The sequence below is a fragment of the Fibrobacter sp. UWB1 genome, from assembly GCF_002210325.1.
GTDB lineage: Bacteria > Fibrobacterota > Fibrobacteria > Fibrobacterales > Fibrobacteraceae > Fibrobacter.
On sequence record NZ_MWQL01000005.1, the window covers coordinates 1 to 115,343 of the forward strand.

Annotated in this window: 94 protein-coding genes, 2 tRNA genes and 3 pseudogenes (1 of these 99 running past the window's edge); 76 read left to right on the forward strand and 23 right to left on the reverse strand. The window is 50.7% G+C overall.

What is annotated here, in order from left to right; translation table 11 throughout:
• Positions 1-334 precede the first annotated feature (334 nt).
• The 4 genes from B7988_RS05485 to B7988_RS05500 are packed head-to-tail and all read right to left on the reverse strand — an operon-like array spanning position 335 to position 7,129.
• Positions 335-1,102: a hypothetical protein gene (locus tag B7988_RS05485; protein ID WP_088657142.1), complete on the reverse strand. Its 768-nt coding sequence runs from the start codon at positions 1,100-1,102 to the stop codon at positions 335-337.
• The gene (locus tag B7988_RS05490) at positions 1,099-2,484 is read right to left on the reverse strand and encodes an SUMF1/EgtB/PvdO family nonheme iron enzyme (protein WP_170930545.1); all 1,386 of its coding nucleotides are present in this window, start codon (positions 2,482-2,484) and stop codon (positions 1,099-1,101) included. Before B7988_RS05490 ends, B7988_RS05485 begins: the two co-directional genes overlap by 4 nt.
• Positions 2,481-4,079, reverse strand: coding sequence for a hypothetical protein (locus B7988_RS05495; protein WP_088657144.1), 1,599 nt, complete (start codon positions 4,077-4,079; stop codon positions 2,481-2,483). The genes B7988_RS05490 and B7988_RS05495 overlap by 4 nt, the downstream gene beginning before the upstream one ends.
• An 8-nt stretch (positions 4,080-4,087) precedes the next feature.
• Complete coding sequence (locus B7988_RS05500) at positions 4,088-7,129, reverse strand: carbohydrate binding domain-containing protein (protein ID WP_088657145.1); 3,042 nt, start codon at positions 7,127-7,129, stop codon at positions 4,088-4,090.
• A 239-nt stretch (positions 7,130-7,368) separates the two neighbouring features.
• On the opposite strand from B7988_RS05500, the gene B7988_RS05505 reads away from it, so the two are divergent.
• From B7988_RS05505 to B7988_RS05515, 3 genes and pseudogenes are all read left to right on the forward strand, one after another.
• The gene (locus B7988_RS05505; protein ID WP_249268861.1) at positions 7,369-8,163 is read left to right on the forward strand and encodes a hypothetical protein; all 795 of its coding nucleotides are present in this window, start codon (positions 7,369-7,371) and stop codon (positions 8,161-8,163) included.
• 148 nt (positions 8,164-8,311) lie between these two features.
• Positions 8,312-8,731, forward strand: a pseudogene (locus B7988_RS05510) (V-type ATP synthase subunit K); the annotation flags it as partial.
• An 18-nt stretch (positions 8,732-8,749) separates the two neighbouring features.
• Positions 8,750-9,205 carry a V-type ATP synthase subunit K gene (locus tag B7988_RS05515; RefSeq protein WP_072799628.1) on the forward strand — a complete coding sequence of 152 codons (456 nt, stop codon included), beginning with the start codon at positions 8,750-8,752 and terminating at the stop codon, positions 9,203-9,205.
• 195 nt (positions 9,206-9,400) lie between these two features.
• On the opposite strand, the gene B7988_RS05520 is transcribed toward B7988_RS05515, so the two are convergent.
• Entirely contained in the window at positions 9,401-11,536 is a 2,136-nt protein-coding gene (locus tag B7988_RS05520; RefSeq protein ID WP_088657147.1) for a hypothetical protein, read from the reverse strand.
• 273 nt (positions 11,537-11,809) lie between these two features.
• On the opposite strand from B7988_RS05520, the gene B7988_RS05525 reads away from it, so the two are divergent.
• From B7988_RS05525 to B7988_RS05540, 4 genes and pseudogenes are all read left to right on the forward strand, one after another.
• Positions 11,810-12,097: a UPF0175 family protein gene (locus B7988_RS05525; RefSeq protein WP_073192209.1), complete on the forward strand. Its 288-nt coding sequence runs from the start codon at positions 11,810-11,812 to the stop codon at positions 12,095-12,097.
• Positions 12,094-12,579 carry a DUF3368 domain-containing protein gene (locus B7988_RS05530; protein WP_073192207.1) on the forward strand — a complete coding sequence of 162 codons (486 nt, stop codon included), beginning with the start codon at positions 12,094-12,096 and terminating at the stop codon, positions 12,577-12,579. Before B7988_RS05525 ends, B7988_RS05530 begins: the two co-directional genes overlap by 4 nt.
• A 319-nt stretch (positions 12,580-12,898) precedes the next feature.
• Positions 12,899-13,318: pseudogene (locus B7988_RS05535) on the forward strand (V-type ATP synthase subunit K); the annotation flags it as partial.
• Between the two features lie 18 nt (positions 13,319-13,336).
• On the forward strand, positions 13,337-13,792 hold the full coding sequence (locus B7988_RS05540) for a V-type ATP synthase subunit K (protein WP_072799628.1): 456 nt from the start codon (positions 13,337-13,339) through the stop codon (positions 13,790-13,792).
• Between the two features lie 127 nt (positions 13,793-13,919).
• Here B7988_RS05540 and metG read toward each other — a convergent pair whose 3' ends face one another.
• Positions 13,920-15,989 carry a methionine--tRNA ligase gene (gene metG / locus B7988_RS05545; RefSeq protein WP_088657149.1) on the reverse strand — a complete coding sequence of 690 codons (2,070 nt, stop codon included), beginning with the start codon at positions 15,987-15,989 and terminating at the stop codon, positions 13,920-13,922.
• Positions 15,990-16,033: 44 nt separating this feature from the next.
• On the opposite strand from metG, the gene B7988_RS05550 reads away from it, so the two are divergent.
• From B7988_RS05550 to B7988_RS05565, 4 genes are all read left to right on the forward strand, one after another.
• Positions 16,034-16,106 (forward strand) — tRNA-Arg (locus tag B7988_RS05550).
• Positions 16,107-16,167: 61 nt separating this feature from the next.
• Complete coding sequence (locus B7988_RS05555) at positions 16,168-17,733, forward strand: hypothetical protein (protein WP_088657150.1); 1,566 nt, start codon at positions 16,168-16,170, stop codon at positions 17,731-17,733.
• A 9-nt stretch (positions 17,734-17,742) separates the two neighbouring features.
• Positions 17,743-17,982 (forward strand): helix-turn-helix domain-containing protein, encoded by a 240-nt coding sequence (locus tag B7988_RS05560; protein ID WP_088657151.1) that lies wholly within the window; start codon positions 17,743-17,745, stop codon positions 17,980-17,982.
• 155 nt (positions 17,983-18,137) lie between these two features.
• On the forward strand, positions 18,138-19,466 hold the full coding sequence (locus tag B7988_RS05565) for a TldD/PmbA family protein (RefSeq protein ID WP_088657152.1): 1,329 nt from the start codon (positions 18,138-18,140) through the stop codon (positions 19,464-19,466).
• Between the two features lie 48 nt (positions 19,467-19,514).
• Here the strand turns inward: B7988_RS05565 and lgt are convergent, their stop codons facing one another.
• Genes lgt through orn form a run of 3 tightly spaced genes read right to left on the reverse strand, consistent with a single transcriptional unit; the run spans position 19,515 to position 22,290 of the window.
• Positions 19,515-20,387 carry a prolipoprotein diacylglyceryl transferase gene (lgt, locus tag B7988_RS05570; RefSeq protein ID WP_088657153.1) on the reverse strand — a complete coding sequence of 291 codons (873 nt, stop codon included), beginning with the start codon at positions 20,385-20,387 and terminating at the stop codon, positions 19,515-19,517.
• Between the two features lies 1 nt (position 20,388).
• A complete protein-coding gene (locus tag B7988_RS05575; protein WP_088657154.1) occupies positions 20,389-21,738 on the reverse strand; it encodes a penicillin-binding transpeptidase domain-containing protein in 1,350 nt (449 codons plus the stop codon).
• 15 nt (positions 21,739-21,753) lie between these two features.
• Positions 21,754-22,290, reverse strand: a complete 537-nt coding sequence (gene orn / locus B7988_RS05580; protein WP_073322244.1) for an oligoribonuclease — start codon at positions 22,288-22,290, stop codon at positions 21,754-21,756.
• Between the two features lie 136 nt (positions 22,291-22,426).
• Here orn and B7988_RS05585 point away from each other — a divergent pair, with 136 nt between their 5' ends.
• The 14 genes from B7988_RS05585 (at position 22,427) to B7988_RS05650 (ending at position 39,900) form a co-directional block, all read left to right on the forward strand.
• Complete coding sequence (locus B7988_RS05585) at positions 22,427-23,515, forward strand: nucleotidyltransferase family protein (protein WP_170930547.1); 1,089 nt, start codon at positions 22,427-22,429, stop codon at positions 23,513-23,515.
• A gap of 124 nt (positions 23,516-23,639) precedes the next feature.
• On the forward strand, positions 23,640-24,872 hold the full coding sequence (fabF, locus tag B7988_RS05590; RefSeq protein WP_073322241.1) for a beta-ketoacyl-ACP synthase II: 1,233 nt from the start codon (positions 23,640-23,642) through the stop codon (positions 24,870-24,872).
• A gap of 230 nt (positions 24,873-25,102) precedes the next feature.
• Positions 25,103-26,035 (forward strand): YfiM family protein, encoded by a 933-nt coding sequence (locus B7988_RS05595; protein ID WP_249268864.1) that lies wholly within the window; start codon positions 25,103-25,105, stop codon positions 26,033-26,035.
• 166 nt (positions 26,036-26,201) lie between these two features.
• On the forward strand, positions 26,202-26,801 hold the full coding sequence (locus B7988_RS05600; RefSeq protein ID WP_088657157.1) for a riboflavin synthase: 600 nt from the start codon (positions 26,202-26,204) through the stop codon (positions 26,799-26,801).
• Positions 26,788-28,029, forward strand: a complete 1,242-nt coding sequence (locus B7988_RS05605) for a bifunctional 3,4-dihydroxy-2-butanone-4-phosphate synthase/GTP cyclohydrolase II (RefSeq protein WP_088657158.1) — start codon at positions 26,788-26,790, stop codon at positions 28,027-28,029. Before B7988_RS05600 ends, B7988_RS05605 begins: the two co-directional genes overlap by 14 nt.
• A 3-nt stretch (positions 28,030-28,032) precedes the next feature.
• On the forward strand, positions 28,033-28,494 hold the full coding sequence (gene ribH / locus B7988_RS05610; protein ID WP_088657228.1) for a 6,7-dimethyl-8-ribityllumazine synthase: 462 nt from the start codon (positions 28,033-28,035) through the stop codon (positions 28,492-28,494).
• A gap of 101 nt (positions 28,495-28,595) precedes the next feature.
• Positions 28,596-29,030: a transcription antitermination factor NusB gene (gene nusB / locus B7988_RS05615; protein WP_249268865.1), complete on the forward strand. Its 435-nt coding sequence runs from the start codon at positions 28,596-28,598 to the stop codon at positions 29,028-29,030.
• Between the two features lie 19 nt (positions 29,031-29,049).
• On the forward strand, positions 29,050-32,118 hold the full coding sequence (locus tag B7988_RS05620; RefSeq protein WP_249268866.1) for a DUF2723 domain-containing protein: 3,069 nt from the start codon (positions 29,050-29,052) through the stop codon (positions 32,116-32,118).
• 28 nt (positions 32,119-32,146) lie between these two features.
• Positions 32,147-33,082 carry a glycosyltransferase family 2 protein gene (locus tag B7988_RS05625; protein WP_073322182.1) on the forward strand — a complete coding sequence of 312 codons (936 nt, stop codon included), beginning with the start codon at positions 32,147-32,149 and terminating at the stop codon, positions 33,080-33,082.
• A gap of 13 nt (positions 33,083-33,095) precedes the next feature.
• Entirely contained in the window at positions 33,096-33,809 is a 714-nt protein-coding gene (locus B7988_RS05630; protein ID WP_072799187.1) for a polyprenol monophosphomannose synthase, read from the forward strand.
• A gap of 151 nt (positions 33,810-33,960) precedes the next feature.
• Positions 33,961-35,652, forward strand: coding sequence for a glycosyltransferase family 2 protein (locus B7988_RS05635; protein WP_088657160.1), 1,692 nt, complete (start codon positions 33,961-33,963; stop codon positions 35,650-35,652).
• Between the two features lie 82 nt (positions 35,653-35,734).
• Positions 35,735-35,980: a Trm112 family protein gene (locus B7988_RS05640; protein ID WP_073322176.1), complete on the forward strand. Its 246-nt coding sequence runs from the start codon at positions 35,735-35,737 to the stop codon at positions 35,978-35,980.
• A 9-nt stretch (positions 35,981-35,989) separates the two neighbouring features.
• On the forward strand, positions 35,990-38,782 hold the full coding sequence (locus B7988_RS05645) for a hypothetical protein (protein WP_141225576.1): 2,793 nt from the start codon (positions 35,990-35,992) through the stop codon (positions 38,780-38,782).
• Positions 38,782-39,900 carry a type IV pilus twitching motility protein PilT gene (locus B7988_RS05650; RefSeq protein ID WP_073055084.1) on the forward strand — a complete coding sequence of 373 codons (1,119 nt, stop codon included), beginning with the start codon at positions 38,782-38,784 and terminating at the stop codon, positions 39,898-39,900. Before B7988_RS05645 ends, B7988_RS05650 begins: the two co-directional genes overlap by 1 nt.
• Positions 39,901-39,982: 82 nt before the next feature.
• On the opposite strand, the gene B7988_RS05655 is transcribed toward B7988_RS05650, so the two are convergent.
• Positions 39,983-42,226, reverse strand: coding sequence for a carbohydrate-binding domain-containing protein (locus tag B7988_RS05655; RefSeq protein ID WP_088657162.1), 2,244 nt, complete (start codon positions 42,224-42,226; stop codon positions 39,983-39,985).
• A 232-nt stretch (positions 42,227-42,458) separates the two neighbouring features.
• Here B7988_RS05655 and B7988_RS05660 point away from each other — a divergent pair, with 232 nt between their 5' ends.
• The 6 genes from B7988_RS05660 (at position 42,459) to B7988_RS05685 (ending at position 49,839) form a co-directional block, all read left to right on the forward strand.
• On the forward strand, positions 42,459-43,997 hold the full coding sequence (locus tag B7988_RS05660) for a capsule assembly Wzi family protein (protein WP_249268867.1): 1,539 nt from the start codon (positions 42,459-42,461) through the stop codon (positions 43,995-43,997).
• A gap of 91 nt (positions 43,998-44,088) precedes the next feature.
• Positions 44,089-45,399 (forward strand): U32 family peptidase C-terminal domain-containing protein, encoded by a 1,311-nt coding sequence (locus B7988_RS05665; protein WP_088657163.1) that lies wholly within the window; start codon positions 44,089-44,091, stop codon positions 45,397-45,399.
• Positions 45,400-45,428: 29 nt separating this feature from the next.
• A complete protein-coding gene (locus B7988_RS05670) occupies positions 45,429-45,863 on the forward strand; it encodes a hypothetical protein (protein ID WP_073322162.1) in 435 nt (144 codons plus the stop codon).
• Positions 45,864-46,232: 369 nt separating this feature from the next.
• The gene (locus B7988_RS05675; RefSeq protein ID WP_088657164.1) at positions 46,233-47,708 is read left to right on the forward strand and encodes a DnaA/Hda family protein; all 1,476 of its coding nucleotides are present in this window, start codon (positions 46,233-46,235) and stop codon (positions 47,706-47,708) included.
• Between the two features lie 2 nt (positions 47,709-47,710).
• Entirely contained in the window at positions 47,711-48,592 is an 882-nt protein-coding gene (locus tag B7988_RS05680; protein ID WP_088657165.1) for an NAD(P)H-binding protein, read from the forward strand.
• Between the two features lie 89 nt (positions 48,593-48,681).
• A complete protein-coding gene (locus tag B7988_RS05685) occupies positions 48,682-49,839 on the forward strand; it encodes a hypothetical protein (RefSeq protein WP_088657166.1) in 1,158 nt (385 codons plus the stop codon).
• 119 nt (positions 49,840-49,958) lie between these two features.
• On the opposite strand, the gene B7988_RS05690 is transcribed toward B7988_RS05685, so the two are convergent.
• Both B7988_RS05690 and B7988_RS05695 read right to left on the reverse strand, forming a co-directional pair.
• Entirely contained in the window at positions 49,959-50,591 is a 633-nt protein-coding gene (locus tag B7988_RS05690; RefSeq protein ID WP_088657167.1) for a peptidylprolyl isomerase, read from the reverse strand.
• Between the two features lie 63 nt (positions 50,592-50,654).
• Complete coding sequence (locus B7988_RS05695; RefSeq protein ID WP_088657168.1) at positions 50,655-52,781, reverse strand: thrombospondin type 3 repeat-containing protein; 2,127 nt, start codon at positions 52,779-52,781, stop codon at positions 50,655-50,657.
• A 66-nt stretch (positions 52,782-52,847) separates the two neighbouring features.
• Between B7988_RS05695 and B7988_RS15035 the strand changes: the two genes are divergently transcribed.
• Together B7988_RS15035 and B7988_RS05700 are read left to right on the forward strand one after the other, a co-directional pair.
• Positions 52,848-53,006 carry a hypothetical protein gene (locus tag B7988_RS15035; RefSeq protein ID WP_158212921.1) on the forward strand — a complete coding sequence of 53 codons (159 nt, stop codon included), beginning with the start codon at positions 52,848-52,850 and terminating at the stop codon, positions 53,004-53,006.
• Positions 53,007-53,039: 33 nt separating this feature from the next.
• Positions 53,040-55,283: a LysM peptidoglycan-binding domain-containing protein gene (locus tag B7988_RS05700; protein WP_088657231.1), complete on the forward strand. Its 2,244-nt coding sequence runs from the start codon at positions 53,040-53,042 to the stop codon at positions 55,281-55,283.
• Between the two features lie 21 nt (positions 55,284-55,304).
• On the opposite strand, the gene B7988_RS05705 is transcribed toward B7988_RS05700, so the two are convergent.
• The gene (locus tag B7988_RS05705) at positions 55,305-56,075 is read right to left on the reverse strand and encodes a hypothetical protein (protein ID WP_088657169.1); all 771 of its coding nucleotides are present in this window, start codon (positions 56,073-56,075) and stop codon (positions 55,305-55,307) included.
• A 167-nt stretch (positions 56,076-56,242) separates the two neighbouring features.
• Here B7988_RS05705 and B7988_RS05710 point away from each other — a divergent pair, with 167 nt between their 5' ends.
• From B7988_RS05710 to B7988_RS05810, 21 genes are all read left to right on the forward strand, one after another.
• Entirely contained in the window at positions 56,243-56,980 is a 738-nt protein-coding gene (locus B7988_RS05710; protein WP_073322138.1) for an ankyrin repeat domain-containing protein, read from the forward strand.
• Positions 56,981-57,155: 175 nt separating this feature from the next.
• On the forward strand, positions 57,156-57,950 hold the full coding sequence (locus tag B7988_RS05715) for a DUF3450 family protein (RefSeq protein WP_088657232.1): 795 nt from the start codon (positions 57,156-57,158) through the stop codon (positions 57,948-57,950).
• Entirely contained in the window at positions 57,951-59,561 is a 1,611-nt protein-coding gene (locus B7988_RS05720; protein WP_249268868.1) for a MotA/TolQ/ExbB proton channel family protein, read from the forward strand.
• Positions 59,562-59,599: 38 nt separating this feature from the next.
• The gene (locus B7988_RS05725; RefSeq protein ID WP_088657170.1) at positions 59,600-60,223 is read left to right on the forward strand and encodes a MotA/TolQ/ExbB proton channel family protein; all 624 of its coding nucleotides are present in this window, start codon (positions 59,600-59,602) and stop codon (positions 60,221-60,223) included.
• Positions 60,223-60,627, forward strand: a complete 405-nt coding sequence (locus B7988_RS05730; RefSeq protein WP_088657171.1) for a biopolymer transporter ExbD — start codon at positions 60,223-60,225, stop codon at positions 60,625-60,627. The genes B7988_RS05725 and B7988_RS05730 overlap by 1 nt, the downstream gene beginning before the upstream one ends.
• A 167-nt stretch (positions 60,628-60,794) precedes the next feature.
• On the forward strand, positions 60,795-61,436 hold the full coding sequence (locus tag B7988_RS05735) for an energy transducer TonB (protein ID WP_088657172.1): 642 nt from the start codon (positions 60,795-60,797) through the stop codon (positions 61,434-61,436).
• Between the two features lie 10 nt (positions 61,437-61,446).
• Complete coding sequence (locus tag B7988_RS05740) at positions 61,447-62,523, forward strand: tetratricopeptide repeat protein (protein WP_249268869.1); 1,077 nt, start codon at positions 61,447-61,449, stop codon at positions 62,521-62,523.
• Between the two features lie 19 nt (positions 62,524-62,542).
• Positions 62,543-63,856, forward strand: a complete 1,314-nt coding sequence (locus B7988_RS05745; protein ID WP_088657173.1) for an MFS transporter — start codon at positions 62,543-62,545, stop codon at positions 63,854-63,856.
• 34 nt (positions 63,857-63,890) lie between these two features.
• On the forward strand, positions 63,891-65,009 hold the full coding sequence (locus B7988_RS05750) for a hypothetical protein (protein ID WP_088657174.1): 1,119 nt from the start codon (positions 63,891-63,893) through the stop codon (positions 65,007-65,009).
• Positions 65,010-65,015: 6 nt separating this feature from the next.
• Positions 65,016-66,725: a uroporphyrinogen-III C-methyltransferase gene (gene cobA, locus B7988_RS05755; RefSeq protein ID WP_088657175.1), complete on the forward strand. Its 1,710-nt coding sequence runs from the start codon at positions 65,016-65,018 to the stop codon at positions 66,723-66,725.
• A gap of 36 nt (positions 66,726-66,761) precedes the next feature.
• Positions 66,762-67,688, forward strand: a complete 927-nt coding sequence (locus tag B7988_RS05760) for an NAD(P)-dependent oxidoreductase (RefSeq protein ID WP_088657176.1) — start codon at positions 66,762-66,764, stop codon at positions 67,686-67,688.
• A gap of 37 nt (positions 67,689-67,725) precedes the next feature.
• Entirely contained in the window at positions 67,726-68,694 is a 969-nt protein-coding gene (hemB, locus tag B7988_RS05765; protein WP_073322114.1) for a porphobilinogen synthase, read from the forward strand.
• Positions 68,691-69,977: a glutamate-1-semialdehyde 2,1-aminomutase gene (gene hemL, locus B7988_RS05770; protein ID WP_088657177.1), complete on the forward strand. Its 1,287-nt coding sequence runs from the start codon at positions 68,691-68,693 to the stop codon at positions 69,975-69,977. The genes hemB and hemL overlap by 4 nt, the downstream gene beginning before the upstream one ends.
• A 64-nt stretch (positions 69,978-70,041) precedes the next feature.
• Positions 70,042-71,034, forward strand: a complete 993-nt coding sequence (nirJ2, locus tag B7988_RS05775; protein WP_088657178.1) for a putative heme d1 biosynthesis radical SAM protein NirJ2 — start codon at positions 70,042-70,044, stop codon at positions 71,032-71,034.
• Between the two features lie 118 nt (positions 71,035-71,152).
• Positions 71,153-71,647, forward strand: coding sequence for a tRNA adenosine(34) deaminase TadA (tadA, locus tag B7988_RS05780; protein ID WP_088657179.1), 495 nt, complete (start codon positions 71,153-71,155; stop codon positions 71,645-71,647).
• A gap of 278 nt (positions 71,648-71,925) precedes the next feature.
• The gene (locus B7988_RS05785; protein ID WP_249268870.1) at positions 71,926-72,627 is read left to right on the forward strand and encodes a hypothetical protein; all 702 of its coding nucleotides are present in this window, start codon (positions 71,926-71,928) and stop codon (positions 72,625-72,627) included.
• A 74-nt stretch (positions 72,628-72,701) separates the two neighbouring features.
• Positions 72,702-73,349, forward strand: a complete 648-nt coding sequence (locus B7988_RS05790) for a hypothetical protein (protein ID WP_249268871.1) — start codon at positions 72,702-72,704, stop codon at positions 73,347-73,349.
• A gap of 13 nt (positions 73,350-73,362) precedes the next feature.
• The gene (locus B7988_RS05795; protein WP_088657180.1) at positions 73,363-74,271 is read left to right on the forward strand and encodes a hypothetical protein; all 909 of its coding nucleotides are present in this window, start codon (positions 73,363-73,365) and stop codon (positions 74,269-74,271) included.
• A 16-nt stretch (positions 74,272-74,287) separates the two neighbouring features.
• Complete coding sequence (locus B7988_RS05800) at positions 74,288-76,027, forward strand: fimbrial protein (RefSeq protein WP_088657181.1); 1,740 nt, start codon at positions 74,288-74,290, stop codon at positions 76,025-76,027.
• A 2-nt stretch (positions 76,028-76,029) separates the two neighbouring features.
• Positions 76,030-76,665 carry an OmpA family protein gene (locus tag B7988_RS05805; RefSeq protein WP_073322093.1) on the forward strand — a complete coding sequence of 212 codons (636 nt, stop codon included), beginning with the start codon at positions 76,030-76,032 and terminating at the stop codon, positions 76,663-76,665.
• A gap of 10 nt (positions 76,666-76,675) precedes the next feature.
• A complete protein-coding gene (locus B7988_RS05810; RefSeq protein ID WP_088657182.1) occupies positions 76,676-77,329 on the forward strand; it encodes a hypothetical protein in 654 nt (217 codons plus the stop codon).
• Positions 77,330-77,447: 118 nt separating this feature from the next.
• Here B7988_RS05810 and B7988_RS05815 read toward each other — a convergent pair whose 3' ends face one another.
• Positions 77,448-78,698, reverse strand: coding sequence for a hypothetical protein (locus tag B7988_RS05815; RefSeq protein ID WP_088657183.1), 1,251 nt, complete (start codon positions 78,696-78,698; stop codon positions 77,448-77,450).
• 3 nt (positions 78,699-78,701) lie between these two features.
• The gene (locus tag B7988_RS05820) at positions 78,702-80,105 is read right to left on the reverse strand and encodes a hypothetical protein (protein ID WP_088657184.1); all 1,404 of its coding nucleotides are present in this window, start codon (positions 80,103-80,105) and stop codon (positions 78,702-78,704) included.
• Positions 80,106-80,367: 262 nt separating this feature from the next.
• Between B7988_RS05820 and B7988_RS05825 the strand changes: the two genes are divergently transcribed.
• From B7988_RS05825 to hisD, 14 genes are all read left to right on the forward strand, one after another.
• Positions 80,368-81,033, forward strand: a complete 666-nt coding sequence (locus tag B7988_RS05825; protein WP_249268872.1) for a YkgJ family cysteine cluster protein — start codon at positions 80,368-80,370, stop codon at positions 81,031-81,033.
• Positions 81,030-81,827 carry a hypothetical protein gene (locus tag B7988_RS05830; protein WP_249268873.1) on the forward strand — a complete coding sequence of 266 codons (798 nt, stop codon included), beginning with the start codon at positions 81,030-81,032 and terminating at the stop codon, positions 81,825-81,827. Before B7988_RS05825 ends, B7988_RS05830 begins: the two co-directional genes overlap by 4 nt.
• 108 nt (positions 81,828-81,935) lie before the next feature.
• Complete coding sequence (gene lysS / locus B7988_RS05835; protein ID WP_088657185.1) at positions 81,936-83,441, forward strand: lysine--tRNA ligase; 1,506 nt, start codon at positions 81,936-81,938, stop codon at positions 83,439-83,441.
• Positions 83,442-83,522: 81 nt separating this feature from the next.
• The gene (locus B7988_RS05840; protein WP_088657186.1) at positions 83,523-83,909 is read left to right on the forward strand and encodes a four helix bundle protein; all 387 of its coding nucleotides are present in this window, start codon (positions 83,523-83,525) and stop codon (positions 83,907-83,909) included.
• Positions 83,910-83,926: 17 nt separating this feature from the next.
• A complete protein-coding gene (locus B7988_RS05845) occupies positions 83,927-85,174 on the forward strand; it encodes an ABC transporter permease (RefSeq protein WP_088657187.1) in 1,248 nt (415 codons plus the stop codon).
• A gap of 7 nt (positions 85,175-85,181) precedes the next feature.
• Positions 85,182-86,198 carry a fibrobacter succinogenes major paralogous domain-containing protein gene (locus tag B7988_RS05850; protein WP_249268874.1) on the forward strand — a complete coding sequence of 339 codons (1,017 nt, stop codon included), beginning with the start codon at positions 85,182-85,184 and terminating at the stop codon, positions 86,196-86,198.
• Positions 86,199-86,327: 129 nt separating this feature from the next.
• A complete protein-coding gene (locus tag B7988_RS05855) occupies positions 86,328-87,461 on the forward strand; it encodes an ATP-binding protein (protein WP_088657189.1) in 1,134 nt (377 codons plus the stop codon).
• 81 nt (positions 87,462-87,542) lie between these two features.
• Positions 87,543-87,665, forward strand: a complete 123-nt coding sequence (locus B7988_RS15395) for a hypothetical protein (RefSeq protein ID WP_256375149.1) — start codon at positions 87,543-87,545, stop codon at positions 87,663-87,665.
• Positions 87,666-87,667: 2 nt separating this feature from the next.
• A complete protein-coding gene (locus B7988_RS05860; protein WP_073322063.1) occupies positions 87,668-88,342 on the forward strand; it encodes an ABC transporter ATP-binding protein in 675 nt (224 codons plus the stop codon).
• Positions 88,343-88,355: 13 nt separating this feature from the next.
• On the forward strand, positions 88,356-90,893 hold the full coding sequence (locus B7988_RS05865) for an ATP-dependent Clp protease ATP-binding subunit (protein WP_073322060.1): 2,538 nt from the start codon (positions 88,356-88,358) through the stop codon (positions 90,891-90,893).
• Between the two features lie 123 nt (positions 90,894-91,016).
• On the forward strand, positions 91,017-91,658 hold the full coding sequence (locus tag B7988_RS05870; protein WP_088657190.1) for a nucleoside monophosphate kinase: 642 nt from the start codon (positions 91,017-91,019) through the stop codon (positions 91,656-91,658).
• 175 nt (positions 91,659-91,833) lie between these two features.
• On the forward strand, positions 91,834-93,993 hold the full coding sequence (locus B7988_RS05875; protein ID WP_088657191.1) for a polysaccharide biosynthesis tyrosine autokinase: 2,160 nt from the start codon (positions 91,834-91,836) through the stop codon (positions 93,991-93,993).
• A 9-nt stretch (positions 93,994-94,002) separates the two neighbouring features.
• Complete coding sequence (cimA, locus tag B7988_RS05880; protein ID WP_088657192.1) at positions 94,003-95,706, forward strand: citramalate synthase; 1,704 nt, start codon at positions 94,003-94,005, stop codon at positions 95,704-95,706.
• Between the two features lie 3 nt (positions 95,707-95,709).
• On the forward strand, positions 95,710-96,999 hold the full coding sequence (gene hisD / locus B7988_RS05885) for a histidinol dehydrogenase (protein ID WP_088657193.1): 1,290 nt from the start codon (positions 95,710-95,712) through the stop codon (positions 96,997-96,999).
• Positions 97,000-97,130: 131 nt separating this feature from the next.
• Here hisD and B7988_RS05890 read toward each other — a convergent pair whose 3' ends face one another.
• Complete coding sequence (locus B7988_RS05890; RefSeq protein WP_088657194.1) at positions 97,131-98,126, reverse strand: GGDEF domain-containing protein; 996 nt, start codon at positions 98,124-98,126, stop codon at positions 97,131-97,133.
• Positions 98,127-98,208: 82 nt separating this feature from the next.
• Here B7988_RS05890 and B7988_RS05895 point away from each other — a divergent pair, with 82 nt between their 5' ends.
• Positions 98,209-99,459, forward strand: coding sequence for an amidohydrolase (locus B7988_RS05895; protein ID WP_249268875.1), 1,251 nt, complete (start codon positions 98,209-98,211; stop codon positions 99,457-99,459).
• 5 nt (positions 99,460-99,464) lie between these two features.
• Here the strand turns inward: B7988_RS05895 and B7988_RS05900 are convergent, their stop codons facing one another.
• Genes B7988_RS05900 through nadB form a run of 3 tightly spaced genes read right to left on the reverse strand, consistent with a single transcriptional unit; the run spans position 99,465 to position 102,884 of the window.
• Positions 99,465-100,175, reverse strand: a complete 711-nt coding sequence (locus B7988_RS05900) for a CvpA family protein (protein WP_088657195.1) — start codon at positions 100,173-100,175, stop codon at positions 99,465-99,467.
• 27 nt (positions 100,176-100,202) lie between these two features.
• The gene (locus B7988_RS05905) at positions 100,203-101,264 is read right to left on the reverse strand and encodes a serine/threonine-protein kinase (protein WP_139261098.1); all 1,062 of its coding nucleotides are present in this window, start codon (positions 101,262-101,264) and stop codon (positions 100,203-100,205) included.
• A gap of 45 nt (positions 101,265-101,309) precedes the next feature.
• The gene (gene nadB / locus B7988_RS05910) at positions 101,310-102,884 is read right to left on the reverse strand and encodes an L-aspartate oxidase (RefSeq protein ID WP_073322036.1); all 1,575 of its coding nucleotides are present in this window, start codon (positions 102,882-102,884) and stop codon (positions 101,310-101,312) included.
• Positions 102,885-103,032: 148 nt separating this feature from the next.
• Between nadB and B7988_RS05915 the strand changes: the two genes are divergently transcribed.
• From B7988_RS05915 to B7988_RS05925, 3 genes are all read left to right on the forward strand, one after another.
• Complete coding sequence (locus tag B7988_RS05915) at positions 103,033-104,985, forward strand: peptidylprolyl isomerase (RefSeq protein ID WP_088657196.1); 1,953 nt, start codon at positions 103,033-103,035, stop codon at positions 104,983-104,985.
• A 60-nt stretch (positions 104,986-105,045) separates the two neighbouring features.
• Positions 105,046-105,118: transfer RNA gene (locus tag B7988_RS05920), tRNA-Glu, on the forward strand.
• A gap of 124 nt (positions 105,119-105,242) precedes the next feature.
• Positions 105,243-107,288 carry an EAL domain-containing protein gene (locus tag B7988_RS05925; protein ID WP_088657197.1) on the forward strand — a complete coding sequence of 682 codons (2,046 nt, stop codon included), beginning with the start codon at positions 105,243-105,245 and terminating at the stop codon, positions 107,286-107,288.
• Here B7988_RS05925 and B7988_RS05930 read toward each other — a convergent pair.
• Both B7988_RS05930 and greA read right to left on the reverse strand, forming a co-directional pair.
• Entirely contained in the window at positions 107,276-108,079 is an 804-nt protein-coding gene (locus B7988_RS05930; RefSeq protein WP_088657198.1) for a TatD family hydrolase, read from the reverse strand. The genes B7988_RS05925 and B7988_RS05930 overlap by 13 nt on opposite strands.
• A gap of 101 nt (positions 108,080-108,180) precedes the next feature.
• On the reverse strand, positions 108,181-108,648 hold the full coding sequence (greA, locus tag B7988_RS05935) for a transcription elongation factor GreA (RefSeq protein WP_088657199.1): 468 nt from the start codon (positions 108,646-108,648) through the stop codon (positions 108,181-108,183).
• A gap of 82 nt (positions 108,649-108,730) precedes the next feature.
• On the opposite strand from greA, the pseudogene B7988_RS15440 reads away from it, so the two are divergent.
• A pseudogene (locus tag B7988_RS15440) lies at positions 108,731-109,228 on the forward strand (DUF2062 domain-containing protein); the annotation flags it as partial.
• A 99-nt stretch (positions 109,229-109,327) separates the two neighbouring features.
• Positions 109,328-110,572, forward strand: a complete 1,245-nt coding sequence (locus B7988_RS05940) for a DUF1015 family protein (protein ID WP_349291491.1) — start codon at positions 109,328-109,330, stop codon at positions 110,570-110,572.
• Positions 110,573-110,743: 171 nt separating this feature from the next.
• Here the strand turns inward: B7988_RS05940 and B7988_RS05945 are convergent, their stop codons facing one another.
• Together B7988_RS05945 and lepA are read right to left on the reverse strand one after the other, a co-directional pair.
• The gene (locus tag B7988_RS05945; RefSeq protein WP_088657201.1) at positions 110,744-111,892 is read right to left on the reverse strand and encodes a S26 family signal peptidase; all 1,149 of its coding nucleotides are present in this window, start codon (positions 111,890-111,892) and stop codon (positions 110,744-110,746) included.
• 5 nt (positions 111,893-111,897) lie between these two features.
• Positions 111,898-113,718, reverse strand: coding sequence for a translation elongation factor 4 (lepA, locus tag B7988_RS05950; RefSeq protein WP_088657202.1), 1,821 nt, complete (start codon positions 113,716-113,718; stop codon positions 111,898-111,900).
• Between the two features lie 258 nt (positions 113,719-113,976).
• On the opposite strand from lepA, the gene B7988_RS05955 reads away from it, so the two are divergent.
• Both B7988_RS05955 and B7988_RS15160 read left to right on the forward strand, forming a co-directional pair.
• Entirely contained in the window at positions 113,977-114,402 is a 426-nt protein-coding gene (locus tag B7988_RS05955; RefSeq protein ID WP_073322228.1) for a peptidylprolyl isomerase, read from the forward strand.
• A 3-nt stretch (positions 114,403-114,405) separates the two neighbouring features.
• On the forward strand, positions 114,406-115,343 hold the 5' portion of the coding sequence (locus B7988_RS15160; RefSeq protein ID WP_212668293.1) for a hypothetical protein. 151 nt of this gene lie beyond the right edge of the window; the window shows 938 of its 1,089 coding nt (coding positions 1-938); it begins with the start codon at positions 114,406-114,408; the stop codon falls past the right edge of the window.

Here is a 115,343-nt window from a genome sequence, read left to right on the forward strand (position 1 = left end):
GCGTTAGGGATAGTGACCCCTTGGGGACAAGACCCGCGCAGCGGGGCTTGGTTCTGGGAGGTGAGCGGTGAACATCCGCGTGTTTGATGACACTACCAAGAAAAGCGTCTATGCGACGCAAACAGCCAGGCTCAAACGACAGGAAAATCCAACTGCCCCTACTGCGCCATGTCAGAAGTCGCCAAGCACTACAACTTCGTGAAGAGCGTGGATGTGGAAGCGATGGAGAGCTACCGCAAGTAGGAAGTAAGCGGTAGACAGTGATGAATGCCGTCTGCGAGAAAACTTAAAGACCTCGGCAATCCTATGCCGGGGTCTTTGCTTAATCAAGAAATTAATAGAACTTTGTTTTTATGTCAAGAGAATCGCTTCTTCCATACTGATCCGTATAAATCAGGGTCCATTTAATTATGGTATCTCTCGGCAAAACTTTTTTTTCATCACGAAATAACTGATATCGGAATCTTTTTACAGGCTGTGGATATTCAGCCACAGCAGCACATGAATTTACCGTTTGGTTCGTCTCAGCTTTCTCAAGCGGAATTCTATAAACAAAATCAACACCTTGCACAATATTTTTGGCTTTTAATTTATATGCAGAAACAATAGTATCCGTCAGTGCACCAATGTTATCAGTTGATATTTTTTCTAAGACTCGTCGTAAAATACTAAAATTTATTTGTGGAATTTTCTGATATGGCAAATAATCCATTTTTTTTCGTTCTCTGTAATTTAAAAACAAGGTGTCATAATCTAAAGCAAAGTCCGTCACGAGTGGATTATACTCATCATCACCAATTTTAGCACAATAGAAAGAATCGTCTCCTAAGAAACACGATGCAGAATAACATGAATTTTCTCCCAGAGGAAAAGTTATGGTGTCAATCGTATTTTTTGAATTAGGACTTAAAAAACTTACATAAGTATTCGCATCAATTCGTCTTGCATTTTTCCACTTGATTAACAAATCGTTAGAACTTTCTTCGTTGTATTCATCAACGACTACACTTTCAAAAGACGACTCATTATAAGAATCATCAAAAGAGCATGAATAAAGAAAAAAAAGAGAAAAAAGAATACAACTTAAAAAGAAACTATTCATTTTAATTTCCTCACAAGACGAACCCCCCCTATTGAACTCCCATAGTTTATTTTTGAATAACCATAATTGACCCATTTCCAATAAGGTTCAATATAAATTTCATTATATGAATGATGCAGACGTGTCCTAAAATCACCGCCTTTTAAACAAGATGGCGTGTTATGAAGGCTCTCAAACGGATTTTTCCCAGGGAAAAGAACAAATTCATTCACCAAACCAAAAACATCATATAGTTCGTAACCATTTGGATTAAGCAATCCCACTGGTTTTGAACGATGCATTTTGTACGATGTCGAGTCCCCAAACCACGCATACGCTAAAGCGTCACTCAAATTTTTACTTGAATCACCCCAAACAGCTTGCCCATCAGTAAGTCCACCACGAGCCAAGAACATCCATTCATCATAATAGGGCAAACGATAACCATTTGACTTTGGATTCACCGACACTTTAATCCAATGGTCTCCTAATTCTTTTTTTTCTGAGTTAACCACAGTAAACGAGGAGTCCGGATATAGTAAAGATTGTTTCGCATCAGTTTTTTCAAAAATATAATACGGTTCAAGATCCTCAGCAAGACTGCGTTGATTTGCATAAACCAACGCTTGGTATAAATAAACAACATTGGCGGCCGAATCATTAGTTTCGCATTTAGTTTCATTCAATCGATTGATTCGACTATTCCACATTTTTACAATATTATTTTTTTGTTCATTTTCAAAAGAATCTTTCAAATTCATTTCATTTCCCATATATTGTAAAAATTCACAATTAGTAATAGAATATTTATCAACTAAATATTCCGCATTAAGCTTCACTAACTTTTCAGGATCTGGATAAACTCTATTATTTTCGGAATCATCAAAACTTTTATTTTTCAATGAATACCCCCCCCCATTAAAGCCAAGCTTCACATTCTCATTTTGAAAAACAAAATGTTTCATTCCAACTGCAATATTAACATATTTCGTATTATTTAAGTGGTCATTGATTATTAATTTTGCAACAGTATTATTTGAAGGAGAACGAAGTGAGACGCAGGAATTATTTAAGATTTCACTCGGCAACGCCGTCTCAATACTTATTATTCTGCTATTTTCAAAGCATAATTTTAAAACTTCATTTTTTTCAGATTCAATCCACACAGAATCCCGATTCATATTGAACATAATCGAATATTCTGAAAAAGAACCAACTTTTTGCTTATTTGATTTTTTTTGTATTAAAATCGGAGTTTTCGTTTTCAAAAAAGATAAATCATTTTTTAGATCATTAGACTCAATCTTTTTCAGCAACACCCCCCTTGCATCATACATAAAGTATTCGGAAGCCCCGCAGAAAGTGAATCCGGCAAGAAATAAAATAATTTTATTAATTTTCATGGTTTTTCCCCGCATTTTTCAACGCCAATATTATCCCAATATTTTCTTATCAAGTTTTCGCTCTGCCAATGTTCATAAGAATCGCATTCATCACGCAAACACGACCATTGGTTTTCAAACACATCATCAATAATGCATTCCTTCACATCGGGCGTTCCTCCTGTATAAACAACTTGTTGTGGCCTATAGCGAAGTTTTTTCCCTGATGGAGCCTGCCATGTCATAACGTTCTTTTCCTTAGTCACATAATTTTTCTCATCACCATGAGAGACATCCGTCAATCCAAAAGAATGTCCCAACTCATGCATCATTGTATACATACTAGATTCACTCGTTCCTCGAGGAACCCAAACAATGGAACCAAGTACAAACCCATCCTTTTGGAAGCGGCTACTTACTGCCAAAGTAGTCGGATCTTCATATGGAATAACGGGAATACCATTGGTTGTATAGAGATAATCACATGGGCCAAAAGAAACTTTTTTTCCGTTATGATATGCATAATACTGAACAGTATGATCATCAGAAACAATTCTTCGTATTGTCACCCCAATTCCTTTTTCGCCTACGCCATCTTCGCATTCGCCAATGGACTGAATCGCATAAGTTGTTCCCGCAGGCTCTTCTTCAGGTTTAAAACGATGTTTTTTCAAATTTGCCAAGTCACCCGAAGAGCCATATATTGATTCAAGTGGCCAATATTTCATCGCCTTGTTCACTGCAATGACAACATGCCTTTCCGTCAACACATCAACATCTATTTTTTTGACATCCTTTCCAGACACTTGCGACAACAAATTTGATCTTGCTATATTATTAACATAACTCAGAATTAATTGATTTGGACTAATCATATTAATTTGTAAAATTTTCGACAAATCCAAACCAACATCAGGCTTATTATAGAATGTTGGATCCCTTTGTATTATGTCTGGTTCCATAATAACTTGACCATACACATCACGAAAAGCCTTTTCAACCCGACCTTTGGTAAAGCTAAATTCGTCATCAGCAGTGTTCCAGCCGTCTCCATCAAGTTGAACATAATAGATTTGCTTGGTTTTGGGAGCGTACGACAAAACTTTAATATGCTTATCCAAATCAACCCATTCTATACCATTAAAACCAAGCAAAGAATAATCCCCTTTTGGAATATACACATAGTGACCATATTCAACAGGATATTCAACTCCGTCCAAATCATTTACTAGTTTATACGAATCAAAAGCAGTTTCGGAGGATGAACTTGAATATAATACAGGTTCAAAAAAAGCACTTTCTCCGTTTTTTGTTGATATATAGACAAATCGGTCCTGTTCAGGAGAAACATCCGCTTTTGTAGAGCGATCAAATCCATATGGATAATCATCAGGTTCCCTAAAAGCTATTCCTAATTTCGGATCGTCCCACCTGTATCCCTTAATCGAACCAGAATAGGGGTTATGTGGAATATCAAAAGAGCCATCGGAATAACCTCCTGCATAGTCATCATCAGGCACTCCGCCTAAAGGCAAAACATCTATTACCTGTTGTTTATCAGACTCGCTACATCCAAAAACAAAAAACACAACCAAACATAAATAAAAATATTTCATATCCGACCTCAATATTTTACAATTTTTAAGCGAAATTTATCAGAAGCATCTTTAATACAAAGAATTATTGCATCATCATACGCTTTAACATCAGATTCATTATACGAGAATATAATAGGCTTTCCTTTGTCTAACGTCATAGATTGGAACACATACTTTCCGTTTTCTTCTCCATTTCGATAGAATTCGACATTCACTGCAGGAACTTTATCATACCTTTTCCCATTTTTATCCAACAACGTAATTTCAACTGTTGCCGAACTAACTTTAGTTTTGTCATGTTTTTTTATTCGAGTTTTTATAGTTCGAGCTAGTTTACTTTTTGCTATATACTGACGATACCAAGCATCAGGAATTTTGTCTATAACCGGAATGGCAGGGACGACAACCTTTACAGTCTCATCTAACTGCAATCTTCCAAAAACATATTCCCCCGCCATTAAAACATACGAGTAGGCACCAAGCTGAATATCATTTCCATTGCGATCTCCGCCAAGAAGGTCTTCTTCTGGGACATTATCATTTTTTACGCCAAACTTTAACAAAGGCGACTCTTCAGAAAGGTTGACTCCCGCTGCATAGCTCATATACATATTATCGCCAGCAGGATTACTTTCATCAATGAATTTCGGGTCACCAACATAAATATTCGTTCCGACATAACCATTTGTAAACGAAGAATTCATCGCTGTATAGCCCGCAACAACTTCCGAAGAACAATCTCCCGAATTACATCCCAAAACAGTATTCTTCCAGAAAATGCTATTTCCAATAGTTCCATTCGCAATGCCACCCACAGCACCATTTGCCGTCGTAGCATCATTCGCAAAGAAAGTAGCGTTCCACATGTTAAGGACGGAGCTTTCATTGAATAACGCGCCTCCCGCAAGCCCGGCATGGTTTCCATAGAAGATTGCATTGCCAATATAGGTGTCGGCATTTGACAAATCAACCGCACCACCGTTCATGGCAGAATTGTTGCTCAGGAACAGAACATTGAGCATATTCGTTTTTCCGTTTGCAACAACCGCACCACCGTTACCGTTTGCCATGTTATTCGACAGACGAACGTTTTCAAAATTCAGCGTATCTGTTGCGAACAAGGCTCCGCCGTTACCATTCGATTTCGAAGAAGATATAATGATATTTTTCAAACCGATTCTTTGGCTAGAAGAACCTATCGCTCCGCCATTTTCTGCGTTAAAACCGTTTGCGATACGCAATCCCGTAAACGAACGAGGCGAGCGGCCTTCAATCTCTATGTGTGCTACATTACCAAGATTGATTAGCGGAAGATCGTTTTCGGAAGTCAGGTCCCAAAGATTTTCCGTATTGCCTTTCAGTTCAAAACCGACTTTCCAGGGAACTACTCCGTCAGTAAAGTTGTCGGTCACATTCCAAACGCCACCCGCCATGTTGATTTCGCGGCCTGTTGCCTTGGCTGTTTCGAGAACGGTCGCAAAATCTCCCACAGCAGTCGCTGCGGTTGTGCCGTCACAGCCCTGCTTGCACTGGGTTTGCGGATTCCAATAGATGCGGTAGTTTGCACTCTTGGTAAAGTTGAATACATAACTGCTACTGAACGCTTCGGCGGGGAAGCCCGAAATCATGTTCCTGGTCAGCGATATGTTTGCGGTTACATTAGAAGACGGAAGTTCGACTGTTGTCGATGTTTCGCCGTTCACCTTGAATTGGGCGTTATCCACATAGACAAACATTTCGATAGCAGACGCGGAAAGCGGCAACTGTGAAACATAGCGGAACACTCCAGGCTCAAAGAACGGTCCGAAATGTTCCTCACTGTGGGAGATTTCGGACGCTCGGGGTTCCTGAGAAACCGTAGATTGCGGTTCTATCTGGAATTTGTTGGCATACACGGCACCGACAAGGTGCGAACGCGACGGAATACGAACGAATGCGGACGGAGCGACAACCTTTCCAAAATACAGGCCGTCCGTTCCCATATCGACATTTTCACCGGCGACATTCCACAAGATTTCGCTGGGGTTTCCGCCCGTAATGGAGAACGTGTTTCGGTCGCCAAAGCGGACATTTCCCAAGACATTTATTGTAATCGGGCCGGAAGTCAAGTCAAATGTAAACTCGGCATCAGGTTCCGTAAAGATATTTTGAAATGTATAAGAACCCGATGACAAATGGACCTTGGATCTTGCATTGGCGTAGAACGCTCCGTAATTACTCGGCGATACCGTAACATTCTGGTCAAGTCCAACAGAAATTGGAGTTATCCCTGCAACGATGTTCGGAATGCCGACAACAGGTTTTGAAAGCGTCGCTTCGCTCTTTGTTTTGGCGACAACTCCGTTCTGTTCCTCGCATTGGCTAGTATAACGCAAATCACCGCTGATATTCGCCCGTTCACGCAAGAAACAATGGTTCGAAGCATCAACATTACCGTAAATCTTGGAATCCACCCCCAGTTCAAGATTTTGACCGAATACATCGCCCAAGGACATGGAATTGTCACGGAAATCGACCATATCGGCAACAACCACATAACCCCAATCGCCTGCCGATGTTGCATAAGAATTATTTCCGCCTATATTTTGGCTTGAGCCGCAGTCAAGGCAATTCAGGCTGACATCGGAAAGATAAACCGTCCCGGAATTTTTACCAAGATTGAATTCAAATCGGGAGTTGCTTACATTGCCCGACTGCATCGTAAAAGTCCTTGTTACAGTTCGTCCGTTTACGGTCGCCGCAACTTCACCAAATTCGGCAAAGGCATCGTAAGGGAAACCATCGCGCCCGATTCGGACTTCTACATAGCGACGAGCACTAACACCCTGTAGGTAAAATTTGACTTCGTATGTCTTACCAGCCTGTAATTCAATATTGCTGCGGGTCAGTTGAACATGCCAGTAATCAGAGCCACCATTGGCTACAGAGACAAATCCGTTATTGAAAGTTGCGTAGGCTCCATTATAATTTGCAAGATTCCACTCGGAATACGGGAAATCGAGGGCGAAAGCGCTATCTAGCCCTAATAGACAAAGAATGGCAAAAATATAAGAATGTAACTGTTTCAAGTTTTCCTCTTGTTGTTTTCAAGGAAACAACAACGTAGCAATATTTTAACATGTTGTCAATGTATTTGGTAATTTTTTCGTATCAATTCTTTAAATATGTTGTTAACTGTTGCAATCGCGTTAGGGATAGTGACCCCTTGGGGACAAGACCCGCGCAGCGGGGCTTGGTTCTGGGAGGTGAGCGGCAAGCGTAAGCGAAGCCGATTGCCCCCAGAATATAGCCCGACCCACACGACAGTGTGGGGAACGCCCAAATAAAGAAGACGTATTACCTGGACATCACCAACTACGGCTGGTTGCCTGAACCGCTGAAGAACGCGATGCTCTGGATCCGCACCAGCGCCCCGACTGACCCGGCGAAGTTCGAAGCCTACAAGGCCTTCGCCCAGTCGATCACTATCTTGCCCGAAAGCTTCGTGCCGAAGGCAGCAGGTGCCTCCCAGATGCAGCATATCCAGCTGTTCTGCTTCTGCATCGCCGTGGTCCACCTGAGTATCGCTCACGTGTGGAACGTCTGCGTGCGCATCAAGCGCAAGGACTCCACGTTCATGGCGCAGGTGGGCTGGCTTATCGGCTGCTGGGTGATGTTCTTCCTTGCGTGCCAGATGGTGCTCGGTATCGATATGCCGAAGTTCGTCATCCCGATGTTTATCGTGGAAGCCGTTCTTCTGGTGCTCTTTACCGTTCCGCCCAAGAGGCTCAAGCAGGACTTCATCAGCATCCCGATGCTCGTGCTCGACGTGGTGAACAGCTTTACCGACGTGATCAGTTACATCCGTCTGTTCGCTGTGGGCATGTCCGGTGCGGCCATCGCCGAGGCGTTCAACGACATGCTCTCGCCGCTGTTCGGCTCCGCTGTCGGTATCGCCGGTGCTGCCTTCCTGCTGCTCTTTGTGCACGGTCTGAACATCGCGCTTGCGGTCATGGGCGTCGCGGTCCACGCGGTACGTCTGAATACACTCGAATTTTCAAATGGACTTGGCCAGGAATGGAGCGGATTCGCCTTCGCCCCCTTCGCCAAGCAAAAAAATTAAACCAAGGGATAATTCCCGCTACTTAATGAGGAAAAAACAATGGAACCGAATACAATGGTTACTCTCGCTACCGTGAGCCAGAAAGCGACTCAGCGTAAGCGAGTCGTGCTGGCGAGAGAACAACCAAAGGTTGTTCGGTCATTAAAGGGGTGCTGCAGCCGCTCTCGGCATTGCGGCAATGGGCTCCGCCCTTGGTTGCGGAACGGCTGGTATGTCCGCCATCACCATGTGGAAGAAGGCTTATGCCCAGGGCAAGTCGGCCCTCTTCACCTTGCTGGTGTTCGTGGGTGCCCCGATTTCCCAGACGATTTATGGCATGTTGCTCATGAACTTCATCTTGAGCAAGGCTGCTGAAAGCGGCTTTACCAACTGGGGCGGCTGCCTCGGCGCCGGTATCTTCGGCGGGCTTGGCATGATGGCTTCTGCCTGGTACCAGGGCAAGTCCGCGGCCGTGGCTTGCGACGCCCTCGGTGAAACCGGCAAGGGCATGGTGAACTACCTGATGGTGCTCGGTATCGTGGAAACCGTGGCCCTGTTCGTTCTCGTGTTCTCCATGATGGTGCTTTAATCCAGCGAGGTAACACGTATGGATCAAGCTCAACTTTTAACGCTCGCGAAACTCGGCGCGGTGGCGGCCCTGGGCCTTGCCGCGGTGGGTTCTGCGCTGGGCTGCGGGACTGCCGGCATGGCGGCCATCGGGGCCTGGAAGAAGGCGTATCTCAAGGGTAAGAACGCGCTGTTTACGCTGCTCATCTTCGTGGGCGCGCCGATTGCGCAGACAATCTACGGCATGTTGCTGATGATGTACATCCTGAACAAGTCCCAGGCGGCTCCGGCCAACTGGGCTGCATACCTGGGTGTCGGCATCTTCGGTGGCATCGGCATGATGGCCTCTGCCTGGTATGTGGGCAAGTCCGCTGCGGACGCCTGCAACGCCCTCGGCGAAACCGGCAAGGGCCTGGTGAACTACCTGATGGTCTTGGGCGTCGGCGAAACCGTCGCGCTGTTCGTCATGGTGTTCTCCATGATGCTCGTGTCGTAGGACAAAGTGTCATCCTGAGCCCCGGAATAAGTCCGGGGTAAACTCAGTCGAAGGATCTCCTATTACAAAAAGACGAGTGATATTCAATCACCCGTCTTTTTGTTTACTATGACTTGACTATCCGAAAATTTGGGTAGTTTAAATTATTTAGCAATACAAGAATGCCTCAATAATTACATTATGAGGTAATAAGGCTTACTTGAGCGTCACGCTACGGCTTATTCCATTCATTCGGACGATGTAGTTGCCCGGAATTTGCAGGGTGATACTCATCGTTGCACTGGCAATTGGCTTGGCAGCAACCATATGACCGAGAGCATCAAAGATGCGGACAACGCCACCCTGCGTGTTAGAAAGCGTGAGCGTCATGCCGTTTACTGAGAGGTTGAACATAGGCTGAACAGTATTCCAAACAATATCCGTCCCCTTTGAGGAACTGCTATTTGCCTTCGACGAAGATGACGATTTCGCAGAGGAAGAAGACTTCGCGGAAGAACTGCTTTCCGCCTCCGATGACGAAGACGCGATCATGCTTGAAGAACTTACCTCGTCACCCAGAGAACTCGAAGAGTTCGAAGCAATCTCGGAACTGCTACTGGATTCAATTTCCGACGAACTGGATTCGACATAGGAACTACAAGATTCAACAGTAGCTGAACTAGAAGATTCAGCACTAGAACTACTTAACAATCCATATTTTGAGTAGAACTCTTCGCAGGTGCCTTCGCTTACAAGAATGGGATAATTCCCTTCGCAATATTGCCAGACGCCACTGTCATCGTCAAGACCGGCATTTGTGTTAAGCGTTTCAACGAAGGCGGGCGACTGCATGACCGCGGTCGTTTTGCCAAGGACATTTGTCTGTGTTGAATTTCCATCAAGTTTTCCAACAGCGTGCATTGTGTCAGGGGTAGAAATGGCTTTGTCATAGTAAACATTGCTTAAACGGCTATATGACGCTTCAAAAGTAACACCACCATACCTGTGATTTTTTGCAATTTTTTTAGTTTTTAGAACTCCATACGAAGCACTTATTTGAGAATTGTTATAAGACGCGCCCTGTATACTAGCCACAAGAGATGATGCGTAGAAGAAATTTTTACTTCCAATATTTACTCCTTCTCCTATGATTAGGTTCGATCGAGAATTATTCAAATCACATAGATTTGCTTCACCAGCAATTCCACCAACATAAACATTATAATAGGTTCCGCTATTACTATTATTGGGTGAAACGAGCGAATCTATTTGTATGTTTGCATACGAACCAGAAACAATTCCACCTAGATCTGCAGAACCAGAAGTATAACCATCCATATCCCCTACGATCCCTCCTATACTCCCATCGCCAACACCATTTACAATTAGCGATTCAACAAAAGCGATACTATTGAGAATTTGGGTATTTTCACTAGTACTTGCGACAATTCCACCAAAAACCATATGAATGGGACTTGATTCTTTGTTCTGTAATTTTATTTTCCCATTAAACAGACAGTTTTCTACAATACCATTTTTTCCTGAATATACGGAAATTCCACCAAAATACCCATTAGTTACAACCACCTTATTTATTGGTTCAAAAGTGCAATTTTTTACTTTCCCATAATTATTTATAACAATGCCTGCCCTATTAGCGGCTTGTTTTATTTCATTAAACGCACCACCTGAATAGCCACTAGAATAATAGGCTCCAATTGTTCCCGTACTATTACATTTTTCTATCAAGCCTCTATTTATAAATGCTATGCCAAAATTTTTTGCAAAACAATTTTTTATGGAACCATAATTTGTATATGCAAAACCAGCAATTTGTTTCGCACCATCATTCTCTTCAATAGAATTTTCAATCACTCCATAGTTTAATGCAACCCATGTAACAACATTACTTTTCTTTACAGAAAAATTCCTGAGGATAAAATTTTCACCTGTATAACCAAATATTGCGCCATTGGAGAACAACCCAAAGATTGTAAAACCTGCTCCATCAAAAATGCCGTCGTATACACTTGAATTAGAAGCTCCAATGGTTGATGATGAAATTTGGCTAGTTAGAGAATCATTGTCCATAAAATGGATGTCATTCCCAAGAATCGCATTTATCTTACTTTCACCTTTTTCATTCACCTGATACGCAAACCAAGCAAGTTCACTCGGACTTGTGATAACGTAATATTCAACGCCATCTATTTCTTTGGAAGATGGTTTTGATGTAGAGCCATCCCAATCTTCGGCAAAAGCCGTGCTGAATAGCCCTGCCAGCAGGCAGAGAATGATTGCCTTGAAAGCCGAAAAACGGCGGAAACAGGAGGGGCGGGTCTGGGTGGTCATAGGCGGCTCCTTGGAAAGATTATTCCTAAATATATATTATCGCAGTCGGCTTTGCAAAGAAAACGATACATTTTGGGGCTTTCTGCGGTTATTTCAGGTTTAATACTCAAAAGACCATTCTAACAGCATGGTTGAAATGCTGAAATTATTTAGCAGAAATAATATTTCTTATTAAGTATTTATTCAAAATAAAACTTTTTGCAATAGCCAAGGTGCCATGAGTTAGGCTTGCCTTTCCCGTAAAAAAAATATATATTGATGGTGGAGGCCCCTATGGAAATGACAACAGTGCAGCTTAAGGTTCCCGTGGCTATGGAACCGTATATTGCTACGAAGCCAGATGGCGAACTTGTCCAGTTGGCCTTGTTGTTGCATCCGTTCGTGAAGAACGAGACCATTTCGCATGGTCGTGCCGCAGAAATCCTCGGTATCACGAAGTGGCAACTTATTGAACTTTACGCCAAAGAGGGTTTTGCCTATTTCGACATGGATTGGAGCGAGGTGGAAGAGGATGTGGCGACTTATGAACGCCTGAAAGCCAAAGAGGCCGCACAGGTATGATTGTCGTCTCCGATACCACGCCGCTAATTTCCCTCCTAAAAATTCGACGCCTTGATTTGCTGGAAAGCCTTTTTGGGGCAGTCCATATTCCGCAGGGCGTTTTCGACGAACTGACTGCCAACCCTGATTTTGCGGAAGAGGCGTCCGAAATCCAGGAATGCGAATTCATCAGGATTCAGGATGTCAACCCACAAGAAGTGTCCCTTTTTAGGAGAACAACTGGGCTTGACCTTGGCGAGAGCGAGGCGCTAGTCCTTACCGACAGGTTGAAAGCCGACCTGTTGCTCGTGGACGAGATACGCGCGAGACATGTCGCAAAGTCCATCGGTTTCAACATAATGGGAACGATTGGCATTTTTAGTGCTGCCTACAAAGAAGGGTTCCTTTCTGCCGATGAAATCCGTGAGGCAGTGGAAATCCTGCGTTCCAGCGGCCGGCATATTGGCGAGCGACTTTTCAAGAAGTTGCTCGAATCTCTATAAATATGAATGAAAGGCGGTTCCTGCCGTATTTGCGTTAGGGATAGTGACCCCTTGGGGCCGAGACTCGCGAAGAGAGGCTTGGTTCTGGGAGGTGAGCGGCAAGCGTAAGCGCAGCCGATTGCCCCCAGAATATAGCCCGACCCAGCCCACCCTTCGGCAGGTTCAGGGATCTTAGGGCTGGGGAACGCCTAAATCCAGCTACAAAAAACAATGGAACCGAATACAATGGTTACTCTCGCTACCGTGAGCCAGAAAGCGACTCAGCGTAAGCGAGTCGTGCTGGCGAGAGAACAACCAAAGGTTGTTCGGTCATTAAAGGGGTGCTGCAGCCGCTCTCGGCATTGCGGCAATGGGCTCCGCCCTTGGTTGCGGAACGGCTGGTATGTCCGCCATCACCATGTGGAAGAAGGCTTATGCCCAGGGCAAGTCGGCCCTCTTCACCTTGCTGGTGTTCGTGGGTGCCCCGATTTCCCAGACGATTTATGGCATGTTGCTCATGAACTTCATCTTGAGCAAGGCTGCTGAAAGCGGCTTTACCAACTGGGGCGGCTGCCTCGGCGCCGGTATCTTCGGCGGGCTTGGCATGATGGCTTCTGCTTGGTTCCAGGGTAAGGCTGCTGCAGTCGCTGCTGACGCCCTCGGCGAAACCGGCAAGGGCATGGTGAACTACCTGATGGTGCTCGGTATTGTGGAAACCGTGGCCCTGTTCGTTCTCGTGTTCTCCATGATGGTGCTCTAATCCAGCGAGGTAACACGTATGGATCAAGCTCAACTTTTAACGCTCGCGAAACTCGGCGCGGTGGCGGCCCTGGGCCTTGCCGCGGTGGGTTCTGCGCTGGGCTGCGGGACTGCCGGCATGGCGGCCATCGGGGCCTGGAAGAAGGCGTATCTCAAGGGTAAGAACGCGCTGTTTACGCTGCTCATCTTCGTGGGCGCGCCCATTGCGCAGACAATCTACGGCATGCTCCTGATGATGTACATCCTGAACAAGTCCCAGGCGGCCCCTGCCAACTGGGCTGCATACTTGGGTGTGGGCATCTTCGGTGGCATCGGCATGATGGCCTCTGCCTGGTACGTGGGCAAGTCCGCTGCGGACGCCTGCAACGCCCTCGGCGAAACCGGCAAGGGCCTCGTGAACTACCTGATGGTGCTCGGCGTCGGCGAAACCGTCGCACTGTTCGTCATGGTGTTCTCGATGATGCTGGTGTCGTAAGGAAGGTCCCTGAGCCTGTCGAAGGGCCGCACGATATGTCATTCCGGCCTCCGAGCCGGAATCTCCTATGTAAAAAGACGAGTGATGTTCAATCACCCGTCTTTTTTAAGTTTGCTTTAATTTTTGATTAATGCACGCCGTTGCCATCTGCCACGTCGCAGGTCACCGGCTTCCCGTTCACTTCGAGCGCGAGGGCGTCGCAGAACACCGCGCCACCCTTCACGGAGAGCGCAATTTTCTCGAAGTCCTTGACCTTCAGTTCACGCGGTTCGCTGGGAGCGACACCCTTGAACAGGGCGCGGTCACCGGGCTTTGCGTCTTCAGGCACGGAGACGAGGCGGCAAGTGTGTGCTTCGTTGTCGAGGTCGCCCGCAAAGAGCATGCCCTGGCTCATGATGCCGCGCAGGGCGCTCGGCTTCAGGTTTGCGAACAGCAAAATCTTGCGGTCCTGGAGTTCTTCGGCCTTGTAGCTGTTCTTGAGGCCGCTGCATATAGTGCGGAGTTCGCCTTCGCCGGCGTCCACCTTGAGCACGTAGAGGCTCGTGGCGTCCGGATGGTCGGCCACTTCCTTGATTTGGGCCACGCGCATGTCCATGGCGGCGGGAACGTCTGCGGCCATCAGCGGCTTGTTCTGCTTGGGCTTCGGCTGCTGTTGCGGCTGCTTGACTTCTTCTTCGATACGCGGGAAGAGCGGCTTGCCTTCGCCGAATGCTTCGCCACCCTTGAGGATACCCCAGGCAAGGTCGTCGGCGCTCTGGAACTTGCAGCCGATCATGGCGAGGCCTTCTTCTGCCTTGGCGGGAATCACCGGCCACAGCAAGCAGAGGGAAAGACGCACTGCTTCGGCGGAAACGTAGAGTACGGTCGCGAGTTCGTCCTTCTTGGTTTCGTCCTTCGCGAGCTTCCACGGGGCCTTGACTTCGAGGTAGCGGTTGATGCTACGCACGAGCTGCATGATGGTCTCGATGGACTGGGAGAGGCGGGCCTGCGGCAGGCCTTCCTTGATTTCGGCAATCACCTTGTTCGCAAGTTCGATGACTTCCTTCTCGGCGTCGCCGATGGAGGTCGCTGCGGGGAGCTTGCCTTCGAAGTTCGTGATGACCAGACGGTGCACGCGGTTCAGCACGTTACCGAGGTCGTTCGCGAGGTCGCTGTTGATGCGGCGCACGAAGGCGTCGTGGGTGAAGTTTGCGTCCTGGCCCACCACCATTTCGCGGGCGAGGAAGTAGCGGAACGCGTCGATGCCGTACTTTTCCATGTAGTCCATGGGGTTAACCACGTTGCCTGCGGACTTGCTCATCTTTTCGCCGCCGTTCACGAGCCACCAGCCGTGTGCCAAGATGTGCTGCGGGAGCGGAATGTCGAGAGCCATGAGCATCGTCGGCCAGTACACGCTGTGGGTGGTCAAGATGTCCTTACCGATGAGGTGGTAAGTGGCGGGCCAGATCGGCGTGCCGTCGGCATAAGTCTTGTGGAAGGCGGTGGAGGCGCTCACGTAGTTCAGGAGGGCGTCGAACCACACGTAGGTCACGTAGTCGGTGTCGAACGGCAGCGGAATGCCCCAGCTGAGGCGAGCCTTCGGGCGGCTGATGCAGAGGTCGTTCAGCGGCTGGCGCAGGAACCCGCGGATTTCGTTCCAGCGGTAGTCCGGCACAATCCAGTCCTTGTGGCTTTCCAGGAAGTCAATCAGCTTCTGCTGGTAAGAACCCATCTTGAAGAAGTAGTTTTTTTCCTTGAGCCATTCCACCGGGCGGTGGCTGATGGGGTCGCACTTGTTTTCGTCGAGTTCGTCTTCGCTAAAGAAGCGTTCTTCGCCGACGGAATACCAACCTTCGTATTCCTTCGAGTAGATTTCACCCTTGTCCCAGAGTTTCTGGAGGCATTCCTGCACAAAGGCCTTGTGTTCAGGCATCGTGGTGCGGATAAAGAAGTCGTTACCGATTCCCATCTTCTTCCACAGGTCTTCGAAGCGGTGGTAGTATTCGTCTACGTGTTCCTGCGGGGTCACGCCGCGCTTTTCGGCGGCGCGCTGCACCTTCTGGCCGTGTTCGTCGGTACCGGTCAAGAAGAACGTCTGGTAGCCCAGGATCTTGTGGAAACGGGTGAGAATATCGGCCAAGACCGTGGTGTAGGAATGCCCAATATGCGGGGCGTCATTCACGTAATAAATCGGGGTAGTAACGTAAAAATTTTTCATGGCTCCAAATGTAGAAATTTTTTGTTATATTTGCCACCGATTTCGCCTGGATAGTTCAGTTGGATAGAACGGGTCCCTCCTAAGGATCAGACTCGCGTTCGAATCGCGATCCGGGTATTTCGCTGGCAGTTTCGGCTGCCAGCCTTTTTTGTTAAGCTGAAATTTTTATTTTTCTAGTGTGAAGAAACTTTATATTGCTTTTATTGTTGTTTTTGCCGTTTTGTTGCTACTGCCGTTTTCGGTGCAGACGGTGGCGGACTTGCGCGGCGAAAAGCGCTTTGTAAGCCTCGATATTTTCAAAGATATTGTTTATACTCCTTTTGCGCGCGAATCCAAGATAGCGGAATCGGCGGCCAAGTTGAACGAAGCCTGGTTTGCGGCGCGTGAATCGATTGCCGGTGGTGCCGAAGTGGGCGAATCACTTGAAGGCGTGGTCAGTGCTCTTTCTGACCTGGAAGCAGTTGCGCTTACGGTGAATAGCTATGCTGAACTGGATACGGCCGAGTCAGACTACAAGTTGCTGAAACATGCGGATACCTTGGTGGCTGCCCTTGAAGATGAACCAGAAACCTTCAAAGCGGTAGATTCAACGCTGAAGGCGGTGGTGGCCGAATTTGGGCAATTCTCGCTTTGGCGTGCGCTTTGTGGCATTAAGCATTATGGCGTGTGGACGAGCCGCTACCTGCGTGCGTTCGAAAACAAGGTCGAAGACGAAAATGCGCTCGTGCTTGCATTCCGCCCCAAGTACCAACTTGCGGTGTGGAATATCTTCAATGATCCGGGCGAAAAGGTGGTGCTCGGTTCCGGGGCGGGCCGTTGGCTTTTCTATCGTCAAGATGTCGAATTCCTGGTGCAGCCATCTCCGCTGGATGTGCGTAGCGCAAAACTCGATAACCCGATTCAGGCGATTCTCAAGTTCCGCGAACAGCTCAAGGCGAAGGGCGTTGAACTCCTGGTGGTAATTACTCCGGGTAAGCCGAGTATTTATCCGGAACGTTTGACCGGCGTCGATGGCTTGAAGCTTGCTGGACATGGCAAGGCGATTCTGGATTCCTTGGCGAAACTCGGGCTGAATACGGTGGACCTGTATACGCCGCTCCTTGCCGCGAAGGTTGACGATGCTAGCTTGGGAGCTCTTTATCTGGACGACGATACACACTGGACTCCCAGGGGTGCGGAACTTGCCGCGGGAGAAATAGCGAAAAAGGTAAACGCGATGGTTGAGGCTGGCTTAATCAATATCGGGGAACCATCCATGAATTATGTTGTGTCCGATTCTTTGGCGGACCGCATGGGTGACATTGGCGAAATGAGCGGCCTTAACAAGTTTAACGTGTTCAAGGCGCAACAGGTGACAGGCCATGTGATTTACCAGCAAGAAATTTCGGAACGCACGGAAGAAGCTCCGGCAGATTCGCTTTCGGATTCTACGGTGGTCCGCGATACGGTCAAGACGCCTTTCAAAGACGATTTCCGCAAGTCGAAGATTTTGATTCTCGGCGACAGTTTCAGCCGAATTTACCAGACTGATGCTCCTGTGAATGCGGGTTGGATTGCGCATTTTGCAAAGAATATCAGCCGGCCGGTCGCATCTATCGTGAGCGATGGCGGCGCATCAACCTTGGTACGCGAAAAGCTTGCCCGTAAGGCCGGCGTGCTTAAAGGCAAGAAATTGTTAATTTGGGAATTTGTGGAACGCGACCTTCGCTTTGGCGCCGAAGGCTGGAAAACGATTGAATTTTAGGAACTGATTATGGCAAGGCATGGAACACCCACTCCGGGGCAGGCGATTTTAGAAGGGATTGAATGGCTCAAGATGGACAAGGCGGAATTCGCCCGTCGCATCGGCGTCTCGATGGAAACTCTCGAGGGCTTAATTGCGGGAAATGTTGAAATTACTCGCGAACTCGCCGAAGCGCTTGAATCCGTGACCGGTAGCCCCGCTGCCTACTGGCGCATGCTCGCTAGCAAGGCAAAGAGGTGTGAGGCTTGAGGTCGGGCTTCGCCCTTTGGGGTTTATGTGTTACAATATTTTCTTACAAAATCAGTGTTGTGGCTAAATTTATATATTGATTATATGTTTTTTGGCTTTTATCCTCAATGCTCAAAGCGAGTGTAACGAGCGACCTCGTAGCTCGTACCTTTATTATGAATATTATTGAAGCAGTAAATTGTATGTGTGACCTCGCGAAGGGCGAGGCGGAACAGTTTGATGTAATTGCCTCGAATTCCCATTCCGAGGGCTTGTCTGTTTTTCAGGGCCAAGTGCAGAATACCGAAATTTCGGATTCCGTTGGGCTTGGCATTCGCGTGATTAAGGATGGCCGTCCGGGTTACGCCCATACGGAACGCTTGACGAAGGAAGCGATTGCGCAGACCATCAAGGATGCCGTTTGCCATACGCAGTGGACCGAGAAGGTCAACTTTGAATTGCCTGCACCGGCAAAGATTCCGGAAGGGAATCCCAATTACAATCCAGGACTGGAATCGCTCACTCTGGCAGAACTCAAGGACTTTTGCATCGAACTTGAAAAAGAAACGTTTGCGCGTTCTGCCGACATCAAGAATATTCCGTACTTGGGCGCCGACTTGAACAGAGACTTTTCGATTGTCGCAAACCACAAGGGTCTTTTCTATACCGATAAGGGCAACTCCGTCTCGGTGGGTGCAGGCGCAGTCGCTGTGCGTGATGGTATCAGCAAGCTAGGTAACTTTGTCAAAAGCGAGCGCGACTGGAGCAAGTTCACCGTCGCTGAAATTGCAGACAGGGCCGCAAACTATGCAACCGAGCTTTTCGGCGCCAAGAAAATTGAAGGCGGCAAGATTCCGGTAGTGTTCTCGGAACGCATTTCGGGCCGATTCATGAGCATGTATGCTTCTCCGTTCATTGCAGAGTCCATGCAAAAAGGAACTTCTCGTCTTGCTGGTAAAGAGGGGCTGAAAATTGCCTCTGAAAAGCTTTCTCTATGGAGCGATCCAACAGGCGAAGCCTTTAGCACCAAGATGTATTTTGATTCCGAAGGCAGTTTGACTCGGCGAGTAGAAGTCGTTAAGGACGGTATCTTTAACGAAGCGCTCTACAACCTGGAAACCGCCGCGAAGGCTGGACGAACCACAACGGGTAATGGCGCCCGCGATTTCGGCTCCAAGATGTCTACCGCATTCTGGAATATGCTTGTTCCGGCGGGCGAGTCCTCGACTGCGGACCTGTTGAAACTGTTCCCTAAGTGCCTTTTGGTGGTGCGCCTCGAAGGCGGTTCCGGCTGCAGTTCCGTGAGTGGCGAACTCAGCATCGGAGCCCACGGTTTCTGGTGCGAAAATGGCGTGATTCAGCACCCCGTTGATGGAGTCACCTTGTCGGGCAACTATTTCGACATCATCCAGAATGTGGTCGGTGTCGGCAACGAATACTACAATCCGTTCGCCGGCGTGAAGGTACCTGCGCTCGCCATCAGTGAGCTTGCGGTAAGCTGTTAAAAAAGTCCCCATACGGGGACCCTTTTTTAATAACAGACTTCCTACTGTCTATTGTCTACTGTCTACTGCTTTCTTCTGCCTGTAAATCAGTACAATTAGCCAGATTAAACCGGTCAGGAACATGACGCTGCAAAGCGTTTGTCCGCGGCTCATGCCGAACAGGTCCACACGACCGAGGTGCGCATCGGGTCTGCGGAAGAATTCGATGAAGAATCTAAAGAAGCCGTAGCCCATCAGGTATAGGCAAGGCATCTTGTCGCGTAACAGCGGAATGCGCCTTAAGTTGTACAAGATTGCGAACAAGATAATGCCTTCGAACAGCATTTCGTAAAGCTGGCTCGGGTGGTGTAGAATCGGGTTTTCGATAGGGCTGTCGTGGGCGAGCGGAAACCACATGCCAATGCCGCTCGTGGTGACTTCGCCAAAAAGTTCGCCGTTAATGAAGTTGCCCCAGCGTCCCCAAGTGTAGGCGAGCGGAGCAAGCATGAAGCAAAGGTTCAGGCCTTCCCAGACCTTCATCTTGTTGCGCTTCAGGCCAATGTAGGTGAATATCGTTCCGAGAATCATGCCGCCGTGGTAGCTCATGCCTGAGATTCCGGCAAAGTGGTAGCCAAGAGCATCGTGAGTCATGGGCAGTATGATTTCGGTCGGGTTTGCAAGGTAGTAGCCCGGTTTGTAGAAGAACACGTAACCCAGTCGCGCACCGATGATGATGCCCGCGATAATCCAGGTGAACAGGCTGTCGAACTGGTCCTTGGTGTAGCCCAGCTTTTCTTTCTTGTTCACGTGCATCAGCGTCAGGTAGCCTGTCACGAAGGCGAAAATGTACATGATGCCGTACCAGCGCACCGGGAAACTCCCGAGTGTAAAGGCTGTTCCGTCAAAATAAGAAGGGATTAGATTCCACCATGTCGGTTCCATTTTACTTTCCTTTCTTGGGTAAATATTGGTGAGCCCAATAGTTAAACAGCATTCCGGCGACCTGGGTTGCCGGCTGCGAGCGCATACCTTGTAAGTCGTGCACCTGCATAATCACAAGCACTACCGCCTTGCTCGGGTCTGCTTTAGATTGTGCAAAACCCATGAACCATTCGTAGCGGCCGTAGGGGTCGTGCCCGTCGAGTGAGCCCGTCTTTCCGCCGATGTTTAAAGCATCGTAGTTCTTACGGGCCATGTGCCTGGTCGAAATGTTTTTACGTGCGGTACCGTGCGTGACAGTACGAATCATTGCTTCGCGCAGGCCATAATAGGTGTTGTCGCTGAACTTGCCTACATCAAGCGCGATGCGGCTCTTGGGGGCGTAACCGTCCAGGTTTGCGGCCCACGGAATTTCGAGCGGCTTTTTCATGAGAATGGCGCGGACCTGTGCTGCCGCAAGGAGCGGTGTCAAGGTGGTGGCTTCCGTAAAGCCGCTGCTGACTTCGGCGAGACCGTAACCGGTGTCGGGCGGAGCGTAGTTGGAGCGCGGGGGGAGCGCTCCCGGGAAGTTTGTGTTGTAGCCAAGTTTCTTGGCGGCGCTGCGCAGGCGTTCGGCACCCACGTTCATGCCCACAATGCCCATGGGCGGGTTCGCGGACCTGGCGTAAGCGTCTTGCAGTTCAATAAACGGACCCTTGTAGCCTTCCTTGACGCGCAACTGATTCTTGTAAAGGTGGATGCTAGAACCAATCATCGGAATTTGCGACGTGAGCGAGTAGCGGTTTGATTCCATGGCCGCCGAAATGGTGACTGTCTTTGCAAGCGATGCTGCGGGGAAGGTGTTCTTGATAAAGTAGTCGGGCTTTTCTTGCACGTGATCGTTGCGGCGTTCGCCCCAGGCAATGATTTCGTTACTCTGGGGATCTACCATCAGTATCACCGCGTGTTCGGGGCGGAATCGGCGCAGCAGGTTGTCAATCTTTTCGGCCAGGAAAACGTCTTTCTGAGCCTTGATGTGTGTGCTGTCGATAACGTCTGCTTCGGCGGGGTTCTCGGGAACAACTGCAGCGGCAACGGTTGCCTGCATGTTCACCAGGTCTTCTGAATCGGCCTTGGGGAAAATCCCCGTTTCGTTAAGCTGTTCGGTCTGCAGGGGAGCGGCGTTGGCGGCAGTAGAATCTACCGTTTCTGCATACTCGTCCTCTTCAGCGGGTTTCGGGGGGGCTTTCTCGCCAAAAATGCAAGTGCCCAACAGGGCGCAAAGTCCCATAAAAACGGAAAAAACGATAATTCGGTTGCGGATCCTGACTGCGTAGGGGAGTCTTTTTTTCGGAAGGTAATTGTTATAGTCCATCTTAAAGTTTAAACTTTACTTGAAAATCGTCTTGCGGTAGTATTCGAGTTCGGCAATGCTTTCGCGGATATCGTCCAGGGCCTGGTGTTTTTCCATCTTCTGGAATTCCGGTAAGTCCGGGTACCAGCGGAAGGTCAGTTCCTTGATGGAACTCACGTCGATGTTCCTGTAGTTCAGCCAGCCGGTCAAAAGCGGCATGTACTTGTACAGAAAACGCCTGTCTTGCGTAATAGAATTCCCGCAGAGCACGTTTCCGCGTTCGGTGGTGAAGGGCTTGATAAAGTCGAGGGTCATCTTGTCGGCGTCGGCCATGCTGAGCGTCGACTTGCGGCAGCGTTCCACGAGTCCGCTTTGGGTGTGGTGACGCTTATTCCAGTCGTCCATGCCTTCAAAAACGTTTTCGGTTTGGTGGATCGCCAAGACGGGCCCTTCGGCCAAAATATTCAAGTTCGGGTCGGTGACGATTGTCGCGATTTCGAGAATGACGTCCCTCTCCGGCTCGAGACCCGACATTTCAAGGTCCATCCAGACGAGGTTTGGTGCACTTTTAATTCTTGCCATAACGCGGACAATTTAAAAAAAAATGAAGAGCAAAATTGTACAGCCGGATTGTTATGAATGCAAATCCGCCTAGCGGCATTGTTTTTTTTATTTTTTGAATATGGAGCCTCTGTACAAATTGTTGCGAATGGCTGTTTCGCCCAAGTGTGATCCACAGATATTTGATTGTAAATTAAATGAATCTGAATGGGAAGCTGTTCATTTGGATTGCTTGCGCCATTTGGTGGCTGCGGTTGTCTACCGTGCCGTTTGCAATTTACCAAAAGAAAAGCGCCCTCCGCTAGGATTGATGTTCCAGTGGGCGAGTGAGTCGGAGACAGTCAAGGGACATAATGAGCTTCTGAACGCCGAAGCCGCGAGGTATACGGAACTGTTTGCTGCGAAAGGGCGCAAGACGGCTGTCTTGAAGGGGGCTGCAAACGCAAGGCTTTACCCGGACCCGTTTATGCGGCATGCGGGCGATATTGACTTGTGGGTGGAAGGCGGACGAAAAAGCGTTGTCGCCCTTGTGAAAGAGATGGGTTTCGAACTTGACAAAACTGGTGAAAACGCCCCGCACCATGTCCATTTGCTCAATACGGGCAAAGTTGCTGTTGAAGTTCATTTCAAGCCGTCTTCTGGCGTCTTGAGTCCGTTTGCGAATGCGCGCCTGCAGCGTTATCTGGAACGCGAAATTTTGAATACGGAGCGGGTGCCCGAAGGTTTTTGGTCTCCGTCTATCAAGTTTGCCCTTGTTATGCAATTGGCGCATCTTCAAAGGCATTTTTTCAATGAGGGGGTCGGACTTAAGCAGTTTGTCGACTACTTTATCTTGTTGCAGCATTCGACAGACGCAGAACGTCGCGAAGTCGCTTCAAAATTAGGGAGCTTTGGCCTTAAACGCTTGGGCGGTGCCTTTATGTGGGCTTTGCATGAGGTTTTTGGCCTGGAAAGAGACAAGATGCTTGTGGCGCCCGATGAAAAAATGGGCAAAAAGGTGCTTGCGGAAGTCTACGATAGCGGAAATTTCGGGCTTAACCGTGTAAATGCCAAAGATTTGCATGGAATGAATTTTGTCCGTCGCTGGTTTACAAACCGTTGGAAATCGATTCGACTGATGCCCTTTTCTCCGTCCGAGGTTTTTTGGCACGAAATAGAGTATTGGAGAAGCTTTGTTAAATCGATTCCCCTTAGAATCAGACACCGACGCGTTTCTATTTGGGATTTGTACCATTAGTGCTTTTTTTGTACTGAAAAGTTGGCGCCTGTGATAAAAATGTAAGCGTATTGTATTAAATATCTAAAAATTTAAGACAAAATGCTCCCAAGTTACTTTGCTTTTTTCTATATTTGCGCGCACTATGGAAGAAGTTGTAATTACAGGTATGGGGTGCGTTTCCGCCCTCGGCAATACGCCGGAACTCCTTTGGAACAACCTGCTGGAAGGTAAATCCGGACTCGCAACGATCGATCGCTTCGACGTGACCAACTATCCGATCAAGATAGCTGCCGCCGTCAAGGAATTCGATGGTTCTGAATTTATTTCCCCGCGCGATTCGTCCCGTCTGTCCAGGTGCATCCAGTACGCTGTGTATGCTTCTTTCCAGGCACTCAAGAACGCCGGTATTTCTCCCGAAAACGAAGATCCGACCCGCTCTGGCGTGATTATCGGTTCCGGTATCGGCGGTATGCAGATTTATAGCGACTCCGTCGTTTCGCTTTCGAATCGTGGCCCGAGCCGCGTGTCCCCGTTCTTCATTCCGATGTCTATCGTGAACATGCCCGCTGGCGAAGTTTCCAACCGCACTGGCTGGATGGGCCCCTGCTACGCAGTGGTTTCCGCTTGCGCTACCTCTAACCATTCTATCGCCGCCGCCTACGACCAGATTCGCTTGGGCCGCGCCGATATCATGCTCGCCGGTGGTACCGACGAAACCGTGAACAATGTGGCTCTCGCTGGCTTTACCTCCATGAAGGCCTTGAGTAAGCGCAACGACGACCCGACGACCGCCTCCCGTCCGTTCGACAAGGACCGCGACGGTTTCGTAATCGGCGAAGGTTCCGGCATTCTCGTTCTCGAAAGTCTTACGCACGCTAAGAAGCGTGGCGCCAACATTCTCGCTCGCGTGGCCGGCATCGGCATGAGCGCCGACGCTCACCACATGTCCGCCCCGCGTGAAGACGGCGAAGGCGTGCGCCTCGCTATCGAAATGGCTCTCCGCGAAGCCGGTATTTCCCCGAAGGATGTGGGCTACGTGAACACCCACGGTACTTCGACTCCGCTCGGCGACGTTGCTGAATGCTCCGCACTCGAAAAGGTCTTTGCCGGCGCCACCGACAGCCTCAAGGTGAACTCTTCCAAGTGCATGATCGGCCACGCTCTCGGCGCCGCCGGTGCTCTCGAAGCCATCATCACCGTGAAGTCCTTGCAGAATCAGATGATTCACGCGACCACGAACGTGTTCAATCAGGACGAACGCATCCACCTCGATGTGTGCGCCAACAAGAACACCAGCCACTCGTTCAACTACGCCATGTCCGACAGCTTCGGCTTCGGTGGCCAGAACAGCGTGCTGCTCCTCGGCCGCAACTAATTCAATGTGAAGTGTGAAATGTGTAATGACTAATTAAAAATTATTCATTTCTCATCACACACTACACATTACACATTTACAAAAGCCTTCTGGAGTTCATTCTCCAGGGCTTTTTATTTAGTAGACAGTAGGAAGTAGACTGTAGACTGTAAAAATTTGTTAGCTATTTCTTCCTACTTCTAACTTCCTACTTCCTACTTCTAACTTCCTACTTTTCTATAATTGTCTCCGTGAAATTTTTTCGTTCCATATCGATTGCTTTGGTGTCGCTCCTGTTTGCAAGCGTTTCCTTGCTAGCGGCTCCGAGCGATCCGCCGACTTGGCGCGATTCTACTTGGGATTACCGCAGCGAAGACCCTAGTGATACGATTGAATTTTCTGTCGCTAAAAGTGTCGGTGTTGCATCTACGGTTTTGATTGCTTATGGCGCTGCCTACTGGCTTGTGTTCGATAAAGGCTGGTGGGGCGATCAGGATAGTCATTTCCATTTCGAAAACGATTTTGATTACGCCCTGAACCTGGATAAATTTGGGCATTTCGCCTCGGGCGTCATGATGGGCGAGTCCTTTTACGAAGGCTACCGCTGGGCGGGAATTTCTGAGTTTTATTCGTACTTGTTCGCTGGTTTTTCGGCGATGGCGACTCATATTGCCATCGACGTGAAAGATGGCTATTCGCCGGAGTGGGGCTTTAGCATTTTTGACGTGCTCTCGGGAACCTTGGGCGGTTTCTTGCCGATGGCGGAACGCTATGTGCCCGTGTTCAAGTTTGTAGACCTCAAATGGAGCTACTGGATCAATACCAAGGCGTACTACAGACAAAGTAAAACAGGCGTGTTTACCGACGACTATTGCAACCAAACTTTCTGGGCATCGTTCAAGGTTTACCGCATGTTGCCTAAGGCCGCACGCCAGTATTATCCGAGCTGGCTTGCGATTGCTGCGGGCTTAAGTATTGATGAAGGCGTGTTCCTGCACGACAAAGACGTAACGCCGCATCGCGAAGTCTACATTGCGCTGGATTACGATCTGGAGGCGTTCCGTCCGCAGAGCCGTATGGCGCGCACTATCGTGAAATACCTGAATTACTTCAAGTTGCCGGCCCCCACCGTGCAAGTTTATCCCGAATTCCACTGGTATTTGCTGTACCCAATTAAGTTCTGAGTTCGGAATTCGGATTTCAGATTTGTATAAGCTTCAAATGCTTGCCTAAATTATAGGTTCGCAAGTAACTGTACAATGTTCGGCTTACTTATTTGTAGGAGTTTTATCCTACTTATAACACTCCGAATTCAGAATTCTGAATTCTGAATTTCTATATTTGCGCCGTATGTTTACGGGTATTATTCAATCTACCGGTGAAATCGTTTCTATCGAAAGTAGGGGCGATGCGCTTACCATGCGCCTTAAGTCACCGGGCTTTTTTAAGAATTGTAAGTTGGGCGACAGTGTCGCGAACGACGGTGTGTGTCTTTCTATTGAATCTTGTACCGATGACGAAGCCACTTTTTGCCTGATGCACCAGACGGTGGAAAATACGGGCTTCAAGCAGGCTGCCGTCGGTAAGTTGGTGAATTTGGAACTTCCGTGTCGTGCAGACAGCTTTATGGGCGGTCACTTTGTGATGGGCCATGTGGACTGCATTACCGAAGTCATCCGGGTGACTCCGCGCGAAACGGGTGTCGAGGTGGATTTGAAACTCCCGGCAGACCTCCGTCGCTATGTGATTCGCCGCGGTTCCATTTCATTGAACGGCATCAGCCTGACGGTCGCTGAAAAGTTTGAAGATTCCATTCGCGTGTGCATTATCCCTGAAACCTTGGCCCGCACGAACCTGCGTAACTGGGTTCCAGGAACGATTGTGAATGTGGAAGTCGACATGCTCGGTAAGTATATTGAAAATTATCTGAAGGAACGTGACCTTGCTTAATACCATTGAAGAGGCCATCGAAGATTTTAAGAACGGCAAGTTTTTGATCGTGGTCGATGACGAAGACCGTGAAAACGAAGGCGACTTTGTCATCGCCGCCGAAAAGATTACGCCTGAAAAGGTGAACTTCATGCTCCACGAAGGTCGTGGCGTGCTTTGCGCACCGCTCCCGATCAAGCGTTGCCATGAGTTGAACCTCACGCGGCAGACCGCCGAGAATACCTCGATTCTCGGGACTCCGTTTACCATCATGGTCGATAAAATTGAAGGTTGCACCACGGGTGTATCCGCTCACGACCGTGCGGCGACGATTCTCGCCCTTTCGGACCCGAATTCCAAGCCCAGCGATTTTGGCAGGCCGGGGCATATTTCGCCCCTGTACGCCCAAGAAGAAGGCGTGCTCCGCCGCGCAGGCCATACCGAAGCAGCCGTTGACCTCGCAAAACTTGCCGGACTAAGACCTGCAGCCGCCCTTATCGAAATCATGAACGAAGACGGCACCATGGCTCGCATGCCGCAACTTCAGGAAGTGGCGAAGAAGTTTAACCTCAAGATTATCTCGATCCACGACCTCATCGATTATCGCCTGAAAAACGAAAAGCTCGTGCAGCGCGTAGCCGCTCCGCATGTGTCGACCAAGTACGGCGACTTTACCGCCTACGCTTACAAGAGCAAGACTGACGGCGTGGAACATGTGGCTTGGGTTGCCGGAAACCCCGACTTCAGCAAGCCGGTTTACGTGCGCGTACACAGCGAATGCTTGACGGGCGATATTTTTGGCAGTCTGCGTTGCGATTGCGGCGAACAGCTGGCCGCCGCCATGAAGTTCATTGGCGAGCACGGCGGCGTGTTCCTTTACATGCGCGGCCAGGAAGGCCGTGGAATCGGTCTTTGCAACAAGCTCCGCGCCTACGAACTGCAAGAAAAGGGCATGGACACGGTCGAAGCGAACCTGCACCTTGGGTTCAAGTCGGACCTGCGCCAGTACGGTACGGGCGCCCAGATTTTGGCCGACCTCGGCGTCAAGGAAATGCGACTCTTGACGAACAACCCGAGCAAGATTTCGGGCATTACAGCTTACGGCCTTAAGATCGTGGAACGCGTGCCAATCGAAATCAAGCCGAACAAGGAAAACCTGTTCTACCTGCTCACGAAGCAGAAAAAGATGGGGCACCAGCTGCATATCGACGGCGCAGTGTCCCAAGAGAATTTGAAAGAGGAAAAATAAATGGTGAACGAAATCAAGAATTCCCTCAATGGTACTGGCCTCAAGGTGGCAATCGCCGTTGCCCGCTTTAACGAGGTCGTGACCGACAAGCTCTTGGAAGGGGCTGTGCGTCAGCTCGAACTTCTCGGTGTTGCCGACAAGGATATTACGGTCGTGCATGTGCCGGGCGCATTCGAACTTCCGGGCGTGTGCCGTCGTCTCGCTGACAGCGGCAAGTACAGTGCCGTAATGGCGCTGGGTGCGGTAATTCGCGGCGAAACCAGCCACTACGACGTGGTGGTGAATGCTTCTACCGGTGGTATCGCAAACATCGCCGCCGAAGGCAAGCTCCCCGTGATTCTTGGAATTTTAACCACCGACACCGTGGACCAGGCAATGAACCGTGCAGGCCTCAAGGCCGGCAACCTCGGTAGCAGCTGGGCATCCACCGCCGTCGAAATGGCAAACCTTTACAAGGATATCTAGAAACGAACTTTTGATAATGTGTAATGTGGAATGTGTAATGACAAATGCCTAATTACTCACTTCACATTTCACACTTCACATTTCACATCTGAATCTTGATTATGAAAATATCTTACAGACCCGCCCGAGTTTTTGCCATGCAGCTCTTGTATGCCATGGAAATTACGGGCCAGACCGCAGGGGAGGCTCTTCCGGGAATCCTTGAATCCCAGCCCCTTCACGCTGAACAGAAAAAGTATGGAATGAAGCTGGTGGACCTGGTGCAGGCCCATCGCGAAGAACTCGACGAAAACATCAAGGCCGCGGCCGCCCACTGGGAACTCGACCGCATGGCAAGCCTTGACCGCATTGTGCTGCGCATTGCGATGGTCGAACTTTCTTACATCCCCGAAATCCCGATGAAGGTCGCCATTACCGAAGCCGTGCAGATTGCTGCAAAGTACAGCACTGACAATTCGGACTCTTTCGTGAACGGCCTTTTGACTGGCTTTATGCGTAACCGTGGCATGGTTGTCACCGAACCCAAGGAAAAGTAAAATGCTCAAGGAAAAATGGATGAAACATATCTTCGCAGGCATTGCGGCATTTGTGGCACTGATTGTGTATGTGCTGACAATGGCTCCTACGGTAAGCTTCTGGGATTGCGGCGAATTTGTCGCCTGTGCCAATACCTTGGGTATTCCGCACCCTCCTGGAACTCCGTTCTTTGTGTTCCTCGCCCGTGCAGTCATCGTATTGCTCCCGTTTGTGGGTGAAATCGCAAAGCGAGTGAACTACATCTCGGTGGTGAGTTCTGCCGCGACCGTCTATGTGACGGCTCTCTTTGCCTGGGAACTTTTGGCTACCGTTCTCAAGAGCGATGCTCTTGCTGAAAAAATTTCCAGTAAGGTCCGCACGGCGGTGCTTGGCTCTGCCGCTCTCGTGGCAGGCTTCCTCCTGACCTTCTCCGACACCTTCTGGTTCAACGCTGTCGAAGCCGAAGTCTACGGCATCGCCATGCTCATCTTGATGCTAGTGTCTTACCTCGGTCTCGTTTGGTACAACAAGCGTAACGAAGATTACAGCGACCGCATTCTCATCTTTATCTGCTACATCGCGTTCCTCGGCGTGGGTGCTCACCTCTACACGATGCTTACCGTGCCTGCCGTGTTCGTTTTGCTCCTTGTGGCCGAACCCAAGAAGATTGTGGAACGCATTCCTATCTGGATTACGGGTACGCTCCTTTGCTCCGTGATTTACATGGTGTCCGCTTTTATCGAAATCTCGTTCATTTGCTTGATTGCCCTTTCGATTCTTTGCCTTGCCAAGCCTATCAAGAATAAGGGTGTGCAGCGCAGCATGCGTCTGTCCCTGGCATTTGCCTTCTTTGCCCTCATTGGCTATAGCACGCACCTTTACATTCCGATCCGTTCGGAACTGAACCCGATTATCGACGAAAACGACCCCGAAATCAATATCCGCGACGAACAAGGTAACCTCCAGCTCGGAAACCTCTTCAAGGATGAAAACTGGGTCGCCTTCAACAACTTCATTGAACGTAAACAGTACGGTTCCGAAAGCATGATCAGCCGTGCCTTCTACCGTCGTGCCCGCATTAGTCACCAGTTCCTTTCGTTCCCGCACATGGGTTATGGTGGATACCAAATGGCTCAGTACCTGCCGTACAAGGTGGGCGATGTGAATTACGCCAACGGCGTCTATACCTTCGATGCCGCCGACAACCAGCCGGTGGAACGCTTTGGCATCAAGTTCCCGACCCAGATGAGTTTCATGGGCGATGCAACACTGCCGCAGTTCATGATGTTCTTGCTCTTTAACGGCCTCTTGGTGATGGTTTGCGTATTCGTCTGGAAGCGCAACCGCAACGTGGGCGTGTTTGTTTCTGTGCTTTATGCCCTTTGCTCTCTTGGCCTGTTGTTCTACATCAACTTCGCCGACGGCACCCGCATGGAACAGCGCGATCATGACTACTGGGTGTCTATCATGAGCCGTAATGTTCAGGACTTGAACACACGTGGCATGGGTATTTCCGCTTTGCCGGACCCGAACGAACTCATCGATATGCGCCAGAATATCGAACACGCCAAAATCCGCCTGGAGACACTCAAGGCCCGCGGAGCAAACGATGCACGCCTCGCCGATATCCAGCGTGAAATCGATGGCTATACCAATTCCGCTGTCTGGCAGAACTGGCAGAAGATTGAAAGCGGCTTTGCCCAGGTGGGTAGCCGTGCTCCGTTCCCCGATGCCGTACACCTGGAAGTGCGTGAACGTGACTACTTCTATACTCCGGCATTCATTGTCATGAGCATGATTTACGGTATCGGTGCTGGTATCTTGGTGTTCCTGGTGGCAACGTCTAGCTTTGCTGCCTTTGCGAACCCGGTGGCCGCTGCCTTGGTTGCCGTTTCGTTCTTGGTGCCCTGCATTTCGAACTACAAGGAACATGACCGTTCTGGCCTTTGGGTTCCTTGGGATTATGCTTTCAACCTGTTGAATAGCTGCCGCCCGAACGCTATCCTTTTCACCAATGGTGATAACGATACCTTCCCGCTGTGGTTTGCTCAGGAAGTGGCCGGTGTGCGTAAGGACGTTCGCGTGGTGAACCTCTCGCTCGGTAATACCGATTGGTACATTAAGCAGATGCTCGACAACGAACCGATCCTCAAGCTTAGCTACGACAAGGCAGCCATCGACCGCGACATGGTGCTGGACAACAGCTCTGCCTCTAACCCGAACCATCAGGTTTCTACTTGGGTCAAGAACGCACAGCGCCTGATGCCGCAGCTCAAGAACCGCATTGACGCCATGGAAGGTCAGGAACTTTCTCCGGCCGATTCTGCAAAGCTATTGCAGTTCAAGGTGCATTACCAAGTGTGGGACGCCTTTACCGAATGGGCTGCCCGTACCCGTAGTGGCATGATGCTCACGCAGCACAAGTTGGTGATTGACCTTGCTCTCCAGAATATGGACAAGCCTATTGAAATTTCGACGACCGTCGGTACTTCCAACTTCATGGGTCTCGAAAAGTACATGGTACAAGAAGGCATGGTATACAATTTCGTGAAGGGTGATTTGACTCCGAAACGCAATTCCTTCGATGCTAAGTATACGGCTGACCTCATTGATTCCGTGTTCAAGTTCCGTGGCCTCGGCGACGGTACGGCCTACATCAACGGAGAAACCGAACGCCTGCTCTCTGGCTACGTGTCGCTCTACCTGCAGATTTCTTTCGATGCTCGCGACAAGATTTCTACGCTCCGCAACACGCATCCGTTTACGGCCGAAAGAATGTCCCAGGTGGACAGCATCGCCGCTTCTGCCGGTAAGTACCTCGAGATGGGCATGAAGCAGTTCCCGAGCGAATGGCGTAACTATTGGGCTGCCGCATTCGTTTACGAAGCCGCTGGCCAGAAGGCCAAGGCCCAGGATGTGGTAAACCGCGGTCTTGAAAATGTCCCGGCTTACGAAGAAGGTGGCCGAGCACGCTTGATGATGGCTGCCCGCCAGATTGAACAGATGTCCGACGAACCTTTGAAGGTTGAAGAACCCGTGCCGGCCGCTCCGGCCGATTCTCTCCAAAAAGATTCTGCTAACGAACCTGCTGTAGTAGCTGCCAAGTAATTTTTTGCGATAAGAAGAGAGGATACGAATGGATTTGAGTCTTGTTATTCCAGTCAAGGAAGAAAGCGAGAACCTTCCGGAGCTTTTTAAGGAAATTGTTGCGGCCATCGAGCCGACTGGCTTTACCTATGAAGTCATTTTGATCGATGACGGAAGCCGTGACAATACCTGGGAAGTGGTGGAGTCTTTATCCAAGGAGTATTCCTTTATTCGTGCATTCCGTTTCCAGTTCAATTGCGGAAAGGCAGCTGGGCTTGCTTTCGGATTTTCCAAGGCCCGCGGCAAGTACGTGGCGACTTTGGATGGCGACTTGCAAGACGATCCGCTTGAAATCCCGAAGATGATTAAGATTCTGGAAGACGGCTACGACTTGGTTTCTGGTTGGAAGATCCGTCGCCTGGATCCCTGGCATAAGACTTGGCCGTCCAAGCTATTCAACTTGACGGTTTCGATCGTGTGTGGCCAGCGTCTGCATGACTTCAATTGCGGTATCAAGGCTTACCGCAGTTCCGTGGTGCGGTTTATTCACCTGTACGGCGACTATCACCGCTTTATTCCCGTGATGGCCAAGTGGCAGGGCTTCCGCATTACCGAAATGCCGGTGGCACACCGCGCCCGCATTCATGGCGTGTCTAAGTACGGCGTGTCTCGCTTGGTGTCGGGGTTCCTGGATTTGGTGTCCCTCATGTTTATGCGCAGCTTTGCTTCGAAGCCGCTTCATTTCTTTGGCTTGCTTGGCTTGATTTTCATGTTGGTGGGTTTCGGCATTTCGGGCTATTTCGGCTACGAATGGTTCCAGACTGGTGCACTCCACGTGCGTCCGCTCCTTTTGGCAGGCGGATTCTCGCTCGTGATGGGCGTGCAGTTCATTTCTCTTGGACTTTTGGGCGAAATGATGAACGGAAGCAAAAAACAGAGCTATCCGGTGGCCGAATCAATTCACGAAATTGTAGATTTAAGTTAGGAGAAGTTGGTTTATGGCGTACCCTAAAAGTCTTGTGATTGTTCCGACTTATAATGAGAAAGAAAATATTATGCTCATTATGTCGGCTATTCTTGAACAGAATGAATGTCTTGAAATCTTGGTGGTCGACGACGGCAGTCCCGATGGAACGGGCGACATGGTTGAAGAAGAAACCAAGAAGAATCCGCGTGTACACTTGATTCGTCGCAAGGGTAAAATGGGTCTTGGCTCAGCCTATGTGACCGGTTTTAAGTGGGCTCTCGAGCGAGACTACGAACGCGTGTTTGAAATGGATGCTGACTTTAGCCATGCGCCGACGGACTTGAATCGTTTTTTGGAAACGGCCGAAGATGCCGACCTCGTACTCGGCAGCCGCTACCAGAATCACCGCATTAGCGTGGTCAACTGGGACTTGCGTCGCTTGATTCTCAGCTACGGTGCAAATGTTTACACCCGCATTGTGACAGGACTTCCGATTAGCGATGCCACGGGCGGCTTCAAGTGCTTCCGTCGCGAAGCTTTGCAGGCGTTGAATCTCGACAAGATGAAGAGTGATGGTTATTGTTTTCAGATTGAGACAACTTTCAAGATTTGGAAGAAGGGGCTCCGTGTCAAGGAAATCCCGATCATCTTTACGGACCGTACCCGCGGTACTTCCAAGATGAGCGGCGGCATTATTTCCGAAGCGTTCTTCCTGGTTCTTAAACTCCGCCTAGGACTTGCTTAGCTATGAGGTCGCTTCGCTTTGAGTGATGAGCTCGCCTTGCTTTGCAAGGCTCTGAGTACATTTGCAAAAAGCATTAATCTGAATAACAAACTTCTAGGACTCATACCTCAAAGCATCCCATAGGGATGCGTGCTCAACCCCCGAAACCTCTATGTACTCTTGCTCCATCATTATCATTGCGTACAATTCTTGCGACTTTATCCCGGCATGTCTAAAGTCTGTTCGTGACGCGTGCGAAAATGTGGATGCCCAGATTATCGTGTTGGATAATGGCTCCGACTCGCCGATACTGCCTGAAATCAAGGCGTATTTCCCGGAAGTCGTATGGATTGATTCCAAGGAAAACCTTGGCTTTGGCAAGGGATGCAATCTGGCTGAAAAACAGGCGACCAAGCCGTATCTGTTCTTTATTAATCCGGATACGGTCGTGTCCCGTGATTCGTTTACCCAGGTGCTCGATTTTATGGAAGAGCATCCGGAGTCGGGAACGGTGGGTTGCCGAATCTTGAATGAAGACGGTTCTATCCAGTGGGCTTGCCGTCGTTCTTTCCCGACAATTGTTTCTGCCGTGTCCAAGACGATCGGGCTTGCGGCTCTTTTCCCGAAGAACAAGACTCTTGCAAGCTACAACATGACGTTTGCCGATCCCGACAAGATGATCGAAGTAGACGCCATCAGTGGGTCGTTCTTCTGCATCCGTCGAGACTTGTACGAATCGTTGGGCGGTTTTGACGAAGATTTCTTTATGTACGGCGAAGACCTTGACTTGTGCTTTAGGGCCAAGGCTGCGGGATTCAAGAACTATTATACGCCTTCGACGAATATCCTTCATTTTAAGGGACAGAGTTGCCGTACTCGCCGTTGGGGATCCTATGTGGATTTCTACAAGGCGATGCTTATCTTTGTGAAAAAACACAAGGACTTGTATTTCGTGCCGAATTTCCTGGTGTCTTTCGGTATTCTCTTTGCGGCATTTGTCGGCATGTTCTCGCGCTTGATCCCGAAGTTCTGGAAGATGTTCCTGGATCTCGGCGTCCTTGCGATTTGGGCGGTTGCCTTCTTGGGTAAAGGTATTTCGGTTGATCGTTCCTGTGCCGAAAGGGGTGGCGAAGTGGCTTCGAATTGCTTTAATTATGCGGTTGTTGTCAAGCACTCCATTTTGGATATTTCCCAGTTCGAAGATTGGTGGCTAGTTGGCCTGGTCGTTATCGTGAACATGGTGTTCCTCATATTCCGAGGGGAATACACGGTGTCGAGCCTGAAGGGCGACGGAATCCTTCGATTCCTGTTGCCGTTGAATGTACTTGCTGTCGGCGGTTATGTGGCATTCCGTTATTTTACCCAGACACCGATCGATGTCGATGAAATGAGCCTCTTGCCTTATGATACGCGCTGGATCGCCGTTGTGATGGCCTCTAGCCTTGCGATTCCCTTTGCTCTTCTGGTCTGGAGACGCTTTGCATTTTGGATAAACTATTTCTACCGCATCTTTGCGAAGAAACGTCACCGTTCCATTTTGCTTGGCGGTTCCGAAGATTCCCTGCAGTCCTGGTTTGACCGTTACAATGTGATTCCGGGAATTGAAATTCTCGGTTGTGTGAGTTCCGACCCGTCCAAGGTCTCCGAAGAAAACCGCCAGCATCTGCTGGGTGATCTTTCTTCGATGGAATCGATTTGCAACCGAACGGGGTGTCGTGAACTTCTGGTGGTGTCCAATTTGTCGGGTTACCGAGAACCATTCGATATCAAGTGGCTCGATAGCCTCGGTTTAAAGGTGTTTTTGCTCATCGGAAACTCCCAAATGGGCGATTTTGCCCTTGTAAACCTCAAATATCTGCACTAAAATCGCTATTCCTTACAATATCTTTACACATTGCACAAAAATTGAGTTATTTTTTGTGTAAGTATTTGATTATTAAGGTTTTATGTTCGATACAAATCTTTTGGATATTCTTTGCTGCCCCGAAACCAGGGGTAAGCTCAAATTGGCGTCTGACGAATGCTTGGCCGCCCTAAATCAATCTATTTCCGCAGGCACGCTCAAGAACGTTGCTGGCGAGAAAGTGACGGAACCTTTGACCGAGGCTCTTTCTACCGAAGACAATTCCAGGGTGTATCCGGTTCGCGAAGGAATCCCCGTTCTTTTGGCGGACGAAGCAATTTTGCTCTAAGAGGTGTTTATGGCGGTAACGTTGGAATCACTTAGAAAGTCTGTAGGCAAGAAAAACACCAACTCCATGGTGTTTGCATGGCTTGCAGATCTTGAACGCGTGGCAGGGGAGCTGGACAAGGCTCTCCAGAGAGTCGATGGCGGTCTTACGCTGTACCCGAACGATATTTCGGCAAGACTTGTCCGCGCAAAGATTCTTACTCAACTCGAAGCGTACCAGCCTTGCGTTGAGGAATGTGAACGCATCATTACGATGGATCCGTTCAACCTAGCTGCACAGCAGTTGATGGGCGATGCCTACGACAAACTGGGGATGCTTGCCGAGCGAAACGTCTGTTACCGTCGTTTGCACGACATGGACCCGCTGAACACCTTCTGGAAAGAAGAATACGACGTCGTGCTCGAAAGTACGGCTGCTGCAGCTGCTGTTGCCGCAGCGGGCGACTCTGAGTTCATCATGTCCGATACCACCCAGGAACAGGGTAGTGCCGCATCTCCGCTTGACATGTCGTTTGACGACGAATCCTCGTCTGAACCGGCGACCGCGGATGCCGGTGCGGATACATTTGAAATGCCTGCCACCGCCGATTCGATTGATTCGCCGGTAGCCGAAGAATCCGCTTCTGACGAGAACATGGCAGACGATCCGTTTGCATCTCTTGCCGCCATGCTGCCCAATGGCGATGCCGCCGAAGACTCCACGATGGAAGACTTGTCCGCATCGCTTGAATCTGCAATGGATTCAATCAAGACCGACGAGTCAGGAACTCTTGCCGAAGAATTCGGCGCCGAAGAAAATATTTCCAGTTCCGATGTGTCCTCGGCTCTGTCCGACATGTTCGGTCTGGATGACGATCTTGAACCCGAGGAATCGACCAGCGCCAGTCCGTTTGCAAATGCCGGAACTCCTGTTTCGGACATTCCTGCAAGCATTGACGAGAATGCGCAGTCGAACGCCGCCTCTATCTTTGAATCGGCCTCTATCGAAGACAAACCGCAAAGTATTGACGATGCCTTTGGCGATATCTTTGGCGAAGACGAACTGCCCGAAGAAAAACCGGTTAACGAAGAGTCCGCAAACGCTGAACCTTCGGATACAACCGATACGGATGATTTCTCGACGCAGTCCATAGAGTCCCTTACCGAATCTCCGCTTGATGAAGGTATCGAAGATAAGGATTCTCTTGACGAATCGTCTCTGTTCGAAAAGTCTGCAGAAGACAAGCCGCAGAGCATTGACGATGCCTTTGGCGATATTTTTGGTGAAGACGAATTGCCCGAGGAGTCTAGCGGTAGCGGTCTGTTTGAAAAGTCTGCCTCTGCCGACATGAACCTGGTCTCTGACGAGGCTCCTGCCGAAGAATCTCGCGTCGAAGAAACTCCTGTTGAAGAAATTCCCGCTGTAGAGGCGCCTGCTGCCGATGAACCGACGACAATCGATAATGCCTTCGATTCTATTTTCGGCGAAGATGAACTACCCGAAGAAAAACCGGTAGAAAACTCCGAAGAACCTGCAGCAGAATCTCTGGAACTTCCTGTCGATGAAACTCCGGCTGAAGAAAAAAACGTTGCTGATCTTGAATTGCCGGCTGAAGAAGATTCCTTCAAGCTTGATGACGAACCGTCTCTTGATGCTCCGGCACTTGAGTCTCCGATCGACAATCTCTTTGCTGACGACAAGCCTTCAACTGAAGAAACTCCAGTTGAAGAAGCTCCGATTCTGGAGTCTCCGATTGATAATCTCTTCGCAGATGATACTACGACAGAATCCGAAGAACTTGTCGCCGATATTCCTGCTGAAGAAGCTCCTGCAGTCGAAGAATCTCCTGTCGCTGAAGTTCCTGTCGAGGAAACTCCTGCTGAGGAAGTTCCTGCTGAAGAACCTATTGTACAGCAGGCTTCGGATAGCGCCTTTAGCGTAGACAGCGCTTTTGAATCGATCTTTGGAGCAGACGATGACCTGCCCGAAGAAAAACCGGTTGAAACTGCTGAAACGCAGGAAACTGAACCGGAAAAAACGGTGTCGCTTGAAGAACAAGTGAACCAGGCTGAAGCTGAACTTGAAATGCCCGAAGTGAAGTCTGAAGATACTTCGGACCTTGCTAAGGAAATGGGCGGAGCCTTCGCTTCGATGTTCGGCAACGCTGACGACGACTTGGATTTGCCTGAAGTCTCTGCTCCGGCTGCGGCTGATAGCCAGGAAGCGATTGAGCAGGAATTGACCGAAGCTCCGGTCGAAGAATCTATCGAAAAGGCTCCGGAATCAGCTCAGGAAGCTCTTGAAGAAGATATCGACAAATCCTTTGATAATTTGTTCGGAAAAGAGGACGAATCCGATTTGCCGGTTGAAGGTTCGACTGCTCCGGCAGAATCTGTGGCTCAGCCGGAAGTCCCGGCGCAAGAAGCTCCAGCTGCCGAATCGGCGCAGGATCTGGATTCCCTGGAAACGGAAGTCTCCGGAGCATTCAAGGGCCTGTTCGACATGGATGACGATTCTCTGCCCGAAGAAACAACGCCTTCGAACAAGGGTGTCGATTTCTTGATGTCTGGCGATTCCGACGATGAAATTTCTGCGGGTCTGATTAATGACCCGGATGCTCCGCTCGATCGCGGTTCCCATGATTTGGACGAAAGCCTGAATACGCGTACGCTTGCCGAAATTTATTTCGACCAGGGTCTGTACGGAAAGGCTCTCGAAATCTACAAGGACCTCGCTCAGAAGGAACCTGAAAACGAAGATATTGCGGCTAGACTTTCCGAAGTGGAAAAACTCTATAACGAAAAGTTCGGAGGTAACGCCTAATGGCCGAACAGCAACAGCAGCCGCAACTTCGCATTGAAAAATTACTCCGTGAAATGGTAAACCGCAATGCATCTGACTTGCACTTGCGCGTGGGCGTTCCGCCTGTTTACCGTATTAACGGTGCTTTGCAGCGCCCCTTTGATGTCAAGGTCGATTCGTTGATGATGGATTCCTTCTTGGATGATATCATGAACCGCGACCAGAAACAGCGCTTTGAAGCGAACAAGGAATGCGACTTTGCCGTGGGCGCCCGCGACATGGGCCGTTTCCGTGTGAACGTATTCCGTCAGCGAGGTACTATCGCAGTCGTGATTCGTCACATTAAGGCTAAGATCCCGGCCTTCGAAGACTTGCATCTTCCTGACGTTATTCGCGACATGTCCTTGACCAAGCGCGGCCTTGTGCTGGTTACAGGTACGACGGGTTCGGGTAAGTCGACGACGCTTGCCGCCATGCTTGATTATATCAACCAGAACGAAGCGGTGAATATCATTACGGTCGAAGATCCGATTGAATACCTTTACCGCGATGACAAGGCCATTATTTCGCAGCGTGAAATTGGCGTGGATACGCTTTCGTATGCGAACGCCCTTCGTGCAGCGCTTCGTCAGGACCCGGATGTGCTTCTGGTGGGCGAAATTCGTGACCTTGAAACCATGCAGATTGCCTTGACCGCTGCCGATACGGGTCACATGGTGTTTGCGACGATCCATACCACGAACGCGACCGAAACCATTCACCGTGTGCTTTCGATGTATCCGCCGCACCAGCATGACGAAATCCGCTTGCTGCTTTCTGAAGTGCTTGCCGGCATTATTTCGCTCCGCTTGTTGCCGACCAAGGATGGTAACGGGCGCGTGCCTGCTGCCGAAATTTTGGTGAATACGGCTGCTATCAAGGAATACATCGAAGACAAGGACAAGAACGACTTGATCGAACAGGCCATTGCCGAAGGTCACATGCAGTACCGCAGCCAGACCTTCGACCAGGCGCTCCTGAAACTCTACGAAGAAGAAAAGATTTCGTTGGAAACAGCAATGAACGCTGCCACGAACCCCGATGACTTCGATCTTAAGATTCGCGGTATTTCGGGTACGTCCGAACGTAGCTGGATGTAGTTAAAAGCAAGGCGGCTTTGCCGCAAGAATATGAGAAGTCCTCCGCAAACGCGGAGGACTTTTTGGTGGATTAGGAGGAATTCTATTCGTTGTAGTAGACTGTGCTTCCTGAAGGGAAGGTGACGCTTTTCTGGTAGCTGGAGGTATTGCTTACTTGTGCGGGCTGACCCGTAGTAGCGACCATGTATCTACCCGATATGGAGGGCTTGAATGCGATGTTAGAGGTTCCGTAGTAGTTGCCGGTTGTAAAGCTCACGTTATAGTTCGTGCCCTTTTCCGAGGAACCGCTGCTGAAACCGAGAACCGTTTTGCTGGTGAGGCTTGCAGTGCCGTCGGCGTCGAAGGAGCCGCCCATGCCGCCGCTGATCTGGCATTCAACGATGACAACGCCACCAGAAATCGTGAGTTCGCCGTTGCTGTCAATGCCGTCGGTGTCACCGGAGCCGGTCTTTGCGTGGTGAACGCCGCCCGTAATGGTCAAGAATCCGCTGCTGCTACCCATGCCGCCGCCCATGCCGCCTCCGGGGCCGAATCCCCAGTTTGACTGGCCGCCTTGATTGGTGTTGCCGGAACCGTCATTGCCGCCGGCCGCATTCCAGGCGTCATCGGTTCCGTAGACATCGGTGATGCCGCCGTTTGCCTTGATGTACCAGGCTTCCAGACCTTCGTAGGAATTGGTCACGTAGATGGTGCCATCGTTAATCATGAGGGTTGAGTCGGCGTGTACGCCGTCGTTCTTGGGGGCCGCTATAGTTGTGTAGCCTCCGTTAAAGTAGATGTTCTGGTTGGAATGAACGCCGTCGTCACCAGAGGAAATATCGATCTTTCCGGCATTGATGTAAACTCTGTTGTCAGAGACAATGCCTTTGCCGGTCGATGTTACCTTGATGTTCGGCTCAGAAACAGAGTCCTGGACGATGATATAGTTGTAAGCCTGGATGCCGTCGTCGCCCGCCTTGGTAATGGTGATGTTGCCGCCCTTGATATTGACAATACCTTTATTGTCTACTATAGAGCCTGCATCTTCGCCTTCGTCACTCTTGATACCGTCGCCGTTGGTCGCTGCGATGGTAATGTTTCCGTTTTCGATATCTACGGTGCCCTTGCCCTTCAAGCCATTATTTACGGCGGTCACGTTGATTGTTGTGGCGCCGCGGAAGCGCAAGTCGTTGCTGGTGTGAATGCCGTTGTTGTAGTTGCCCTTGACGATTAAGGTGCCTTCGCCCTTGATGGTCAAGTCGTCCTTGGCGTAAATGCAGGCGCCGGTGGTGTCCACTTTTGTTTCGTTGTTGGAATTTACGTAAGTGTAGGACTTTGTGCGGGAACTTCCGTCGCTAAGCGTATTGGTGGTTCCGCTTTTGGCGACCACGAAAGTCTTGCTGGACATCTGTGCGTAAATGGGCGCGTCTGCTGTATTGCTGAGCGTGAGCCCGCGTAGGTTCAGGTAAACGCCCGAATCGCTCTTGGGAGAGTACACGCGGATTTGTGCGTCGGCACCGTTATAGGAGCCGCTAAAGTCATAGTCGCCGGCGCAGGTGATGACGACTTCGCCACCGGTAACCGTGACGCAGTTGTTGTTGTTTTCAACCGTGGCGCCGCTGGCAGCGTAGGTGATTGCAGGCACAGAACCGTTTGACGGTGTAGCGACGGAGGCGCTGCTGTTCGGAACTGTGACTGCAGAACTGCTTGGCGTTGCATTTGAACTGCTAGATACAGGTGTTGCGGTTTCGGAAGAAGAAAGTCCCGGTCGTGATGCGCTGCTTGCGTCGGTTTCGGGATCGTCAGAATTTTCAGAAGAACTGCTTGCCGGTGCGATCGTCGAAAGGGATGTCTTGTTGCAGTCGGTATCAAAATAATAGAGGCTCCCGTCTTCATTCTTGTAGTAAGAAATGCCGTTTACGGTATAGAGCGCCTTGTCGGTGGTGCAAGACTGCGTTTCGCTTGCAGGTTCGGAATCCGTTGAATCCTCTGCGGGTTTGTCGGCGGATACCGTAGAGTCGCTAGGCATCGTTGAGCCTACATCTGTGCTGGTTTCGATAGGATCTGCGGTGTTATTTTCAGTGGAGCCCGGCGTGGCTTCGGGAAACCCGTAGCTTCCGTCTGCATTGATCCAGAAGGCAAGTGTCCCTTCGGTATCGAGGCAAAGTGTTTCTCCGCTTGCGCCCTGCATGGCTGCGTAGCCGTCATAGACGCATGCGTTAGTGATAGTTCCTGTAGCATCGGCGAGGTTGTCTTTGGGGCTGGTAGAGCTGCTGTCGCTCGAACATCCGGCAATAAGGCCTCCTGCTACAAGGGAAGTAATTCCCAAACAATTCCTTGTAAGCATGATTTCCTCTTTTATGGGGGTTGTTTTTGTTTTTATGAAAAATACATAGTGGAACAATCCGTTTTAAACAAAAAAGTGACTTAATAAAAAAAACAGAAAACATAATTTGGAACGAATTTTCCCGTTCGGAACAAATCGCTCCAAAATGCACCCGTTGCGTTGTTTACAACAAATAAAAAGCTATCTTTTGAAATAGAATACGCCATTTTGATTCTTGAAAAATCGAGACGTTATGAAAATATCACTGTCTAAGCCGTTTGCCCTTTTGGTGGCAGCCATGCTTTCTGTACCGGCATTTGCAGCATCGCCTGTAGTCGGTCCTGAAAATGTCCGCAATTTGCGACTCCTTGAAAATTCTCCGATGCTGTTTGATTTGCATCGTGTAACGACAGGGGAGGGGCGCCAGTTCTTTGCTTATCCGCATCGCGATACAGCTTTTCGCAAGAACTTTGTCGACTCCGAAAGAAATGCATTGCTTTATTACGATAGTGAAAACGGCGCTGCGGTTTCAGGACACGGTTCGGCTTTTGAAAAAAAGAATCCGCGCATGGGACTTGCCATGTCGCTTGTAGGGGGGATTGATTACCGTGGTGGCGAATCGCTTGGCGATACGATCTGGCCGGGAGTCGATGGCGGTATCTATTTGCGCGGTTATGCGGATTCGATTGATTTTGTACTCGATGCTCGCATTTACGACGAAGGGCATTCCGCAAGTTATCCGAAATCTTTTGACGGTGAATTCCTGGAATTCCAGAAAGAAGAAAATAATTCGGGGCTTGAATACACGAGCTATGCCCGCTACCGTGCGCATATTGCGTTGAATTATGATTGGCTGCGTCTGGATTTCGGTCGCGACGTGATGCACTGGGGCCCGGGCTATTACAATAACTTGAGCCTGAACCAGTTTGCGCTTCCGTACAATATGCTTTCGCTCGATATGCAATTTGGCCCGTTGCGTGTTCTTTCGTTCTACGGAGACTTGCGCATTTATCCCGGCATGGGAATGAACAACAAGGAAGAAACGCGCAATATATTCGGTCATCGCTATGAACTGGCTGTGGGCAATGCGACCTTCGGTATCAGCGAACTGCAAATCCAGTACGACAACTTGAAGCCTTGGCTTTTTGTGCCGGTGGTCCCGCTGTTCATGGAAAAGGGGAACTATTCCGAAGACAGCAATAATGGTTCTCTTTCCTTCGACTTTAACTACCGCTTGTTCCGTTCGCTCCGCGTGTATAGCGAATTCTACCTGGACGATATGGAAAGTCCGGTGAGTCTTGTGAAAAACGACAATATCGAAGCGAAGTGGGCGTGGATGGCCGGTATGCATGGTGCACACGATTTCAAGATTAAGTCTCATTTGTTGGAATCGGGCTTTATAGCCGAATATGCCCGCATTGAACCTTATGTGTATTCCCATTTCCATGCAAATACGGCGCAGATGGCTCATTTGGGCCGCCCGCTGGGTAACCAGGCTGGTCCGAACAGCCAGACGATTGACTTTACGGCTTATGGCCGCCTGGACCGTCACGTTTTTGCCTCGCTTCGCAATACCTGGTTCTGGAAAGGAACGGATTACGGTAGCGCGGTGAATGATACGACTCCGCGTCGCAACCACATGAAAATTCACAAGCGTTTCTTGAAGGGCGCTGATATGGAATATTCGCTTACGCCTTCGATCAGCTACGAAGGCCAGTATGTGTTCTTCCTCGGCGAGATTACGTTGTTCAACGACGAAAAGGTTTATTTGAGAACGGGATTCAAGTGGTAATTGCGAACCCACACCCCTTCCAACTTCCAACTTCCAACTTCCTACTTCCTACTTCCTACTTCCTACTTCCTACTTCCTACTGTCTACTACAATGCTACCTGAACTTCTTGCTCCTGCTGGCGATCTTGTTCGCATGAAGTACGCCTTTGCATACGGCGCCGATGCCGTGTATGCGGGCCAGCCTGCTTTTTCGCTCCGAGCCCGTGAAAACGGATTCAAGAATTTAGATGACTTAGCCGCAGGCATTGAATACGCCCACCGATTGGGCAAAAAGTTTTATCTCACGAGTAACGTGATTCCGCGCAATGTGAAGGTGGAAGCCTTCCAGAACGCATTGCTAGCGGCCATTGATTTGAAACCCGACGCGCTGATTGTGGCGGACCCAGGCTTTGTGGGCTGGCTTCGCGAAGTGCGACCGGAGGTCGAAGTTCATTTGTCTGTGCAGGCAAATACGACGAATTACCTGGCGGCCAAGTTCTGGCACGATTTGGGCGTGCGTCGCGTGATTTTGAGCCGCGAACTTCGCTTGTCTGAAATATTGGAAATCAAGAACCGTTTGCCGGATCTGGAACTGGAAGTGTTTGTGCATGGTGCGGTTTGTATGTCGATGTCCGGTCGTTGTATGCTTAGTAACTGGGTCACCCGTCGCGATGCAAACCAAGGTGCCTGCGATAACAGTTGCCGTATGCCATACCGCCTGTATGCCAATCCTGAACCGCAGTGTGAAGACTATCGCGAGCACGAGGGTTCTTTCAGCCTGCAGCGCACGGATCGTCCGGAACTGGATCCGATCGCCTTGGACGAAGATGCTTGGGGCACGTACTTCATGAGTAGCCGCGATATCTGCGCAATTGACGTGATTCCGGAACTGATGGCGGCAGGGCTCGATTCGTTCAAGATCGAAGGCCGCACCAAGTCGGTGTATTACTTGAGCCAGGTGGTGCGTGCCTACCGTATGGCAATTGATTCTTGCGCCGCACAAATGGAACAGGGCGTTGCAACGGAATCGGTCAAGGTGTCGGATGACGCCTATCGCGCGATTTCGTTTGTGGACGGTCGCGGCTTTATGCCGGGATTCCTGCGCGGCCCCTTGCCGCAGAATTACGAGTCCACTCACGAAGATGCTCCCGGTGGCTGCGTGGCCGCTCAGGTCATAGCCTATGATGCGAACACGAATTCCTGCCGCGTGAATGTCAAGAACCCCTTCTCGATAGACGATTCTCTTGCGTTGATGACTCCCTCGGGCATGGCCCGCTGCAAGATCGATTCGATGAAGGATTTCAAGGGTGGGGACGTGGATCGCTTGCATCCGGGTACCGAAGGTGTCGTTTTCTTACAAGAAAACGTTGAAAATCTTTCTTCTAATGCGAATTTTGCCTTTTTTGTGCGTGAAATCACATAAAATTTGATTTTTTTATAAATTTATAGCGTATGGCAGTCGACGAAGCGACAAAGAAACAAGACGAACTGGAACTTTATCAGATTGATGATAAGGCCATTATGCCTTTCTTTGAGTGCCACTGCGAAGAACTGAAGCAGTTTATTCAGGATCGCAAAGGGCAGAATCTCTCGCTTTTGGAATTGCTCAAGCAGTTTATCCGCACATACAAGCTCCCGTTCAACATGCAGCGCTATATGTCCGTACAGACGACATACATTAAGCAGGTACTGCAGGAACGCATGCAGGACCGCCAGTTGGCGGTAAGTCGCTGGATTCAGGAACACGCCGGTCGCCACCGCAATCGCATGATCCAGCTGCAGTGCCTTTATCTGGACCGAATCAAGGATAGGCTGCTGCCTGAAATCCAGAAAATGCTGGAACAGCGGATCGAAAATCTCCAGTCGAAACTGGACGAAAATAAATAGACCGCTAAATCATTGACAATCAATATCTTCTATGAAAAATTGCCTTTTTTTGACTAAAAAGGGCTGTTATTTATTTGTATGCTTTTTGGAATGATGATAATTTGAGCACTAAAAGTATGTTTTTTCTTGTCAAGACATGCTACAAAATTTTTCTGTTGATAAAGTGTTCTAATCATAGGGAGTCTATCTTGACTGCGGAGTGATTAAAAGAGTGATTTGTTTGCAACAATGCGGTAAGTTTTGGGAATAAATATTTTTTTGGCTTTTTTACGCTAAAAACGGCGTTTTTAGAAAAAAATGAGCGGTCTCGATTATTTTCTTGTATGCTTTATTTAATTTTTCCATGCTTTTTTAGATGATTGGTAGAACGTGACAAACTCTGTTGCTCTTTTGAATTCTGAATCTTCGGTCTGGCAGTTGGTGTTGGACCGTGCGCATGTTGAATGTAATGATTATTTGGGTCTTGAAATCCTTGATATGGTCGGATACCAGGGCTTTTTTGACGGCTACGCCCAGATAACAGTTCCCGATGAATTTCGCAGAGACTGGGTGAATGCGCATTATGCAGGTGTTTTGCGCACTGCTTTTTCCGAGGTTCTTGGCGATTCCTTTGTCGATTTCAAGATTTCTATTGCCCCTGCCGAAAAGAATGTGCAGGTGATGTCGACTCCGGCCGCCCCGAAGCTTCCCCCTGTGCGCGCCCCCCGTGTAGCAGCGCCCAGAAGGCGTCCGCGCAATAAGCTTTCTCTGTACTCTGGCTATACGTTTGAAAACTTTATCGAGGGCGATTGTAACAGTACTGCCTGCGAAGCTTGCAAGTCCGTTGCCGAAAATCCGGGCGATCCGGCCTTGAATCCGCTTTTTGTGTATGGCAAGTCTGGTTTGGGCAAGACTCATTTGCTCCAGTCGATTGCCGCCCAAATCGTGAAAACGAAGCCCGATACGCGTGTCATCTATTGCCAGGCTTTCGATTTCGTGCACGATGCTACTGCCATGTACAAGGCGCTGAAACTCAAGACGGGTAATGTCCGTGAACTCGCTACAGCTTTCCAGGATAAATACGAAAACTGCGATGTCTTGATTCTGGACGATATCCAACTTCTGGAATGCAAGAAGTTCTGTCAAGAAAAGCTCGCAATCTTGATCAAGCATTTGCGTACGCTCGGAAAACAGGTCGTATTGTCATGCGACCGCCATCCTTCCAATTTTAACCGCCTGGAAGAAGGCGAAGTTCCGCCTGAACGCAAGTTGCCGAACGCGATTCCGAGCATTTCGGCAAAGTTGCTTGCTCCGCTGGAATCTTGTGTCGCTGTTGGAATCGACGTTCCGGACCTGACGACAAGAATCAAGCTGATTCAAAAGAAATCGATGAATATCCCGTTTCTTGACCGTGACCGCGAAGAAATTTGTCGGTTCCTTTCGCTCCCGCCGCGTGAAAATGTCCGCGTGATCGAGGGGATGCTGAACGGTATTCGAGCCCTGAATCAATTTTGCGAAGAGAATCTTGACCTGAACGTGGTAAAGCGCCTGGTGGCTCCTCCGGGAACGACCGGAGTCGAAGAACTGACGGTCAAGGGTATCGCCGAGACGGTAGCCCTGGAATTCGGTACGGACTTGATGGCGCTTACAAGCAAGCGTCAGGATGCCGGTGTCGCCTTGCCGCGTAAGGTCGCGATGTACCTTAGCCGCGAAATGACGAATACCTCTCTTGTGAATATCGGCGAATTCTTCAATAGGGATTACTCTTCTGTTATCGCCGCAATCCGTTCACTTGCAAAGCAGATGGATAATGACGAAGACCTTGCCCGCAGGGTCAAGGATGTCCGCTATTTGCTGGAAGCCTAGCAATGATTGCTTTGGTGACGGGTGGCGCAGGCGTCGTAGGGAAGGCGCTCTGTCGGGAACTCTTGGCTCGTGATGTGTGTGTTCGCGTGCTTGTGCTCCCGGGCGATACCCAGGCTGGGTTTTTACCCGAGGGGGTGGAGGTTTTTTATGGGGATGTCACGGACGCGGATTCGATCCGCGAAGCCTTTGTCGGCGTAGATTTGGTGTACCATCTCGCCGCGATTCTCCTTTCGACTAAACCGGGCGCCTTTGAACGCATCAATGCCGGTGGAACGCGCAATGTCGTGAATGTGGCCAAAGCGGCAGCTGTCAAGCGCTTGGTCTATGTCTCTAGCATCTCGGTGACGTATCCTGTGCTGACGGAGTATGGTCAAAGTAAACTGGCAGGGGAGTCTTACGTCAAGAATTCTGGCCTCCCATGGACGATTGTTCGCCCGACGCTTGTAATCAGTTCGCCTATCGGTACCGGCGGAATCGAATTTAACATGTTTGTGGCCTACGTAAAGCGCTTTCCGGTGTATTTTATGCCAGGAGGCGGCAAGTGCCTCAAGCGCCCCGTGAAAAGTACGGATTTGGTCAAGGGAATCGCTTTGGCGGGCCTTTCGGAGTGTGCCGTCGGGAATACGTATGCCCTCGCCGGAGAAACGGTGCTTTCGATGGCGGATATGGCCAAGGCCGTCTTGAAGCAGGCTGGCAAGCGTCATTGCATGATTCCATTGCCGTGGTGGATTTCTAAGAAACTCGCTGTCCTGAAAAGCTGGATTGGCGGACGCCCGGTGACGGCGGAGCAGGCTCTTGCGGGCTTTTTGTATGATGCCGCTCCTGATATCGAAAATGCGAAGTCCGATTTAGGCTACACGCCCGGTTCCCCCTTGGAATTTTGATTCAAAAAGCGTTTTTTGTCACAAAAAAACACATTCTGTTTACATTGCAGTTTTTTTTGTATATATTCTATGCAGAAAAAGAGGTATATATGAATTTTAAAGCAAAGTCGGCGGTGTTCACTTCCGCCATTGCATTGTCCATGATGCTTGCCGCTTGTGGCAGCGATGACAATTCGTCGAATGTGGAGCGTGATGAAGGTAGCTCCTCGAGCGTTACGGAATCTTCTTCTTCGGTCGAAGAATCATCGTCTTCCGAAGCTCCGGAACTTCCGAAGGGCATGCGTGCTGCAACCTTGGAAGATCTTGAAAAGAACATGACCCTTGGAGAAATGTTCGGAACGCAGATTTATCTTGCTTCCGGCGCAAAGCAAGGTGTGTTCTCTATCTGGATTCCCGATACGGCATGGATCGCGGTCCGCTCTGATTTTGAAAACGGCGTGATTGAATACGGCAAGTCCAATGGTTCGTTTATGGGGATTACTTCGAAGGTTTCGGACGAAATGCAGAAGTTCTTTGAAAAATCCGGAAAGCTCCAGTTTGTCGTCAAGGACGAAAAGAAGTTGCAGGTCTCGATCAACGATGGCGACTATATCGATGTCGAAAAGGCCAATGTGCCGATCTCTTCAAATTGGATTTCGGACGGAACCCAGTTGCAGGGAGTCAAGCTTTCTTGCAAGAACGGTGACACCAAGCAGGTGTATTCGTTCTACAAGGGGCGCTATATTGTGGAAGAAACGGTCAAGGAAGAATCGAGCTGGTCTGCGGGTTACTACGATATCGAACGCAGCCACTTGCTGATGCTTCCGGTGTTCTTTGATCAGGCGGTATATTCGCTAGTTTCTGCCCAGGTCAGCACCGATTTCGACCTGAATATGGATACGGGTGAATCGTACAAGTGCGAAAAGTCCTCTATCAAGTACAAGGATGTTGACAAGGAAGCCTTGGCTGGCGAATGGATCGCTCCTGAAAAAGGGCTCGATTGGACGCTTACGCTCAAGAAATCGGGTGATTACTCCGTTGTCGCCAAGAAGGGCGCCAATACCGAAGAGTTGAAGTCCGGCATCTGGGATGTCTATGGCGACATGCTAGTGCTCAAGAACTCCAGCTGCTTGCACCCGAGCGAATGTGCCTCGGCGGTCAAGGGCTCTATTGAAGGCTTTGACGCCAAGAAGGGCTTTACCTTCAACCATGATGATGGCGATACTCCGGCGGTGCCCATGACTTGGACTGTTCCGCAGTACGAATAAACGCTGAAAAACGGGTTGATCCCGGATAAATTTTAAAAAGAAAACGCGTGTAATTGGAAAAATTACACGCGTTAATTGTTTTATGTTCTAAATCCGAATTCTGAAATCCGAATTCTGAATTACTTCTCGTGGTGCTTGTCGTGGTTGGGACAGCCACAACCGCCGTTACCGTCGCAGTTTTCCTTATGGCCGTGGCCACCGCATTCATGGCCTTCTCCGCCACATTCGCATTCGTGGCCTTCTTCGCCGCACTTGCATTCGTGATCGCCTTCGCCTTTGCCTCCGCAGCAGCAGTGGTGACCTTGCGGATTGAGTTCTTCTTCGGTGGCTTCACGCACAGAGACGACTTCGATGGCGAAGTTCAGGTTCTGGCCGGCGAGTTCGTGGTTCGCGTCAATCACGGCGGTCTTTTCAGAAACGGACTTCACGCGGATCGGCATCGGGCCGGCCGGAGTCTGTGCATAGAACATCATGCCTTCGACCACCTTGTCGATACCCTGGAAAACGTCCAGCGGGACTTCCTGGGTCATTTCTTCGTTGTATTCGCCGTAGCCTTCGGACGGAATCACCTTGACGTCGAACTTGTCGCCCACGTCGTGGCCGACCATTGCCTTTTCGAGACCGACCACGATCATGTGGGCGCCCTGAATGTACTGCAGCGGTTCGCGGCCTTCGGAGGAATCGATGACCTTGCCTTCGTCGGAGGTCAGGGTGTAGTGCATCTGGACAACGGTCTTGTCAGCAATCTTCATAGAAAATCCTTTGTTTGATTTGGCGAGGTGCCGTAAGAATGGAAGTGCAAATATAGCAAAAAACTATTGCTTTTGATTTTCGGGCGAGGGAATAAATCTCACTACGTCGGTGCTGCCGCTTTTTTGCGTAAGTGTCGGCGGTAATTTTTTTCCGAAACCCTGGAACTTGAGGCGTTCCTTGCGGATACCCTTTTTGACAAGGTAGTTGTAAATGAATTCGGCGCGTTCGTTAGAGATTCGTTCGGCGTTTGCTCCGGCTTCGCTTGCAGAACATTGAATCTCGAGATTCATGGGGTATTGACGCATGTAGTATACGATGTCGTTAAGGGCGGTGTAGCTTGAATTCACAAGGACCGTATCGATTCCCTTGAAGCGGATATGTCTTGCAAACATGTTGAAGTTGTGCCTTTGGTTGGTGGGGCAGCCAGAAATGTCGATAAACGTGTTGGGGGCGGTGCCTGGGCATTGGTCTGCCCAGTCGGCGATACCGTCTTCGTCAGAATCGAGCGGGCAGCCGAGGCTGTCAATTGGGGCGCCTTCGGGAGTGCCTGGGCACTTGTCTTCTTCGTCGAAGATTCCGTCGCCATCCTGGTCTATGCGGCAGCCGAGGATATTGACGGTGACACCTTCGGGGGTGTCGGCGCATTCGTCCTTTGTGTCGGGGACGCCGTCTTTGTCGGAATCCAGGGGACAGCCCGATTCGCCGACTAGTTCGCCTAGCTTGCTGTTGGGGCAGTTGTCGATATCGTCGGGGACTCCGTCACCATCGAAGTCGAGCGGGCAGCCGTTCTTGTCAATCGAAATGCCTTCGGGGGTGTCGGGACATTGGTCCGTTTCGTTGGGAATGCCGTCTTTATCCTGGTCCAAGGGGCAACCGTCATTTCCGACCGGTTCTCCGTGCGGAGTCTCGTGGCACTTGTCGTTGTTGTCGTCAATGCCGTCGCCATCGGTGTCGAGCATGCAGCCGGTAGAATCGACTGCAAAGCCGTTCGTCGTATTGGGGCACTTGTCGAGGTAATCGGCGACGCCGTCGTTGTCGTGATCCAGGGGGCAACCGTTGTAATCGACTTCAAGGCCCGTGGGCGTGTTCGGGCAAAGGTCAACGATGTTGAGGATTCCGTCCTGGTCTTCGTCGACAGGGCATCCGCGGGGGTTTACCTTCTGGCCTTTAAATGTGTTCGGGCACATGTCTTTACGGTCAATGACGCCGTCGTTGTCGTCGTCGCCCCAGCTCAGGTTGAATACCTTGCTAAGGCTAATGGCGATGGCGACTTCAGGCGAGCCGGATGTCTTGTAATGCAGGTTGTTTTTGCCAGATTTGAGGTTGACTGACAAGGCGTCTTCGGAATCGAGCTCCTTGAAGTAATGGAAACCCACGTCGCCCGAAAGGGTGAGGTAGGCTTCGTAAGGCAAGTGCAGGCGCAAGCCCGGAGTGAGTCTGAAGGGGCTATTCAAGAAATGATAGCTCATTCGCGTGGAACGCATGGGTGTTTCGCCCGATGCTTCGAAAATCAGCGTAAGGGTCTTTTCGGGGAAGATATTGAAGCCGGCTCCCCACAGGAGGTATTTTGCCTTTTCGCCGAAATCGCTCAGAAGACCGGCGTATCCGTTAAAGGTCAGGTATTGCCTAAGGTCAAACGAAAAATGGACGTTGACGTTGGCGGCCGGATAGTTCGAGGTGAAGGCATAGGCTTCTCCATCCGACTTGACATACCAGCGGTGCCTGGGGCGGAATCCCTTTTCGGTAGAACCTGTCGGGGCAAAAAGTTCACCGCTAAGACCCAGGTAAAACCATTCGTTCACGGGAATGGAACCTTTCGCGGACAAATGCAGGTCGCCGAGACCGAATCCGTCCAAATCCGTGTTGTTGATATCACCTTCGTAATGGAACGGTATCGATACGCCTAGTTCAAGGTTGTCCAGGACGGCGAAACTCGCGTAAAAGGTTTCATCGTTCGAGGGCGTATTCTTTTCGAGGGTGACAAAATTGCCTTTGGAATCGGTGTAGCCGCCGTCCAGGCTTAAGGGGTTTCCGTCGCTCACCATTTCGAAGGTGCCGGAAATGTAAAGAAATCCTTGTGGAAGCGTCTTTGCCGAGGGGGCGTGAATGCCGCTCGTTGACCTTACGATTCCTACCTGAGCCAAGGCAGGAATACACATTAGGCTTAATGCGGCAAACAGCTTCTTCATAATCCGCTGTATAACATAGAAATTTAACGGATAGGGAAATTGCGATTTGTTATATTTAACCCCGCAATGAATGAATCGAATGAAAAACAGGAACTGCCGTCTTGGCACCGTAAGTCGCAAAAGGCCTACCGCGTAAACCGCATTATCATCATTTTGCAAATGGTTGCTGCGTTTGTCTTGGCTGGTGTCATTTGGTTCGGTGTGGAACGCGTGACTGGCAATTAGGTGGCCTGTAATTAGGTGTCTGGAATTTTTTTGATGAGATTTTTCTTTTTTGGCATAGTATCTTTATTCGTGTTGTTGGTGTCCGGTTGCGCAAGCAAGCCCGATATGACGCCCAAGGTTGACTCAGCAAATTCGTCCGATACGGAATCTTTTTCGGAACGGGCCCTCAAAGAAAAAATCTCGGATTCCCTTGCGATTCGTCCCTCTTGGACCTATTACCAGTATGCCTTGCAGGCCATGGACAACCAGGAATGGCTCTTGGCCAGGCATTATCTGGATGAATCCTTAAGACAGTTGGTTTCCGAACGGTTTGATTCGACCTATAAGAATGTTTCTGCCGCTGAAGATTCGGCCTACCGTGCCAAAATGCCGCTTCGCATTGTGCGCGCCCTCGATGAAGTTTACCCCAATGTGGCTGAACTTGGCGAAAATGCCGAAAATTTTGTGCGAAACGAAGTCTCGATCGAAGGTGTGGACGCCCTTGATGAAAGTGAAGCCGACAGCGCCGCCTTGCTTGTAATCGAAAGCTTCTTGGATACGCTCGATGTGTCGCAGTTTACACTCCCGGTAAGGTTTAACGAACGCGTGCTGCAAGAAATCTACTATATGACCAATTCGGCTCGAGCCTTTATGTCGGGCTCGCTGAACCGAAAGACTGCCTATGATTCGCTGATTTATGCACAGCTCGATGCGGCAAAAATGCCTCGCGACTTGATTTACCTCGCCCTCGTGGAATCGGGCTTCAAGCTCAAGGCCTATAGCCGCGCCAAGGCTTCCGGCATGTGGCAGTTCATTCCGGAAACGGGCAAGCGTTACGGACTCGAAGTGGATTACTGGGTCGACATGCGCCGCAATCCGGAACTGGCGACGATGGCTGCCCTCAAGTACTTGAACCGCCTGCACGATGAATTTGGCGACTGGCTTTTGGCCATGGCTGCCTACAACTGCGGTGAAGGCCGCGTGCGCAGGCTCTTGCGTGAAATGCAGGAAGATTCTACTCGCGACACGTCGGTGGCGGTGACTTATTGGGATTTGGAACTCCCTAAAGAAACCATGCGCTACGTGCCGAGAATTCTTGCGGCCATGGTCATTGGCCATTATCCGGAACAGTACGAAATGACTGTCGAACAAACGTACCGCCCCGATTTCGATACCGTAACCGTATTTGATTCGTTCCCGCTCGAAGAAGTGGCAAAGCTTTTGAAGGTTACCGAAGATACGCTGCGCAGCCTGAACATGGAACTGGTGAAGTGGTGTACGCCTCCGAACAAGGAATCTTACCTGTTACGCTTGCCGGTCGGAACCCGTACCGCATTTGTCGATGGCTACGACAAGATGGAAAAGAACAGTTTCTCCAGCTGGCACCACCATAAGGTCCGCAAGGGCGAAAACCTTGGCGTGATTGCCCGCCAGTACGGTATCAAGGTGTCTGAATTGCAGCAGGCGAACGACATGAAGAGTTCCCGTATTCGTGCTGGCCAGACTTTGCTGATTCCGATCAAGGTGACTCCGAAACCCAAGTCTAGCAAGGGTAAGAAACCGCATAAAGTCCGTACCTATATCGTGCAATCTGGCGATGATGTGGCCTCTGTGGCACGCAAGTTCGGCATTTCCCAGGATTCCGTTCGTGCATGGAATTCCTTGGATGTCGCCGCAATCGTAAAGACGGGCGATACCTTGGTCGTTTCTAAACCCGAACCGAAACCCCAGGTTGAAAGCGACCGCCCGCAAAAGGATCGCCCCAAGATTTCGAAGGGCGCCAAGTATGCTGTCCGCGAGGGTGATACCTTTGCCGACATAGCAAAGTCCTACGGGGTCCCTGTCGTGATGCTCATGCAGGCTAACCAGGGCTTTAGTCGCCGCCTTACCGTGGGCGATTCCCTGGTGATTCCGGAATACGTGAAGAAAAAGGCCGAAAAGAAACCCGCCAAGTCCGAATCTAAGCCGGCCGCCAAGAAAACCTCTAACGAAAAGGTCTCGGTCTATGTCGTGCAGCAGGGCGATAACCTGAGCAGCATTTCCCGCAAGTTCGGTACCTCCGTGGCTAAAATCCAGGAACTCAACAGCATGGGCAAGTCCACGAGCTTAAGTGTCGGTCAAAAGCTGAAGGTCGCGTCGGCCCCGGAAGCCGAATACAAGGTCCATACCGTTAAAAAAGGCGAGGGACTCTGGGATATCGCTCGCCAATACAATGTGACTATCGAAGATATCGTCAAGTGGAATGACTTGAATGATACCAAGATTAAGATGGGTGAAAAACTTAAGATTAAGAAATAAGTTTTTTTATAAAAAATCCCGTTAGAACAGCGTAATTCCGAAGCTTACGTAAGGCTGGAAATACGTGGTGTAATCCAACATGAATTCGTCGTTTTCGCGGAGTTCTCCGGTTTTACGCTCGAAATAGGTGTGGAAGTATTCGTGGTTGTTGCGGAAACCGCCCGACAAGAAGAACCCGTGCCATGCGGTGCGTAGGCCTGCGCCGTAGGCGTAACCGTAAATAGCGGGCGAGGTGAACTTGGTGTCGTCGGCAAAGAAGGTCTTGCCGAATACGGCGCCGCCAAAGGCGTAAAGCTTGATCATGAATTGGTGCTTGTAGTTCATCACCAGCGGCAAGGCGAAATCGAAACCTAGCTGAAAAAGGGCTGTATGGATTTCATGACGGCCTTCGATGTCGCTGGAATCGAACGGGGCTTCAAAGAAATCGTCCCAGTCTTCGAGATCCCTGTAGGCGGCATCGATGTTTCTCGGCTTGTGGCTTATCCCTAGATACTGGTAGCCGGCCATCAGGTAAATGTCGAACCATTCCGTGAGAGGAAGGCTGCCCGAGGCGCCATAAATGTAGGTGTTGTCGACTGAGATGTCGTGTTTTCTCCCGTTTACTTTGTAGGAGTATTCTACGTTTTTCATCTTGACGTTGTTGAATTCGACATAGGGTCCGAATGATCCCCGGTCCTCGAATTCTCGGTTGTCGTTGCTGGTGGAGGCTGCCATGGAGGTGTCGATGACCACTCGGTCGGCAAAAGCGAGGGTGCAGAAAAGCAAAATCAGGGGGTAAATTCTCTTTCTCATGCCTTAAATATAAATGGTTGGTCTTGAGTTGAGAAAAAGGGCTGTGGAGGCGCGGGGAATATTTTGGTAAAAAAAAGTTGTAATTTGAGTTTTTTTGTGTTAATTGACCAAAAATTGTTTATTTTTTAGACCAAAAATAAGAAAAACCTCATTTGGAGCACAATTTTATGAAAAAGCAGTTGTTGGCCCTTTGCGCCGCCACTATGATGATGTCCATGACCGCTTGCGACAGCAAAATGGACCCGAATGATCCCCAGTCCGTGCGCAAGTACCTGACCAAACAGCAGATCCCCTTTACCCCGAACCAGTTCGTTTCTTACGCAGTGAACGGCGATACTGCCAAGATGACTCTCTTCTTGCAGGCTTCTTTCGAAATTGACGCTCCGGCCGACAACGGCAACAATGCCGTGGCTATCGCTGCCAACAAGGGCAATATGGTCGTGCTGAACTACTTGTTCGAACATGGTGCCAAGGCCGACGTGAAGAACGGCAACGGTGAAGCGGTGCTCGACAACGCCGTGATGATGGGCAACAAGGAAGTGGTGAACCGCCTCCTCGCTCAGCTCAAGGCCGAAGGTGCTGAATCCCAGACTCTCGGTACTGCAGTGCTTCTCGCCGCAAAGACCGGTAAGGTCGACATGCTCGAAGTGCTTGCTGATGCTGGTGCTCCGCTTGATTCCCGTAGCGCTGACGGTTACCTCCCGATTCACTGGACCGTCAAGAATGGTAACTATGACGCCATGATGTTCCTCATCAACAAGGGTGTCGATGTGAACGCCAAGTGCGGTCAGGGCTATTCTGTGCTCGACTGGGCTACCAACGAAGGCTATACCCGCTTGATCAAGGCCCTTAAGAAGGCCGGCGCCAAGAATACTCCGCAGTATTTCAAGGATTCCAAGAAGTAACGTCTTCGACTCAGTTGGTAGAACTTAGTCCGCTGCGCTTGTAGAACTTAGACGATTTCAATATTTGATAATTCTAAGCTCTAAGTTCTTGCAACTAAGTTCTAATGCTCGTTTTTCAACTTATTTTGAAAGAAGCCGTGGTCTAGTGACCGCGGTTCTTTGTATTTTTTCGCATATGAAATTTCATTTACTCACCAAGATATTCCTTTGCTTGAGCCTTGCGGGTGTTTTTTCGCAGGCGCAGGAAACGGTAGAAAGTGTCCGTCGCCAGATTAAGGCGGTGGAGGCCGAAACAGCCCGCGAAAAATCGCTCCATGATGCCGAAAAGAAACGTCACGCCGAATTTATCGAGGTCGGACGCAAAAAGGTTCAGGCGCTCGCGACACAGAACAAGACACTGAAGGCCGAAATCGATTCCCTGAAGGCTGAACTCCAGAATTTGGCAAGTGTACGTCAAAAATCCTTGGGTACGATCAAGTACTTCGAGAACCGTAAGGCGAAATATGCCGAATCCTTGGCCTTGGTGATTGATTCCTTGGTGCCTGTATTTGAATCGGATTTCCCGTACCGCAACGAAGAAACAATCAAGAGCGTACAAGAAATTGCGGGCCAGCTCCATAAGGGCTTGATTGAAGCGGACGACGGTCTCAATCGCATGCTCGAAGTCTTTTACGACCGCATTCGCCTGGGGTACACGACCGAAGTGTACAAGGGATTCCTGCAGGTGGATGCCCGCAGTGTTCCGGGAACATTCTTGCGTTACGGTGCAGTCGCCTCGGTATTCGTGAGCAACGACGGTAACGACGTGCTGTGGCTAACCCGGACGGCCGATGGCGGTTATGTCTGGAATAACGTGTCCGATGACCTTACCATGCGTACGGTATTGAAAGATGTGATGAAGGTGGCCGAAGGCAAGACTGCTCCGAGACTTGTCACGATTCCTGTGGTGATTCCGAAGGAGGGCAAGTAGATGAAAATTCAGAATTCAGAATTCGGAATGAGGAATGCGAAAGGTGGAATGGTGCTGTGTCATCCTGAGTCCTTCGGCTCCGCTCAGGATAAACTCCGCGCGAAGCGCGAAGTCGAAGGATCTAGAACTCGAATTTTACTTCCGTTATTAGTTGCAGCTTTTGCTCTTCTCGCGCCTCTTTCCTTTGCGCAGCAGAACTCCGATATCGATGCTGTAAAGCAGCGCGCCGCATTGAACAGTGCAAAGGCTGATTTGGAAGAAGCGCGCAAAAAGCGCGATATGGCTGTTGCTGCCCGCTGGAAGGACCGTGAAACCGCCAACCAGGAACGCGAACTTTTTAACGAAAAGTACAACGAAAGCAAAGAAAAAGTCGACGCCTTGATGTCGGAACGTGCACGCCTGTTCGAAGACGTGCGTGTTGCCCGCGAAGACTTGGCCCAGGTCAAGCTGCAGGCCGAAAAAGCCCGCGCCGAGTATCTGTCGCTTGCTGCTGGTCCCGAACGCTTGGAAACGCTTGCAAAGTTCAGCGAACAGGGTATCCCGTTCAAGATTGCTGAACGTGTGGAAGTGCAGAACAAAGTGAAAAAGGAAATGGGCCTATACAGGGATGACCCTGTGCGTATTGCCCAGTCGATCTTGAATGCTGCAAAGAATGAACTTGATTTTACTCGCGAAATCCAGGTAGAAAAGGCGGAACTCGTTTTTGGAAATGCCGTCGCTCAGGGTGACCGCATGCGCCTGGGAGGCCTCTTTGCCATGCAGATGGCAAATGCAGTTGATATCAACGGGTATCATCCGGCAGCATTGATGCTTCCGGTGGCTGGCGAAAAGAAGCGTGTTTATAGCTGGCAAGAAAACCTGACTCCCGATACGAAGAGCGACATAAGCAAGGTCTTTGCTGCGGCAAATGATTCTGCCTACGTGATGGTGCCGGTAGATGTGCTCCTCAGTACCGAGCTTTCGTCTGAAATGGCGAACCATCAGGAAACCACCTGGAAAGACGACTTGAGAGAATTCTTCAAGAATGGTGGTTTGCTGATGTACCCGCTGACAGTGCTCTTTGCGCTGGGCCTCTTGATTGCCTTGTGGCGATTTATATGGCTTTCGGTCAAGGGCTTTGGCCGTCTTTCGGCCCGTCGCGTTGTCAATGCATTGAAGGCAGGCGATATCGAAGGTGCCCGTAAACTTTCCGCAAAGACGCATGGCGAAGTCGGTCGTGTGCTCAAGACGGTGCTGACCAAGAATTACAAGGACCGCGAAAGTGCAGAACGCGCCCTCGAAGAACTTTTCTCTGCCGAAGTTCCCAAGCTCGACTTTGGTCTGAACTGGATTTCCGTATTTGCGGCTGTCGCCCCGTTGCTCGGCCTTTTGGGTACGGTGATGGGTATGATCGAACTCTTCGACGTGATTACCATGCACGGTACCTCTGACCCGAAACTTTTGGCGGGCGGTATTTCGATTGCCCTTGTCACGACAGAAACGGGCTTAATTGTCGCCATTCCCTTGCAGCTGATTCACACGTTCCTGGTGAACCGTTCCGAAGCCTTGCGCGGTCGTATGGAAAAGGCCGGCCTTGCCGTGTTGAATGCCCTTTGGATTAAGGAAAAGTAGTGCCGCCGGTAGACCAAAATTCCGTACTTGAAGCAGCGATGTCCATCCTCTTTAGAGGTGGCTGGGTGCTTGCCCCGATCTTTGTGTTGGGGTGGTTCGGCTGGTTTTTGATGCTCGAACGATACGCCTATTACTTTATGCTGAGGGGCGGTTCCGTAAACAGTGTTGATGGCGGATTTTGGAAGAATCTTGAAAAGAGGGGTGAAGACTTTGCGTTTGAAAAACTTTCGCGCCATCGTTTTGGATACTTCTATGCGCTAGCCCGCGATGTCCGCAATTACCGTGACCAGGGGCCTGTCGCCGTGCGCAACGCCATGGAAGAAACGCGCCACCGTATATCGCTGAACTTGTCCCGTTCGCTCAAGACGATTTCGACTTGTGCAGCCCTTTCTCCGATGCTTGGCCTGCTGGGTACGGTTTCGGGCATGGTGCATACGTTTGAAAACATCAAGCTGTTCGGTTTCGGAAACCCGGTGCTTATTGCCGACGGCATTTCTGAAGCGCTTTTGACGACCCAGGCGGGGCTCTTGATGTCGTTCCCACTGATGCTTGCCTATAATTTTTTGGCGGGCCGTGTCGAAAAAATCGAGGAACTGGCCTGGAGCGAAGCGCTCAAGTACGAAAGCTACGTTTTTAAAGAAGGAAAGTTTGAGGTCAAATAATGAGTTTTATTCGTAAAAGAGTTCATGATACAGGAAAGATTGACGTGTCGCCGATGCTCGACTGCGTCTTTATCCTGCTTATCTTCTTTATTGTGACGTCGACTTTCACGCGTGAAACGGGTGTGGACGTTACCAAGCCCAAGGCAAGTTCTGCAAAGGACTTGGCCAAGGAAAGCATTTTGATTGGTGTGACGCGCCAGGGTACGATTCACATTAACGAAACGCAGGTGAATCTGTCGACGCTTAACACGGTGCTCCGCCAGATGATGGCCGAAGCCCCTGACCGCCCGGTGATTATCGTGAGCGACCGAGATGCCCCCAACGGCGTGGTGGTGGATATTCTTGACGAATGCAACCTCGCCAAAGTCCGCAAAGTTTCTATCTCGGCGAATAAGGAGGAGTAAGAGGAACTCAGCACGCTCGTTTCACTCGCTTTGAGCGATGAGATCGCCTTGCAAGCAAGGCTCTGGGCTAAAGATGGCGCCAATGGCGCGATACTGAAAGCTCAAAGGACCGTAGGTCCGTGCTCATACCTCAAAGGGCGAAATCCGACCCCATACCTCGTAGTCTTATGATTGATTTCCTCGCAAAATATTTCCGATTCCCGGTGGCGTTCGTTCTCTCCTTTGTGTTGAGTGCGGTGTTTTTCCTTGCGATTCCGGTAATCAACGCCTTGATGTCGGATAAAGGAGTCAAGGGTGAAAAGGAACTTGAAGCGGTCACCGAAGTCGAGGTCCTGGTGAGCGAGAAGAAGCCTGAAGTCAAGCAGAAGGTGATTCGTACGATTGTGAATCCGAACCCGTTCAAGATTTCAGCCAACATGGGAGTGTCCCGTAGCCAGAATTTCCAGATGGACTTGTCGCTTGCCCGCGGTGCCGCTGGCGATGGCGTGGCTGTGGGGACGGGCTCCATGGAAAACGTGGTGTACGAGGCTGGCGAAGTGGACGAACAGGCTCAAGTTTTGCGTGAAATCCAGCCCAAGTTCCCCGAAAAGGCAAAACGCATGGGCGTTTCGGGTTACGTGAAAGTATTAATTGTGATCGATGTGTATGGCGACGTGGCGCAGGCCCAGGTGTTAACGCAGGACCCGCCCGGCTATGGATTTGATAACGAAGCCTTGAAGGCTGTAAGACAGTGGAAGTTTAGCCCGGCGCAGTTGGGCGGATTCCCCGTGGCACAAAAAGCCACAAAGGAGTTCCGCTTTGTTAACTAGGTTTCGAGGTATGAGGTGTGAGGTCGCCATGCAGAAGCATGGCTCTGAGCTAAAATTTGGCAGCGAAGCTACGATTAAAAAAGCTCAAACCTCAAAGCGAAGCGTGCTCAAAGCGAGCTTGCTCGCGACCTCATTGCTACTGTTCTTTTGGGTTGTTCCTCTCCATGCTGCCGAAGATTACTTCTTCAAGGCGAATGAGCTTTACGACCAGGGAAAGTTCAAGGAAGCGGTGCCGCTGTACCGTGCGGCCATTGACGAAGGTCGATACGAGCCTTTTGCCTGGTTCAACTTGGGCAATGCCATGGTGCAACTGGACCGTAAGCAGGTGGCGATGGTGGCTTACAAACGTACCGTAGAACTTTTGCCGAATTTTGAAAAGGCCTGGATGCTCCTCGGAGACCTTTACTACTTGGGTGGAGACGTGGGCGAAGCCATTGCGGCTTACAATCGCGCCGTAGAACTTGGCGTAGAATCGGACCATGTGCATTTTGCCTTGGCGGAATGCTACTTGAAGGGCCGCGACTGGACCCTTGCCCAGAAGAATTTTGAACGCGCCTTGCAGCTGAACCCCGACCGTATGGACGCATGGTATGGTTTAGCCGAAGTCTATGAAAAGCTGGGCGACTATGAATATGCCATCAAGACGCTTCAGAATGCATTGCAGATGACGGCTACCGCAGGTGCCGATGTACACTTTACCATGGCCTATTACTACCGCAGCATGGATTCTACGCGGCAGTCCTTGAACGAAATGGAAAACGGAATCCTGATGGATCCGGAAAACGTTTCGGCCCGCCGTTACCTGGCGCAGATGTACGTGCAGAACAATTCCCCGTGGATGGCAATCTTCACGCTGGAAGAAGGCTTGCGGCACAACAAGGGCAAGGCGGACTTGAACCTTGATTTAGGGCAGATTTACTTTACCCAGAAACGCTACGACGAAGCGTTTGATTGCTACATGAAGGCTTGGCTTGCGGGCAATTCTCAGGGACGCATCGGTGCCGAAAACGTAGGCCACGTATTCTCGAATGCAGGCGATACCGAAAAGGCCGAAAGCCTGTACAAGCGCATTCGCGAGAAAAAATAGATTCTTCGTGGTGTAGCGCTTGCTTCTACTTATTGTCATATATGCGGCTTTTATTGGCTTAGGTCTCCCTGATACGGTGCTTGGGGCGGCATGGCCCTTGATGCAACGTGACTTGATGGCGCCCCTTTCGGCGGCAGGGCTTTTGTCGATTATCGTAAGTGCGGGAACGATTGTTTCTAGCTTGTGGACTCCGGCACTCCTTCGCCTGATGGGTACAGGCAAGCTTGTCTTTATAAGCATTGCGCTTACAGCGGTGGCTTCGTTTGGTTACGGCATTTCGAATTCTTTTGCGATGATGTGCCTGTTTGCGATTCCCATGGGAATCGGGGCGGGCGCAATCGATGTCGCGATGAACAATTTTGCGGCGATTTACTTGGAGTCGAAACACACGAGTTGGCTGCATGCCAGCTGGGGCGTGGGCGCATGCCTTGGTCCTGCCTTGTTTTCGATTTCGGTGGTGATGGGTGTCGGCTGGCGTGGCGCTTACGATATGGTCGCCTTGTTGCTTGCGCTGATAGCCGTGGTGATGCTTATAACGCTCCCGATTTGGAAGAAGACGGAGAAACGCGACGCCTCGCAACAGGAGTCTGCGGTAAAAGATATTTCGCTGCGGGCGGCCCTCAAGGTGCCCGGAATGAAGCTTTCTTTTTGGGTGTTTTTCTTTTATTCGTCGCTTGAAATTTCTACGAGCCTTTGGTGCGGTACTTACCTGGTGGCCCGCGGCTTCGAGCCTGAAATCGGGGCGATTGCGGTCTCGCTCATGTTTGCATCGGTCATGGTCGGGCGCATTTTGAGTGGATTTTTTGCAATCAAGTTTACGGATATGCGCTTGGTGCATGCGGGTATTGCGATTGTGGTGCTTGGTTGCCTGGTGCTAGTGCTGCCTTTGCCGCTTTGGTTTACGCCGGTGTGTATTTGCCTGCTTGGGCTCGGTTGCGCTCCTGTATATCCGTCGCTGATTCACGCGACTCCAGCACGATTTGGCGAAGAACTTTCGGGCCGTGCCATCAGTATTCAAATGGCTGGTTCTTATGTGGGCTCTATTCTGATGCCGCCCGCATTTGGCCTTGTGGCGAGCAAGACATCGGTGATTGTGTGGCCGGTGGCGCTTGCCGTATTTGTGGGTTGCCTGTTATTGTGCGTATGCTTGCTCGATTACGTAACGCGGAAAAAGTTGCACAATGCTTTTGCGACCGAGCGAATCAAGGACATATTGCACCAAGTGGAAACGATGGCGGAACTACGCCGGAAACTCCGTAAGGAACGCCGCCGCGAACGCCGTAAAAACAAGCTGAAACAAGCGCGAATCAAACGGAAGCTGGACCGGCAATAAGTGGGGGACGGTTCTTTTTTCTACATTTGGTTTCATGGCAAAGAAGAAAAAAGTATGGAAATCTCCGGCCATGGCGCAGGCCATGCGCAGCAAAGAAGACAAACTCCGTGATACGCTCACTCAGATTGTAAGCGGACAGAGCAGACTTTTAAATCGCCCCGAAGACTTGTACGAGGCGATTGCAAACGGCATTGACGATATCGAAAACTTCAAGGATCCCAAAGACCAGCTGGAACTTTTGGCCTGGACGTTGCGAGCCGACTTTATTTCGTTCAAGGCCGACACCGACGAAGAAAAGGAATACTGGGACAACCTCTTTTACGATGCCGGAACGTTCTTTGTGGAACTCGCATCGCAGTATACCGACAAGGATTATGTTGCAGACTTGGTTCATGACCTTGCCATGCGCCATGTGGGTGGTGAAGGCCGCTCGGTGGTGTTCCTGAGCGTCGAAGAAATTTTGCCCAAGGAACGCGCACAGGCTTTGCTCGAAGAATTGATCAACAAGGTCACCGAAGTCGACCAGGGCAACCGCGAAGACATTCTGGATGCCATTTGCGATATGGCCGATTCTATCAAGGATGCCGCGAACTTTGCGAAGGCCGCCCTCCTGAAGGATCCGGACAAGAGCAACGCCACGCTTATTGATATTGCTAATGCCCAGTTTATGGCAGGGAATATTGAACTTGCTAAGCAGTGGCTCGGCGATGTCCGTAACCCCGGCTCCGAAGACGAAGAAGCGTACCTGGATTTGCAGGCCGCTATTGCCGACAAGGAAGGTCGCAAGTCCGACTGCATCAAGATTGCCCGCACTTTGTACGAAACCTTCCCGAAGGTGATGAACCTCGGGCGTTTGGCCGCATTCTTGCCCGAAGCGGAAGCCGACCGCGTGCTTAAGGAGCATGAACAGTTCCGTAACGGCAATACGGCGAATCTTGAATTTATGCAGTTGCTCGCTGGCATGAAGCGTTACGAGCAGCTTTCGGGCTACGTGGACCGCTACGAAAAGGATTTGACGACGCTCGATGCCGAAGAACTGACTGAACTTGCCGATGCAATTGAAAAGGACGGCCAGAAGGCTCTTGCCGACCACATTCGCGACTGGATTGTGGAAGAACCCGAAGATGCCCAAGCCTTTGATGACAAGGATTAATTTTTGATGGCGAATTTTGGTCATGTTTACTTGATTGGTGCAGGCCCCGGCGATCCGGGTCTTTTGACCCTTCGTGGAAAAGATATCCTTGAAAAAGCCGATGTGGTGGTGTACGACCGCTTGGTTTCTCCGGCGATTCTTGGAATGTGCAATTCAAAGGCGAAGATGGTTGACGTGGGCAAAATGCCCACGCACCACAAGGTGAAACAGTCCGAAATCAACAAGCTTCTGGTGCAGTATGCGCAGGAATACCCGCAGGGTGTTATTGCCCGCCTCAAGGGCGGTGACCCGTTCGTGTTCGGGCGCGGCGGTGAAGAAGCGTTGGAACTGGTGGCGGCCGGTGTCGAATTCGATGTGGTGCCAGGCATTACCTCGGCAATTTCCGTGCCGGCTTACGCGGGCATTCCCGTGAGCCACCGCGGCATCGCGACGAGTTTCCATATCATTACCGGGCACGAAAAAGCCGAATCGAACGGAGAACTTTCGCTCGATTTTGAAAATCTCGCGAAGTGCCCCGGCACGCTCATTTTCTTGATGGGTATTGCCAACATGGATTTCATTGCCAAGCGCCTCATTGAATGTGGCAAGGACCCGAAAACTCCGCTTGCCTTTATCGAAAAGGGCACGACTCCGTACCAGCGTACTGTTATGGCGACGCTTGAAACGGCGGGGGAGACGATTGCCCGTGAAAATGTGACCGCACCTGCGATTACGATTATGGGCGGCGTCGTGGAACTCGGGCAAACTCTTGCCTGGAAAAAGAATTTGCCGCTTTCGGGCAAGCGCCTGGTGGTGACTCGCGCTGCAAAGCAGGCCAGCGGGATTTCCGCCCGACTCTCGGCTCTAGGCGCCGAAGTCATCGAGACTCCGATGATCGAAACTCGAACTTTGGAATGTCCACTTGTCATGGCGCAAGCGCATGACAGCATCGGCTCGGCAATGCCTGTCTGTGAACAGCCTGTCACTGCACTCGCCTCGCATGTCATTGCGAGCCCCGAAGGGGCGTGGCAATCCAGTCCTGTAGATTTTAACACTCTCGCGAATTTCGATATCCTCGCTTTCACCAGCACGAACGGCGTGGAAAGTTTCTTCAAGCAGTTGTTCGCTGCCGGTTACGATGTGCGCGTGCTTGCAGGCAAGAAAATTGCGAGCGTGGGCAAAATTACCGAAAAGAAGCTGCTCGAATACGGCATTCGCTGCGACTACGTGCCCGAAGACCATACCGGCGAAGGATTAGGTCGTTTGTTACGAGATGTGGTTAACAAGGAGGAACGTGTCATCCTGAGCGGAGAGCGTAGCTCGGAGTCGAAGGATCTCATTGAATCCCGCATTCTCCTCCTTCAGGGTAATCTCGCCGACGATACTTTGCTGAATCTTTTGCCGCAGGCGACCCGATGGGTTGTTTATGAAACGCTCCCGGTGTCGGAATTGCCCGATTGGAAGCGTGAAGCCGTCGAGAACGCCGATGCCGTCGTATTCGCCAGTACCAGCGCCGTAGAGAACTTTGTCAAACTTATGTCTCAAGGCACCGCAGGAGTGCTCCCATACCTCAAAGCGACCAACGGGAGCGCCCCCATACCCCATACCTCCTTTTGCATCGGTCGCATGACGGAATCTGCCGCAAAAAGTCACGGCTTTAATACCGTCACCTCCGACGAGACGACCATGGATTCCCTCGTGAAAAAGATTGTAGAATTTTACACTAAAAATTCCTAGTCACTGTCTACTTCCCACTGTCTACTGCGAACTACTATGAAAGCTATTCTGATTATCGCGCATCACTGCATTTTGCCGGGGGCCTACAAGGGCTTCGAAGGTATTTTGGACAAGCTTCATCATGATTTGCCCGGTACGCGCGTGGCAAGTACGAGCCTGTTGGATTTGGAAAATGACTTGCGCACGCTCCTCCGCGAGGATGTGGAATCGGTGACGCTCCTGCCGTTCCTCTTGTTGAACGGTCAGCATTCAAAAAATGACGTGCCGCGCGTGGTCGCGAAGCTGCAGGCTGAATTCCCGCAGATTCCGATTACGCTGATGCCTTGCCTCGGTGACTGGAAAGAATTTGCAAGCATGGTCGTCGCCGGCGTTCGAAATGCACAGAATAAACTTTCTCAAAGCGCCTCGGGCGCGACCTCACACCCCAAAGCTCCGCAGGAGCGTGCCCACACTTCAAACCTCTTCTCCATCGAATTAAATCTCGAAGGCCGTAATGTGCTGGTAGTAGGTGGTGGCCGCATTGCTCTCCGTAAGGTAAAGACGCTTTTGCCGACGGGTGCCCGCATCACTGTTGTAGCCCCGCAGTTCGACCCGGAATTCGAGAATCTCTCCTCAAAGGGCGAAGCCCGACCTCATACCTCACACCTCATAACCCTAAAAAACCGTCCTTACGAACCGCTTGACCTCCGCGGCATCTTCATGGTCTTTATCTGCACCGACAAACCTGACGTCAATGCGCTGGTGTCTAACGATGCCCGGGCCCGTCGCATTTTGGTGAACAATGCCTGCGATTATCTCGACGGTGACTTTATTGTGCCCGCCCGCATGGATTTCGGTGAAAATATCGCCGTAACGGTCTCCACGCAGGGCCGTGCTCCGTCGCTTGCCAAGAAACTCAAGCAGAAAATCCAGACCGAATGGGCCGAAGGCCTTGAACAGGTCGAACGCGATTTTTTACATTAAATAATAATCATTCCACATCTCACATTTCACACTTGATATGATTATCCGTCCTCGTCGTTTACGCAAGAATGCAACTATCCGCAACATGGTGGCAGAAACCGCCGTGAATCCCGATTCCCTCGTTTACCCGATGTTCGTGGTCGAAGGGGAGAATGTCAAAGAAGAAATTCCTTCGATGCCGAACCAGTACCGCTTTAGCATCGATGAAATCTTGAAGGAACTGGAAAGCTGCGTGGCAGTGGGCGTCAAGTCCATTTTGCTTTTTGGCATTCCTAGCTACAAGGACGAAATGGCAACGTCTGCTTATGACGATGACGGAATCGTGCAACGTGCGGTTCGCTCGATCAAGGCGAAGTTCCCGGATTTATATGTAATTACCGATGTGTGCCTTTGCGAATACATGAGCCATGGTCACTGCGGAATTGTCAAGGACGATGGCGATGTCGATAACGATCCGACGCTTGAACTTTTGGCAAAGACGGCGCTTTCGCACGCCGAAGCCGGTGCCGACATGGTAGCGCCCTCCGATATGATGGATGGTCGCGTGGCTGCAATCCGTGCAAAGCTTGATGAAAACGGATACCAGAATTTGCCGATTATGGCATACAGTGCCAAGTTTGCAAGTGCTTACTACGGCCCGTTCCGCGATGCGGCGGATTCCGCACCGCATTTTGGTGACCGCAAGAGTTACCAAATGGATGTTCGCAATGGTCGCGAGGCCTTGCATGAGGTAGAACTCGATTTGGAAGAAGGTGCGGACATTGTAATGGTCAAGCCTGGGCTTGCCTTCCTCGATGTCTTGCGCGAAACGGCTGAATTGAGCAATGTGCCTGTGGCCGTTTATAATGTCAGTGGCGAGTATTCCATGGTGAAGGCCGCTGCTCAACAGGGGTGGATCAATGAAGAGGCGATTATCCGCGAAAACTTGATTGCCTTCAAGCGTGCCGGTGCCGACATCATTATTACCTACCACGCCAAGGAAGCCCTGGAAAAAGGTTTGGTATGAACCATTCTTTAAGCGAAAAACTTTTTGCAGAAGCCAAGGGCCTGATGCCCGGTGGCGTGAATAGTCCTGTACGTGCCTACGGCAATGTGGGCGCAACCCCTCCGTTTATCAAGCGTGCCAAGGGCAGCCACATTTACGATGTCGATGGCAACGATTACATTGATTACGTGGGCAGCTGGGGTCCCATGCTTTTGGGACATGCTCACGATGCCGTGATTAAGGCGGTGGCCGAAACGGCTCAGAATGGTCTCAGTTTTGGCGCTCCCTGCGGACTGGAATCGGAACTTGCGAAACTTGTGATGGAGCTTGTGCCGAGTGTCGAGATGATTCGCATGGTGAACAGCGGTACCGAAGCGACCATGAGTGCGATTCGTGCGGCGCGTGGTTTCACGGGCCGCGATAAGATTGTCAAGTTTGAAGGTTGTTACCATGGCCATAGCGATAGCTTGCTGATTAAGGCGGGCTCGGGGATGCTTACCACCGGTAAGCCGAGCAGCAAAGGCGTGCCGGCGGACCTCGCTAAATACACGCTGACGCTCTCGTACAATGACGTGGCCGGCGTCCGTGAATTGTTCGATAAAATTGGTGACGAAATTGCGGGCGTCATTGTAGAACCCGTGGCCGGCAATATGGGCGTGGTGCCCGCGAAACCGGAATTCTTGCATGCGCTCTCCGAAGAAACCAAGAAACATGGCGCACTCTTGATTGTAGACGAAGTCATGACCGGTTTCCGCGTAGACATTCACTGCGCACAGGGCTTGTACGGCATCAAACCGGACCTGACGACTTTTGGTAAGATTATCGGTGGCGGCATGCCGGTGGGCGCTTATGGTGGTCGCTTGGATGTCATGCAGCAGATTGCGCCGCTCGGCGGAATTTACCAGGCGGGAACCCTGTCGGGTAACCCGGTGGCGATGGCCTCGGGCCTTGCCACGATGCGTGAACTGAAGGCTCACCCCGAATACTATGTGCACGCCGAAGCAATGACAAAGCGCCTGATTGAAGGACTTAAAGACGCCGCGAAGTCGGCGGGAATTCCGCTTGCGACAAACCAGGTGGGCTCCATGGGTTGCATCTTCTTTACGGAAGGCCCGGTCACGTGCTTTGCCGACGTGCAGAAGTCTGACTTGGATTTGTTCCGCCGCTACTTCCTTGGAATGCTCGACGAAGGCATTTACCTTGCCCCGAGCCAGTTCGAGGCAATCTTTGTGAGTGCGGCCCATACCGAAGCTGACATTGACCGCACCGTTGAAGTCGCTAAGAAAGTATTCAAAACTCTATAACAACGTCATTGCGAGGAGCCGTAGGCGACGAAGCAATCCATGGATGAAATTAATGAGGATTTAAATGATTGTATCTTGGATGACCACCAACAAGTGTAACCTGACCTGTAAGCACTGCTACCAGGACGCGGGCGAAAACAAGGCTGCCGAACTCACGACGCCGGAGGCCCTCAAGCTGATTGACGAAATCGCGAAGGCGGGATTCAAGATTATGATCTTTAGTGGCGGCGAGCCCATGACCCGCCCGGATATTGTGGAACTGGTCGCGCATGCCTCGAGCAAGGGGCTTCGCCCGGTGTTCGGTACCAACGGTACGCTCATTACGCACGACCTGGCTTTTGAACTCAAGAAGGTCGGTGCGATGGCCATGGGCATCAGCATCGACAGTATCGACCCTAAGCGCCATAACGACTTTCGCGGGCTCCCGAACGCCTTTGAACTCACGATGATGGGCATCGAGAACTGCAAGGCGGCGGGCCTCCCGTTCCAGATTCACACGACGATTATGGACTGGAACCAGAGCGAGATTTTTGACATCATGGACTGGGTCAAGGAAATTGGCGCGGTGAACCACCAGATTTTCTTCCTGATTCCCGTGGGACGCGGCAAGGAAATCGAAGGGCACGCGCTCCGCGTTGCTGAATACGAGGGTCTGCTCCGCAAGATTATGGAAAAGAGCCGCACGCTCGGTATCCCCGTGAAGCCGACCTGCGCCCCGCAGTTCCTGCGCATCGCAGACCAATTGGACATCAAGACACGTTACAGCCGTGGATGCCTCGCCGGTATCGACTACTGCATCGTAAGCCCCATCGGTAAGGTGCGCCCCTGCGCCTACATGATGGAAGAAGCGGGTGATGTTCACGATACGCCGTTCGACGAAATCTGGGCGAACGCCGAGGTGTTCAAGAAACTCCGCACCAAGGCGTACTCCGGTGCCTGCGGCAAGTGCAAGTTCAATGACCGCTGCGGCGGTTGCCGCGCCCGCGCCGCTTACTATCATGACGGCGACTACATGCAGGAAGACTCCTACTGCGCCTACGGGAGAGGGATTAAGTAAACAGTGTGCGATGTGAAATGTGTGATGTGGAATGATTGATATCTAATTTCACACTTCACATTACACACTACACATTGTGGCGTAGTTACATAAACCACAAAACACGAATCACGTCAACATGGATAATACGAACGAAGACGAACGTTATATGCGCATGGCGCTACGTGAGGCCGAAAAGGCTTTCGATGAGAAGGAAATTCCCATCGGTTGCGTTATCGTGAAAGATGGGGTAGTCATCGGTAAAGGGCATAACCAGATCGAGATGCTCAAGGACGCTACGGCCCACGCCGAAATCTTGTCCATCGGGACTGCCGCGAGCAGCCTTGAAAATTGGCGTCTGGACGGTTGTACTTTGTATGTAACGCTGGAGCCTTGCCCCATGTGTGCAGGCGCCATTTTGAACAGCCGAATCAGCCGTGTGGTCTACGGCTCTCCGGATACCCGCTTTGGCGGTTGCGGCACGACTATCGACGTAATCTCGAACAACGCCCTCAAGCGCGAGGTCGAAGTTGTGGGCGGAGTGCTCGCCGACGAATGTCTAGGCCTTTTGAAGGCCTTTTTCCAGAAAATGCGCCTTGAAAAAGGCGATAGCGGCAACAAAGGGGAAAATTAATTCAGAATTCAGATTTGTGAATTCGGAATTATTTTAACCCAGAACCTTGTTTTTCGGATTGTTTTGGAACTTGAACTCCAGATTCCGAAATCCTAGTTGTTTTAACTCTGAAATCCGAATTCTGAATTCCGAATTACTATATTCATAGTATGAATTTCTTAAAGCTTTTTACGAGCGCTAGCGCTCTTTTTGTCCTTTGTGCTTGCGACGGGAACGAATTTACTCTCTCGTTCAACACTCATAATGCTCCACAGCAGACCTATTTCCTCGAATCTTCCTTGAACGCGATCCTTCCGACGACAGATTCTGTGTCCGGAACGCCCGAAGCGATGAATACGCACCTCAATGTCCGTGCGACCAATTCGCTTTTGACCGCGTACGATGATGGTTCTGCCAAGTTCCAGCTCAAAATCGACTCTGTGGACTACAAGTCCGACAAACGTACGGTCGAAGAATTCAGCAGCATGGAACGCTACATGTCTACCGAACATTTCCAGTTCAAAATGGCTAAAGATGGCGATATCCGCGATGCAGTCATTGAAGATTCCGTGATGCTCGGGACAGAGGCCTTGGACCTTATCCGTATTTTCCTCAAGGTGCAGCCGCTTTTGCCAGGCAAGCCGGTCAAGCTTGGCGAAACTTGGGACCGCCAGGTTGAAATACCGGGTACGTCTAAAAAGACGATGGTCTACAAGTCCTTTACGCTCGAAGACCATTACGTTCATGATGGTGTCCAGATGGCCAAGATTGGCATGAACATCAAGTACAAGGAACTTGCTGATTCGACCTCTGACTTGCGCATGGAAAGCAAGGGCTTTATCGTGGGTACAGGTACAATCCTGTTCGATATGACGCATGGTGCAATTTCGAGTGTGAAAATGGAATTGTCTGGCGACCTGAGCGTTAACGACATTGTCGCTGACAACGTGATTCCCGATATGCATGTGATTCAGAAAATCAAGCTGAGGAGTGAATTTTGATTTTAGGCATTAAAAAATGGTCGGGGGTAGCCTTAACGTCGCTTTTGTTTGCCTGTGTCGCGGTGGCAGGGGAGATGCCCTTTCCGCCAATTGAAAATGGCAAGGTAAAACTAGTGGTGGCGGATAGCCCTTACTTGTTGGAACAGGGGGCTGTTTTCTCTGCAAAAGATACCCTGGAAATTGAACCGGGTGTTACGGTCTTGATGGGTGAATACGCAAAGCTCATGTTCCGTGGATCGGTAAAGATTATCGGTACCGATGCTGCTCCCGTGGTCTTCAAAAGCGCCGATTCCGTCAAGAGTTGGAACGGTGTTCATTTTGTATCGGCCAACCGTCCGTTTGAAATCAAGAACTTGATTATTGAAAATGCCTTCCGCAATACGGTATTCCGTTCCAAGGGTATTTTTGAAAACGTGAAGTTCGTGAACAACTACTACGGCCTCTGGATTGACGATGTGCCCGAAGTTTTCTTGGCTCGTTGTGAATTCGTGCGCAACCGTTTCGCACTTTCGATTCGTGCGGGGCAGGTTGTCTCTGCCGATACCAAGATCAGCGACAACGTTTACGGCCTTTATCTTGAACCCGGTGGAAAGTTTGATGGCGACAAGAGCTTGATCAAGGATAACCTTGAAGCTGACGTGCGCAATGAAGCAGAAGAACTTGCCGCACAGGGCAAGCGTGTGAACAGGAATATTTGGCATCGTATAGAAACCGCTTTCTAAGAGGTTGATTTAAGTGCAAGAAGCTTTTCGCAGGTCCATACGCAAGATGACGGGCAATAGCGTCCGTCTATCGGTATGCCCAAACCGCTCGACGATGGTGGCGACACTTTCTCAGTCGATGATGGTGACCTGGTCGATTGTGTTGCATGAACACTTGGATGCGATGCTGAACGATCCTGCGGTAAACGTGGGGACGACGGAACTGATTTCTTACAGCGAAACGGCGTGGAAGTTAGCAGATTCCAGCTTCCCGCAGATCAAGGCCGATGCGAACAAACTCTACGACGAATTCCGTACCAAGTGGATGCAGCGCTTTTCAACAGACGAGGTGATGCGAATGCTCTTGGAAGGGGGCGACTTCCTGCATCACGACGAAGAAAAGGGCTGGGCGTTGACCGTCAAGAACAACAAGCAGGATATCAACGCTTTCTATTCGGCGACGATTCACCTGCTGGTAAGCGACGCCGAACCGTTGTTCGTCCGCATGCACGGGCGCGTGATGCAGTTGCAGGAAAAGTTGTGCAAGTATTGGTATTCCGAAAGCGCCGTGGATGCGGTTTCCAAACTGCTCCCCAGTTTGGAAGCGTCGCTCCGCGATAAAGAAAACTCCATGGTCGTTTCGCTGCGTAGTTCGTTGAACACGCTTGCCAAGAAACGTTTTGCCGCTGCCTTCAACACCAAGAATCCGCCGCATTACTACAGCTCGGCTGCTTCTTGTGCGCGTAACGTGGGCCGTTTCTGGAATCCGCATTACGCTTATGAAAACGGGTTTCTCGCCTTTACCGATGACTTTTGTGATTATGCCCGCGGGCTTACCCTTCAGATTATTGAATGGTACCAGAGCAAGTGGGCTTTGTTCTTGCGCGGATTCTCGCGCGGTCAATTGAATTTGTTTGAAACAACGGGCCCTTCGAGGTCCTAAAAGATGCAGGTATGAAATGAAAAATGCATTCCAAATCATTTTAGCGCTTACCATTGTGGGACTCCTTGCCCTGGTGATTGCTGCCTTCTATTTTGGCGCACCACTTTTTGGCTGGGTTATTATGGCTGCCATTTTTGCCGTGTTTATCGGAGAACAACTTGTTGCCCTCAAGACGGTGAAGCAGATTGCCGTTGAAACTGATATCCTGGAAACCTGCGAAAAGCGTGGTGGCTATGTGAGCGGTGACGGTGTGGTTGCAAAGCGTGTCGCTCTTGCCCGTAATCTGCTTGCCAAAAACATTCGCCTCGATTCCTCGATGGCATATGAAGTGCTTTCGAACAGTGTTGAAATTGCGGTCCCGAAGAGCGCCGGCGGTACAGTGATTCTGCTTGGCTTGATGGGTACGTTCTTTGGTCTTATGTATTCAGTGGCAACTGCCGGCGGTGCAATTGACAATTCCACGACGCAGGGCACGCTCGATACCATTCAGCTGTTGTTCCAGAACATGAAAGGCATTTTCGGTACTAGCCTTTGTGGCTTGTTTGCTGCCTTGATTTTGAATGCTAGCCGCAACATGATGGTTTCTGCCCGCGACACGTTTGTCGCGCGCCTCGATGCCCTGACGCTTGACTTGCAGGGTGCTGCCGGCGATGGCAGCGAAGAAGCTCAAGCCCAGACGGAACTCGAACGCCTGTTTGATTCTGTCGAAAAGAATCTCTCTGTTGTCGCGTCTTCTGTCAAGGAAGGACTCTCGGGCGTTGTCTCCATGGTAGGCGATGAACTTTCCGCGATGACTTCGAAGTTGAACGAATCCTTGGCCAATGTCTCTCAGAACATGAACAAGGCTGTCGAAAACCTGGGCCCCTCGGTCAAGGATTCTCTGTCGGGCGCATTCACTCCGATGGAACAGAACATCAAGACACTTTCTGCTTCTGTGGAATCGATACCGGGCAAGCTTGACGAAAAGTTGAACGGTATTTCTACGACGCTCAAGAGTTCTCTCGAAGGCGTATCCGGAAACGTGGAAACGGCTCTTGCCAAGGTCGCTTCCGATGTGAAGGCGGGCCTCGATGGCGTTGCTTCGGCAACGGAATCGGCCATGAACGATTCGACGAAAAATATTGCTGCTGCCGTGGCTGATCAGGTCAAGCAGTCCGACGAACAGTGGAAATCCTTCATGGAACGCCTTTCTGCCGAAACGCTCAAAAACGTGGACAGCCAGAAAGAAGGCCTCGAAACCCTCAAGAATGTGGCTTTGCAGGTGGCCGAAAAGGCTCAGGCCGGTTCTGCCGAACTCAGCAATTCTGTTGCCGAAAAACTTTCTGCTCTTTCTTCGGATATTCTCGGCGCATTCCAGAAACTTTCCGAAACTTCTGCCGTGCTGCTTGAAGCTCAGAAGGCTCTCACCGAAAGCATTGACAACCGCGTGGTCAAGGAAAAGGAAGCAACCGACGCCCTGGGCGGCAACATCGTGGAAACCGCGGAACTCATGCGCGTGAACCAGTCCGAACTCAGCGCGAACCTCGAAATGCTGCGTGCTGGCCTCGAAACGATTCTCGAAAAGCTCTCTGGCGATACCGCCGAACGCGACGAAGAAGAAAGCTTTGTGGAACACCTCAACCAGTCTCTGGAGGCCTTCCACGAACGCGCCAGCGAAGTGCTTATGGAAAACGCCGTCAAGACGCAGGAAATCTTGCTCGAAGTTTTGGAACAGACTCAACGTTCTGCCGTTCAGCAGCCTAAGGTCGAGGGCTAAGCATGCGCTTCAAGAAAGACGAAAACAGCAATCCTTGGATGGCGTACACGGACTTGGGTGTTGCCCTGGTTTCGTTGTTCATCCTTGCGTTTGTGGCCATGGCAACCCTTAAGGAACAGAAGGCTGAAGACCTGACGCGTACCGAAGAAGAAGTGCTCAGCTGCCAGGAACAGATGCGAAAAATTGCGGCTGAACGCAACGCGCTTTTGTCCAAGAGCCTGCAGACTTCTATCGAGGCGGGGCTCATTGCTCTCGAAGACGGCAAGATTCAGATTCAGGCTTCGTTCTTATTTCCGATTAACGGTGCAGACCTTACCAAAGAGGGCGAGGGCGTGATTCGCGGCATTAGCAAGGGCCTTCTGGAAGCTCTTGATTCTACGGATGTGATTATGGTGAGTGGCTTTACTGACGATACTCCGGTGAAGTCCAAGACTTATACCAACTGGAACCTTTCTACCGAACGCGCCGTGAACGTGGTCAAGACTTTGATTGCGCAGGGGTTTCCGCCCGACAGGCTCTTTGCCGCGGGCTTTGGCGAACACATGCCCAAGTACCCCAACGACAGCGAAGAACACCGCCGCCTGAACCGCCGCGTAGAAATCGGTGTGACCCCGCTCCAGAAAATGTCGAAGGAGTAATAAGGCCTTTATGCAGGAACGCTTGGAAACATTGCGTACGGGAATCGATGCTATCCGCAAGAGTGGGAAGCTGCCCCATTGGCGTATGGTCTATGCCGAAAACCTGCTGAACCGTGCCGGAGAATACCTGGCGGTCGATAGGCTCCCTGAAGCGAACATGGTGGCCGATAAATTGGATCGTTGGATCAAAACGCATACGCCGCGTGTCGATTCGTCTGAACGATTCTCCGAAAACCCCATGGTTTTCTGGAATGCTGAAATGCTTTTGGGCATGTCTGCCAAATTGAAGCAGACCCTGCTTGAAAAACGCCAGCTTGTACCTTCTACGGAACGTGAATCGACGATTCGCCGCTTGACTCTGGTTGAAGGCTGGATTCGCGAAGGTAAACTTTTACAGGCTCATGAAGAACTCTTGTCGCTTCGTACGGCGCTCATTGCCCGCTTAAGGCGTAGTTTCCGAGCCCGCTTGGTGGCTACCGACTTGTATCACGGCTCGGTGCAGCCAGCCGGAAGCCTGGTTGGACCGTACAATGCCTTGCATACGCTTGAAGAAACCTTCCATGTGGTGGGCGAACGCGACCCGATCTGGATCGAAGACTTCCTCGAAATCTATAACGACTTGTTCCGTATCGTGGAACGTCTCGTCCCCCAAGAAAAAAAATAGAGCTTGCGCTCTATTTTTTTGAATTATGAATTTCAAAATTCATAATTAAGATTTTAAATAATCGCGGCGAAGCCGCCTGAAAGAAATTCTGAACTCCGAATTCTGAACTCCGAATTTATTAAAATCCGATACTCAGCTGGCCCATGTAGATACGTTCTTCGTCCTGGCCGGTGTAATAACCGAGTTCTTCAGCCCAAGTAGCGAATTCGACCGTAATGAATCGGAGCGCTTCTATGGCGAAACCGGCAGAGGGGTAGCCGCCCTTGAAACCACCCGAAAGGCGTAGGGCGAGGGCTCGGATTTCGTTGTTGTAGCCCGGCCATGCAAGCAAGTTCTGCTCGACTTCAAGACCCATGTTCAGGTGTGAGAATACCTTGTAGTTCCTTTCGCTGCTGAATGCGTCGGCATAGTCGCAAGCGATATTGAACTTACGGGCGTAACCGGTGTTCTTGTTGAAGAATCGGGGACTGTAGTTGAAACCTGCGGTAAAGTTCGGCGTGATTTTGTCGCCAGCCAGTTCTTTAAAGTAGACGTCACGAAGAGATGCGCCGACTCTGAATTCACGGGTGAGCTGGTAGAGTACGCCCAAATCGATACCGGCAGAAACGGATTTGAAGTCAAAAATGTTGTCGGTGACATCGTGGTAGCGGTCTTCAAGGGTATCTTGCAGAGCGTCGTAGTTCAGCACGTCTACAGTAATCATTTCGACTTTCTGACGCTTGGCCATCTTGACGCCCAAACCGACAGAGAGGTTGTTTGTGAATCCGTAAGAAACACCCGCCTGGGCCACGCCGTCGACGTAGAAGGTATCGATAGCGAGGAACGGAAGAATAAGGCCTCCGTCCAGGTAAGGCGCGACGTTACCGTCAACCCAGATTGCACCGCCGAATCCGTGGAACGCCATTTCGGCATCCATCTTGATTTTCATGGTCAGGTACTTGTGATCGTAATTGTTCAGCTTGTGGACCAGTTCGGGGTGAGCGGCGAGAGTGTCCAAGAGTACGTTGGACTGGCTCAGACCATTATCGTTGGCGTAGTTTCTTGCGTTCTTGTAAATTTTCTGCAAGTCCTTTGCCACGCTGTAGGTCGAAAAGTAGGTTTCGAACGGACCTGCACCTCCCAAGTTCAAGCGCATGTCGCCCAAAAAGTTGCGGGGGTAGTAACCTTGTTCTGGACGCTTTTCGAAGTTGCCCAAACGGTTAATCTGGCTCAAGCCTGCGTAGTTGAAGTAGATTGCTTCCTTGTCGTCGACGAGGGCTACGTGAGCGTTACCCATGGCTTCGGCACGCAGGGAATGGTGCGTCGGGGCCTTGGCTGCGAAAGAGGCGACTACAAGTGCTAAAATCAAGAAAAACAGAATTTTTTTCATCGCTTAGTTCCTCCCTTCAAACCACTTCATAAAGCGCTGCTCGTTATAGTTTGCCCAGCATCCGCCAATGTACTTCTTTCGGAATTCAAGATTGTAGGAGGGGGGATAATGGGTGTCCTTTGCTACGGCTCTCTTGTATGCAATAAACTCTTCGAAGGGCAGTTTTTGCGGGTTGAAACCTAGGCCGGCTGCAAAAACAAAGCGATGGTCGTCAGAGGCTACGCGATCTTGGTATTTGGGGTGGACAAATTTCCATTCATTTTCGAGCTCACGGTCTTTTTCAGCCTCGTTTTTGCCGTTGGCGATGATTATGCCGTTCATGTCGATATCGACGGTCGTATATTTTTCGTTCGGACCGGCTTTCTTGACAACACGGAGATCTCTGATGGCGGTCTTTCCGGCGGTAACGTTTTTAAGAATTATATCGTTGTCGTATACGATTTCGTTTGTCTTGTCGCTCACGTCTTCGTCAATTTCTCCATCGCCGTCGTTGTCTTCGCCGTCGTAGATTTCTTCATCGACGCAACCGTCTCCATCGTCATCTATAATGTCGCTATAGCCGAACTGGCCGATGATGATGTTCAAAGTCTTGGCTTGCTGGTCCTCGTTATTCTTGGCATCTTCGGTTTCCTTGGCCAAAGCGCCGCACATGCTGCTCACTGCAGTGTGCTGGGCGTCTTCTTTCAAGTTGTCAAAACCTTGCAGGTAGCTGTCGAACATCTTGGTCATGCTTTCGGGACTTTCTTCGCATGTCTTGAAGACTGCGTTGAATGATTCCACGGTTTCGGCCGGGTCGTTCTTAAGATTGTTCAAGACGGAAGCCATGTCGCAGGAATTGTCCTGGTTCTTTTGCAGGGAGCAGCCGTTCATGCCGGCCGTCGTTTTGCGCAGCACGAGCATGGTTTTCATCATCTGGAGAACCATGTAGCCTTCGGAAAAGGACTTATAGGTAACAATGCTGTCGGTTTGTCCGGCCTTGTCGCGCTTGATAAACTGGTCTGCAATGACGTTTACGGAATCAATGGTGGTCTGGAGTTGTGCTGCAGTTTCGTCAGACATTCCCGAGAAAGGAACCTTGGAATCGCGGCTGGCGTTTACGTAGGCAAGAAGCGAAAACACGTTGGTTTCCTGGGTGCCGTTCAACATGCGGTTCAGTGTCGCCTTCATGAGTCCGAACCAGGCCTGGGAATAGTTGGAGTCGGCGGCAATGGCCTTGTTGAAATAATACTCGGCTTCGGAGTATTCGTTGTTGCGGATCTTCTTGTAGCCTTCGTAGGTGAGGGCTTCCGCGTCGTTGTCCTTGATGTTGATGCTTTCAGTCGGGTTAAAGATGTTGCATCCGGCAATCCCCAAAGAAATTATAAATGCCGAAGCCCATAAAAATTTGGATTTACGTACGTTTTTCATTACACTTTTCCCATTTTCCCAAAAGATAACATTATTCTTACAAAAAGACATCTATTATCTGTTTTTTGTGAGGCTTTTTGAAATTCTTTCGATAAACGCGGGTTTTTAGGGCTTGTTTTTCATAATTTGGTAAAATATCTATCTTTGTAGTATGGAATCTTATCGAGAGTATTTTCCGACAAAGGCTTTTCGCTTGGCCGAAATGCGACTTGCAACCCTTTTGAGGGAGGAAAGGGATCGCTTAGATGCCATTGCGGCGTCTATGGGCCGCGAATCTGCGATAGGACCCGATAACTTGCTGCAGGAACTCCCTAAGGTTATGGAGTTCACCCGCGAATATCACCGGCTTTTTTCGGAGTATTTGGATGCGGTTTTGCCGCAGCAGCCGCGCCCGATCCAGTGTAGGCCCGCTTGCGGAAATTGCTGCCATCATTACCCCATGTCGGTAGAACCTTTTGAACTGGTGACATTGTATTGCGACCTCCGGGGGCGGAATGACTTGCTCGATATTATGGAGGCGTGCCAGGTAAGGTCATCGCTGTTCAGCAAATTTTTTGAGACGCGCCGCGCCGAGGGGGCGGTGCCTGCCCAAATGGATTTGGACGATTACGCCGAGGACAAGGCCCTGCACGATTATTTTAGCGCCTGGAATCCGTGCCCGTTTTCGGACAAGAAGGGCGATTGTACGGTGTATCCGTTGCGTCCGGTGTCTTGTCGGATGTATTTTAGCGAAACAGACCCGAAGTTTTGCACTCCGGAGCATTTGCAGACGCCCGAAAACGATAGCTACATTGTTTACTTGCCGGATAGCATCGAAGATGCCGTGTACGGAATCTCGGAACATTATTCGTTGCTGGATTTGCCCGAAAGCTACTTTGGCGGACTCTTGGCTGTGAACCGCTTTGAAGGTCTGATTGGCGAAAAATGAATTTGTTCGGATTGCAACTTGATCTGTTCGGGAACAATACCGATGCTCCCAAGGAACCGGCGAAGCCGAAAGTTCCGGCATCGGTTTCGCAGAACGGATTGGTGCATTTCAAGTACAATACGCAACTCAAGAAGAGCATCCGCTGCAAGGGGGGAGTGCTGTTTGGCCACCCCGAAGTGATTTTGCCCGCCTACATGAAAGACCCTGAGTTTGCGCCAGCGCGAGAATTGGCTGCCGAGTGGGCAGAACACGCTGTAAAACGCAAGACGGCAAAGAACAAGGCGATTATCAAGGACTTGGTGAGCCGTTTTTGGACTCTTGTCGAGCAAATTTTGGCTGACCGCGGCGATGAATCCTTGTCGAGCAAGGGAAGGCTTCCGCCTATAAAGCCGCAGGGCAAGTATCATAACCTGAACGATGTGCTTGCCGCCATCAACAGCACTTATTTTGAAGACAAACTAACTTGCCGTATCACGTGGAGTAATCGCATAGGCGGGCTCAGCTTCCATTCGGTCCGTCAAGATCCTGTGACCGGCGAAGAATTCCACCTGATTAGCATCAGCAAGGGCTACGATGCCGCCAACTGCCCGGAGTATGCCGTGGCCGGTGTGGTGTACCATGAATGCTTGCATATCGCGATTCCTGTTGAAATCAAGAACGGTCGTCGCATTGTTCATGGGCGCAACTTTAGACGTCGCGAACGCCAGTACATCTATTACGACGAATGGATCCACTGGCACAATCATGTGCTTCCGCTGAATATCCGCAAAATGCGCCGTCACGGGGAATTGTAAATTCGGAATTCTGATTTCAGATTTCGGAGTTGATTTAACTCTGAATTCCGAACTCCGAACTCTGAATTTTCTACATTTGTCCTCGTAAAAATTAACAAGGACCAAATTATGGCAATGCAAGACATGAATGACCAGGTGCAGGCTCGCCTCGCGAAGCTTGCGAAGTTCAAGGAAATGGGTGTGGAAGCTTATCCGCACAAGTTCAACCGTACGCATGATTCCAAGGTTTTGAAAGAAAACAAGGCTGCCCTGATGGCGTCTGGTGAAGAAGTTGCTTTTGCTGGCCGAGTGGTTCGCTTCAACCGCAAGGGAAAGATGTGCTTTATGCACCTGAAGGACCGTTATGGCCGCTTGCAGGTGGTGGTGGCCCGCGACGAAGTCGGCGAAGAAAACTACGAAATCGTCAAGATGACCGACCTGGGTGACTTTATCGGCGTAAACGGTTTCATGTTCGAAACGCAGACGGGCGAATACTCCGTGCACGTGAAGAAGGTGACCATGCTCAGTAAGGCTGTGCGCCCGCTTCCGGTCGCTAAGGAAAAGGTGGACGAGAACGGCAACAAGGTCGTATTCAACGAGTTTGCCGACGTGGATACCCGTTACCGTCAGCGTTACATTGACATGGCCTTGAACGACGACGTGAAGGACGTGTTCATCAAGCGTTTCAAGATTCTGCAGGCTATCCGCGAATACCTCATCGAAAAGGGTTTCATCGAAGTCGAAACTCCGACGCTCCAGCCGATTTACGGCGGTGCAAATGCCCGTCCGTTCACCACGCACCACAACGCTTGCGACATGACGCTGTACCTGCGCGTGGCTCCGGAACTTTACCTGAAGCGCTGCATCGTGGGCGGCATGGAAAAGGTTTTCGAATTCTCCAAGAACTTCCGTAACGAAGGCATGGACCGCACCCATAGCCCGGAATTCACCGGTCTCGAATTCTACGAAGCCTACGCCGACTACAACGACATGATGGTGCATTTTGAAAACATCTACGAACGCGCCTGTATTGCCGCTAACGGCACCACGAAGATTGACTACCAGGGGAAGGTTATCGACTTCAAGGCTCCGTGGCCCCGCTACAGCATGATCGAGGCTATCGAAAAGTTCGGCGGCCTTAAGGTCAACGAAATGAGCGACGACGAAATCAAGGCCAAGATGGAAGAGCTGGGCGGCCACCTGGACGGCGAATTCAGTCGCGGCCGCGGTATCCTCGAACTGTTCGAGCTCACCGTGGAAGACAAGCTCATCCAGCCGACCTTCATCAAGGACATGCCGACCGAGAGCACCCCGCTCTGCAAGAAGCACCGCACCATCGAAGGGCTCATCGAACAGTTCGAGCCCTACGCTAACGGATGGGAGCTGGGCAACGCCTATACCGAACTGAACGACCCCATCCGTCAGCGTGAGCTCCTGGAAGACCAGGTGCGCCGCGGCCGCGGTGGCGAAGGCGAAACGCACCCGATGGATGAAAACTTCATGCACGCTATCGAATCTGGCCTGCCTCCTACCGGCGGCGTGGGATTCGGCATCGACCGCATGGTCATGCTGCTTACGAACCAGCAGACCATCCGCGACGTGCAGCTCTTCCCGCTGATGAAACCCGAAGCGTAGCTTCACGGTGTGAGGTAGCTCCACCTGCGGTGTCGCTTTGAGGTATGAGGTCGGGGCTAAAGCCCCTCTGAGGAATCTGATATGAGAGATTTTCGTTCGCTTGAAATCTGGAAACGTGGGCATGCCCTTACGTTAGATATTTATCAGGTATCGGGAAAGTGTTTCCCGAAGGACGAACTCTATGGTTTGACTTCTCAAATAAGAAGAGCTTCTGCTTCTATCCCGACAAATATTGCAGAGGGTTGTGGCCGAAAAACTCAGGCAGAATTTAATCAATTCTTGCAAATTGCTGTGGGTTCGTCCACTGAAGTAGAATATCAGCTTCAATTAGCACATGACTTGAATTATATTGACGAACTCTGTTTTGAAGATTTAAGTTCAAAAGTTGTTGCTACAAGAAAGATGATTCTTACCTTTATTGCTCATACCTCACACCTCAAAGTGCCGAAGGCACGACCTCGAACCTAATCGTCTCTCGTCTAAGAATGAACAAACTCGAACTTCTAATCGCCTGGCGTTACTTAGGGGCTCAACGTAAGAGTCTCTTTGTCTCGCTGATTGGCATTTTCAGTATGTTAGGCGTTTCTATCGGCGTGTTTGCGTTGGTGGTGGCGCTTGCTGCGGTCAACGGCTTCGAAGAAGAAGTCACGGCCCAGATGATCGGTAAAGATGCTCACTTCGAAGTGATGGCTTACAACGGCGATTTCATTGCGCCTTACGATAGCCTTATGAAAGAAGTCCGCGACCGCGATTCCCGCGTGGTGGCGTCGTCTCCGTTCATCATTTACAAGGTGGGCGTGAGCTCCAAGAAGGTAAACGACGGTATCGTCATTTACGGTATCGATGCTGAAACCGCCAAAGGCGTGACCGACATCCATAAGTACATCAAGTGGGGTAATTACTCGGTCGATAGCCTCGAAGACTTGAGCGGAACGCTCCGCCCGGGAATCATTCTCGGTTCAGGGCTTGCCAACAGGCTTCGTGTGGTAGTTGGCGACAAGCTTGTGCTGCAGACCTTCCAGAGTCCTGATGCTATGGTTACAAGTGGTGGCCCGAAAATGATGATGTGCGTGGTGAGCGGAATCTTCGAGACGGGTACTTATGAATACGACGGAAACCTCGCTTACGTGGGCATCCCGGAATTGCAGAAACTGCTTGGCCTGGGTGACGTGGTGACGGGCATTCAGTTCCGCCTGAACAATCATTGGCTTGCCGGCGAGGCGGTGGACAGCCTTGCGTCATGGTTAGGTTATCCGTATTACGCCATGGACTGGAAAACGAAAAACATCACGCTCCTCAAGTGGATGAACTACGAAAAGTTCATTGTGGCGGCGGTGATTTGCCTCATCATCTTGGTGGCCGCATTCAATATCATCAGTAGCCTTATCATGGTCGTCATCGACAAGACCAAGGAAATCGGCATTCTCCGCAGCATGGGCTTTAGCAAGGCGGGAATCATGCGCGTCTTTATGCTCATGGGTAGCTTTATCGGCGTGGGCGGAACGATTGTCGGTGGCACCATCGGTCTTGTGCTTTGCAAGCTGCAAGAGGCTTACCACTTTATCAAGCTCCCCGGCGATGTCTACGTGATTCCGTACTTCCCGATTTCGGTGCACCTGATGGACGTTGTTCTGATTTTTGTCATCGGCATTGCACTGTGTGTGGCTGCGACGTTGCTCCCTGCATGGAAGGCTAGCCGTTTGGATCCGGTAGGAGCTATTAGGCATGAGTAGGGTTGGTATGAAAAAAATCAAGATGTTGCGAGGCTGCGTAGCAACCGCATCAGTCTTTAGTTTTCTTTTTCTTGCCGCATGCGATGGCGACAGCAGTACGTCTTCTGACGACTTTTCGGATTCTTCCTCCAGCGTCATTCCAGGCATCGACCCGGAATCTAGCAGCGGTTCTGCACAATCCAGTAGCAGTAAAGACGAGTTGAAATCTTCTTCAAGTGGCAAGGATGAGTCTTCTTCCTCTTCTCGTCATTCCCCGCTTGACGGGGAATCTTCCAGTAGTAGCATTGGAGAGGTTGTCTCTAGCAGTTCATCTGTTGAACAGAACTGCTCAGCATTTTTAGATGGTGAGACTGGCTGGAGTTGGAATGTTCCCAAAGAATGTCGCTTTAATCCTGATATTGACTACGGCACCATGACCGACCCCCGCGACAACAAGGTCTACAAGACCATAAAGATTGGAGACCAGGTTTGGATGGCGGAAAACTTGAACTATTCCGATAGCGTGAAGACTCCGATCCTGTTGAAGCGCTGCTGGTGCTACAATAATAGAACTGAAAACTGTGCCGTGGCCGGTCGCTTTTACACCTGGGCGGCGGCGATTGACTCGGTTGCTTTGTATGACGGTGGCAACGGTGTGGACTGTGGTTACGGCAAGACCTGCACGCTCCCGACAAAGGTGCAGGGCATTTGCCCCGATGGCTGGCATCTGCCGACAGAAACAGAATGGGAATCTTTGTTCAAAGCAGTCGGTGGTTCATCAACCGCGGGCTCAATGCTCAAGTCCACGTCCGGATGGAATGGTGGTAACGGCAAGGATGCTTTCGGGTTCTCGGCGCTCCCTACTGGCTACAGGGGCTACTATGGGGATTACAGCTTCGAGGGCGGCGGCGCGTACTTCTGGAGTTCTACTGAGATCGAGAGCGGCAACGCGAACGGCATATCCTTGCGCTACGACGAAGGCAGTGCGAGCCTGAGCACCGACAATAAGGACTTCGGGCTTTCAGTTCGTTGTCTCCAGGACTAAAAAAATTAAGTTACCCTAAAAGGTTGAAAACTTGTAATTTTGCTTTTGTAAATGCAAAATATCTAGTTTTTCTGTGTTTATAAGTGCAAAATATTGACTTTTTTGACTAAAATAGGGTATATTTGGGGCATGAACGGCAAAATTTCCAGAATTCTTGCAGACGATATATCGCAGAACTTCTTCAAGGGGAAGGTCATCGTTGTCTATGGTCCGAGGCAAAGCGGCAAGACAACGCTTGCCAGGGAAATCTTTCGGCAAATGTCTGTCGAGCCCGTGCTTTTGAACGGAGACGACGACCTTGATGTCCATTATTTTGATACGGTGACGGCGAACCGCTGGACCCAGTTGATGGGCGCAAGGAAGGTCGTTTTTGTAGACGAAGGACAAAAAATTCAGAATCTTGGACGTGCGGTAAAGCTGCTCGTGGATTCGCGCGACGATGTTCAAGTTGTTGTCACGGGATCCAGTTCGTTCTCATTGGCTAATTCCATAGAGGAGCCTTTGACGGGGCGCAAGTTTGAATACAAATTATTTCCGTTATGTTTTTCAGAACTGGAGAAATATTTCGGATTTTTAGAAGAGTCCAAAAAATTGGAGTTGCGCCTTGTTTTTGGGAGCTATCCTGAAGTTGTCGTGAACGAAGCGGACATGAAGCAGACTCTCAAGTTGCTTGCCGAAAGTTACCTATACCGGGACATTATGCAATACGAAGGTATTCGTAAGCCCGCCGTTCTAGAGAAGCTGTTAAGGGCGCTAGCCTTGCAGGTCGGCAGTGAAGTTTCGTTTAACGAATTGTCGGGGCTTCTTGGAGTGTCGCGAACGCTTGTGGAATCATACCTGAAAATTTTGGAACAAGCTTTTATCGTTTTTCCGTTGTCGTCTTATTCGAGTAATTTGCGAAATGAAATCAAGAAAGGTGTTAAGTTCTATTTCTGGGATAACGGAATTCGTAACGCCGTGCTGAATGACTTTACCCCCATCCCCCAACGGAACGATGTCGGTGCACTTTGGGAAAACTACGTCATTAGCGAACGGATGAAAAAGAACGCCTACAAGCGGGCTGACGGTCTACCGTATTTTTGGCGGACGACCGACCAGATGGAAGTGGACTATCTGGAAGTTCTGGGTTCGAAAATCAAGGCGTTCGAATTCAAATGGAACAGCAGAAAACGAAGCCGCGTGACCAAGGCGTTCACCAACCGCTATCCCGACGCGGAAGTGGAAACGATAACGCCAGAAAATTATGCAGAATGGCTCTCATAATGAAAAAATGTATATTTTCTACGATGATTCAGGAATCCTTTGAATCTTGCGCAACAAAAAAATTGTTCTTTGGAAGAGGCTATGGACTTGTACTATCATAGTGAGCTGGCCGATAAAATCAATCAGGGACAAGAGGGAATCCAGTATTTGGATTACAAAGTCTTGGCTCAGATTCTAATGGAAATGGAGACCCGTAAGGATTAGATATGTCCGATAAGCTTTTGCAAACAATCAACCTTCGTCGCGTTTTCTCCGAGACGGGTGAAAAGCTCGAAATCCTCAAGGGTGTGAATTTTGAGATGGAAGCGGGTGAGCTGGTGGCTCTCACGGGTTCTTCGGGTTCGGGTAAGTCGACTTTTTTGAATTTGGTGGGGATGCTCGATACGCCGACTTCTGGTGAAATCCTCTTTAAGGGGAAGGCGCTTTCCAAGTTCAACGACGCCGAGCGTGACCGCTACCATCGTGTGCAGGTGGGCTTCGTGTTCCAGTTCCATCACTTGTTGAGCGAATTTACGGCGATTGAAAACGTGTGCGTGCCGGGTCGCGTTCTCGGAACTTCTGAAAAGGAATGCAAGGAACGTGCCGCGATGCTTTTGGAAACGGTGGGCCTCAAGGACCGCTTCAAGCATTTGCCGCGTGAACTCAGCGGCGGTGAACGCCAGCGCGTGGCCATTGCCCGTGCACTCATGAACCATCCGGATTTGGTGCTGGCCGATGAACCGAGCGGCAACCTCGATGAGGCGAATTCTGCGATGCTGAACGAATTGATTGGTGAACTCAACGAAAAGTTTAATCAGGCTTTCTTGATTGTGACGCACGACGAAAAATTGGCTAGTTTTGCAAAAAGGCGTGTCGTGATGCACGGCGGCGTCATTCAGTAGCTTAAGGAGAAATATGTCTGATATCAACGGTATTTTTTCAAAGAAAGCAAAGGCTGTTTTGCAGGCTGCCCGCATTGCGGCCCGCAACTTAGGTAGCGACAGCGTTACGACCGAACATTTGCTGCTCGGCCTTGTGCGCGAAGATTCCGGCTTTGCTGCCGAAACCTTGCGCGCCCTCAAAATCAATTTGAATGAACTTGGTGAAAATGTACAGCGCTCGTTGACGACGAACGGTGGCATTATGACTGTGGGCGATGCTCACGGTGCGCTGCTTTCTTTTACCACGCGTTGTAAGGCAGCCCTTTTTAATGCGGCAAAAATTGCCAAAGAAGAAGGGGACCAGTATATTGGCCCGGAACACTTGATGCTTGCGATTTTGCAGCAGGCCGAATCTCCGGCGGCAGGTACGCTTTCGACTTTTGGTGTGACTTACGAAAATTTCGAAAGCACTTTGCAGCAGATCAAGCGTGAGGCCATGAACGGCCAGCCTTCTGGCGAAGAGGGCGAGGGCATGGATGGCGATGACCGCTTTATGGGGCAGGGTCGCGGTGACACGCGCCAGCAGGTGCGTAGCCAGAGCCGTTCCAAGACGCCGATTCTCGATCACTTCGGTCGCGACTTGACGGCGCTTGCCAAGCAGGGCAAGCTCGACCCGATTATCGGGCGTGGTCGCGAAATTGAACGCTTGATCCAGATTCTTTGCCGCCGCAAAAAGAACAATCCGGCGCTTATCGGTGAACCGGGCGTAGGTAAGACGGCGATTATCGAAGGCCTTGCCCAGAAGATTGTTCAGAAGAAGATTCCGGAACTCTTGATGAACAAGCGCGTGGTGACGCTTGATGTGGCTGCCATGGTGGCAGGCACCAAGTACCGCGGCCAGTTCGAAGAACGCGTGAAGGGCCTGATTATGGAACTCCAGCGCGTCGATAATTCGGTGATTCTCTTTATCGATGAACTTCATACGATTGTGGGCGCGGGCGGCTCCGAAGGTAGCCTCGATGCCAGCAACATCTTTAAGCCGGCGCTCGCCCGAGGCGAACTCCAGTGCATTGGTGCAACGACGATCGATGAATACCGCAAGTACATCGAAAAGGATGCCGCTCTTGAACGCCGCTTCCAGACGATTGTCGTGAATCCGCCTAATTCCGAAGATTCTATCCAGATTCTGGAAGGACTTCGTCCGAAGTACGAGCAGCACCACAAGGTACATTATACGCCCGAAGCGATTCGTGCCGCGGTGACGCTCGCCGAACGCTATATCAGCGATCGATTCTTACCGGACAAGGCAATCGACGTACTCGATGAAGCCGGCGCCCGCGTGCGCCTGAATTCGATTCGTACGCCGCAAGACCTCAAGGAAATGGAAGACGAACTTGCCGCGACCATGCAAAAGAAGGAAGAGGCGATTGCCGACCAGCAGTACGAAACGGCTGCAACCCTCCGCGACAAGATTGAAGAATTGACGAACCGCATCGCCGAACGCCGCGAAGCCTTGAATAAGGAAGACTCGGCAGACTTGCCGGTGGTAGACGAAAACGAAATCCGCGACTGCATCAGCAAGATGACGGGCATTCCTATCAGTCGTCTCGCCGGTGAAGAAACTCAGAAACTCCTGAAGCTCGGTGACGAAATCAAGGAACGCGTGATTGGCCAGGACCAGGCTGTAGATGCCGTGGTGAAGGCCATTCGCCGTACCCGTGCAGGTATTCGCAGCGCAAAACGCCCCATGGGTAGTTTCTTGTTCCTTGGCCCTACGGGTGTCGGTAAGACGGAACTGGCGAAGGTCCTAAGCCAATGCTTGTTTGGTAGCGAAGAATCCATGATTCGTATCGACATGAGCGAATACATGGAAAAGCATAGCGTGAGCCGCCTGATTGGTGCGCCTCCGGGATACGTAGGCTTTGAAGATAGCGGTGGACAGCTCAGCGAAAAGGTGCGCAAGCGTCCCTACTGCGTGGTACTCCTCGACGAAATCGAAAAGGCTCACCCGGATATCTACAACTTGCTCCTGCAAATTTTGGATGACGGTATCCTTACGGATAGCTACGGCCGCAAAATCAACTTCAAGAACACCATCATCATCATGACGAGTAATGCGGGCGCTCGCGAAGTGCGCCACAGCAGCGGCATGGGATTCACCAAGATGGGGGAGACCGACGACTACGAACGTATGGAAACGGCCATCCGCGAAGAAGTCAAGCGCGTGTTCTCTCCGGAGTTCTTGAACCGTGTGGATGAGCAGATCGTGTTCCGCCCGTTGACCAAGAAGGACCTGTCTTCTGTCGTAGATATTCAGCTGACCTTCTTGCAGAAGAACTTGTCTGAACGCGGAATACTCTTGGAAGTTTCTGAAGCGGCCAAGGAATTCATCGTGTCCCACAACTACGATTCTGCACTCGGCGCGCGTCCGATTCGCCGCTCCATCCAGAACCTGGTGGAAGACGAAATTGCCGAAGGCTTGCTCCTTGGAATCTACAAGGATTTCTCGACTATCTCCATCGATGTCGAAAACAACAAGCTCAAGTTCACATCCGAGGCGTTACCGAGTTAATAGCAATGTGAAATGTGAAGTGTGAAATGTGTAATGATTAATTTCTCATTCCACATCACACATTACACATTTTTTATATTTACCCGCGAAAAAATTCAACAATCAAACCCAAGAGGTTATACAATGGCTAAAATTCCTGCAGTTCTTATCTTTGGCGCACCGGGTTCCGGCAAGGGTACCGTCGGCGCAAAGCTCGCTGCTACTACGTCTCTCAAGCACATTTCCACGGGCGATATCTTCCGTGGCATTGCTCCTTCCAGCGAATCCGGCAAGCTTCTCGCTTCTTATTCCAGCAAGGGCCTCTTGGTTCCGGACGAAGCCACTGTGGAAATTTTCGGCCGCTTCATCGAAGGCCTCATCAACACCAACAAGGTGAACCCGGATAAGGATACCCTCCTTCTCGACGGTATTCCTCGCACGGTTGCCCAGGTCAAGCTCATTGAATCCGTGGTCGACGTGAAGCACATCTTCGTGCTCGACATCAAGGACGAAAAGACCATCGTGGCCCGCCTCCTCAACCGCGCGAAAATCGAAGGCCGCAAGGACGACGCCGACGAAGCCGTAATCAAGAACCGTCTCAAGGTTTACAAGGAATCTACCGCCAAGGTTCTCGGCAAGTACAGCAAGTCCATCATCAGCCGCATCAACGGCGATAACACTCCGGACGAAGTGTTCTGCGACACCCTCGCTGCCTACGTGAAGTTCTGCAAGGCTTCTGCAAAGAAGGCTCCGGCTAAGAAGACCGCAAAGGCTAAAAAGAAGTAGTAAACTACGCTTGGCCTTTGCTCTCGCCTCGACGACTCATTACGATGAGTCGCCAGCGGCTCACGGAAGAACGCTAAGAAGAAATAAAGCTTTTCTAGCTTATACAAAGAGGTCGCGGACATGCTCTGCGGCCTCTTTTTCTATTTTTGTAAATGAAGATCAAGAAAGGATGAAAATGGAACTGAATAATCAGTATAATTCTATAGGCTCTACTTCTTCAGCAAACCATAAGGATGAAGACGAAATCGATATCCTCGAAGTCTTAGGTTTGCTTTTGAAGCATAAGCTGTTTTTGGCTTTTTGTATTGTTCTCGGCTGCGCGGCAGGTTTCCTGGCTTCGAACTGGATGCGTCCGCAGTTTACGAGCGATGCCCTTTTACAGATTGACGTGAAGGGTAACAAGGCTGGGAAGGCCATGGGCGAAATGGGTGCCCTTTTGGACGTTGCCTCTCCTGCCGAAGCCGAAATCGAACTTTTGAAGAGTCGCATGGTTCTGACCTATGTTGTCGAACAGGAACGTCTATGCTTTAACGCTTACCCGAAGGGCGCCATCGACCGCTTGCTCCATCAGGAAGGCCGCATGGACCTTGAAGACCTTTACATTCCTGAAATTGCCCGCATTGAAAAGTGGACTGCCGAGGTTGTCGGCGACAATGAATTTGCCGTTTATACTCCCGAAGGCGTAAAGCTTTTGCAAGGGAAAGTAGGCGAGTCGCTATCAGCTCCCTATGGTGGAGATACTCTTAGAGTTCATGTTAAACATTTGCTAGCAAGACCTGGTCAGCGGTTTGTTCTTGTTCAGTCCGAACCGCTAGATGCAGTCCGAGGCTTGGTTAAAAAGCTTGATGTGGCCGAAAAGGGAAAACAGACTGGTATCATAGGAGTGTCCTATACGGATCGCTATGCTGACAAGGCTGCTTCTGTTTTGAACACAATTGCGAATATTTATCTGCGCCAGAATGTGGAAATGCGCAGCGCCGAAGCTGAAAAGACTTTGGAATTCCTGGAAGATCAGCTTCCGGGAGTTAAGGCTAAGTTGGATTCTGCCGAAAAGAAGCTGGCAGACTACCGCTTGAAAATTGGTTCTGTGGACATGACGGGTGAAACCAGAGTTCACTTGGAAAAGGTCTCGGAATTGGAAAAGCAAGTCTTGGAACTGGAACAGCAACGTCAGGAAGCAACGCGCTTGTTCAAGGAAGAACACCCGGCTGTCCAGACTATTATGCAACAGCAGAGCCGCTTGCGTTCTGAACTTTCCCGTTTGAAGAAGTCTGCCGAAAATATGCCGCGTACCCAGCAAGACGTGATGAGCTTGCAAGAAGAAGTGGCCGTGAACAACGCCCAGTATACGGCAATGCTTAACAACATTCAGCAGCTCCGCGTGGTGCGCGCCGGTGAAGTGGGTAACGTGCGTATTGTGGACTACGCCCAGATCGAACGCAAGCCCAGCAAGCCGAACAAGAAGGTTATCTTTGCCGGTTGCGTTGGCGGAGCGTTCCTTTTGGGTGCCTTGCTGATTTACCTGTTGCAGATGACCAAGCGAGGTGTTCGCAGTTCTCTTGAAATTGAACGTGAAACCGGCATTAGCGTCTACGCCAAGATTCCGAAGGCCGAAAACGCGATTCTCCTCAAGCGCAACAAGGGCAAGAATACGAAACCCCTGGTCGAAGACGACCCAGATTCGCCGTCAAGCGAAGCGCTTCGTTCTCTTTATACGGCTATTGAATTTGCAACGAATGATTTGCGCGTCATGATGGTGACGGGCATGATTCCGGGCGTGGGCAAGTCCTTTGTTTCCAAGAACGTTTCTGCCCTTTTTGCGGGCTCTGGCAAGAAGACTTTGCTCATCGATGCCGACATGCGTCGCGGCGTGGTATATAGCCACCGCAAGCAGGGCTTGGGCGATGTACTCGAAGGCAAGTGCTCCTTGGATAACGCTGTGGCCGATTCCATTACCAAGAACCTGTATGTGCTTGGTGCCGGTAAGACCGATGTGTCGCCGAGTGAACTCTTGCGCGGCGACAACTTCAAGAACCTTTTGGATGAAGCCAAGAGTAAGTTTGATATTGTGATTGTGGATACGCCGCCTCTGGAACTGGTGACGGATTCCGAACTTATTTACCCGATTGTGGACTTCGCTTTGTTTGTTCTCCATTACGGCAAGCATTCCATGGATCAGATCAAGGAATCCATGATGAAACTCGACCGTTGCTGCGAAGGCAAGCCTCGCGCGTTCGTGATGAACCATTGCGAATCCGATGGTCATGGCTATGGCTACGGCAGCTATGGTTATGGTAAGTACAGCTATTACGGCAAAGACAAAAAGAAAAAGTAATTACGACTCATGAAAGTTTTTCTCTACGACACGACCCTACGCGATGGTAACCAGGATCGCAGAATCAGTTTGTCTTTAGCGGACAAGTTGCAGATTGCACGCCTTTTGGACCATTTCGGTTTTGACTATATCGAAGGTGGCTGGCCCAATCCGAGTAACCCGACCGACGAAGAATTCTTCCAGAAGATTAAGGAAGTTAAGCTGAAGCATGCGAAGATTGCTGCGTTCGGTTCTACGCGCCGTCCCGGAACGATTCCCGAAAAGGACCCGCTGCTGCAGGCTCTTGTGAAGTCGGGTGCCCCGGTCAAGACCATTTTTGGCAAGAGCTGGGACCTGCATGTGACAGACGTGATTCGCACGACGCTCGAAGAAAACCTCGACATGATCGAATCTTCTGTCGGATACCTCAAGGAAAACTCCGAAGAAGTCATTTACGATGCAGAACACTTCTTCGATGGCTACAAGGCTAATCCCGAGTATGCCATGGAAACCTTGCGCGCCGCAGAAAAGGGCCATGCCGACTATATCGTGCTTTGCGATACCAATGGCGGAACCATGCCATGGGAACTTGAAGAAATTGTCAAGGATGTCAAGAAGCGTATCTCGACTCCTATCGGAATCCATGTTCACGATGATTCTGGCCTTGGCGTGTGCAACAGCATTTATGCCGTAAAGAACGGTGCCGTCATGGTGCAGGGCGTGGTGAACGGTTTTGGTGAACGTTGCGGTAACGCGAACCTTACGACTATCGCTGCCGATTTGCACTTCAAGATGGGAGCCAAGTTCTTTGCAGCGAAAAAGATTGCAAGACTTCGCCAGCTGAGCGGAAACATTGACCAGATCGTGAATTTGCCGAGCGACCCGCATGCTCCGTATGTGGGTGATGCCGCCTTTGCCCATAAGGGTGGAGCCCATATCGATGGCGTGATGAAGGTGTCTCGCAGCTTTGAACACATCGACCCGCATGCCGTCGGTAACGATCGCGTGTTTGTGACGAGCGACCAGGCGGGTGGTTCTCTGGTGGTCGAAAAACTCAAGGCCATTAAGCCAGGTATCGACAAGAAGGACCCGGTGGTGGCAAGTCTGCTTTCTTTAATCAAGGAACGCGAAAACGCCGGCTGGCATTTTGACAGTGCCGAAGCGAGCTTCAAGATGCTTGTGTACCGCCACTTGGGAATGGTCAAGGAACCGTTCAAGGTGCTGAATTACCGAGTCATTGAAGACAAGACTCCGCAGGGCGTGTCTGTTTCGCAGGCGACTGTAAAACTCCAGATTGGCGACAAGATTAGTCATCAGGTGAGCGAAGGCGACGGCCCGGTGAATGCTTTGGATGCGGCCCTCCGCAAGGCATTGCTCCCGTTCTTCCCGAATATGGCGAAGGTCAAACTCGATGACTATAAGGTGCGTGTGCTTGGTTCCAAGGTGGCTTCTGACGCAACGGTTCGCGTGTGGACGACCTTTGGCGACGAGAAGGGATACTGGAATGTGGTCGGTGTTTCGAGCAACATTATCGAAGCGTCTTGGATGGCATTCGTTGACGGTTTGACCTACAAGATTCTTGTCGATGAAAAGGTGATTGAAGGTGCCTACAAGCATCTGGACGTGAAACCCGTTGCGACGGCTCCCGTAAAAGAGGAAACCGCTTCATCTAAAACGAAAAAATTGACTGCCCGCAAGGTCCGCAATCTTGCCGGTGTATCAAGGAAGAAATAATCCATGCAAATCGTAAAAGTTACTCCGAAATCTGCTGAAATCGAACGTATTTGCGGGCGCGAAGTTGCCCCGAGCAGGGAAATTCACGACAAGGTAATGCAGATCCTTGCCGATATTAAGAAGGGTGGCATCGCCAAGGCGACGGAATACGCCCAGAAGTTCGATGGCCTTAAGGGCAAGAACATCCGCGTGCCGGCATCCGCCATTGCAAAGTCTGCCGCCAAGTGCCCGAAGGAACTCCAGAAGGCCTTGAAGCAAGCCATCAAGAACGTGCGCGATTTCCACCAGAACCAGATGGAAGAATCCTGGCTTATGGAAGGGGCCGATGGAGTAGTCCTCGGTCAGCGCATTCGCCCCATGAAGCGTGTGGGCCTCTATGTGCCGGGTGGTGCGGGCATTTACCCGAGTACCGTGATTATGAACGCCGTTCCGGCTCTGGTGGCGGGCGTTCAGGATATCGTGGTGGTGACCCCGATCAAGGGCGAAATCAACCGTGCTGTGGCATTCGTGCTGCAGGAACTCGGCATTGATGAAGTCTACCACATCGGTGGCGCTCAAGCGATTGGCCTGCTTGCATACGGTGCCAAGGATGTCAAGGGCAAGACGGTTGTGGAACGCGTCGACAAGATTGTGGGACCGGGTAACGTGTTTGCCGCTATCGCCAAGAAAGAAGTCTTCGGCGTTGTCGATATCGACATGGTGGCAGGTCCCTCCGAAGTGCTCGTGATGGCCGACAACACCTGCGATCCGGACTTTGTCGCTGCCGACCTTTTGAGCCAGGCCGAACACGGTTCCGGTTTCGAAGCTGCCATTTGCATTACCGACAATATGGAAACCGCCCAGATGATTTCTGCTTGCGTCGATGTGCAGGTCGAAAATTCCCCGAAGCGAGAACTCCTCGAAAAGGTGCTCGGCAACTTCGGCCGCATTTTGGTGGTGAAGGACTGGTTCGACGGTGTTGAAATCGCGAACCGCATTGCTCCGGAACACTTGGAAGTGATGACCGCCGAAGCCGAATCTATGGCCGCTCAAATCGAGAACGCTGGCGCCGTATTTATCGGCCCGTGGTCCTCCGAGCCAGTGGGTGACTACTTTGCTGGCCCGAACCATGTGCTGCCTACTAACGGCACGGGCCGTTTCTTCAGCCCGCTCGGTGTCTACGACTTCCTCAAGCGCATGAGCATTATCCGCTACAGTGAAAAGGCTATCAAGAAGAATGCGAAGGCGATTGCCGCCGTTGCTACCGAAGAAGGCTTTATCCACCACGCCGCTGCCGTCCTCAAGCGCCTTTAGAGCAGTGAGCTATGAGCTCGCTTTGCTTTGAGGACGCTCGTTTCACTCGCTTTGAGAAAAATAATACCTCAAAGAGAGCCGTAGGCGAACGACCTCATACCTGAAAGGGCGCGTTAGCGCCCGACCTGTTTTTAAAACAAAAACATGGAGTCTTCGCCAAGGTTCAGGCATATGCGGTTGCGCCCGGATTCTTTGGCGTAGTACAAGGCGTCATCGGCGCGCTTGATGATTGATTCTACGGTATCCCCTTGCTGCCTTTCGGTAAAGCCCACGCTTACGGTAACGGAGATGACCTCGCCCGAAGAGAGCGCTATTTGCATTTTTTCGACACAGGAACGCAGTCGTTCTGCGATGATTTTAGCGTTTTCGCTAGTTGTATTCGGTAGAAACACTGTGAATTCTTCGCCGCCGTAACGCACTGGCATGTCCGAGGGCCTTAGGCAATTCGTAATGCATTTGGCGATGGCAATGAGCACCTGGTCTCCGGCGATATGCCCGAAGGTGTCGTTGATATTCTTGAAGTGGTCAATGTCGAGCATGAATGCCGAAAGGTGAAAATCGCCTTCGTTACTGCGCTTGAGTTCGCGGGTGTACATCTCTTCGAGCCATCGACGGTTGTGAAGTCCGGTCAGGGAATCCGCCTTCGCATTTTCTTCGATACAGCGAATGTGGTATTCTTCTTCGCAGACGACTTTGTTGTTGTTGCGAAGTCTGCTGCTTAGCAGTTGCAAGAAGTTGAGGCACAAGTCGTGCGATGCGTTAAGCATGGCTAGCGCGGTACCAGCATCAATCACGAGAAGCGTGCTCTTCTCGTTTGCAAAAACTTGGGCGCTGGGTTTAACGTTGTCGAATATGGACATTTCGCCTGCGCAGTGTCCGGGAAGAATGTTGTCCGAAAAAGAGCCTCCCTTGGATTTCATGACGACTTGGAGCATGCCGTCAAGCAAAATCAGCAATCGGCGCTTGGGTTGATTCAGGTCGATGAGCAATGTTCCCGGTTCCACGGTAATGGTTTTGCAGCCGAGAAGATAACCGGCGAGGCTTTCAAAAGCGACGTTCTTGAAAATGTCCAATTTCTGAAATTGGGCTCTTGAAATAGGGAGAGTTTCCAGTTCGTCCATCTTCATACCATAATTATATACTAAAACCGCTAAAAACGCTCCCGAAATATTCTACTTTTCGTGTAAATCAGTTTCATGAGTGAAAATTATGGCAAAAACGATACTCCAATCCGTGCTTTTTCAAGGAAAAAAACAGGATATTTTGATTTCGGGCAAGAAATTTGCCAAGGTTGGTCGTGAACTTTCCAAGCGCGATTACGAGAATGCCGAAATTGTCAAGTGCGATGGGCTTGCCATAGTGCCACCGTTCTACAATGGCCACACTCATGCCGCCATGACACTTTTGCGTGGCTATGCCGACGATATGCCTCTCCAGAAATGGCTCACGGAATACATCTGGCCCTTCGAGGCAAAACTTACGGCGAAGGATATCGAAATCGGAACGCGCCTTGCCGTGCTTGAAATGATCAAGTCCGGAACCGTCTTTTTTTCGGACATGTACTGGCGTCGCGAAGTCACCATGAAGGTGGTGAAGGAAATGGGAATCCGAGCCTCTATTGGCGTAACGATTGCCGAAAACTTGGATACGCCCGAACATATTGAAGAAAATTTCAAGTTCCTGCAAGATCACCGTTTTGAATCGGACCGCGTCAAGCTCGCCGTGATGCCGCACAGCATTTATACGGTTGGCGAAAAAATCTTCAAGCGTTGCGCCAAGGTGGCCCGCGAAGAAAACTACATTCTGCATACACACCTTTCTGAAACGCTCAAGGAAGTCAAGGACTGTCAAAAGCAGTATGGCTGTACTCCCGTAGAACTCCTTGACAAGTGGGGAATTCTGGGCGAAAACTTTGTGGCTGCGCATTGCGTTCACCTGAACGAATATGAAATGTCCTTGATGGCGGAATCAGAATCGGCGGCGATACTGAATCCGTGTTCGAACTTGAAACTCGGTAGCGGAATTCCGAAGGTGAATGCGCTTTTGGATAGCGGTACTCTTGTCGGGCTTGGTACCGACGGCGCGTCGTCGAACAACAACCTCGACATGCACGAAGAAATGAAGTTGATTTCGCTTTTGGCAAAGGTGGAACGCAAGGGCGGTAACGCCGAAGCGTTGCCTGCGGTAGAGGCTTTCGAAATGGCGACGTCGAATACGGCGCTTGCCTATGGAATCCCGGCGGGCCTGATTGCCGACGATTTCTTGGCGGATGCCTTGTTGCTGGACTTGAGGAATGAACGCCTTGTGCCCAATTACAACTTAGTGAGCAACTGGGTGTACGCAGGCGATTCCAGCGCTATCCATTCCGTGATTTGTAACGGCAAGTTCGTGATGCGTAATCATCACGTCGACGGCGAAGACGATATTATTAAAGAAGCGCGCAAGTACGCAACAAAATAAGACGGCTATTTAGCGGCTTCTTTTGCTTCTTTAGCGGTGCTCTTGAGCGAGTCGACGGCGTCCTTGACCGATTCCTTGGCGACTTCGGCTGCCTTGTCGGCGGCATCCTTGGCCGTTTCTTTGACAACTTCGGTTGCCTTGTCGGCGGCATCCTTGGCTGCTTCGGATGCCTTTTCGGCGGCCTTGTCCGTAATGGACTTGGTGATTTCGTTGGCTTTCTTTTCGGCGACATCGAGCAAGTTCACCGGCTTCGAAGAATAACCCATCAATTCAAGAGATGCCTTGTAGGCGTCGTAAGCGAACGCGGTGTCGCGGGTTTCGGGAATAATTCCGCCAAAGGGGAACAGGTGCAAAATCGTCAGCAGCACAAAGCAAATGAGCAATGCCTTGATGACTCCGAAAATTCCTCCGAGAATCCGGTCGGCTTTACCGACAGTCGTGTTTTCGGTAATGTGCTGGAGGAATCGCCCTACAAACAGGAACAGCAGGAACGGAACCAGGAATCCGATGCACATGCAAACGAGCTTTGTCGAAAATGCGCTTGCCTGCAACGTGCTTGAAACAAAGTCAGAAAGCAAGTCGCATGCAAAATAGGCGCCCACAATGCCTGCGGCCCAGGCAATCAGTCGGAATATCCCGCGGAAAAATCCGTGCCATAAACCGAGCAACATGAGAAAAAGAATGATGATGAGGCAGACAATGTCTATTGCGTTCATGGAATTTGTTTTCTAAAAAAAGATTGCCTAAATAAAACGTGTAATGATAAAACAAATTAAAAAGCCAATAATAGCGCCGATGCCAAGTCCCTTGAAAAAGTGGAACTTGATATGCGTCGGATAAATCGGGGGTTCGGTGAAAAGCGTTTCGTCGATTGAGTCGGTTTTCTGCTTGATAGAATCCTTGATGGCGTAAATCCACATGGCCATGTACGGAACCATGTCGCGCGGGTAATTGCGCATGACAAGCGAAATTTGCTCGGCAGCATCGAATGCGGTGAGCGGACGCTTGTGCGGATCCTTGTTCAGCATCTTTGCGATCAATTTCTTTAAGCGGCGGGGGAGTTCCTTGTCAAATGCCTTTTCGGTGACGCGGAGCTTCTGGATTCTCTGGAGCGTGTCGCTAAAGTTCGTGCCGCGGAAAATGTTTTGGCCCATGAGCATTTCGCTTGCGATGATGCCTACGGCAAACAGGTCGGATGCCGGAGTGGCTTCTTCGCCGACAGTCTGTTCGGGGCTCATGTAAGTGACGGTACCGAGAATGGCGCCCGTTTGCGTTAATCGTTCGGCGTCTTCGCCCTTGTTGAACTTGAGCGGAGATTCCGTATGCGCGATGCCGAAATCGAGCAAATGGATTCGCCCGTCGTTATCGACCATGATGTTGGCGGGCTTGATGTCGCGGTGGACGATTCCCTTGCGGTGAGCTTCGCCCAAGGCACAAAGGATTTCGTGCAAAATGTTCAGAACAACCCACAGAGGCGGCTGTTTTACTTTGTCAAGAATCTGACGAAGCGTGAGCCCGTGCACGAATTCCATGGACAGCGAAAGCTTGCCGTCTTTTTCTTTCCAAAGGGCGTAGGGCTTGGTAATGGCCGGGTGGTTTAGGTGCGCAAGGATATTGCCTTCTTGCATAAAGCGGCGGACATTGACATCGTTGTCTTCGATGTCCTGTTGCATTTGCTTGACCACGACCATGCGGTCGAGCGACTTGTCATGGCAAAGCCACAGCTGGCCCATGGCGCCGGAACCCAGTTCCTGCGTCGGTGTGTACCCGCCAATCTTTGAAGGTTTTGCGCTTTTTCCTTCCACGTCCAACTTCCAACTGTCTACTGTCTACTTCCTACCGTCTACTTCCTACTTTAAGTAAATCGTATGGTGTTTCGTCTTCGGGTCCAGATTCGGATAATCCAGAATGTAGTGGAGTCCGCGAGATTCCTTGCGGTGGAGTGCTGCAATCAGAATCATCTTCGATACCTGCAATGCATTCAGGAATTCAATGAAGTACAGGTTTTCGGTTTCCTTGTTCTTGATGGCGGTGTTGACATCTTTTTCAAGTTCTTCGACAACCTTGAGCCCCTGATTGAGCCCGGCAACCGTGCGCACGATTCCGCAATGCGTCCACATCATGTCCTGCAGAATCTTCTTGCGCTTGCGCCAGTAGGCGGACTTGGTGAACGAAACCTTTTCTTTCTTGCTCGACTTGCTTGTAGCAATCTTTTCTTTCAGGAGACCGCTTTCGCTAATGTTGTCGACAGCGCGGATGGCGAAGACGACGCTTTCCAGAAGCGAGTTCGAAGCCAGACGGTTTGCGCCGTGGACGCCGGTAGCGGCGACTTCGCCGCAGGCGTACAGGCCCTTAATCTCGGTGCGGGACCATGTGTCGACCAGTACGCCTCCGCACATGTAATGTGCGGCCGGCACCACCGGAATCCACTGCTTGGTAATGTCAATTCCTGCCTCGAGGCACTTCGCGTAAATGTTCGGGAAATGGCTCTTGATGTCTTTCGGCGTGCGACCGCTCAAGTCAATAAACATGTTGGGCTTGCCCAAGCGCTGCATTTCGCTATGAATGGCGCGGGCCACAATGTCGCGCGGTGCAAGGGAGTGCAGCGGGTGCACTTGGTTCATGAATTCTTCGCCCTTGTCGTTTTTCAAGATTCCGCCAAAGCCACGCACTGCTTCCGAAATCAGGAACGGCTTCTTGAGGTTCGGAGCGTAAAGACTCGTGGGGTGGAACTGCATGAATTCAATGTCTTGCAGCGCGGCCCCTGCGCGGGCAGCAATCGCCATACCGTCGCCGCAGCTGTCATGCGGGCAAACCGTGTACTGCCAGATACGACCGGCACCGCCAGTAGAAAGGATAGAAGCCTTTGCGTAAAGGTCTTCGACAATGCCCGTCTTCTGGTGAATAATCTTGGCACCGATGCAGCGCTTGTTCTTGCCTTCGCCCTTGCAAATCAAGTCCTTGATGTAGCAGTTTTCAATGTAGTGAATGTTCTTGTGCTTGTGCAGTTCGCAAAGCAGGGCGCGCATAATCTCTTTACCGGTGAGGTCTGCGGCGTGCAAAATACGGTGGTGGCTGTGGCCGCCTTCCAAGTGCAAGTCAAATTGTGTCTTGTCGGCGGGCGAGGGGGTGAACTGCACGCCCCACTTGACCAGCTGGCGAATGGTATCTGGGCCGCTCTTGGTCAGAATGTTCACGGGTTCTTTCTTGCAAAGGCCTGCACCAGCTTCCAGCGTGTCGTCAATATGGAACTTGAACTTGTCTGTTTTTTCGGTAACGGTCGCGATTCCGCCTTGAGCGTAGTTCGATGAGCCGTCCGGTTTCGCACCCTTAGTGAGAATAACAACCGAAAAGCCTTTTTCTGCGGCATGGAGTGCTGCACTCAAGCCAGAAATTCCTGCTCCCAGAACCAAAATGTCGTACATGACCGAACTCCGTTGACTAAACTTTGTTTTTTTCGGTGTATATAGATAGAAAAAAACGGCTATTTCGGCATTATTTGAATGCAAAATAAAAGTAATAGATTTTTTTTGCTACATTTTGCCCGACAAAAATTTCTATGGAGTCTACTCTATGTTAACGTGGATTAATGAAAAAGCCAAGTGGATTATCGTTATCTTTGCCGCGGGTATCGTGGTGGGCCTTTTGGCCATGGACCGTGTCCCGAACCAAGGACACAGCTATCCGGTCGGCGTTGTAAACGACAAGAAGATTACTTATGCCGAGTTCGACTCCCGTATCAAGAACATCGTGCAAAACCAATACCAGGGCCAGCACCTCGAGGACGAACAGTACAACCAGCTGCGTAGCGAAGTCTTCCGTAGCTTTGTTCGCCAGATTCTCTTGAACGAACAGTTCGAAAAAGCCGAACTGAGCGCGTCGGTCGCCGAACTCGAATCCGAATTCAGCCGCAATCCGGATGCCGTGCGTGCCCGCTTGGTGCAGGAAGCCCAGCGCCGCCTGTACATGATCCAGCAGCAGGCTACCAGCCAGGAAGACCTGATGCAGCGTAGCAATGCATATATTGCCAGCCTCCCGAAGTTCCTTACCGATTCTACTTTCAACAAGGACGAATACGACGCTTGGCTCAAGACTCCCGAAGCTTTCCGCTGGGGTGTGATGCTTCAGCTCGAAGAAGACCTGAAGGTTAACACGATTCCGGCTCGCCAACTGCAAGTGCTGGTCGGCGCTTCTGTACACCCGACGTCTCTCGAAGCGAACTGGAATGTTAACCGTCGCATGACCGACTACGAACTGCAGGTGGCGGTTGTCAACGGTGTAGATTTCAAGGCTGACGAAAATGCCGTGGACAGCGTGATGGTCGCTGGCTACTTCAATGCCCATCGCGACAGCTTCTTTGTCAAGAAGGACATGGCCCAGTTTGAATTTGCATACCTCCCGGTCGAAGCTACTGCCGGCGATGACGCCCGCATTCGCGAATATGCCATGACGCTTTATTACCAGCTGACCGATTCCTCTTCGACTACCACGTTCGAAGACATGGCCCGTATTTCTTCCGAAGATGCCTCCACTGCTGAAAAGGGCGGCGTCTTGAGCGACGACTATGTGGGTCGTGGTGTCTATGTCAAGGAATTCGAAGATGTCGCTTTCGGTCTCGATTCTGGTGCCGTTTCCGAACCGGTTCGTACCCGCTTTGGCTACCACATCATCAAGAGCCTCGGCAAGTCCAAGGATTCTACCGGTGCTGATCTCGTGAAGGTCGCACATATCCTTCTCGTCGTGAACGCTTCTTCTGAAACAATCGATAGCCTCGAAGGCATTCTCACCAAGGTGAAGGCTTCTGTCGATGCTGGCAAGACTTTTGCCGATGCAGCCAAGGAACTGAACCTCGATGTTCACACTTCTAACTGGATTTCTCGTGGCGACAATATTGAAGGTGTCGGTTACCTGAAGGGGCTTGCCGCTTATGCCTGGCCGAACGAAAACCTCCCGGACGAAGCTAGCAAGGTTTCTCCGATCTTGAAGAACAACAAGTGGGTCGTGGTTGCTGAAAAGGTCAAGGAACTCAAGGCTGGTGAACGCAGCGTTGACCTGTACTTCAACAGCATCAAGAATACGCTTCTCCGCAACAAGGCCGCTGCCGCTGCTGAAGCTTACCTCGCTTCCGTTGCCGACAAGGTGAAGGCCTGGGCTCCGGCTGATAGCGCCGCCGATTCTGCAGCTGTTGCCGCAAACAAGATTGAAAAGGTGAATATGGAGCATGTGACCGCCTCTGTCGATGGCTACGTGCCGGGCTTCGGCTATGGCAGCAACCGAATTTCCAAGATTCTCGAAAATACCAAGGAAGGCGAATGGAGCTCTGCCGTCGCTACCGAAAACGGTGCCGTGATGGTCAAGGTCGTCTCCAAGAAGGTTCCTGAAGAAGCCTCCGTTAAGGAAGCCGTGAAGACCGAAATTGCAAATACCAGCAGCTACGTCGCTATGAGCTTGTTCAATGATTTTGTGAACAACCTCGAAAATTCGACCGCTGTAGAAAGCAATCTCGACCTCTACTACAGAGACTAGACAGAAAATTGGTGGTTTGCTATATTTGGCGTCGCTGTTTCGGCACACCAAATAGCATTCGGTGCCATCGTCTAGTGGTCTAGGACACTGGCCTCTCACGCCGGTAACAAGGGTTCGAGTCCCTTTGGCACTATTAAAACGGATCCGCAGGGTCCGTTTTTTGTTGTCGTGTAATTGTCAACTATTAAAAAAAACATAAAATTTTTAGTCACACTGTTAAAATTTATTTATATATTATGCCCATACGGATTGGGTAAATGAGATTATTTGACGAAAAAGTGGTGTTACGGTTCTTGCTGGTAATAGCAAGTGTTTTTTTTGCAGCATTCATTCCAGAAATTCTATCGGGTAAGGAGCGTCTAATTTGGGCGGTCCCTTATATTCTTGCCGACTTTTTCCTGGTCATAGTGGCTGTTTTGTATCGTTTCCCGGTTATTGGCAACCGCAAGCGCATGCGCGAAGATGTCAATATCGCCCCTCCGGCAGCCGATCCGGTACCTATCCGTGATTTCAAGAAAGACCTCATGGAACGAGACGAACTGTTCCAGATGATGGTCGATATTTCCGCCAGCGGATTCTGGACTTTTGACGTCATTACCGGAAAAGTCTACTGGTCACACCGCGCAATCAAGCTTTTGCAGGCCGAAGCAAGCACTATGCTCGATTCCTTTGACCTGCTCAAGGAACGCATTGTCGAAAGCGACTGGCTCCAGTTCAAGAAGGCTCTGCAGGTCGCCCTTGAAAATGGCGAAAAGTTCAGCATGATGATCAATTTGTTGAAGGCCAAGTCCGGCGAAGGCCGCTTGATGCTTTCGGGCCACGTGCAGCTGAACGAAGACGGTCACCCCATTCGCATTGTGGGTTCCCTCGACGAAAATTCCGACAAGCAGGCCCAGGCCAAGCAGAATTACTATTACGCCTATCAAGACGCCCTGACGGGTGTCTATAACCGCAAGTTCTTCCTTGAAAAGCTCAAGGTCGATGTCGACATGGCTCTCAAGAGACCCGATTACCTGTTTGCGGTGGCCCTTCTGGACATTGACCGTTTTGGAGCGATCAATACATCTTATTCCATTAATGTAGGCGACAGCGTTTTGCGCATTGTCGCTGACCGTATTAAGGCGCAGTGCCGTACCGGAGACACCATTGCCCGTATCGGTCCGGATGTCTTTGCAATCGTTTTGCACGATATCCAGTTCAATAACGACGATAACGATATCAAGTCCATAGTCCGTAGAATCCATAATGCGGTAAAGCAGCCTATCCAGTTGGAAGGCCGCGAACTTTATATCGGCGTTTCGATGGCGGTGGCCCTCAACCGTGAAGTAGACTGCGTCGAAGATATCATGGCGAACGTCACCTCGAGCCTTCGTGAAATGAAGAAGAGCGTGGCCCATGGCGGAATCCAGTTCTTTAGCGGTGGCATCCGTGAAAAGGCCATGAAGCTCTACAAGCTCGAATTTGACATCCGCAGGGCTCTCCAGGCGCGTGAATTTGTGCTGTTCTACCAGCCGATAGTCGATGTTTCTAACGGAAACCGCGTGGCAGCCTTCGAGGCGCTTGTCCGTTGGAACCAATCCGAAAACAAGTTCATTTCGCCGGCAGAATTTATCCCGATTGCCGAAGAAACGGGCCTCATTATCCCGATGGGCGCCCAGATCTTGAGAATGGCATGCTTGCAGGCTAAGGCCTGGGCCGACCAGGGCTATACCGACTTGCAGGTGGCCGTGAACTTCTCGGCAAAGCAGTTTGCGCTCGACAACATGATCGACGATATCAAGCAGGTGTTGCTTGAAACGCATTTGAACCCGAAGAACCTGAAGCTCGAAATTACCGAATACACAGCCGTGTGCGAAGCCGAAAAGACGGTGAAGATCATGAAGGCTCTTTCGGGAATGGGTATCCAGATTTCGATTGATGACTTCGGTACGGGTTACAGTAGCCTTTCTTACCTCAAGCAGTTCCCGATTCATACGCTCAAGATGGACAAGTCCTTCATTGACCACGTGACCGATGACGAAGAAGACGCCTCGTTTGCCTGCATGGTGATTGGCATTGCGAAGTCCTTGAATCTTGACTTGATTGCCGAAGGTGTCGAAAGCGAGGAACAGCTCGACTTCTTGAAGTCCGAAGGATGCAAACTGATTCAGGGTTTCTATTTCAGCAAGCCGCTATCGGCCGAGAAGGCTTACGAATACTTGCAGCAGCATTATATGCCTGCATCGTCTGCAACCGCAGAAAAGGCTGCAAAGGAAATCCCCGTAATCGAAAGAGGTTACGTCGGAGAAAGTTATATTCCGTAACAACGGCGAGTGTTTTCACGGCAGTCCCTGTAGAGCTCATCTACAGGGATTTCTTTTACCTGGGCGAGTGCCTGTGCAATGTAGGGAATATAGCCCGAATGGCAGGGTTTTCCGCGGTATGGGATGGGGGCCATGTAGGGGGAGTCGGTTTCTAGGAGCATCTGGTTCATGGGCACGAGGGCTGCGGCATCGCGCACGTTTTGCGCATTCTTGAACGTCACGATTCCCGTAAAGCCTACGAAAATGCTTGCTCCGCGGTATTTCAGGTCCAGCAATTGTGCGCAGAATTTAGGCGAGCCCGTAAAGCAGTGTACATGAATCTTGCTTCCACGAAGGTCGGCATTACGCAATACGGCAAGTGCGTCGCCGTCGGCTTCGCGCAGGTGCAAAACCAGCGGCTTGCCCGATTTGAGCCCGAGTTCCAGATGGCGCTCGAAAAGCTTGACCTGTTCGGCCTTGGTGTCTGAACCGTAGTGGTAATCCAGTCCGAATTCGCCACAGGCGACACACTTGGGGTGCTTCAGGTATTTAAGCAGTTTTGCTTCGTCTTCGGCGGTTTCCGTCAAAACATATTCCGGATGAATCCCGTAAGCGGCGTAGACATTCGGGTATTTCTCTGAAAGTTCCTTGGCGCGTTCAAAGTCCGCCGGATCGCATGCCACATGAATATAGGCTTCGGGAGCCTGGATGTTTTGGTCCGGGTCGTGGGCGAGGCGTGAAAACAGATTGCCGACGGCTTCGCCGGAATGCTGTTCGTAGGAATCTAAGTGACAGTGAGTATCAATGAACATGGTAATTAGTTCGGAATTCGGAGTTCTGAGTTCAGAATTGAATTAATCGCGGCGTTGCCGCCTTACTTATTAATTCCGAAATCCGAATTCTGAAATCTGAATTAATAAGTGACTTCCACGATTTCGTATGTAATCAGGCCTTTGGGAGCTTGGACTTGCACCTGGTCGCCTTGTTTTTTGCCCATCAGGGCTTCACCGACGGGGGATTTCATGCTGATGCGGCCTTGCAATGGGTCAATTTCTTTTTCGCCCACGATAGAGTAGGTGCGTTCGCGCTTGGTCTTGATGTCCTTCATCTTGACCGTTGCGCCAAAGCGGACAGTGCCATCGTCAGATGCCTGCGATTCGACCACCTGCGCGCCGTCCAGAATGCGGTCCAGTTCGCGGAGCCTGCGGTCGATTTCGCGCACGCGCATGCGCCCGTAGGTATAGGCTGCATTTTCGCTTCGGTCACCTTCGGCTGCGGCTGCCTGCACCTGGTTGATCATGGCGGGGCGTTCCACGTATTTCAGGTGTTCCCATTCCGCCTTGAACTTTTCAAAGCCTTCTTTAGAAATCAAGTGTTTCATCGCTGTAAATGTAGAATTTATCACTTCTTTTAGATAATTGTATTGCAGGAGCGATGTAACTTTTTCTAAATTTGCCCCCGCAATGATTCATTTTAAGCATAAGCGTATCGACAAGTCCGAGTCCAAGTACAAGAGACTGAGTCGTATTTATTATAACCGCATGTTCCCGAAAAGGCAGGATGCCCTGAAGGTGGCGTGGTCAGTTGCCGCCGGCGTGTTTATTGGAATTTGGCCCACTATCGGCATAGCGATTATCCTCACGGTGGCCTTTTGTGCCTTGTTCAGGCTTCCGAAGGTGCCTGGGATTGTTGCTTCTTTCGTAGCTAACCCTCTTACCCAGTTCGGATTCTTTTACCCCACGGGTTACGCTATCGGATGCAAAATTTTAAACCCCGAAAAGATCAATTTCGACTTCCTTTCGGAATTCGAGGGTCTTTCTTTCAAGAACTGCATTTCGGTCATTTCGCACTTGTGGCACGATGCGGCTGGGCATTTGGCGGCCTTTATGATAGGAATCACGATTGTTGCTGCCATTGGCGGTGCAATCTTCTTTTTCCTGGCCTATTTTATTGTAAATTATCGCAAGAAAAAGTGGCTGGATGCAAAGACAAGCTACATCCAGAGCTTGATTGCTGAAGACGAAGCTTTAATTAAAGCAGCACACAAAGGAAAACACCCTATGATGCACATTTACCCGTTCAAGGCGCTGCGCCCGGTGAATCCGGCCGAAGCCGAAACGATTTCTGCCCTCCCATATGACGTGATGAACCGCGCCGAAGCAAAGGCCATGGCCGAAGGGCTCCCGCATTCCTACCTGCGCGTGACTCGTGCGGAACTGGAACTCCCTGATTCCGTGGATGCATACGATCCGAAGGTCTATGCGCATGCTCGCGAAAATCTCGACAAGATGATTGCCGAAGGCGTGATCGCTTACGATAAGAAGCCCTGCCTCTATGTTTACCGCCAGACGATGAACGGTCGCGAACAGTACGGCCTCGTCTGCTGCGTTCCCGCTGCCGACTATTTTAACGGCATTATCAAGAAGCACGAACTGACCCGCGCCGACAAGGAAGAAGACAGACTCCGCCATGTGCTCGCCACCAATGCCAACACCGGTCCGGTGTTCCTGACTTACCGCGACCAGGGCCAGTTCGACGTGTTCGGTGCCGTGACCAAGCGTAAGCCCGTGTATGACTTCGTAAGCAAGGGCGACGGATTCGGCCATACGGTTTGGATTATCGACGATGACGCCGAAATCGAAGCCATCCGCAAGTCCTTCGAAGCCGTTCCGGTTAGCTACATTGCTGACGGTCACCACCGCAGTGCTGCCGGTGCTCGCGCCGCCAGCTACCGCGCCGAACAGAACCCGAACAACACCGGTGACGAAGAATACAACCGTTTCCTCGCCATCCTCTTCCCGAGCACCCAGCTCAAGATCCTTGACTACAACCGCGTTCTCAAGGACCTGAACGGCCGTACTCCGGAACAGCTCATGGACGAAATGAAGAAGGTGTTCGATATCGTTGCCCTCGACAAGATGCAGAGCCCTGCCAAGCAGAACCAGGTGAACTTCTATATGGGCGGGCATTGGTACGCTTGCACCTTCAAGGCTGAATACCTCAAGAACCTCGGCCCGGTGGACAGCCTCGACGTGGCTCTCCTCCAGAAGCTTATCTTGAAGCCGCTCTTCGATATCGACGACCCGCGTACGTCAAAGCGCATCGACTTCGTCGGTGGCATCCGCGGTCTCGGCGAACTCGTGAAGCGTGTGGATAGCGGTGAATGCGCCTGCGCCTTCGCTATGTATCCGACGACTCTGGATCAGCTGATGAACATCGCCGACGCTGGCGAAATCATGCCGCCGAAGAGCACCTGGTTTGAACCCAAGCTCCGCGACGGTCTCCTGGTTCACTCGCTGGACTAATTGCTTAACAGGTTTGAGCGATGAGCTCGGAGCTAAAGCTCCTTTGAGTCCGTTTCGCTCAGAACTTAAAAAATGAGCCATAAGGTTTTCGCCTTATGGTTCTTTTTGTATTTACTGTAAATACGCTAAAAGTGCCGAGACCTCATACCTCAAAGCACCGCAGGTGCGACCTCACTCCTCTTCTTCTTCCGGAGCTAAGAGCGAAAGGGCATAGTCCAAAGCGCGATTTGCGTAACGCTGAATGGGGTAGATGACTTTGACTTTGATTCGGTCCGGCCATTCCATGTAGCGCCCGATAAAGTCCTTGTGCGTAAAGTAGCCGAGTTCGCGGGAATCGGGGCAGCTGGAGCCCTTGATGCATGTCATGTAATAGCAGTCTTCTTCGATGACAATCATGTTCAAGGGCTCATCCAAGTATTTTTCCGGTTCTTCTTTTGGAGGGGCTGGCTTTGCAGGTGCAGCGACCGCAGAATCTTTTTTCGTTGTATCATTCTGAGTTGAGTCGGATTTTGCGGCTTTGCTGGAATCGACGTGCGCAACTTTCACGGAATCGGTCTTAATGGAATCGGAGGCGGTAGAATCTGCAGAAGACATGGGCGGGGGAGTGAGTTCGAGCTTGGCGGGCTTCAGGCGGAACAGTTCGCGCTTGATTTTAATGGGGGCGTTGCCCGGCTCGGCTTGACGAATCTGGAGCTCAATCAGGTAACGGTCCTGCCAAGGCAAATAGTCGACTTCCTTAAGGCTTACCTGGCGGTTTGCGATCTTGGTGGCTCCCACGCGGTCAATGTTGATTTCGCGGTCGCCCTGCCAGAGCGTCGACTTGATTGCAATCTTTTCGCCATGCGTATGCAGGTAGGCTAAAATGTAGTCTTGTTCAACCTCATTTAATTTGTCAAAATAAAGCGTGTCGCCGGCCTTGGGAACGTAAATCGTTTGGCTCTGGATAAAGGCGTCTTCGCCCTTCCACTTGTAATTGCGGTGCGGCGTACGCACGCGCCCTTTGTCTGTGATTTCAATGGAGTCGCCCGGCATGGCGAGCACCCTGCGTACCATGGTTTCGCCGCTTTTGAGCGAAAGCCAGACAATGTCCTGTTCCTTGATTTTGGAAAGACATTGCGGTAGTTTGCACATCCAATGGATAGACTGTTCCTTGAACTTGGGCGTCATCGACGCATCCATAATCTTGACAGGCGCAATCGCATAAAGGCGTGCGACAAAGGCTGCTCCGCAAATGAATAACAAGAACAGGAACAAGAGAAAGATATGGCTTTGCGAATTCTTTCGCTGCAGCCTTTTCACCTTTCTCGAAAGTCTGGACATTGGACTTAGTCCCCGTTATTCGTGGAGTTGTCAGAAAGCGAAAGCACGGCGAGGAACGCCTTCTGCGGCACTTCCACCGAGCCGATGCTCTTCATGCGCTTCTTACCTTCTTTCTGCTTTTCAAGGAGTTTGCGCTTACGGGTAATGTCACCGCCGTAGCACTTGGCAAGCACGTCCTTGCGCACCGCCTTCACGGTCGAACGGCTAATGATCTTGCCGCCGATGGCACCTTGAATCGCCACGTCGAACTGCTGGCGCGGAATAAGGTCCTTAAGCTTCACGCAGATGGCGTTGGCGTAAGTGTGGGCCTTGTCCTTGTGGATAATCACCGAGAAGGCATCCACCGGGTCTCCGTTCAACAGAATGTCGAGCTTCACGAGGTTGTTTCTGCGGTATTCGCTTGGCGCATAGTCGAGGCCTGCATAGCCGCGGCTTACGGACTTGAGGCGGTCGTAGAAGTCGAACATGATTTCGGCGAGAGGCAGGTTATACTTGAGAATCACCTTTTCTTCGTCGAGGTATTCCATGGTCTCGAATTCTCCACGCTTTTCTTCGCAGAGCGTCATGAGTGCACCCACGAATTCCTTGGGCGTGAATATTTGTGCCTTCACGTAAGGTTCTTCGATGTGGTCGTAACGGCTGGCATCGGGGAGCTTGGAGGGGCTTTCGATCTTTACCATCGTTCCGTCACTCATGTACACGTGGTATTCCACGTTCGGCACCGTCGTGATGATGTCCACGTTGAATTCGCGATCCAGACGCTCCTGCACGATTTCCATGTGCAAGAGTCCGAGGAATCCGGTGCGGAATCCGAAGCCGAGCGCCTCGGAGGTTTCCGGTTCCCAGCTGATGGCGGAATCGTTCAGGCGGAGTTTTTCCAAAGCTTCGCGCAAGTCCTTGTAGTCTTCCGGGTTGATGGGGTAGATGCCGGAATAGATCATCGGCAGAATATCCTTGTAGCCCGGGAGCGGTTCGGTAGCCGGATTGGCGGAATCGGTCAAGGTGTCGCCGATTTTCACGTCGCTAATCGTCTTCACGTTGGCAAGCACGTAACCCACCATGCCTTCAGTCAGTTCTTCGCGCGGGTCGCGGCGCATGCTGAAGGTTCCGACTTCTGTCACCATGTATTCGGCGCCGGTCTTCATCATCTTGATCTTCATGCCGGCCCTGATCGTGCCTTCGACAATGCGGATGTAGTTGATCACGCCGCGGTAAGAATCGTACACGGAGTCAAAAATCAAAGCCTTGAGCGGATTGCCCGTATCGCCCTTGGGGGCCGGGATTTCGTCGACAATTTTGTCGAGAACCTGGTCCACGTTTAGGCCAGTCTTTGCAGAAATGCGCGGAATCTTGTCGGGGTCGTAACCGAGCAAGTCGCCTACGAGCTGAGCCACATGGTCTGGCTGTGCGCCCGGCAGGTCCACCTTGTTGAGCACCGGGATAATTTCCAGGTCGTTTTCGAGGGCGAGGTAGAGGTTCGAAAGCGTCTGGGCTTCGATACCCTGGCTTGCGTCCACCACCAGGATGGCACCTTCGCAGGCGGCGAGCGAGCGGCTGACTTCGTAGGTGAAGTCCACGTGCCCCGGTGTATCGATCATGTTCAGAATGTATTCCTTGCCATTTTTTTCGTACACCATGCGAATGGCGTGCGCCTTGATGGTAATGCCGCGTTCGCGTTCAAGGTCCATGTCGTCCAAGAGCTGGTTCGTCATTTCGTTCTTCGAAACGGTCTTGGTCAGTTCAATCATTCGGTCGGCAAGAGTCGATTTACCGTGGTCGATATGGGCGATAATGCTGAAATTTCTAATGTTGTCGTTTTGCGGCATAATTACGATAAGATTATCTGGTGAAATTACCGGGTGAATCCTGCTATTTTTCGGGCTAAATATAGAAAATGCGCAATGGACTTTGACAAAAAAAGCTATATTAACAATATAAATCAAAGATGTGCACCATCAATCATGGTTGATATGAAAAGACCTCTAGTTTTTGTTGCCCTTGTGACAGCCCTCGTACTTGGCTTTTTCAGTTTTGGATTCGCTCAGGGAAAGGTGTTCAACAAGGATTATTCCGCTATTAAGGCAATCGATGCTATTATTGAAACACACGAAGGCAAAATCGTGGTTTCGCTAGATTTCAAGTCCGCTCCCAACACGGTTGCGAATTTTGTTGATCTCGCAAATAAGGGCTTTTACAACGGCCTCACGTTCCATCGCGTGATTCCCGGATTCATGATCCAGGGTGGCGATCCCGAAGGTAACGGCAAGGGCGGCCCCGGTTATACGATCGATGACGAAATCAGCTCTTTGAAGCACGAAGCCGGCGTTATCTCGATGGCCAACCGAGGCCCGAATACGAACGGTTCGCAGTTCTTTATCACGCAGACGCCGCAGCACCATCTAGATGGCAAGCACACGGTGTTCGGTAAGGTTCTCGAAGGCGAAGATGTCGTTTGCCGTATTGAACCCAATGATAAAATTATTAACATCACTATCGTGGAAAAGAAGTAATCTATGAGTTCTAAGAAAGTATCGTCCAAGGCTCCGGCAAAGAAACCCGCAGCAAAGCCTGCCAAGAAGGCTGCTCCGGCAAAGCCCGCCAAGGCCCCTGCTAAAGCAGTGAAAAAGGCTGCTCCGACCAAGCCTGCAAAGGCTCCGGCCAAGAAGGCTGCTCCGGCAAAACCGGCTCCGAAGGCCCCGGCCAAGAAGGCCGCTCCGGCAAAGCCTGCAAAGGCTCCTGCCAAGAAGGCCGCTCCGGCAAAACCGGCTCCGAAGGCTCCGGCCAAGAAGGCTGCTCCGGCTAAACCCGCTCCGAAGGCGAAGGACTCTAAGAAGACTGCAGCTAAGGCGGCTCCTGCAAAGGCCCCGGCCAAGAAGGTCGCGGCAAAGCCCGCTCCGGTTAAGGCTGCAAAGCCTGTTCCGGCAAAGCCCGCCAAGGCTCAGCCCAAGCAGGTCGAAAAGCCCGAAGTGAAACCCGATGTCAAGGCTGACAAGGCTCCGAAGGCTGCCAAGGCAAAGAACACCAAGCCGGCCGAAGTTGTCGAAAACGTCGAACAGCCTGTTGAAACTCCGGTTGTCGAAAAGAAGTCCAAGAACGCTCCGGACTACGCCTACGCAGTGCTTCTCCAGGGTGTCAAGCGCCTTTCCAAGACCATCATGTTCGTGAAGGTCGACGAATCCGAAGACCGCTCCAATAAGAAGAAGATGTCTAGTGATGTCAAGAACCTTGACATGAAGCCGACCTCTGCGATCCGCCACAAGTCGTCCCTTGCCGAAGAAACGCAGGAAGAACTGACGGAACGTATTCTCAAGGAACTCGAAGAACAGAACAAAATGTTCGAACGCGAAGCTGCCACGCAGATGTGCACGCGCTGCAACCGCAACCTCGTGTCTCCGGAATTCTGGGTCGACAAGCACCTCGGATTCTGCGAAGAATGCGCCGCTATCCTCAA

What these genes read in the sequence shown, in the direction of transcription:
- B7988_RS05485 (WP_088657142.1), bottom strand. Translation starts at nt 1,102, where the DNA reads ATGAATAGTTTCTTTTTAAGTTGTATTCTTTTTTCTCTTTTTTTTCTT.
- B7988_RS05490 (WP_170930545.1), bottom strand. Translation starts at nt 2,484, where the DNA reads ATGAAAATTAATAAAATTATTTTATTTCTTGCCGGATTCACTTTCTGC.
- B7988_RS05495 (WP_088657144.1), bottom strand. Translation starts at nt 4,079, where the DNA reads ATGAAATATTTTTATTTATGTTTGGTTGTGTTTTTTGTTTTTGGATGT.
- B7988_RS05515 (WP_072799628.1), top strand. Translation starts at nt 8,750, where the DNA reads ATGGATCAAGCTCAACTTTTAACGCTCGCGAAACTCGGCGCGGTGGCG.
- B7988_RS05520 (WP_088657147.1), bottom strand. Translation starts at nt 11,536, where the DNA reads ATGACCACCCAGACCCGCCCCTCCTGTTTCCGCCGTTTTTCGGCTTTC.
- B7988_RS05525 (WP_073192209.1), top strand. Translation starts at nt 11,810, where the DNA reads ATGGAAATGACAACAGTGCAGCTTAAGGTTCCCGTGGCTATGGAACCG.
- B7988_RS05530 (WP_073192207.1), top strand. Translation starts at nt 12,094, where the DNA reads ATGATTGTCGTCTCCGATACCACGCCGCTAATTTCCCTCCTAAAAATT.
- B7988_RS05540 (WP_072799628.1), top strand. Translation starts at nt 13,337, where the DNA reads ATGGATCAAGCTCAACTTTTAACGCTCGCGAAACTCGGCGCGGTGGCG.
- metG (WP_088657149.1), bottom strand. Translation starts at nt 15,989, where the DNA reads ATGAAAAATTTTTACGTTACTACCCCGATTTATTACGTGAATGACGCC.
- B7988_RS05560 (WP_088657151.1), top strand. Translation starts at nt 17,743, where the DNA reads ATGGCAAGGCATGGAACACCCACTCCGGGGCAGGCGATTTTAGAAGGG.
- B7988_RS05565 (WP_088657152.1), top strand. Translation starts at nt 18,138, where the DNA reads ATGAATATTATTGAAGCAGTAAATTGTATGTGTGACCTCGCGAAGGGC.
- lgt (WP_088657153.1), bottom strand. Translation starts at nt 20,387, where the DNA reads ATGGAACCGACATGGTGGAATCTAATCCCTTCTTATTTTGACGGAACA.
- B7988_RS05575 (WP_088657154.1), bottom strand. Translation starts at nt 21,738, where the DNA reads ATGGACTATAACAATTACCTTCCGAAAAAAAGACTCCCCTACGCAGTC.
- B7988_RS05585 (WP_170930547.1), top strand. Translation starts at nt 22,427, where the DNA reads ATGGCTGTTTCGCCCAAGTGTGATCCACAGATATTTGATTGTAAATTA.
- fabF (WP_073322241.1), top strand. Translation starts at nt 23,640, where the DNA reads ATGGAAGAAGTTGTAATTACAGGTATGGGGTGCGTTTCCGCCCTCGGC.
- B7988_RS05600 (WP_088657157.1), top strand. Translation starts at nt 26,202, where the DNA reads ATGTTTACGGGTATTATTCAATCTACCGGTGAAATCGTTTCTATCGAA.
- nusB (WP_249268865.1), top strand. Translation starts at nt 28,596, where the DNA reads ATGAAAATATCTTACAGACCCGCCCGAGTTTTTGCCATGCAGCTCTTG.
- B7988_RS05620 (WP_249268866.1), top strand. Translation starts at nt 29,050, where the DNA reads ATGAAACATATCTTCGCAGGCATTGCGGCATTTGTGGCACTGATTGTG.
- B7988_RS05625 (WP_073322182.1), top strand. Translation starts at nt 32,147, where the DNA reads ATGGATTTGAGTCTTGTTATTCCAGTCAAGGAAGAAAGCGAGAACCTT.
- B7988_RS05630 (WP_072799187.1), top strand. Translation starts at nt 33,096, where the DNA reads ATGGCGTACCCTAAAAGTCTTGTGATTGTTCCGACTTATAATGAGAAA.
- B7988_RS05635 (WP_088657160.1), top strand. Translation starts at nt 33,961, where the DNA reads ATGTACTCTTGCTCCATCATTATCATTGCGTACAATTCTTGCGACTTT.
- B7988_RS05640 (WP_073322176.1), top strand. Translation starts at nt 35,735, where the DNA reads ATGTTCGATACAAATCTTTTGGATATTCTTTGCTGCCCCGAAACCAGG.
- B7988_RS05645 (WP_141225576.1), top strand. Translation starts at nt 35,990, where the DNA reads ATGGCGGTAACGTTGGAATCACTTAGAAAGTCTGTAGGCAAGAAAAAC.
- B7988_RS05650 (WP_073055084.1), top strand. Translation starts at nt 38,782, where the DNA reads ATGGCCGAACAGCAACAGCAGCCGCAACTTCGCATTGAAAAATTACTC.
- B7988_RS05655 (WP_088657162.1), bottom strand. Translation starts at nt 42,226, where the DNA reads ATGCTTACAAGGAATTGTTTGGGAATTACTTCCCTTGTAGCAGGAGGC.
- B7988_RS05660 (WP_249268867.1), top strand. Translation starts at nt 42,459, where the DNA reads ATGAAAATATCACTGTCTAAGCCGTTTGCCCTTTTGGTGGCAGCCATG.
- B7988_RS05665 (WP_088657163.1), top strand. Translation starts at nt 44,089, where the DNA reads ATGCTACCTGAACTTCTTGCTCCTGCTGGCGATCTTGTTCGCATGAAG.
- B7988_RS05670 (WP_073322162.1), top strand. Translation starts at nt 45,429, where the DNA reads ATGGCAGTCGACGAAGCGACAAAGAAACAAGACGAACTGGAACTTTAT.
- B7988_RS05680 (WP_088657165.1), top strand. Translation starts at nt 47,711, where the DNA reads ATGATTGCTTTGGTGACGGGTGGCGCAGGCGTCGTAGGGAAGGCGCTC.
- B7988_RS05685 (WP_088657166.1), top strand. Translation starts at nt 48,682, where the DNA reads ATGAATTTTAAAGCAAAGTCGGCGGTGTTCACTTCCGCCATTGCATTG.
- B7988_RS05690 (WP_088657167.1), bottom strand. Translation starts at nt 50,591, where the DNA reads ATGAAGATTGCTGACAAGACCGTTGTCCAGATGCACTACACCCTGACC.
- B7988_RS05695 (WP_088657168.1), bottom strand. Translation starts at nt 52,781, where the DNA reads ATGAAGAAGCTGTTTGCCGCATTAAGCCTAATGTGTATTCCTGCCTTG.
- B7988_RS15035 (WP_158212921.1), top strand. Translation starts at nt 52,848, where the DNA reads ATGAATGAATCGAATGAAAAACAGGAACTGCCGTCTTGGCACCGTAAG.
- B7988_RS05700 (WP_088657231.1), top strand. Translation starts at nt 53,040, where the DNA reads ATGAGATTTTTCTTTTTTGGCATAGTATCTTTATTCGTGTTGTTGGTG.
- B7988_RS05705 (WP_088657169.1), bottom strand. Translation starts at nt 56,075, where the DNA reads ATGAGAAAGAGAATTTACCCCCTGATTTTGCTTTTCTGCACCCTCGCT.
- B7988_RS05710 (WP_073322138.1), top strand. Translation starts at nt 56,243, where the DNA reads ATGAAAAAGCAGTTGTTGGCCCTTTGCGCCGCCACTATGATGATGTCC.
- B7988_RS05715 (WP_088657232.1), top strand. Translation starts at nt 57,156, where the DNA reads ATGAAATTTCATTTACTCACCAAGATATTCCTTTGCTTGAGCCTTGCG.
- B7988_RS05720 (WP_249268868.1), top strand. Translation starts at nt 57,951, where the DNA reads ATGAAAATTCAGAATTCAGAATTCGGAATGAGGAATGCGAAAGGTGGA.
- B7988_RS05725 (WP_088657170.1), top strand. Translation starts at nt 59,600, where the DNA reads ATGTCCATCCTCTTTAGAGGTGGCTGGGTGCTTGCCCCGATCTTTGTG.
- B7988_RS05730 (WP_088657171.1), top strand. Translation starts at nt 60,223, where the DNA reads ATGAGTTTTATTCGTAAAAGAGTTCATGATACAGGAAAGATTGACGTG.
- B7988_RS05735 (WP_088657172.1), top strand. Translation starts at nt 60,795, where the DNA reads ATGATTGATTTCCTCGCAAAATATTTCCGATTCCCGGTGGCGTTCGTT.
- B7988_RS05740 (WP_249268869.1), top strand. Translation starts at nt 61,447, where the DNA reads ATGAGGTGTGAGGTCGCCATGCAGAAGCATGGCTCTGAGCTAAAATTT.
- B7988_RS05750 (WP_088657174.1), top strand. Translation starts at nt 63,891, where the DNA reads ATGGCAAAGAAGAAAAAAGTATGGAAATCTCCGGCCATGGCGCAGGCC.
- cobA (WP_088657175.1), top strand. Translation starts at nt 65,016, where the DNA reads ATGGCGAATTTTGGTCATGTTTACTTGATTGGTGCAGGCCCCGGCGAT.
- B7988_RS05760 (WP_088657176.1), top strand. Translation starts at nt 66,762, where the DNA reads ATGAAAGCTATTCTGATTATCGCGCATCACTGCATTTTGCCGGGGGCC.
- hemB (WP_073322114.1), top strand. Translation starts at nt 67,726, where the DNA reads ATGATTATCCGTCCTCGTCGTTTACGCAAGAATGCAACTATCCGCAAC.
- hemL (WP_088657177.1), top strand. Translation starts at nt 68,691, where the DNA reads ATGAACCATTCTTTAAGCGAAAAACTTTTTGCAGAAGCCAAGGGCCTG.
- nirJ2 (WP_088657178.1), top strand. Translation starts at nt 70,042, where the DNA reads ATGATTGTATCTTGGATGACCACCAACAAGTGTAACCTGACCTGTAAG.
- tadA (WP_088657179.1), top strand. Translation starts at nt 71,153, where the DNA reads ATGGATAATACGAACGAAGACGAACGTTATATGCGCATGGCGCTACGT.
- B7988_RS05790 (WP_249268871.1), top strand. Translation starts at nt 72,702, where the DNA reads ATGCCCTTTCCGCCAATTGAAAATGGCAAGGTAAAACTAGTGGTGGCG.
- B7988_RS05800 (WP_088657181.1), top strand. Translation starts at nt 74,288, where the DNA reads ATGAAAAATGCATTCCAAATCATTTTAGCGCTTACCATTGTGGGACTC.
- B7988_RS05805 (WP_073322093.1), top strand. Translation starts at nt 76,030, where the DNA reads ATGCGCTTCAAGAAAGACGAAAACAGCAATCCTTGGATGGCGTACACG.
- B7988_RS05810 (WP_088657182.1), top strand. Translation starts at nt 76,676, where the DNA reads ATGCAGGAACGCTTGGAAACATTGCGTACGGGAATCGATGCTATCCGC.
- B7988_RS05815 (WP_088657183.1), bottom strand. Translation starts at nt 78,698, where the DNA reads ATGAAAAAAATTCTGTTTTTCTTGATTTTAGCACTTGTAGTCGCCTCT.
- B7988_RS05820 (WP_088657184.1), bottom strand. Translation starts at nt 80,105, where the DNA reads ATGAAAAACGTACGTAAATCCAAATTTTTATGGGCTTCGGCATTTATA.
- B7988_RS05825 (WP_249268872.1), top strand. Translation starts at nt 80,368, where the DNA reads ATGGGCCGCGAATCTGCGATAGGACCCGATAACTTGCTGCAGGAACTC.
- B7988_RS05830 (WP_249268873.1), top strand. Translation starts at nt 81,030, where the DNA reads ATGAATTTGTTCGGATTGCAACTTGATCTGTTCGGGAACAATACCGAT.
- lysS (WP_088657185.1), top strand. Translation starts at nt 81,936, where the DNA reads ATGGCAATGCAAGACATGAATGACCAGGTGCAGGCTCGCCTCGCGAAG.
- B7988_RS05840 (WP_088657186.1), top strand. Translation starts at nt 83,523, where the DNA reads ATGAGAGATTTTCGTTCGCTTGAAATCTGGAAACGTGGGCATGCCCTT.
- B7988_RS05845 (WP_088657187.1), top strand. Translation starts at nt 83,927, where the DNA reads ATGAACAAACTCGAACTTCTAATCGCCTGGCGTTACTTAGGGGCTCAA.
- B7988_RS05850 (WP_249268874.1), top strand. Translation starts at nt 85,182, where the DNA reads ATGAAAAAAATCAAGATGTTGCGAGGCTGCGTAGCAACCGCATCAGTC.
- B7988_RS05855 (WP_088657189.1), top strand. Translation starts at nt 86,328, where the DNA reads ATGAACGGCAAAATTTCCAGAATTCTTGCAGACGATATATCGCAGAAC.
- B7988_RS15395 (WP_256375149.1), top strand. Translation starts at nt 87,543, where the DNA reads ATGGACTTGTACTATCATAGTGAGCTGGCCGATAAAATCAATCAGGGA.
- B7988_RS05860 (WP_073322063.1), top strand. Translation starts at nt 87,668, where the DNA reads ATGTCCGATAAGCTTTTGCAAACAATCAACCTTCGTCGCGTTTTCTCC.
- B7988_RS05865 (WP_073322060.1), top strand. Translation starts at nt 88,356, where the DNA reads ATGTCTGATATCAACGGTATTTTTTCAAAGAAAGCAAAGGCTGTTTTG.
- B7988_RS05870 (WP_088657190.1), top strand. Translation starts at nt 91,017, where the DNA reads ATGGCTAAAATTCCTGCAGTTCTTATCTTTGGCGCACCGGGTTCCGGC.
- B7988_RS05875 (WP_088657191.1), top strand. Translation starts at nt 91,834, where the DNA reads ATGGAACTGAATAATCAGTATAATTCTATAGGCTCTACTTCTTCAGCA.
- cimA (WP_088657192.1), top strand. Translation starts at nt 94,003, where the DNA reads ATGAAAGTTTTTCTCTACGACACGACCCTACGCGATGGTAACCAGGAT.
- hisD (WP_088657193.1), top strand. Translation starts at nt 95,710, where the DNA reads ATGCAAATCGTAAAAGTTACTCCGAAATCTGCTGAAATCGAACGTATT.
- B7988_RS05890 (WP_088657194.1), bottom strand. Translation starts at nt 98,126, where the DNA reads ATGAAGATGGACGAACTGGAAACTCTCCCTATTTCAAGAGCCCAATTT.
- B7988_RS05895 (WP_249268875.1), top strand. Translation starts at nt 98,209, where the DNA reads ATGGCAAAAACGATACTCCAATCCGTGCTTTTTCAAGGAAAAAAACAG.
- B7988_RS05900 (WP_088657195.1), bottom strand. Translation starts at nt 100,175, where the DNA reads ATGAACGCAATAGACATTGTCTGCCTCATCATCATTCTTTTTCTCATG.
- nadB (WP_073322036.1), bottom strand. Translation starts at nt 102,884, where the DNA reads ATGTACGACATTTTGGTTCTGGGAGCAGGAATTTCTGGCTTGAGTGCA.
- B7988_RS05915 (WP_088657196.1), top strand. Translation starts at nt 103,033, where the DNA reads ATGTTAACGTGGATTAATGAAAAAGCCAAGTGGATTATCGTTATCTTT.
- B7988_RS05925 (WP_088657197.1), top strand. Translation starts at nt 105,243, where the DNA reads ATGAGATTATTTGACGAAAAAGTGGTGTTACGGTTCTTGCTGGTAATA.
- B7988_RS05930 (WP_088657198.1), bottom strand. Translation starts at nt 108,079, where the DNA reads ATGTTCATTGATACTCACTGTCACTTAGATTCCTACGAACAGCATTCC.
- greA (WP_088657199.1), bottom strand. Translation starts at nt 108,648, where the DNA reads ATGAAACACTTGATTTCTAAAGAAGGCTTTGAAAAGTTCAAGGCGGAA.
- B7988_RS05940 (WP_349291491.1), top strand. Translation starts at nt 109,328, where the DNA reads ATGATGCACATTTACCCGTTCAAGGCGCTGCGCCCGGTGAATCCGGCC.
- B7988_RS05945 (WP_088657201.1), bottom strand. Translation starts at nt 111,892, where the DNA reads ATGTCCAGACTTTCGAGAAAGGTGAAAAGGCTGCAGCGAAAGAATTCG.
- lepA (WP_088657202.1), bottom strand. Translation starts at nt 113,718, where the DNA reads ATGCCGCAAAACGACAACATTAGAAATTTCAGCATTATCGCCCATATC.